The following is a 111,594-nucleotide window of genomic DNA, read 5'->3' on the forward strand; positions in this document are numbered from 1 at the left end:
TATTCCAGGTCGAGCGTGTCCAGGGTGAGCTCGCCACCGGCGATCACCACCGGCCGCTCGCTGCGCACCCAGCGGCCGTCGGCCGACAGATCGCGGGCGAGCGTGCGATCGGGCACCGGCGCCAGGGTCACCCGCTTGTGCACGATGGGGTCGAACACCTGCACCACCTCGCCATCGACGTACAGCGCGTGGGGCACCCAGATGTGCCCCTCGAGGGTGCGCACCAGGTGCTCGGCCAGGTAGGTCTTGCCGGTGCCGCTGTCGCCGTGCAGGTAGATCGCCTTGCCCGAGTTGAGCGCGCTGCCCAGCGTGGGCAGCAGCTCGGGCGGCAGGACCATGTCCTTGAGCACCTGCTGCAGGCGCTCGGCGCGCACCGGGGCCTGGTGCTGGGCCTGTTCCCGGACCTGGGCCACGTAGTCGGCCAGCGGCACGGGCGCCGGGCCCACGTACTGGCACTTTTCAAACGCCATGCGCGCCATGCGCTGGCCAGCGTCGGTGAGCGCAAAACTGATGTCGCCCTCCAGCGTGCCGCGCCGCGGCACCTCCAGCAGGCCCAGGCCGCGCATCTGGGACATCAGGTTGTCCATCACCGGCACCGGCAGGCCCAGCTGCTGCGCCACGGCGAACAGCTTGAGCTCGCCCTTGCGCGCGAAATGCCGCAGGGCCAGGTCGATCACGAACGACGCGGGCAGGCCCTCCACATCCACCGCGTCGACGAAGGGCTCGGCCACGGCGGCCTTGAGCAGTGGGGAGGTGCTGGAAAGTGAAAGCTCTTGCATGGCTGGCTTTCAAAAGTTGAGGATGGGCTCGCGCCCGCTGAACAGCCAGGCGGCGTAGGCCACGACACCGAGCACGATGGCCACCGCGTACGGCATGCGCCAGGCGGTCTGGGTGCCGGCATCGAAAGAACCGACCGAGCCCGGCAGCATCTGGCCCAGTGCGGCCAGCGTGTTCCGCACCACCAGGCGGGCGTTGTGCGCCATGGCCATGCGGGCCAGCGCCAGCAGGCCACCGGCCAGCAGCACACACAGGGCGAGGTTCACGCTCGCGGCCGGGCCGGCGAAGGCGCCCACGGCGGCAAACAGCTTCACGTCACCGGCGCCCAGGGCGCGCAAGGCGTAAAAGGGAAGGAAGACCAACAGCGCCACCAGCGCGCCCAGCAGGCTGGCCCCCAGGCCGAGGGCACCGGGGTAAAGCGAGAACAGGCCGTCGTTGTCGCGAAAGGGTTGGGGGCCGAAGGTGTTCAACAACACGCCGACCAGCAGGGTCACCAGCACCAGCGTGTTCGGGATGCGGCGCCGACGCCCATCGGAGAGCGCGGCCAGCGCGAGACACAACGCCAGCAGGCCGAAGCCCCCTACCTGCCAATCGCCAGGTGCCATGCCGATGTTCATGTTCAACTCCCAGTTCGGGTTTTGCCAGCGGCAAAACCGGTAACGGTCGTCTCTATCGCTCTCTCGGCCACCCTCCGAGGGTTGGACCGATGGTTTTTCTCATTCGGGCGCGCAGACCTTGCCGTCTGCACCGCTCCCGGCCTGCAAGCAGGCCTGCCCGGTTCAGGGAGGTGAAATCACGGCGAGCACACGTGCCACCCACGCATCCCAGCCCGCTTCATTGGCATTCCCCAGCGCCGTCATGCCCACGATGGCCACCAAGGCGATCAGCGCGGCGAGCAAGCCATATTCGATGGCGCTCACGCCTTGCTGCCAGTGGCGAAACCCGAGGGATGGTCTTGGCATGGTGGAAACCTTGGATGTGTTCACCGGGTCGGCAGGGGAAAGAAGCACCTCCCGCCGCGGGTGGGCTGACCGCCCGCCCATCGCTGGGCCTCTCGGTCAGCCAACCCAGCACCGGTCAGCCGCAGATGGCTCCCGCCGGCGGCGATTGCAGGCAGCCCGAGATATCGGTAAAGAGGGTGTTGAGGTTGGTCCCCACCAGACCGGCCCCCACGATGATCACCACAGCGATCAACGCGGCGATCAGGCCGTACTCAATGGCGGTCACGCCTTCTTCGTCGCGAAGGAAACGGCGGGTTGCGATCAGCAGCTTTTCCATGATGACACTCCAAGCAAGGTTGAAACATCGGCCACCCCCCATGAGCGACCAATGACGGAGTGAGGTGCTCTTTGCGGTGCACTGCTTGCACCTCCCTTGCTTGCACTTACAAAGTTGCATCACACGAAAGCGATTGTGATCATTTGTACATCTTTCGCAATACTTATTAACGACTAAATGACTACTTTCTCACACATACACCCTGAATCGACACCAGACCAAGCGGCTGCGCCGTGCGCCGTCGGCGAACAGCGGTGCTGGCATGCGGTGGCGTGTGGTGATAGCCCGTGGGCTGGCCACCGACGGTGGCCGTGGCGCTTCTCCCCCTTCTTCAGGGGCAGACGGCTTCGACGTTGTTGCCGTCGGGATCGATCAGGAAGGCCGCGTAGTAGGTCGGGCTGTAGTCGGGGCGCGGGCCCGGGCCGCCATTGTCTTTGGCGCCCGCCTTCAGGCCCGCTTGGTAGAAGGCGTCCACTGCCTTGTGGTCGGCGGCGCGGAAAGCGATGTGCGTGCCCGGGCCTTTGGCGCCCTTCGTCGCATAGAGCCACAGCGCGGGCGCGCCTTTCGGGCCCAGACCGGCGCAAGTGTCGTCGTGGGAACCCAGCTCGTGGCCGAGTGGGGCGAGCGCGACTTCGTAGAAGCGGATGCTCGCGGCGAGGTCTTTGACTTTCAGTCCGAGGTGGTCGTACATGGCGATGGCTTCCTGCTTGATGGGTTGATCAGGCGGTCATCGTCGATCAGGGCGGCCACGCGGTCTTGGAGAATCTTGCGGTCCTTTTTCAGGCCGTTTCGGGCGGCCTGGCGAAAGCCGCGCGGCGATACGCCGGCCGCGCGGTGGAAGCTGCGCACGAAGTTGCTGAGATCGGCAAAACCCACCTCCAGGGCCACCTCGGTCACCGGTCGGTCGCTGTCGGCGAGCAGCCGCGCCGCGTGGCGCAGCCGCGAACGCACCAGGTACTGGTGCGGTGTGACGCCCAGCACGCGCGAGAACAGCCGCAGGAAATGAAACGGGCTCAAGGCCACTTCGCTGGCCGCCCTGTCCAGGTCGATGTCCTCGTGCGAATGGGCGGCGATCCACATCGCCGCTTCCACGGCGCGGCGACGGTCGCGCCCGGTCGCGGTCTGTGCCGCCCGCTGGCGGCCCGCCACGACGTCCACGAAGCGGGACGCGAACCACAGGCCCACTTCGTCCAGACCGGCATCGCTGCGGCCGCTGGCCACCACCTGCGCGAGCTCGCCCAGCACCATGAGTTCGGGCAGTGGCGGCAGACCGCCGGTGCGCCAGGTGGCCTGGTTGCCGCCGACCAGATCGACGAAGCCGGGCGAGAGGTGAAACGCCAGGCATTCGTCGCCGCAGACGTGGTGGTCGTGCGTGCACATGAACTCGTCGCCCGGGTGACCCACCAGCACCGAGCCGGCCACCAGCTCGTACGAGGCGCCACGCGCCCGGTAGCCGAAGGTCCCCTTGCGCACGTAGGAGACCGAGTGGCTTGTGTGCAGCTCGGTGAACGGTTGCTCGGCGGGGCCGGCGCTGCAGCGGTAATCCACCACCCGGATGGCGCCCGTCACCAACTCGGTGGCGGTGATCACGCGCCGTCTCCGTCGAACAGACCAGGCTCGCCACCGATCTGCGCGCCTTCGATCTGCAGCATGCGCAACTTGGTCGCCACGCCGCCGCGGGCCGAGAAGCCACCCGAGCGGGCGCCCGCCGCGAGCACGCGGTGGCAGGGCACGACCGGTGCAAACGGGTTGTGGCCCAGGGCCTGCCCCACGGCGCGCGCCAGGCCGGCATCGCCCAGGGCCTGGGCCATCTCGCCGTAGGTGCGGGTCTGCCCGGGCGGTATGGCGCGGGCCATTGCATAGACCTCGCGCTGGAACGGCGTGAGGCGGGTCATGTCCAGCGGCACTTCGAGCAGGTCCCGCGCCTCGCCCTTCAACAGCGCCTGGATGCCTTCGATGGCGGCCTGCACGGTCCCCGGCGGCCGGGTCACCTCGGGCAGCGGCGGCAAGCCCTTCAGAAGCCTCGCACGCGTGCGGGCCGCGTCGGCCTCGGGCAACTGCACCGCGACCACACCCTCCGGCCCCCAGGCGATGCCGCAGACACCGATGGTGGTGTCGAACAGGGTGTGACCGCCCTCAGCCATGGCCGCCTCGGTCTCACACGGCGCGCAGCGCCGCGCGCAAACCCACGCCGATCTCGGGCCGTTCGAGGAACGGATCGGCCGGGTTGGTCTGGTTGACGATGCCCTCCATGCGCGCGCGCACATTGCCCAGCGCCTTGGGGTGGCTGAAGATGTAAAACCGGTCGGCCGCGATGGCGTCGAACACCTTCTGCGCCACCTCGGCCGCCGTGACCTTGCCCGAGCTCACGGCCTTGTCGCTCATGGCCTGGCCGATCAGCTGGCTCTGCGTGGCTTTCTCGTCGACCAGTTCGGCGGGTTTGTTGCGGTGGCTCTGGCTGATGCCGGTGGGCACGAAGTACGGGCACAACACGCTGGCGCTGATCTGGTCGCTCACCAGCTTGAGGTCCTGGTAGAGCGTTTCGGTGAGACTCACCACCGCGTGTTTGCTCACGTTGTAGATGCCCATGTTGGGCGGCGTGAGCAGACCGGCCATGCTGGCGGTGTTGACGATGTGGCCCTGGTACGCGGGGTCGGCTTTCGCGGCCGCGAGCATCAGCGGTGTGAACAGGCGCACGCCGTGGATCACGCCCCAGAGGTTCACGCCCAGCACCCATTCCCAGTCTTTCACCGAGTTTTCCCAGACCAGGCCGCCCGAGCCCACGCCGGCGTTGTTGAATACGAAATGCGGCGCGCCGAAGCGCTGCACCACGTCGGCGGCGAGTGCTTCCATCTGCTCGGCGCTGGACACGTCCACGCGCCGGGCCAGCACCTGCGCACCGGCCGCCTTCATTTCCGCTTCGGCCTTGTCCAGCGCGTCCTGCTGCACATCGACCAACACAAGGTTCATGCCGAGCTGTGCGCCAATGCGCGCGCATTCGAGGCCGAAGCCCGAGCCGGCGCCGGTGAGCACGGCGGTCTTGCCTTTGAAATCTGAAATCATGGGTTTGTCTCCTGTGGTTTTGGGGTCCGTCGGGTGCGATTCAAAGTGATGTGTTCCGTGACTTCCTCCTTCCCCCTCTGGGGGAAGGCTGGAATGGGGGCATGCACGCAAACGTGTTTGCCAATAGCCCATCTTGCACAGCGGCAACGGCCCCCATCCCCACGTTCCCCCAGCGGGGGAAGGAGTCAAACCACATCACCTTGGATCGCACCCGGGTTCATCCGCGAAGCATCTCGATATGCGGGATGCCGTCTTCGACGTAGGGCTTGTCGTCGGACACGAAGCCGTGCGCGTTGTAGAAACGTTCCAGGTGCGCCTGCGCGCCGATGCGGATCGGCTGCACACCCCAGAGGCTGTGCAGCATGCGCACCGACTCGGCCATCAGCGCGTGACCCATGCCGCTGCCGCGCGTGACCGGTGCGGTGACCACGCGGCCGATGCTGGCCTCGTGGTACTTGAGACCGGCGGGGACGAGGCGGGTGTAGGCCAGCAGTTGCGGCTGTCCATTTGGATCAACAGCTTCGCCCAGCAGATGCATGCAGTCGGCATCGGCGCCGTCCAGGTCCTGGAACGCGCAGGCCTGCTCCACCACGAACACCGCGCTGCGCAGCTGGAGCAGCGCGTACAGCGTGCGCGGCAGCAGCGCGTCAAACGGCAGGCAGCGCCACGCCACCGGCATCAAAGCAGGCCGGCTCAAGCGCGCACTTCCCGCAGTACAAAGCCGATGCGCGGGAAATGCACATGCAGCCGGCCGGCGCGCTCGTCGCTGCGCTCCAGCGTGTAGTGCGTGCGCGAGGCCGCGCGCAGGATGCCTTCGGTCGGTTCCTGGCCGAAGCTCTCGGCCGCCACCGTGACACGGCTGCCCAACGGGATGCCGTGTTCGTCCTGGAAGGCTTCGTCGTGCAAGGGGGCCGGCTCGGCCGCCGCCGCGATGGCGATCGCCTCGGTGGACGAGAGCTTGGCCAGGTGGCCGTGGCCGAAGGTGGCCATGCGGTCCATCCAGTCCAGCACGTCGGGCGTCGCCTCCAGGATGCCGGCCATGCTCGGGTTGATCACGCGCGTGAACCACAGCGGGTGGTAGGCGGCGAAGTCGGCCACGCAGGGCGCCGCACCCAGCAGGAACGGCTGCTCGTGCAGCATGTTGGCCAGGCGGCGCAGGTAGCTCTTGTAGGCGGCGGTGGCATCGCCCGGGCGCAGGCTGGTCATGCCGCCGCGCATGGCGCCACGGTCGGCCGCGAAGGCCTGGCCCACTTCGGGCTGGTTGGCAAACAGGGCCGCTGCGCCCTTGGGGCTGAGGGTGTAAGCCATGGCGGCCCAGAACAGCGTGCTGTCGGCCCACTGGGCCAGCACGCGGGCGATGCCCTTGTTGTGCTCGGGGTAGAGCATGGGCGCGGGCTGGCGGTGTTCGAGCACGTCGCAGATCAGCGCGGTGTCGCAATAGATGTCGGCACCGATCTGCAGGAACGGCGTGCGACGGTAGCCACCGGTGAGCGCCACCACGTCGGGCTTGGGCATCACGCTGGGAATCAGCACGCTCTTCCAGGCCAGTTGCTTGTGGCCCAGGATCAGCCGCACCTTTTCCGAGAAGGGCGACATGGGGTAGTGGTGCAGGATCAGATCGGTCATGAGAGTCTCCGGACTTCAGCGGGGTTGAGCGCGGGCAATGATGGCATCGAAATCGACGCCCGCGCCCAGCGAGCCGAAGCTGTGGCCCCAGTGACCGGCCAGGCGCGAATCGCAGAAGGCGCCGAACACGGCGGCCGGCGCGGTCCGCGCCAGCAGCGCGGCCTGCACGGCCAGGGCCACGTCCTGCGCGAGGCGGCGCGCTTCCATTTCGGTGGCCATCTGCTCCACGCGGGTGGGCAGGCTCTGAGCCATATGGTCCAGCGCCGGGTGCATGCCTTTGGCCGGGGCCAGTTCCTGCGCGAGCGCGGCGGTGGCGTCGGCCTTGCGCAATGCACGCAGCAGGTCCAGCGCCATGATGTTGCCGGCGCCTTCCCAGATGCTGTTGACCGGCATCTCGCGGTAGATGCGCGCCATGATGCCCTCGCCGCCCTCTTCCACGTAGCCGTTGCCACCCAGGCACTCCATGGCCTCTTCGGCGAAATGGCTGCCGCGCTTGCAGATCCAGAACTTGGCCACGGGCGTGAGCAGGCGTTGCATGGCCTGCTCGTGTGCGTCGCCCGGGCGGTCGAAGCTGCGCGCCAGCCGCAGGGCCAGCGCCGTGGAAGCTTCGGACTCCAGCGCCAGATCGGCCAGCACGTTTTTCATCAGCGGCTGGTCGATCAGCTTCTTGCCAAAGGCCATGCGCTGCGAGGTGTGGTTCAGCGCGATCGACAAGGCTTGGCGCATCAGGCCGCTGGTGCCCAGCGCACAGTCCAGCCGCGTCATGGTGCCCATGGCCAGGATCTGTGGCACACCCCGGCCTTCCTCGCCCACCAGCCAGGCGGTGGCGCCCACGAACTCCACCTCGGAGCTGGCGTTGGCCTTGTTGCCCAGCTTGTCTTTCAGGCGCTGGATGAAGAGCCGATTGAGCGACCCGTCGGGCAGCACACGCGGCAGGAACAGGCAGGAGAGGCCGTTCGGCGTCTGCGCCAGGACCAGGAAGGCGTCGCACATGGGCGCCGAGAAGAACCACTTGTGGCCGGTGACGCAGAAACGCTGGCCCCAGTCATCGCTGCCAGCCGGCACCGCTTGCGTGGTGTTGGCCCGCACGTCCGAGCCGCCCTGCTTCTCCGTCATGCCCATGCCCATGGTCACACCGGCCTTGTCTTTCCAGCGCTTGAGCGCCGGGTCGTAGGCGCGGCTGGTGAGCTGCGGCGCCCAGTCGGCGTAGATGGCCGGGTTGTCGCGCAGCGCGGGCGTGACCGCGTAGGTCATGGAGATGGGGCAGAGCGTGGAGGGCTCCAGCTCGGTGAAGAGCATGAAGCCGGCGGCGCGGGAGAGGTGAGGGTTCGCTGCACCCTCACCCCAAGGCGTGCCATGCAACCCAGCCGCCGTGGCCGCCGTCATCAGCGCGTGGTAGCTCGGGTGAAACTCCACCTGATCAATGCGGTGGCCGAAACGGTCGTGGCTCTTGAGCTGCGGCGTGAACACGTTGGCCAGCCGCGCATGGGACTGCATCTCGGCGCTGCCCACCTGCTGGCCCAGCGCCTGCAATGGCGCCGTGTCCAGCGACGGCGCGTTGAAACGCAAGGCATCCTGCATGGCCCGGTTGCCATCGAACAGGTTCACATCCACCAGCGGCTCGGGCTGGTTGAGGACTTCGTGGGTGGCTTGCATGGTGGGTCTCCTGAACCGCCGGACCGAAACCTCACTTCACCGTGATCGTGATGCGCTCGCTCATGACCACCGGGTGGTGCGGGATGTGGTTCTGGTCGCCCAGCACCAGTTGCAGGGTGTGCTGACCGGGCTTGAGTTCGAGCGAGGTTTCGGTCTGGCCGGCGCCGAAATGCCGGAACTGCTCATTGGCCGGCAGCGGTGCATTGGCATCCCATTCGCTCACGTTCACCAGCAGGTGGTGGTGGCCCGTGCCCACCTTCTCGATGCCGGCCGGTGCCACGCCCATGCCGCTCAGGCCGAACACCACCTTCACCGGACTGCCCACGGTCATACCGTTGCGCAGATTCACGAAGTACAGCCTGGCCCCCGCAGGCGCCTCGACCTTTTTGTAGCCGGACGACAGGGTGGGCATGCTCGCCGTGACCTTGGCCTGTGCGGGAGGCGCGGTTTCGGGCGACATGGCGCCGTACCCCTTGCCGGTGTGGTGTTCACCGCGTTGCATGGGATGCCCGCAACCCGCGAGTGCGAGGGCAGCGGCGAGAACGGTGATGGCAAGGGGCGTGTGTGACATGGTGTGCTCCTGGAGGGTGTTCAAATCAGTTTCACCAGCTGTTTACCGAAATTCCGGCCCTTGAGCAAACCCATGAAAGCCTCGGGGGCTGACGCCAGGCCCTGCGCCACGGTTTCGCGCGGGCGCAGCTTGCCTTGGGCGACCAGCGTGCCCAGCTCGGTCAGCGCCTCGGGCCAGACTTCCATGTGTTCGCTGACGATGAAACCCTCGATCTTCAGGCGGTTGATGAGGATCAGCGCCGGGTTGGTCAGCGGCAGCGGCGCGCCGTCGTAGCCGGCGATCATGCCGCAGACCGCGATGCGGCCGAAGGCGTTCATGCGCAGCAGAACGGCGTCCAGAATCATGCCGCCCACGTTCTCAAAGTAGCCGTCGATGCCATCCGGGCAGGCTTCCTTGAGGGCCTTGGCCAGGGAGTACATGTCCTTGTGCTGCTTGTAGTCGATGCAGGCGTCAAAGCCCAGCTCTTCGACCGCGTACTGGCACTTGTCCGGCCCGCCCGCGATGCCCACCGCACGGCAGCCCCGCGCCTTGGCCAGCGCGCCAAACGCACTGCCCACGGCGCCGGTGGCCGCGCTCACCACCACGGTATCGCCGGCCTTGGGGTTGATGATCTTCACCAGGCCGTACCAGGCGGTCACGCCCGGCATGCCGACCGCGCCCAGGTAGTACGAGAGCGGCACGTGCGTGGTGTCCACCTTGCGCAGGGCGCCGGGATCGCCGGCGTTGACCACGCTGTACTCCTGCCAGCCGCCCATGCCCACGACCTTGTCGCCGGGCTGGAACTTGGGGTGCCTGGACTCGGCGATCTCGCCCACGGTGCCGCCGATCATGACCTCGCCCAACGGTTGGGAAGCCGCGTAGCTCTTGCTGTCGTTCATGCGCCCGCGCATGTACGGGTCCAGGCTCAGGAAGTGGTGGCGCACCAGCACCTGGCCCTCGGCGAGGGCCGGGGTGTCGGTGGTGACGAGCTTGAAGTTGTCGACCGTGGCTTCGCCCTGGGGGCGGTTGTCGAGCAGGATCTGTTGGTTGGCGGGCATGGGATGTCTCCGATGGTTTGAGGGGAATCGACGTTCAGTCGGTCTGGATGGTGTTCAAGGCCTGCGTGGTTTTCCCCACGGGCAGGCGCGGCACGAACTTGAAGGTGCCGGTGGCGTGGGCGCAGAGCTTGCCGCTGGCGTCGAAGATGCTGCCTTCGGTGAAGGCCATGGTGGCGGTGCGGTGCAGCAGCTTGCCTTTGGCGAGCAGCGGCCCTTTGGCCGCGCGCATGAAGCTGGTTTTCATCTCGATGGTGACGCAGCCCATGGCCGGCTCCACCGAACGCGCGGCGTGCGCCATGACCACGTCGAGCAGCGTCATGCTGGCGCCGCCGTGCACCACGTTGAAGGAGTTTTCATGCTCGGGCCGGGGCGCGAAAGCGATCTGCGCCTCGCCGCCCTCGAACGTCTGCAGTTCGAAGCCGAGCAGCTCGACAAAAGGGATATGGACCGAGAACTCCACTCAACCTCCGGTGATCACGGACACGCCACCATCGACGGCCAGCCACTGCCCCGTGATGTGTTTGCCCGCATCCGACGCGTACAGCACAGTCAGGCCCTTCAGGTCTTCGTCGTCGCCCAGGCGGCGCAGCGGGGCGTGGGAAGCCAGCTTTTCTTCGCCCATGGCCTTCAAGGTGCCCTGCGTCATCTTGCTCGGAAAGAAGCCCGGGCAGATGGCGTTGACGCGGATGCCGTGTTCGCCCCACTCGGCGGCCAGCGCGCGGGTGAAGTTGATCACGGCGCCCTTGGAGGTGTTGTAAGCAATGGTCTTCATGCCCGAGGGATTGCCGCCCAGGCCGGCGATGCTGGCGGTGTTGATGATGCTGCCCGCGCGGCGCGGAATCATGCTGGCCTTGGCGATCAGCTGGCTGAGCAGGAAGTAGCTGCGCACGTTGAGGTTCATCACCTTGTCCCAGGCTTCGAGCGGGTGGTCTTCGGCGGGCGCGCCCCAGGCCGCGCCGGCGTTGTTGACGAGGATGTCCACGTCGCCCACGCGCTGCAGGGTTTCGCTGGTGAGGCGGCGGATGTCTTCTTCGAGCGAGCAGTCGGCGGCGATCCAGCGCGCGTCGATGCCGGCGGCCTGCAGTTCGGCCGTGGCTTCTTCGAGGTCGCTGGCCTTGCGCGAGCTGATCACCACGCGGGCACCGGCTTCGCCGAGCGCGTGGGCCATCTGCAGGCCCAGGCCACGCGAGCCGCCGGTGACGAGGGCCGTCTTGCCCTTGAGGTCAAAGAGTTGCTGGATGTTTCGGGTCATGTGGTGTCTCCTGTGGATGGGTGTTCAGAAAGCGGCTTCGGGCAGGCTGGCGCAGGTCTGGTCACGCGCGCTCACCACCTGCAGCCAGGCGCCGATTTTCGGCAGTTCGTAGTGGAAAAAATACCGCATGGCGCCCAGGCGCCCGGTGCGCGCGGGCGCTTCGGCCGAGGCCTGCGCCGCGAGCGCCACGTCGAGCCAGATCCAGGCCAGCACCGTGTGGCCAAAGGCCTGCAGGTAGGGCACGGCGTTGGCCAACGCATCACCCGGTTTCCCGGTGGCCCAGGCAGCTTTCGTGGCCGCACCGACCTGCGCCAGTGCCTGGCCCAGCGCATTGGCGTGCGCCGCGAGTTCGGGCGCCTGGATCGCGCGTTCAATGGTGGCGTTGATGCGACCGGCCAGCAGCTGCAGGCCCTTGCCGTTTTCCATCAGCACCTTGCGGCCCAGCAGGTCCATGCCCTGGATGCCGTGCGTGCCTTCGTGGATCATGTTGAGGCGGTTGTCGCGCCAGTATTGTTCCACCGGGAAGTCGCGCGTGTAGCCGTAACCGCCGTGGATCTGGATCGCCAGCGAATTGGCTTCCAGGCACCATTCGCTGGGCCAGCTCTTGGCGATGGGCGTGAGCACTTCGAGCAGCAGGCGTGCGTCGTCGGCGGCCTCGGGCGCCCCGGTGTGCTGCTCGTCCACGAGGCGGGCGCAATACAGCTCCAGGGCCAGCGCGCCTTCGCAGTAGCTCTTCTGCGCCAGCAACATGCGTTTCACATCGGCGTGTTCGATGATGCGCACCTGGGGTGCGGCCGCGTCTTTTCCCCCAGCTGAAACTGGGCGTCCTTGCGGCCGGTTCTTCGCATAGTCGAGACTCGCGTGGTAACCGGCCATGCCCAGCATGGTGGCCGCCATGCCGACACCGATGCGGGCCTCGTTCATCATGTGGAACATGCACTGCAGGCCCTTGCCGGGCTGGCCGACCAGATAGCCCACCGCGCCGGCTTCACCCCGCACCGGGTACTTGCCTTCGCCGAAGTTCAGCAAGGTGTTGGTCGTGCCGCGCCAGCCGCACTTGTGGTTCAGGCCGGCCAGCGCCACGTCGTTGCGCTCGCCGGTGAGTTGGCCTTCGGTGTCCACCAGTTTCTTGGGCGCGATGAAGAGCGAGATGCCTTTCACGCCAGGGATGAGCTTGCCGTGTTCGTCGGGGATCTTGGCCAGCACTAGGTGGATGATGTTCTCGGTCAGCTCGTGTTCGCCGGCCGAGATCCACATCTTGTTGCCCTTGAGCCGGTAGCGCGGGCCCAGCGGGTCGGCTCCGCTGCCCTCGCCGTCCGGCACGGCCCGCGTCGTCACGTCGCTGAGCGACGAGCCGGCCTGCGGTTCACTCAGGCACATGGTGCCGGAGAAGCGGCCACTGAACTCGTTGAGCGCGAACACGCGCTTCTGAGCCTCGGTGCCGTGCTTCATCAACAGGTTGGCGTTGCCCGTGGTGAGCATGCCGCTGCCGATGCTCACCGAGGCCATGGCGAAGAAGGCGTTGGCCGCCGCCTCCACGGTGTAGGGCAGCTGCATGCCGCCAATCTCGTAGTCCTGCGCGGCGCTGAGCATGCCGCTCTCGGCATAGGCCTTCTGCGCGTCGTGCGTGGCCTGCGGCAGGATCACCTTTTCGCCATCGAAATGCGGCTCCTGCGTGTCCACCAGCCGGTTGAAGGGCGCGTACTTCTCGCGCGCGATGCGCTCGCAGGTGTCGAGCACGGCGTCGAAGGTTTCGCGGCTGTGGTCTTTGAAGCGCTCGCGCTCGCTGAGCGATTCGGCGCCCAGCCAGTCGTGCAGCAGAAAGTCGATGGTGGGACGAAGACTCATGGCTCTACCGGCTCTTATTGCGGTTCGATCTTCGCGTCCTTGATGGCCTTGGCCCACTTGGCGGTTTCGGTCACGCTGCGCTTGGCCAGGTCTTCGGGGGTGCCGGGTTCGACCGCGAAGCCGATGCCGGCGAAGCGGTCCTGGATCTCCTTGCTGCTGGCTGCGGCGTTCACCGCCTTGTTGAGCTTGGCCACGACATCGGGCGGCGTTCCTGCGGGCGCGAACACCGCGAAATAGGCGATCAACTCGTAGTCCTTCAGGCCCAGGGCCTCGTTCACGGTGGGCAGCTCGGGCACGGCCGGCGAGCGCTTGCTTGAGGTGACCGCCAGGCCGCGCACCTTGCCGGCCTTGACCTGCGGCAGCATCACCGCGAAGTCGGCGCTGAACATCTGCACCACGCCACCGATCAGGTCGGTCATGGCGGCGGGGCCGCTCTTGTACGACACGTTGGTGAGCTGGATGCCGGCCATGCCAGCCATCATCTCGGTGGACACGAGTTGCGAGGTGCTGGCGCTGGCGAAGTTGATGCTGCCGGGCTTGGCCTTGGCCATGTCCACCAGCTCTTTCAGCGTCTTGGCCGGCACGTCGTTGTTGACCGCCATGATCAGCGGCACCGAGCCCATGTAGGCCACGGGCGCGAACGCGGTGTCCTGGTCGTAGGGCAGCTTCTTCATCAGGCTCTTGAGCGCGGCGTTGGTGCTGTTGGTGCCGATCAGGATGGTGTAGCCGTCGGGTGCGGCCTTGGCCACCGCGTCGGCCCCCAGCAGGCCGCTGGCGCCGGGCTTGTTGTCCACCACGATGGTCTGCCCCAGCACCTCCTGCATCTTCAGCGCGAAGGCGCGGCCGATGGTGTCGGTGGCGCTGCCCGCGGCAAAGGGCACGACCGCCTTGATGGGGCGCTCGGGCCAGGCCTGGGCGAAGGCGGTGGATGACAACGCGAGCACGGCCACGGTGGCGGCGATCAATCGGACAACAGGCTTCATCGGAGTCTCCTTCTGGTGGGTTGTGAAAACAGGTTCGGTCTCAAGTCTCTCAAAGCGGCAAGTCCAGCACGGCCGCGCTCAGGGTCTTGCCGTGGGCGTCGAGCGCCAGCGAGCGCGTGACGCCGCCACCCAGGGCATCGAACATCACGAAATGCACGGCGCCCAGGTGCGGCAGGGTGTAGCGCTGCACGGCGCCCTGCACCACGCCCGCGAAGTGCGCGCGCACCCGCTCGGCGGTGAGCAGGCGCTCCAGCTCAGGGTAGTCTGCCGGGTTCAGCGCGATCACGCTCAGCGTGGCGCGGTTGCCCTTGTCGCCCGAGCGGGCCAGGGCGATGTCGTGCAGGGTGCGGCGAGATGTTGCCCCCACGCTTGTCACTTCGTGTACTGCGCTGCCCCCCGAGGGGGCGCGAGCTTGCTTGGGGCGGCCCGGCGCGGCGCTCGTGCTCATGGCGTCCACTCCAGAATGTCGCAGCGGGCATGGACGGCCGAACGCGGCACCAGGGCCGAGGCCGCGGCGATCACCTCGCGCACCGACTGCGTCACACCGCCGCCGCCCGCCGGGCCGTTGAGGTAGAGCGCCTCCACCTCCTGCCCCACCGCTTCGGCCTGCGCACGCGTCGCGCAGCGCACCGCCAGGCGCACGCGCACCTCATACGGCTCGCGGTCCGCGCCCAGCAACGGCCCGTGCATGGCGTTCACGCCGATCAGCTCGGCGCGGTGTTCCAGCCCGCGGAGACCGTGGGACAGCGTGGCGTCGTCCAGCCGCTGGCGCAGGATGGACAGCGCCAGTTCGCCACGCGCCCGGGCGCCCGGGCCGGCGTAGGAGATCTGGCCCTCGCCGATGAAACCGTCGCGGTAGCCCAGCGTGGCTTTCAGCTGCTCGGGCCGGGCGTGGCCGCTGGCGCCCTGCGCCTGCACGCGGTCGGGCGCTAACTCGCTGAAACGCACCTGCGAAAAGTCCCCCACCACATCGGCCTGCAGGTAATGCGCGGGGTCTTCCACTTCGTAGAGCAGTTGCGCGGTACAGCTGAGCCGGCCCACCCGCCCGCCGGTGCCCGGCAGTTTGGTGATGACCGCGCTGCCGTCGGCGGACACCTCGGCCAGCGGGAAACCCACGCGGTGCAGGTCGGGCACGTCCACATGGCCGGGGTCGGCCAGATAGCCGCCGCTGACCTGGGCCGCGCATTCGAGCAGATGCCCCACCAGCAGGCCCTGGCCCAGGCGGTGCCAGTCGTCCGGAGCCCAGCCGAAATGCGCCATCAGCGGCGCAACGAACAGCGAAGGGTCGGCCACGCGGCCGGTGATGATCACGTTCACATCGGCCTGCAGCGCGGGCAACAAGGCATCGGCGCCGAGGTAGGCGTTGGCGGAGATCAGGCGACCGTCCAGGCATCGCACCGTGTCGGGCGAATCCATCAGCGGCGCGTCGTTCGCCAGCATCCAGGGCAACACGTCGTCGCCCGTCACCACCGCCACCCGCAGGCGCGGCAGGCCCAGTTCGCGCGCCACGTCCAGCACCGCCTGCCCGGCCGCCATCGGGTTGGCGGCGCCCATGTTGGTGATCACCGTCACCCCGTTGCGCACGCAAGCCGGCAGCACCGCGTGCATGCGCGCCTGGAGCATGGGGTCGTACCCGGCCTGCGGGTCGCTGGCACGGCGCAGTTGGGCCAGGGCGATGGTGCGCTCGGCCAGGCACTCGAACACCAGGGCATCGAGCTCGCCGCGCTCGGCCAGGTCCAGCGCGGGGTCGATGCGGTCACCGGCGTAGCCGGCACCGGAGCCGATGCGGTAGGGGGTCATCAAGGCAGTGTGTCTCGGTTTGCGAGCGCGAGCCATGGGGTGAACCCCGGCGCCACCGCTCGCTCAGGCCGTGGCCGCAGGCAACGCGGCGATGGTGCCCTGCGCCACGGCACAGAGCTTTTCTTCCCCGTCTTTCACCACGAACACATCGCAACGGCAGACCGCCTGCGACTTGCCCGTGTGCACCGCGTGGGCGCGCGCGATCAGGCGATCGCCGATGGCCGGGCGCAGGTAGTTGATCTTGAACTCGGACGTGACCACCGGCACGCGCAGCGCCGTGCCGCCGGCGTAGGTGAGCGCGTTGTCGGCCGCGTAGCTCACCACACCACCGTGCACGAAGCCGTGCTGCTGCTTGATCGCCTCCGTGATCGGGACATGCAGTTCGCAATGCCCCGGCGAGAGCGCCGCCAGTTCGGCCCCGATGAGTTTCGAGAAGGGCTGCGAGGCCAGGACCTCGCGCCCCATCGCCAGAAACACCTCGGGGCTGACGGTGACGTCGCTCACCAGAAGCCCTTACAGAACTTCAAAGATGCCCGCCGCACCCATGCCACCGCCGATGCACATGGTCACGCACACCCGCTTGGCGCCGCGGCGCTTGCCCTCGATCAGCGCGTGGCCGGTCAGGCGCTGGCCCGACACGCCGTAGGGGTGGCCCACGGCGATGGCGCCGCCGTTGACGTTCAGGCGGTCACCCGGGATGCCCAGCTTGTCGCGGCAGTAGATCACCTGCACGGCAAAGGCTTCGTTGAGCTCCCACAGGTCGATATCGCTCACCTTCAGGCCCAGGCGCGCGAGCACCTTGGGGATGGCGAACACCGGGCCGATGCCCATTTCGTCGGGTTCACAACCCGCGACCGCAAAACCCAGGAAGCGGCCCAGCGGCTGCAGGCCCTTCTTCTGCGCCAGGGTTTCGTCCATCACCACGCAGGCACCCGCGCCGTCGCTGAACTGGCTGGCGTTGCCCGCCGACACCAGGCCACCCGGCAAGGCCGAGCGCAGGCCGTGGATGCCTTCGAACGTGGTGCCGGCGCGGATGCCTTCGTCGTTCTCGACCGTGACCTGTTTGGTCATCAGGCCCATGACTTTGTCAGCCACACCGGCGGTCACGGTGATGGGGGCGATCTCGGCCTTGAACAGGCCGGCTTCCAGCGCGGCCGTGGCCTTCTGCTGGCTGGCGGCGCCGTACTCGTCCATGGCGTCGCGGCCGATGCCGTAACGCTTGGCCACCTGCTCGGCGGTCTGCAGCATGTTCCAGTAGATCTCTGGCTTCTGCTTTTCCAGCGCCAGGTCCTTGAGCATGTGCTGGTTCATCTCCTGCTGGACACAGGAAATGCTCTCCACACCACCGGCCACATACACCGAGCCTTCGCCGGCGATGATGCGTTGCGCGGCCAGGGCGATGGTCTGCAGTCCGGATGAGCAGAAACGGTTGACGGTCATGCCCGATACCGTGATCGGCAGGCCGGCCTTGAGCGCGATCTGGCGCGCGATGTTGGCGCCGGTGGCGCCCTCGGGGTTGGCGCAACCCATGATCACGTCTTCGACTTCGGCGGCTTCGATGCCGGCGCGCTGCACGGCGTGCTGCACCGCGTGGCCGCCGAGCGTGGCGCCATGGGTCATGTTGAAGGCACCCTTCCAGCTCTTGGCCAGGGGCGTGCGGGCGGTGGAGACGATGACGGCGTTGGTCATGATGGAGTCCTCAATTCAATGTTCGTGCGGTCATCAAAAGGTTTGGCCTTCGGCGGCGAGGCGGGCCAGCAGCGGTGCGGGCTGCCAGAACTTCGCGTCGTCCAGCGGGTTCTTGGCAAAGCGCTTCATGGCCTGGACCACGTTGAACAGACCGACCTCGTTGGCGTAGTTCAGCGGGCCGCCGCGGTACACCGGGAAGCCGTAGCCGAAGATGTAGACCACGTCGATGTCGCTGGCCTTGTTGGCGATGCCCTCTTCCAGGATGTGCGCGGCCTCGTTCACCAGCGAGAACACCAGGCGCTGCACGATCTCTTCGTCGGAGATCTTGCGTGGCGTGATGCCCAACGCCTTGCGGTGGTCTTCGATCATGGCCACCACCTCGGCGTTCGGAACTGCGTCGCGCTTGCCTTCGACGTAGTCGTACCAGCCCTTGCCCACCTTCTGGCCAAAGCGGCCTTTTTCGCACAGCAGGTCGGCGGTCTTGCTGTACTTCATGTCCGGCTTTTCCTGGTAGCGGCGCTTGCGGATCGCCCAGCCGATGTCGTTGCCGGCCAGGTCGCCCATGCGGAACGGGCCCATGGCCATGCCGAACTTCTCCATCGCCTTGTCCACCTGCTCGGGCGTGCAGCCTTCGTCGAGCAAAAAGCCGCCCTGGCGGCCGTACTGCTCGATCATGCGGTTGCCGATGAAGCCGTCGCAGACGCCGGAGACCACCGCCGTCTTCTTGATCTTCTTGGCCACCGCCATCACCGTGGCCAGCACGTCCTTGGCGGTGGCTTCACCGCGCACCACTTCCAGCAGCTTCATCACGTTGGCCGGGCTGAAGAAGTGCAGGCCCACCACGTCCTGCGGGCGCTTCGTGAAATGGGCGATCTTGTTGACGTCCAGCGTGGAGGTGTTGGAGGCCAGGATCGCGCCGGGCTTCATCACTCGGTCGAGCTCCTTGAACACCGCTTCCTTGACGCCGATTTCCTCGAACACGGCCTCGATCACCAGGTCGGCCGAGCCGATCTCGTCGTAGCTCAGCGTGGTGGAGAGCAGGCTCATGCGCTGCTCGTACTTGTCGGCTTTCAGCTTGCCCTTCTTCACCTGGGCTTCGTAGTTCTTGCGGATGGTTCCGATGCCACGGTCCAGCGCGTCCTGCTTCATTTCCAGGATCTTCACCGGGATGCCGGCGTTGAGGAAGTTCATGGTGATGCCGCCACCCATGGTGCCGGCGCCGATGACGGCGACGGACGCGATCTCGCGCTTGGGCGTGTCTTCCGGCACGTCGGGGATCTTGCTCGCGGCGCGCTCGGCCGTGAACAAATGGCGCAGCGACTTGCACTCGGGCGTCCACATCAGGTTGATGAAGGTCTCGCGCTCGAAGGCCATGCCGTCGGCGAACTTCTTCTTGGTCGCGGCTTCCACCGCGTCCACACACTTGGCGGGCGCCGGGAAGTTCTTCGCCATGCCCTTGACCATGTTGCGCGCGAACTGGAAGTAGGCGTCGCCGTCCTTGTGTTTGCAAGGCAGGTTGCGCACCAGCGGCAAGGCCGAGCCGTCGGCGTGCTTGGCGGCCACTTCACGGGCCAAGGCCAGCGCCTCTTCGGCCAGCGACTCGGGCGAGGCGGCCAGCTTGTCGAACAGCTTCTGGCCGGGCAGTTGCGCCAGCATCTCGCTCTTGACCGGCTCGCCGCTGATGATCATGTTCAGCGCGGCTTCCACGCCCAGCACACGCGGCAGGCGCTGCGTGCCACCGGCGCCAGGGATCAGGCCCAGCTTCACCTCGGGCAGGGCCACGTTGCAGCCGGGGGCCGCGATGCGGTAATGCGCGCCCAGCGCCAGTTCGAGGCCACCGCCCATGCACACGCTGTGCACCGCCGCGACCACCGGCTTGCGGGTGTTTTCCACCGCCAGGATCACGCTCAGCAGATTGGGCTCCTGGATCGCCTTGGGCGAGCCGAATTCGCGGATGTCCGCGCCGCCCGAAAACGCCTTGCCGGCGCCGGTGAGCACGATGGCCTTGACGGCGGCATCGTTCTCGGCCTTCTCCAGCCCGGCGGTGATGGCCTGCCGGGTCGACAGCCCCAGGCCGTTGACCGGCGGGTTGTTCAGCGTGATGACGGCCACATCGCCGTGGACCTGGTACTCAGCGGTCATGGAATCTCCTCTGTTGGATACGGGGAAAACGGTTCAAAAACGAACGGTCGTGCGATTTTAGGGAATTTGTGCGGTGCGGCAAGTGCCACCTGTCGCAAGCGGGTCAGACCTCCAGCCACTCTTTTCTGGTGTACGGGTCGGCTCTGAGCGTTTCCGGCGTGCCGTGGAACACGATGCTGCCGTGGCCCATGACGAAGGCGCGGTCGGAGATGGCCATGGCGATGGTGAGCTTCTGTTCGATCAGCAACACCGACACGCCCCGGGCCTTGAGCTTCTGCAGGTATTCGCCCACCAGCTCCACGATCTTGGGCGCCAGGCCCTCGGTGGGCTCGTCGATGATGATCAGGTCCGGGTCGCCCATGAGCGTGCGGCACAGCGTGAGCATCTGCTGCTCGCCGCCCGAGAGCACGCCGGCCTCGGTGTGCTGGCGCTCCTTCAGGCGCGGGAACATGGCGTACATGTCGTCGAAGCTCCAGCGGGCATCCTTGCCCTTGCCCTTCTGGCCCAGCAGCAGGTTCTGCTGCACGGTGAGCTTGGGGAAGATGTCGCGGTTCTCGGGCACGTAGCCGAGGCCCAGATGCGCGATCTCGAAGGACTTGCGGCCCCGGATCTCCTGCCCCTTCCACCGGATGGAACCCTCGCACTCCACCAGCCCCATGATGGCCTTGGCCGTGGTGGAGCGGCCCGAGCCGTTGCGTCCGAGCAGGGCCACGATCTCGCCCTGGCCCACGTCGAACGAAGCGCCGTGCAGCACGTGGCTCTTGCCGTAGTAGGCGTGGAGGTTTTCGATTTTCAGCATGGTGAGTCCCTTCTCAGTGGCCGGCGGAGGCTGCCTGCTCGTCGGCGAGCACCGAGCCCAGGTACGCCTCCTGCACCTTCGGGTTCGCGCGCACCGCCTCGGGCGTGTCGAAGGCGATCACCTCGCCGTACACCACCACCGCGATCTTGTCGGCCAGGCCGAACACCACGCCCATGTCGTGCTCCACCGTCAGCAGGGTCTTGCCCACGGTCACCTCGCGGATCAGATCGATGAAGCGGCTGGTCTCGCTCTTGCTCATGCCGGCCGTGGGTTCGTCGAGCAGGATCACGTTGGCGCCGCCCGCGATGGTGATGCCGATCTCCAGCGCGCGCTGTTCGGCGTAGGTCAGGTTCATGGCCAGGGTGTCGTGCTTCTTGTCGAGCCGGATCATCTTCATCAGCTCGTCGGCGCGCTGATTCGCGTCGTCCATGCCGGCCAGGAAGCGGAACAGCGTGTACTTGTAGCCCAGGCTCCAGAGCACGCCGCAGCGCAGGTTCTCGAACACGCTGAGCTTGGGGAAGATGTTGGTGATCTGGAAGCTGCGCGAAAGACCCAGGCGGTTGATCTCGAACGGCCGCTTGCCGTCGATGCGGTGGCCGTTGAGCAGCACCTCGCCGCTGCTGGGCTCGAAGCGGCCCGAGATCAGGTTGAACAGCGTGGACTTGCCCGCGCCGTTGGGGCCGATGATGGCCACGCGCTCGCCGGGGCGCACCGCGAGGTCCACCCCGCGGATGATCTCGGTCTTGCCGAAGCGCTTGCGCAGGTCGCGCAGTTCCAAAGCGTAACCGCCGGCGTGCACATGGCTCATGGACTTGTCGTGCGGCTGCATGGGGTTCGCGGTCGCTGTGCTCATAGTTGTTCCTCCGCCCTGCGGGCTGCGGTGCGAGCTTGCTTGGGAACGGCCCGGCGCTGCGCTCATTGCGTCTCCCGGCGCTTGATTTCTTTTTCAATCTCGGTCTGGATCTCGGCCCACTGGGCGCTGAACTGGCGCCGCGTCAGCTCGAAGATGCCCAGGCCGGTCAGCGTGACGAAGGCCGCGCCGAACCAGCTGCCCGCGTCTTTCGGGTGCAGCGACATGCCGAGGTACTTCACCACGTCGCCCATGGCCGCGTCGAGCTGCAGGTGGTAGATCATTTCCACCATGGCTCCGCCGCCCAGCAAGACCACCAGCGCCGTCACGCCCAGCGCCAGGTAGGCCACCCAGACCTCGCGCAGCTTGCCGAACGAGGCCACGCGCAGGTTCATCATGATCAGGCTGGCGATGCCGCCCGGCGCGTACATCACCATGAACAGGAAGATCAGGCCCAGGTAGAGCAGCCAGGCCTTGGTCAGTTCCGAGAGCAGCACCGCGGCCAGCACCATCAGGATGCCGCCGATGATGGGGCCGAAGAAGAAGGTGGCGCCGCCCAGGAAGGTGAACAGCAAATAGCCGCCCGAGCGCGCCGCGCCCACCACCTCGGCGGTGACGATCTCGAAGTTCAGCGCGCCCAGGCCGCCCGCGATGCCGGCGAAGAAGCCCGCGATCATGAACGCCAGGTAGCGCACCTTCTGCGTGTTGTAGCCGATGAACTCCACGCGCTCGGGGTTGTCGCGCACGGCGTTGAGGATGCGGCCCAGCGGCGTGCGCGTGAAGGCGAACATGAGGCCCACGCAGACGAAGGTGTAGGCCGCGATCAGGTAATAGACCTGGCGCGGCGGGCCAAACGTGATGCCCATGAAGGCCTCGCCCACCACCCGGTTGCCCGACACGCCGGCCTCGCCGCCGAAGAACTCGGAGAACATCAGCGACATGGCGAACACCAGCTCGGCCATGCCCAGCGTGATCATGGCGAACGGCGTGCCGGCCTTCTTGGTCGTCACATAGCCGAACAGGATGGCGAAAAACAGCCCGGCCACACCGCCCACCAGCGGGATCAGGCTCACCGGGATCGGCCATTGCCCGTCGGCCGCCGCGTTGAGCGCGTGCATCGCCATGTACGCACCCAGGCCGGTGTAGACCGCGTGGCCGAAGCTCAGCATGCCGCCCTGGCCGAGCAGGATGTTGTAGGACAGGCAGGCGATGATGGCGATGCCCATCTGCGAGAGCATGGTGATGGACAGGTTGCCGCTGAACAGCAGCGGCGCGCCCAGCAGCACCAGCGCGAACAGCGACCACACGATCCAGCGGCCGACGTTGTAGGGTTTGAATTCGTAATACGGTTTTGACATGGTCGGTCAACCTTCCCTTGTGCCCAACAGACCTTTGGGCCGGAAGATCAGGATCAGCACCAGGAACAGGTAGGGCAGGATGGGCGCGACCTGCGACAGCGTGAGCTTGAGCACCGAGTTCTCGCGCATCGCGTCGCTCACCTCCATGCCGAACTGCTGCGCCACGCTGACGAACGAATGGTCGAGCCCGACGGCGAAGGTCTGGATCACGCCGATCAGCAGCGAGGCCAGGAAGGCGCCCGAGAGCGAGCCCATGCCGCCCACCACCACCACGACGAAGATCACCGAGCCCACCGTGGCCGCCATGTTGGGCTCGGTCACGAAGGTGCTGCCGCCGATCACGCCGGCCAGCCCGGCCAGACCGGTGCCGGCGCCGAACACCAGCATCAGCACGCGCGGCACGTTGTGGCCCAGGCTCTCCACCATCTCGGGGTGGGTCAGCGCGGCCTGGATGATCAGGCCGATGCGCGTGCGCGTGAGCAGCAGCCACAGCGAGACCAGCATCAGCAGCGCCACCAGCATCATGAAACCGCGCGTGGCCGGAAACGGCGAGCAGATCACGCCCTGGCCCGCGCAGACCGCGCCGTCCACCGAGCCCCAGAACCATTCCAGCGTGTCGTTGGCGTGGTGCACCAGGGTGAAGGCCGGGCCGCGCAGCAGCTCGGGCGGCGCGAACTCCACCGCCGTGCGGCCCCAGATCAGCTGCACCAGCTCCAGCACGATGTACGACAGGCCGAAGGTCACCAGCAGCTCGGGCACGTGGCCGAACTTGTGTACCCGGCGCAGCGTCAGCCGTTCGAACAGCGCGCCCAGAGCACCCACCACCAGCGGCGCCACGATCAACCCGGGCCAGAAACCCACCAGCTGCGCCACCGAATAACCGATGTAGGCACCCAGCATGTAGAAGCTGGCGTGCGCAAAATTCAGCACCCCCATCATGCTGAAGATGAGGGTCAGTCCCGAGCTCAACAGGAACAGCAGCAAGCCGTAACTCACGCCGTTGAGCATGGAGATGATGAAGAACTCCATGAAGCAGGCCTTTCGAGGGCGAAGCGGTTGGGAGAAGAAGAATGAGCGGAAGCGGACCGAGTATGGCCCGCTCAAGCGACCGGCATCACATCATGAAGACATAGCGAACAGCCGGCGCGAAATGCCCAAGCCCAGAGCGCGGCGGAACCGGCTCCGCCGGGCCGCTCGCGCTGCCCCCTTGAGGGGGTCGCGCGCAGCGCGGCGGGGGTGACTCCTTATCCAGGCCGCTTCATCTCACAGCTGGTCGGCGTGCTCGACACATAGGACGGGAATTCCTTCACCGGCGCCAGCGTCATGCCGGTGTTTTCCGGGCTGTAGGGGTACTTCTTGTCGGCCTTCTGCCAGACCGTGAGGTACAGCGGCTGCTGCAGCTGGTGGTCGTTCTTGCGCATCTCCACTTCGCCGTTGAAGTTGTTGACCTTGATGCCTTCCATGGCCGCGGCCACCTTCACCGGGTCGGTGGACTTGGCCTTGGCCATGGCCGCGCTCAGCACGTTGAACGCCGTGGGGATGGCGCCGGTGTACATGTCGTCCTTCACCCTGGCCTTGAACTCGTCGGCCCACTTGCCCATCTGGCCACCCATGTTGTAGTGCTGGTAGGCCACCTGGAACACGCGGCCTTCACCACCGGTGCCCAGCGCGGTCGGGGTGCCGGTGACGCCGGTGTAGTAGGTGTAGAACTTGCCGGTGTAGCCGCCTTCGTTGGCCGCCTTGATCAGCAGCGCCAGGTCGGAGCCCCAGTTGCCGGTGATCACGGTGTCGGCGCCCGAGGCCTTGATCTTGGCGATGTAGGGTGCGAAATCGCGCACCTGGGCCAGCGGGTGCAGGTCTTCACCCACCACCTTCACATCGGGGCGCTTGCGGGCCAGGTTTTCCTTGGCGAACTTGGCGACCTGCTGGCCGTGCGAGTAGTTCTGGTTGAGCAGATAGACCGCCTTGACGTCCTTCTGGTCCTTCATGAAGGTGGTCATGGCCTCCATCTTCATCGAGGTGTCGGCGTCGAAGCGGAAGTGCCAGTAGCTGCACTTGCTGTTGGTGAAATCGGGGTCCACCGCGGCGTAGTTCAGGAAGATCACTTCCTTGCCGGGGTTGCGCTCGTTGTGCTTGTTGACCGCGTCGATCAGCGCGCCGGCCACCGAGGAGCCGTTGCCCTGGGTGATGTAGCGCACGCCCTGGTCCAGCGCGGCCTTGAAGGCGTTGAGGCTTTCGGCCGGGCTGAGCTTGTTGTCGAACGCCACCATCTCGAACTTCACACCCGCGGGGTTGCTGGCGCTGAATTTCTCGGCAAAGAACTGCCAGCTGCGCATCTGGTTCATGCCCACCGGACCCATCAGGCCGGTCTGCGGATCGATCAGCGCGATCTTGACCGTCTCGCCCTTCTGGGCGAAGGCACTCGCCAGGGTCAGCGACAGGGCGGCAACGGCGACGGATTTGAGAACGAATTTCACAGGTGGTCTCCTTGGGTAGGGGGAAAACGCCAGCGTAAGCCTTTGCCCCCTCCCGACCCTCAGGGATTGCCCCTAGCACCTATCGCGCAGGTGACTGTGCGCTCGCACATGCGTAGCGGTACGAGCTTCTGCCAACACCTCAAGGCCGCAGCATCTGGCAGCGCGACGGGCCGGCCAGCCCGGGCCCTTCGAAGTACTGCACCGGGGCGAAGGTGTAACCGGTGTCTTCGGCGCTGCGTGGGTGGCGCGGGTCCACCTTCTGCCAGCGCGAGATGTAAATGCCTTTTTGCAGCTGGTGGTCGTCCGCGCGCAGTTGCACCGGGCCGCTGAAGCCGCGAAAGATCATGCCGCTGAGCCGGGCGGCCACGCGGGCGGGCTCGGTCGAGCGCACGTGGGCCATGGCGTGCGCCAGCATCTCGATGCCGTCGTAGGCGGCGTACACCGTCAGGTCCTCCCCGTAGCGCTGGCGAAAGGCCGTGGCCAGCTCGCCGATGGGGCCTTCCTGGTTGGAGTGGTTGTAGGCCACCTGGTAGACCGGCAGGCGCACACCACTCTCGGCCAGCGCGGTGGGCGTGCCCACGAGCCCGGGGTAGTAGGCGTAGAGGGGAATGGTCAGGCCCTGCCGCTGCATCGCCTGGATCATGTCGCGCAGGTCGGCGCCCCAGTTGCCGGTGACCAGCGCCTGCGCGCCCGAGTCGCGGATGCGCTGCACGAAGGGGGTGAAGTCGATCCCCAGGAACGGCGGGTGCAGTTCATCGCCCACCACCTGCACGTCCGGGCGCTGCTGCGCCATGGCCTCACGGAAATAGCGCGACACCTGCTGACCATGGGCGTAGTTCTGGTTCAGCAGAAAGACCTTTTGCAGCGCGGGCTGCACGGCCATGAACCGCGTGAGCGCCTGCATCTTCATGCCGGTATCGGCGTCGATACGGAAGTGCCAGTAGCTGCACTTTTCGTTGGTCAGCGCCGGGTCCATGGCCGCGTAGTTGATGTAGAGCACGGGGTGCTCCGGGTCGCGCGCGTTGTGCCGCGTCACCGCGTCCGAAATGGCCGCCGCCGCGCCCGAGCCGTTGCCCTGCACGATGTAGCGAAAGCCCTGGTCGATGGCGGCCTTGAGCGCGTTGAGGCTTTCCTGCGGCGAGCCCTTGTTGTCAAAGCCGGCCACCACGAAGCGCACGCCGGCCGGGTTGGCCGCGCCGTTCTTGCGCTCGGCCATGAACTGCCAGCTCTTGAGGCTGTTGCGCCCGATGTCGCCGGACGGCCCCGAGAGCGGGTCGATGAAGGCGATGCGCACGGTCTGGCCCTGCTGGGCCCACAGCGCCAGCGGCCACATCAGCGCGGCCACCAGAGCGAAGCGGCGCAGGGGGTGCTTCACTTCAGCACGTAGTCCTTGAGCTGCTGGCGCAGCGTCATCTTCTGCATCTTGCCGGTGGCGCCGAGGGGAATCGCATCCACGAAGACCACGTCGTCCGGGATCTGCCACTTGGCGGTCTTGCCTTCGTAGAACGCCAGCAGCTCTTCACGCGTGAGCTCGGCGCCCGGCTTCTTCACCACCACCACGATGGGGCGTTCGTCCCACTTCGGGTGCTTCATGCCGATGCAGGCGGCCATGGCCACAGCCGGGTGGGCCATGGCGATGTTTTCCACGTCGATGGAGCTGATCCACTCGCCGCCGGACTTGATCACGTCCTTGCTGCGGTCGGTGATCTGCATGAAGCCGTCGGCGTCGATGGTGGCCACATCGCCGGTGGGAAACCAGCCCTTGCCCGCCGCGTCGTAGCGCAGCGGGTCGCCGCCCTCGCCCTTGAAGTAGCTGGCGATGATCCACGGGCCGCGCACCAGCAGGTCGCCAAAGGCCTTGCCGTCCCAGGGCAGCTCGTTGCCCGACTCGTCCACGATCTTCATGTCCACGCCGTAGACCGCGCGGCCCTGCTTGAGGCGCACCTTGGTCTGCTCTTCGGGCGGCAGCGCGAGCTGTGCGTTCTTCAGCGTGCAGACCGTGCCCAGGGGCGACATTTCGGTCATGCCCCAGGCATGCAGCACTTCCACGCCGTAGGTGTCGTTGAAGGCGTTGATCATGGCCGGCGGGCAGGCCGAGCCGCCGATCACCGTGCGCTTGAGGGTGCTGAACTTCAGACCACCGGCCTGCAGGTGGCCCAGCAGCATCTGCCACACCGTGGGCACGCCCGCGGCCATCGTCACCTTCTCGGATTCGATCAGTTCGTAGACCGACTTGCCGTCCATCGCCGGGCCGGGGAACACCAGCTTGCAGCCCACGGCCGCGGCCGAGTACGGCAGACCCCAGGCGTTGACGTGGAACATCGGCACCACCGGCAGGATGGAATCGCGCGCCGAGCAGCCCAGCGCGTCGGGCAGCGCCGCGCCATACGCGTGCAGCAACGTGGAGCGGTGCGAATACAGCGCGGCCTTGGGGTTGCCCGTCGTGCCGCTGGTGTAGCACATGCTCGAAGCGCTGTTTTCGTCCAGATCGGGCCAGAGGTATTTTTCCGATTGCGCGCCCATCCAGGCCTCGTAGCTCAGCAGGCCGGGCACGCCACTGTCGGCCGGCAGCTTGTCGGCGTCGCACAGCGCCACCCAGTGTTTCACGCCCGGGCACTTGCCCGCCACCGCCTGCACCAGCGGCAGGAAGCTCATGTCGAAACAGACCGCGCGGTCGTCGGCGTGGTTCACGATCCAGGCCAGCTGTTCGGGGTGCAGGCGCGGGTTCAGCGTGTGCAGCACGCGGCCGGTGCCGCTGACGCCGAAATACAGCTCCAGGTGGCGGTAGCCGTTCCAGGCCAGCGTGGCCACGCGGTCGCCCGCGGCCAGGTGCAGGCCGTCCAGGGCGTTGGCCACCTGGCGCGCGCGGCGGGCGATCTGGCCCCAGTTGCTGCGGTGGATGTCGCCCTCGACCCGGCGCGAGACGATCTCGGTGCTGGCGTGGTGGCGCTCGGCGTGGGTGATCAGCGACGAGATCAGCAGCGGTTGGCTTTGCATTTGTCCCAGCATGGGAAGTCTCCTTGGTGTAGTGGCACTTGCACTGAAATAGAACAGCCGTTCGCATCATGCCGCAGTCGCTGGCGCGATTCACAGCGGGTTGCCCCGGATAGCCCGCCCGGGCGTGGGTGCAAGTCATCCCGGTGACAATGCGGCGCATGACCCCTCCCCACTCCGCGCCCGCGGGCGCCGACACCGTGGCCGGCCTGGCGCCCGGCCGCTGGAGCCACCGCTTCGCCAGCCTCGGCCCTGCGTTTTACACCGAACTGCGCCCCACGCCGCTGCCGGCCCCCTACCTCGTGGGCAGCAGCCCGGCGCTGGCGCGCGAGCTCGGCCTGGACGAGGCCTGGGCGGCATCCGACGACGCCCTGCAGGCCTTCACCGGCAATCGCCTGCTGCCCGGCATGCGGCCCCTGGCCAGTGTGTACAGCGGCCACCAGTTTGGCCAGTGGGCCGGGCAACTGGGCGACGGGCGGGCCATCCTGCTGGGCGAGTTGCCCAGCGAGCAGGGGCCGCAGGAGATCCAGCTCAAGGGCGCCGGGCTCACGCCGTATTCGCGCATGGGCGACGGCCGCGCCGTGCTGCGCAGCTCCATCCGCGAGTTTCTTTGCAGCGAAGCCATGCACGCCCTGGGCATCCCCACCAGCCGGGCGCTGTGCGTCACCGGGTCCGACGCGCCGGTGCGCCGCGAAGAGATCGAGACCGCCGCGGTGGTCACCCGCGTGGCGCCCAGCTTCATCCGCTTCGGACATTTCGAGCACTTCTCGCACAGCGGGCAGCACGCCGCGCTCAAGCAGCTGGCCGACTTCGTGATCGACCAGTTCTACCCCGGCTGCCGCATCGCCGACGGCAACCCCTACGCCAACCTGCTCGAAGCCGTGAGCGCGCGCACCGCGGCCATGGTGGCGCAGTGGCAGGCGGTGGGCTTCTGCCACGGCGTCATGAACACCGACAACATGAGCATCCTGGGCCTGACCATCGACTACGGCCCGTTCCAGTTTCTCGACGCCTTCAACCCCGCCCACATCTGCAACCACAGCGACACCGGCGGGCGCTACGCCTACCACCGCCAGCCCAACATCGCGCACTGGAACCTGTTCTGCCTGGGCCAGGCCCTGCTGCCGCTGATGGACGACCAGCAGCAGGCGCTGGACGCGCTGGAGCCCTACAAGGCCGTCTTCCCCGCCGCGCTGCAGCAGCGCATGGGCGCCAAGCTCGGCCTGGCCACCGTGCAGGACGGCGACCCGGAGCTGGTCGACCAGCTGATGCAGCTCATGGCCCGCGACGCGGTGGACTTCACCATCTTCTGGCGCCGCCTCTCGCACGCCGTGGCCGGCTTTGCGGAACCCCTGGCCGACCAGACCGCCGCGCGCCAGGCCATCGAGCCGGTGCGCGACCTGTTCCTGCAGCGCGAAGCCTTCGACGCCTGGGCCCTGCACTGGCGCGGCCGCCTGCAGAGCCAGCCCGACTTCGACCCCGCCGCAACGCAGGCGCGCATGCTGGCCACCAACCCCCAGACCGTGCTGCGCAACCACCTGGGCGAGATCGCGATCCAGCACGCCCGCCAGGGCGACTTCTCGGCCTTGCGGCGGCTGCAGACCGCGCTCGAAACCCCGTACACCGCCCTGCCCGGCCACGAAGACCTGGCCGGCTTCCCGCCCGACTGGGCGGCCCACATCGAAATCAGCTGCTCGTCCTGAAGGAGTTCCCCCCATGACCTTCCCCGTCCAGAAGACCGAAGCCGAATGGCGCGCCCTGCTCGCCGAGAAAGGCGCCGAGCGCGGCGCCTTTGACGTGACCCGCCACGCCCACACCGAGCGCCCGTTCACCGGCAAATACGAGCAGGTCTGGGCCGACGGCAGCTACCACTGCATCTGCTGCGGCAACACCCTGTTCGACGCCAGCACCAAGTTCGACGCCGGCTGCGGCTGGCCCAGCTTTTCGCAGGCCGTGCCCGGCGCCATCACCGAGATCACCGACCGCAGCCACGGCATGGTGCGCGTGGAAACCGTGTGCAGCCAGTGCGGCGCGCACCTGGGCCACGTGTTCGACGACGGCCCCTCGCCCACCGGCCTGCGCTACTGCATGAACTCCGCCTCGCTCGAACATCGGCCGGAGTGAGGGATTGGGGTTGTTTCATGCGCTGCGGATCACGCGCCGGCGTGGTGTCCAATAGCCCCATGAGCACCGCTTCGACCCCACCCTCAGCCCCCGCCGCCGTGCACCTGGAAGACCGCCTCACCGAACTAGAGATCAAGGCCAGCTACGCCGACGACCTGCTCGACACGCTGAATGCGGTGGTTGCCCGCCAACAGGAACAGATCGACCTGCTGCTGCGCGAAGTGAGCCAGTTGCGCCGCCAGGGCGCTGCCGACGGCGGCTCACCCGGGTTTCGCAACCCACGCGACGAACTGCCACCGCATTACTGAACCGGGCGCGCGCTCTCAGACCGGCTCAAACACACCCACAGCAGGCGCGGCGCTCACCGGCTCGATCGCCGCGTAATCGCCCAGGCCATCGGGCCAGGGCGTGAGGATCTCGAAACCGGTGTCCGTCACCGCCACCATGTGTTCCCACTGCGCCGAAAGCGAACGGTCGCGCGTGACCACCGTCCAGCCGTCCGACAGCTCCTTGGTCTCGCGCTTGCCCGCGTTGATCATGGGCTCCACCGTGAACACCATGCCCGGCGCCAGCTTCAGGCCCGCGCCGCGCTGGCCGTAGTGCAACACCTGCGGCTCGTCGTGGTAGATCTGCCCGATGCCATGGCCGCAGTACTCACGCACCACGCTGAACCCCGCCGCGTGCGCCACCGACTGGATCGCGTGGCCCACATCGCCCAGCGTCGCGCCCGGGCGCACCTGCTGGATGCCCGCGCGCATCGCCTCGTAGGTCGTGCGCACCAGGCGCTTGGCCAGAATGCCCGGCTCGCCCACGCAATACATGCGGCTCGTGTCGCCGAACCAGCCGTCCTTGATCAGCGCCACGTCGATGTTGACGATGTCGCCGTCCTTCAGCTTCTTGTCCGACGGGATGCCGTGGCAGATCACGTGGTTCACCGAAGCACAGATCGTCTTCGGGTAGCCGTGGTAACCGATGTTGGCCGGAATCGCCTTCAGCTCGTTCACGATGTGGTCGTGGCAGAGCCGGTCCAGCTCGTCCGTGGTCACACCCGGCTTCACGTGTTCGCCGATCATGCGCAACACGTCCGCCGCCAGATTCCCAGCGCGCCGGGCCATGTCGATCTCGGCCGCCGTCTTGATGGTCACCCCCCGCTTGCCGCCCGTCATGCTGCCTTCTCCAGGCCGGCGGACGGCACGCTTCGAAGGCTCGCCGGCGGCGGCGCCTGCCGCTCCGATTCGATCAGCAACTGGCAGATCTCGCCGTGGCACAGCGTCGGGTTCAGCTCCGACAACATGCCCACGCGCAGCCAATGTTCGGCCTGCGCGTTCATGGAGCGGCTCAGCGCCCCACTGGTCAGACGCAGGTTTTCATGCATCTGCTCTGAAATCTTGATGATGCCCATGTGAGCCTCCTTGTATACGGTTTGTAGCTGGTTCGTATATTACCAAGGGAACGGGCGGCGGGGGCATGGGGCGGGGGAACGGCCCTTGAGCGCCCGGGTTTTTTTTCTTGAGATGGTTTGCTTGTTGGTGGCTGAAGGAGGCTGGATGCATGGGGCCGGTGCCGGCCTATTCTGTTGAAAAACTCTTCTCGCTCAACTCCGCACGCGCCACCGGAAAAATCGACCTCTCAGATCGATCGAGGATCGACGATCACAGTCCTGCCAAGGGTTCAAGCACTCCCAAAAAAGAGGTCTTCATCACTGTCGACGAGTTTTTCAACAGAATAGGCCAGGAGCAGTCGGAGCGCGAAAGGAAAGCAGTCGTTCAACCGCGGAGTTCCGTGGCGCCTGCAGGGCGCCCGCTGGAACGCAGGGTTAGCGATCACCGCACAATGGACCCTGGCAATTGAGTGTATTAAAGTCATAAACTGCCGAGTGCCCGGGATTGCCGTCTGGCCGCGGTATGCCCTTAGGGATTATGAAAGTGGCCGAGTTGCCACCGTATAGCCCAGAGGGATACGTGAACGATTTCAGGACAACGTATGCGTTATAAAAAGATGGCTTTGGCGGTTTTGGAATGCCCTTACCTGCCACGGGAGGAATATCTCGTTGCGGAGAATTCTGGATAACTGCATCTGCCCAAGCGTCGGCATCAGTTGCTGTGGCCTTTCTCAGTAAACCTTTACGAACGGCATCTTCTAGCCCCGCAGGACCAGCGATAGGAGCATTTTTATCGTAGAACGATGCTGGCGTGGTTTCAGGGGACGTGACCAGTTTGGTTTCTACTTGTAATGGCACCCCTATGACTACCCGGCCTTTCTCAGCAGGAAAAACCATTTCGACAGGCCGCCCGAAAACGCGCTTTGCCATTGGGTTTAGTGCGGAAAGGGTGTTGTTGGTTACGTAGAAATAGCCACATGGACCGTGATTGTCATAAGAACTATTTAACTGTGGGACATTCTTCTCTAAGCCAGCGACAGCTTGCCGGTGGTACCCACTCACAAGAACCGCCAAAATCCTTGTCCCCGTTGACCATCCAATATTCCAAATGGTTGGTTCGTACGCACCCAGCATCAGCACTACAGGCTTATTGGGGCTATTCACTGCGACATCTATTTGAGTGCCTTCGTGACCGCTCTGGTCAACTTGGAAGGAAATTTTGCGCCCTGAATATGCGCCTGCAGCGAAAACTGCAAAGTCGGAGGGTAGCTTCAGGTCGGAGAAGCCACACGCTGGTTTTTGCGTGACACGATCCGGCTGCTTTGCTTCGGGTTGAAACTCAAAAGGCTTCAGCTCAGCAGCAGCAGTACATGCGGTAAAGATGACTAGCGCGGCAAGAAGAGAAGGGCGTGATCGCATGGTGGGAATTTCCTGATTGCTAACGTTCGACATGAGCGGCAGGCGCCGGCTTGCCGGCGCCTGTCCGCTCGATTGATTGGCGCGACGGTCCTGCAGATTCCATGCTGGGGCGATTCCCCAACAGCCAAAACATCCATCAGTTTCTTGCCCTTGTGGGGGAGTCCATATAAGGGGTTAGGCGCTCGAACCGCGGAGGACTTCTATTGCTATGCGACCGAAAGATTTACCTCTGCCGCGGAGCGCCTGATTGACCGAAACCGTGTTTGTCGTGTTCTCGAAGCGCTCCGTGCTTAGCAACTCGCCGCTTTCGCGGGAAACGACTACTTCGAACTCCCAGAACTCTTCGGCTTGACTTAGCCAGACACCGCTGAACAGATTGCCTTCTTGTGCTGGAACCTCAGAAAGTCTTGCCAGGATGCCTGAGTTTGGAACGAGACCGTGTGAGAGAAGTATTGCGTTTAGCCAGGCAAGGCGGGTAGGGTGTGAGGCAAACATTTCGGCAGCCTGTCGTACCTTTGCTTCTGTTTCTGCATTCTGCTGCGCGACGTTTCGCTGTAGTGGCATTTCGAGCGCCTAACGAATGAAAGGGACTTCCCCGTCCCGGGTGATCCGCACGTTTGCGGGGTACGGCATCAAAGTGCCACGATGGGAAGTGCGAACTCTCATCAACTCACTCGTTTGTTGGAAGGGGAAGTCCATGGCAATCGTATCCGTTGGCATTGATCTGGCAAAGAACGTTTTTGCCGTCCACGGCGTGGATGAGTCAGGCAAACCCACACTGGTACGCCCCAGTGTGCCTCGCGCCAAACTGATGGAACTCATCGCCTCGCTGCCGCCGTGCCTGATCGGCATGGAAGCGTGCTCCGGTGCCCACCACTAGGCTCGTGAGTTCCAGAAGTTCGGTCACACCGTGCGCCTGATGGCCACCCAAGTTCGTCATCCCCTACCGCCTCTCGGGCAAGCGCGGCAAGAACGATGCGGCCGATGCCGCCGCCATCTGTGAAGCCGTCACCAGGCCCAACATGCGCTTCGTGCCCATCAAAAGCATCGAGCAGCAAGGCCAGTTGCTCGTGCATCGCGCCCGCCAGGGCTTTGTCGAACAACGCACCGCCACGCTCAACCGCATCCGGGGCCTGCTCTCTGAGCTGGGCATCGTGCTGCCACTCAAGGCCGCCGTCGTGCGCCGCGAGGCCATGATTCGCCTGGAAGATCTTCCAGGCTGGGCCAACACCGTGATCGGTGATTTGCTCAGTGAGGTCGCCAGGCTTGATGGGCGCATCGCGCAGTACGACCTCCACATCCGCGCGATGGCGCGCCAGAGCACCGAAGCCCAGCGGCTGATGCAGCTCTCGGGCATTGGTGAGACCACCGCCACGGCGCTGCTGAGCACCATCGGCAATGGGCGTGACTTCAAATGCGGGCGCCAGTTGTGCGCCTGGCTCGGTCTGGTGCCCGGGCAGTACAGCTCGGGCGGTAGGCGGCGCCTGGGGCGCATCACCAAGGCCGGTGACCCGTACCTGCGCGGCCTGCTGGTGCTGGGTGCGCGAGCGGTACTGGCCGCCGCCAAGAACAAGACCGACCCGATCAGCCGCTGGGCGGTGGCGCTGGCGCAGCGCCGGGGCTACTGGAAAGCGGTGGTGGCCATCGCGGCCAAGAACGCCCGAATGTGCTGGGCCGTGCTCAGTCGGGGTGAGGCGTTCAGGCTACCGGCCTGAGCGCCGAGGCAGACCATCACAAGACAACTGAACGTGAGCCACAGAGATTGATTTCCACCACCGCGTGCAGCCAACGTGTTTGATGAGTCAAGGTTGGACCTGCGCGGGGCGTGACCGTTTAACTCAAGGAGTCCAGGGCCGATGGAAACACCGGTCATCCTCGGCTAACGAATGGGTCCCCCGCGCGCGTCTTTCATCAGGGTCCGCTGCCATTGAGCAGCATTCATGACCGTTTGTAGTTTCGCTGTCCGCATCCCTTGCTCGCTGAGCAACGCAGACTTGGCGCAGAAGGTGGAAAGCCGTCAATTCAACGTCTGTTCCGTGATGCATCGCTTTGCGATGCATCACGGCTGGATCGGTGTTTGACTTTTGGGGGGAAGCCCTTGTAGTTCGAGCTGAGCGGCTGGCCGCTGCAGGACGGCTTGCCCGCGCCGTGCATCATGCCCGCGGCGCATGGCGCGGGCAAGACGGCCTGCCGTGGACAGTCCGCTCTCGAGCGAGGGGTTAGGCCTCGCCCGCCGCAGCGATGATTTCCAATGCATGCTTGATGCCGTAGGCCACCATGAAACCGGTGTTGTACTCGACTGACAATCCAGTCCTTCCACCGTTCTGGTCAATAACGGGTTCGTGCTCCGTTCGGTACTTGGACACGATTCCGGCTATACAGACCTCTTTCATGTTGCCGTTCTTGAAAAAGTAGAGCGGCCCCCCAGAGAAGCCTTCATTGTTTATCGCATCGACATAGAGCGTTTGCGGACTCTCCATTGTGACGGCTGAAAGGGCGCCCTTCTTCAAGTAAGGGCCTGGCAAGCCGCCAAGTAGATCGCCGTAGTCAGTCCAAAGTTTGTACGGGAATCCGAGGAAGAACACATCCTGACCCAGAACGATTTCGCCCATAGACAATGTCACCTCGAACTCTTTCGCGGTCAGTCGCTTGGGTGCTTGAAGGACAGCTATGTCGAGGTCGCCTTTGCCTCGACCAACAACGCGGACGCGGCCTTTATGCCACTGTCGGCTGTGAAGGATCTGAAGTTCAATCTGGTCTCCGGTAGAAGAGATCAAGTGCCGGGCGGTGACGAGGAACTGTTTGTCTCCCACGTCTATCGTGAACGCAGTCCCGTACTGCTCAGCGCGGATAAAGAATGTCCGGTAGACAAGATTTGACGGCAACACGGTGTGATCGCGAGGCCTAACTTTGATGTAGTCGCCGAATCACCGGATATGCCCGGCAACCGTCGGATAACATGAGAACGTAAAACCTGAAAAACCTTTTGAAATCATGTGATTGTCCTCGTGTACTGGATGCATGAACAGGCATGGAAAATCTGACAAAGTCGCCGTCACTGGTGTCCAAGCGCTTACTGGACCAAGTTCACGAACTGCTCCCTTGCAAGCACTATAGCCTCAAGATCAATACCGTTTAATTGCCCTGAACGCACCATGTTCGTGCGAGATGTCACAGCCGTAGCCGTTTGACCGACAACTCTTGGTCGATCTTCCGTATGCCTGCTCCGGGTCGCGATGTTGAGTTCGTCGCCTCGAAGACCAGCCGTTCAGTCCGCGTCGCGCTGAACGGCTGGTGCCGGCGTTGACCGCGAGCAGGAAATTCCGGCCAGGAGCGGCCGTTGCTATGTCGGCGAAGCAGTCGTTCAACGCCCGCGCTCACCGGCGAGCCGAGCAACGCGAGGCCGTCCGAGTGCAGCGCGTTGTCAGGCGACATGACCCATCTCCGGGTCAGCACGCGCGCCGGTAGTGCATGGCGACCGCGCCGCAGCGCAATGGCTTGGCCGAGATCAACTCAAGCCGTCGCGTGCTGGGCAGCCCGCTCTCGTACAGGGTCGGGCCGTGGCCAGCGATCCTGGGGTGGACGAGCAATTTGTACTCGTCGATCAGATCCAGCCGGTCCAGCTCGGTCGCGAGCTTGCCGCTACCGAGGAGCACGCCGTCCGGGGTCGCGTCCTTGAGTTTCTGTACGCCCGTGCGCAGGTCGCCGGCGATGTGGTGGCTGTTGGTCCATGGGAAGTCCTTTCGCGTCGATGACACCACGTACTTCGGCTTGGCCTCCAGCTTGACTGCCCACTCGCGCATCGCTGGCGGCGCCTCTTCGTCGCCGCGGGCGACCGCTGGCCAGTAGCTCTCCATCATCTCGTAGGTGACGCGGCCCCACAGCATCGCCCCGCCCTCGTCCATGAGGCGGGTGAAAAAGGCGTGTGTCTCGTCGTCGGCGATTCCTTCCTGGTGGTCGACGCAGCCGTCCAGGGTGACGTTCATACTGAAGGTCAAGAGTCCCATGGTGTCCTCCGTTCGAGATACGCAACGGGCCGCCCGGCCCGGTTCAACACCAGCTCAGGAAGGAGTCCATGGGAATCAACTCGATGCCCCATCCGCCAGCCTCGCCCAACGAGGCGGCGGGGTGCATGGCCGCGAGGCGCGTTGCCTCGTCACGGCTTTCAGCCTCGATGATGAACAGACCACCCACCATTTCCTTGGCCTCGGTATAGGGTCCGTCGCTGATCCGTGGCTTGCCCCCTTGCGGGCGCAGCGTGATCCAGTCCTTGGGCTCGGAAAGCGACGCGGAAACCAGCACCTTTCCGGTGGCTCGCATCTTTCCATCCATCGGCGGGCATTGGCTCACCAATGCCTGCACGTCGTCTGGCGCCATCGCGGCGAATTTTTCAGGGTTGTAGTAGGCAAGGCCGAGGTACTTCATGACTCACTCCTTTTTGGTGGATGCTGTCTTTACGACGAAGCAACCACCCGGCCATCGACAAGATTCGAAAGAATTTGCTGGCCCCCGTCACTTCCCCGATTCCGCCTGCTCCAGCTGTTTGGCCCGCTCGGCGGCCAGATCGTTGACGTAGCCCTCGACCTGCTTTTCGAACTGGGGCAAGTCCTGGGGCTTGGTGGGAACAGTGGGCATGCCGGGAACCGCCACATCCGAAATGGCCTCCGGCTTTTGAACCTGGGCCGGCGCGCCGCCGCCCAGTTGACGGGCCACGAGAAGCCCCACCACCAGAAGAGCCAACAACACAGCCACCAGTCTCATGAGCATTCACCTTCTTCGACGTCGTCGCGTTTTCAAACCGGGCACACCCCGGTCTGCCTGACCCGGGCCATTCTGCCGGTTTCTGTGGCCCGCCGCGACGCGCTGGTGCTCGGGGGCGATGTGATGGTTCAGATTTTGGGGTTCTTCGGTGTGTCCGTGGTGGGCTTGCCGTCGGCATCCAGATTCGTGTTCGGCTTGATGGCCGGCGAACCAGCGCCTGGAGCGTCATCGACGTTGGCCTCCACCATCTCCAGAAATTCATCAACTTCGTCGGTTGAGTGCTTGGATGGCTCAATGTGGGCCGTTTTCTCGCGAGTCATGGTGTTTCCTTTCGGTTGGGGGGCGGAACGTTTGGCTGCCGATCGCAGAGCCCTCATGGGGTCATGTTTGAGGCGGTCTGTCTGTTCGCCAGCGAACGATTAAGCCCAGCCAGCCCACCTGCGTGAGAAAGGAAACCTCATGAACGTTCATTCGTTCCCTCCGCGCGCTGGCGTGCGCAACCGCACAGACCGGGGACAACAGCGAGTGAATGATCACTTTTCCAGCGTCGGACACCACCCTCCAGGCGCCCTCATTCCCCCCTCAGCGCCGACACGCGCCTTTCACCCCCAGCGCGTCACTGACGCAAAGGAGCCATCATGAATCCATCTACTTTTCCCCAGGCGAAGTCGGCACCGGTTGACGGCGACCTCGCCGAGCAAGCCCGTCCTGGCCACGGCATTCCGTCGCAGGACCCGAACCCCGCAGCCCAGTCGTTGCTGGAACCCAAGGAGGCCGAGCGCGAGGCCAACTCGGTGCTGACCGGAGGCGGCGTTGTGGTCGGTGTGGCAGCAGGTGCCGCCATCGGCAGCGTGGTGGGTGGCCCCGTGGGTGCGGTGGTGGGTGGCACGGTGGGTGCCGTTGCCGGCGCACTGGGCGGCGGAGCGGCAGGCGCCATGGCGAGCCCGGAGGATTCGGGCCAGCCCGCGAACCCTGTGGCCACACGCACGACAAACCCTGACCAGGAGACGAACATGCAACGACTCAAAGACGTGATGAGCCCCGACGTGCAAGTGATCAGCCCCGACGCGACGCTCCGGGACGCCGCCGCCCGCATGCGGGACGAAGGCTTCGGAATGCTGCCCGTGGGCGAGAACGACCGGATGATCGGCGCGGTGACCGACCGCGACATCGCCGTGCGTGCCGTCGCCGAAGGCAAGGGCGGCGACACGCTGGTGCGCGACGTGATGTCGGAAGATGTGATCTGGTGCTATGAGGACGACACCGTGGAGGCGGGTGCCGACAAGATGAGCCGGTACCAGGTCAGGCGCCTGCCGGTCGTGAACCGCGAGAAGCGCCTGGTGGGCATTGTTTCGCTCGGCGACTTCGCCGTCGAAGCCGACGACATCCAGCCCACCGCTGACGCCCTGGTCGGCATCTCGCAACCGTAGGCCTGGACCGCGCGCTCGGTCGATTGTCCAGACGCTGGAGCCGAGATCTCAACGTTGGGCGCCTGTGACAAGACACCGGTGGACCCCACCGCGCCAGAGGTCAACCAGCCGGCGCCGAACGAATACGGCGCCACACAGGGACCGGCCAAATGAACCAGCCCACCCACCGCCCAGGAGAAGCCAGATGTACGGATTCAATGCCACCCTCGAACTGTCGTTCGACGACGCCCTGGAGCGCGTCATGGCTGCGCTCAAGCAGGAGGGCTTCGGTGTCCTGAGCGATATCGACGTGCAGAGCGCGATGAAGGAAAAGCTCGGCGTCGACATGCCGCCCTACCGCATTCTGGGTGCTTGCAACCCGCCGCTGGCGCACAAGGCCTTGCAGGCCGAGCCCGACATCGGCCTGCTGCTGCCGTGCAACGTGGTCGTCCGCCAGGAAGCCGAGGGCCGCGTCACGGTGGCGTTTATCGATCCGCTGGTGATGATGGAGATGGTCAACAAGCCCGAGGTGCAAGCTGTCGCACAGGACGCGGAGCAGCGCCTGCGGCGGGCCTGCAAGAACCTGATGCCGTGAGGTCGGCGGCCCTGAAGGCTGGTAAATACCAGTTCTGGGCATGGCTTGATCCCGGTCGCGGACCTGGGATCTCCAGACGGTGGCCGTGCCCATTCAGAGCACAGAGCAGAGCGACGAGCGGATGCGGTGCAAGATCCATCGAGAGAGATGTCCAATGGCAATCGCCCTTGGTTACCCATCACGTCAAACACTGGATGACATGAAACTCACTTCATCGCGGCGATTTCGATTTGTTGTATTTGTTTTTGGAATTGCATTCTTTGCCGTGCTGGCAGGAGCAGTCTATCAATCCAAAAGAACCGCAACAGATTTGGCTGAATTTCCACCCCCAGGGCGCATGATCTCAATGAATGGCGTCAATTTTCACCTGAATTGCATGGGATCTGGTTCTCCAACGCTCATTCTTGAGGCGGGACTTGGGGAAAACTCTTTGAGTTGGCATCCGGTTCAATCCAGGCTCGCGCAGAACATGCGCGTTTGCTCCTACGACCGTCCTGGGCTTGGCTGGAGCGATCTGATAGACACCCCTATCCAGCCCGAACATGTCACCAAAAACCTGCGTGCATTGTTGAATAAGGCAGACATTCCTTCACCTTATGTATTGGTCGGTCATTCCCGTGGCGGAATATATGTTCGCGCTTTCTATCATCAGTTTCCGGAAGAGACGCAGGGCATCGTTCTTGTCGATTCGGCTCATGAACAAGGTCCCATGCATCAGTATCACCATGCTGCTTGGGACTATCAGAAACAGGCCGTGCTCATTGCAGTTGCCGAGCCATTGGCACGGGTCGGTCTCGTTCGATTGATGGGGATTGCCAATGCCGATCGCCAACCTTCGCCCCTACCAGCGGAAGTTGTGATGGCGAAAACGGCTGTCCAGAACCGCACCGATACCGCTCGTGCGGTTGTCAATGAAATTACTGTCATGCGCCGAGGGCTTGATCCATCTACACCTCCACCTGGCAGTTTGGGAGCGCTTCCCTTATTGACCTTGACCGCCGGTAATCTTATAGATCTGAAACTGGTGGAGCGAGAAGCGGAGAGATTGGGGAAGAATATTGAAGCAGAAAAGGCGCTTGCCCGAATCAAACAGGCAGAGCAGAATGATCTGGCCCGTCTATCCAGCAATTCACGTCATATCATTGTCAGAGACAGTGGGCACTTCATCATGCATGACCAAGTTGATGAATTTGTCAGTGCTGTGAGCGAATTTGTGAAACCCCTTGCTCTGAAGCAATAGTCGTTCCGAAAAACCTTCAGCGCCCGCATGAATACACCGTGTTTCTGGGGTGATTCCGGATGGTTCAAAACCGCGCCTGGCCCGACTCTTCCAGCCGCACGGCCGGCTCGGTCTGCGCCAGCGTCATCCACACATGAAACGGCAGGCGCTCGATGCCGCGGCGCGGCGCTTCGCGGGCGATGCTGAGCTCGCCGTCGCGGGCGTACATGACGCCGCACTCGGGCGGCACCTCTTCGGGTTGGGCGATGGGCCGGCCCTTGGCGTCGTGGCCGAGCACGTACCAGCAGGCGCTGGCCATCTCCAGGTAGGCGGCGCGCTTGGCGGGTTTTTTCAGGTCGCCCAGCAGGTCGGCGCGGCTGACCTTGATCTCGTGCACCACCGGTTCCAGGTAGGCCTCGACCGAGCTGCGGCGGATGGAAAACACGTCCGGGCAGGCCATGCACCAGGCGTGTTGGGGCTCAGCGGGGTTGGTGGTCACTTCGGATTCAAAGGCCGCCATCTGCGCCGCCCAGCCGGGCGCGGGCTCCGCCGCCACCGGCGCTGCGGCCTCGCCCAACAGCAAGGCCCGGGGCAGCGGCACGCGCAGCATCAGACCACGCCAGGCCAGGCGGCCGGCACGCGTCATGGCCACCGCGACCTGCTCCACCAGCGCCTCGTGCGGCGTGCGCGCGGCCTTGTTGCTGGCGAACACGCGCGCCAGCGTCTGGATGCCGGCGTCGGTCACGCGCAGGGTTTCATGGCCGTCGGCGGACACCCGGCGCTCCAGCAAGCCGGCCGCCAGCAGCTCGACCTCGATCATGTCGGCGCAGGGCCAGCCGGCCGAGCGGTAGATGTCGCGCAGGCGCCGGTGGTGCTGGCGGTTGAGCGGGGGCGGTTCGGGGGACAGGGCGGGCTCCATGAACTGACTATATATCCCCATGTTTTACTTCGCGTACCCAAAATCCTGAGAGAGATGTAAGATGACCAGCCGCAAACGTCTTTTCTCGGAGTTGGACATGCTCAAGGTCAATGCCGCTGCTTTCAGCGCGGCAACAGGAAGTCTTGGACTGCTCAAGGGCTTGGAGCTTGGAACAAGAGCACCTGGCGTCATGAATGACGTTTTGGATGTTCAGGTTCAAGCTGACTTTGTGGATAGCCTAAAGGTGTCCGTTGACCTTTTGACTGCTTCCCTCGTCGCTCTGGAACTGCCAGTAGCTCTCGCCGAGGCTAACCGCCTGAAGGCAAAGATACATGGAGGCGTGATCGGGCATCGGGAGTTGTTCCAGCTTGGAGAGTCGATCCAGATGCGCCTTCAGGACGAACTTGGAACCAGATTCCTGCTTTCCCTGAACAAAACCGAAGCCGCCGAATTCGCCGCTGACAATTTCGGCGACGAGGTGCATGCAAAGTTTCCATCAATAGTTTTTGAGCTTGACGAGGCATCGAAATGCATGGCGCTTGGACGGTACACCGCAGCGGTGTTTCACTGGATGAGGTCGGTTGAGTCGGCGCTTCGGGCGGTCAGGCTTTGCTTGGGCGCGACCGATCCGCTGGTGGCTCAGGGTAGGAATTGGGGAAGCATCCTCAAAGAGCTGCGAGAAATGCGGACTGGCGCTTCGCCAAAATGGCCTGAAAACGACTACTTCTCAGGCATCTACGCCTCGATAGAAGCGGTGATGCACGCATGGCGGAACAGCACCATGCACATCGAAAACAAGTACACCCGCGAAGAAGCTGAATCGATCCGGGATTGCGTCAAGGCCCTTTTGCAAAGGGTCGCGGGCCGGATGGATGAGCAGGGGATGCCTCTCGCATAGGGTAGCAACCCTGCATAGGGTTCGCGCTGGCTGGTGCTTAGGGGGATCATGGGTGGATGAAACATCATCCGGTCTTGACCGACAACCCCACTCCCCTAGAAATTGCGGCGGATGAACTTGGTCGCTCAGTGGCCAAGACCCTCAGCGGCCTTTCTCATCAGGCACCGATAGAGTCACCGCGAGCACGACTCATCAATCGGCGCTTGGCGGAGGCTGAAGCAGCCTTGTCAGAAGTTCGAAGACTGGTTGCTGTGTCCGACTATGCAAAAGAATCAATTCGTCCGACGCTGGCGAAAAAACTGTGTGCCCTTCTACACTGGCGACGAACGCTTTGAAGCCTGCCAGCACAGCGCCTGGATGCGGACTGACTGCAGCCAAACTAAGCGCAAGCATTTTTGCGGTTGTTGCTTCAGCATTCGCTTCTGCAATGGTTTTCGATAAGGCAGAAACTTTTGCCTCCAATGTCTTAATTCGTTCTTCAGCGTCCATCGTGTCTCCTAGTTGATTGGCTGCTCAGTGTATGAGTGATGTGTGCCTATCACCTCCCTCAACTTGACGACGGTGGTTTCTTTGTCGGCACGATGGTCTGAATCACCTTCTCAAACTGCTCCCCGTTCCTTTCAGCCTCAAGCTCCCGCGCCTTTTCCTCAAAGCGCTTTGACTGTTCAGGATCGTCGGGGATGTTTAGGTGGCTTCGGTCGCCAGTGCCATGCGTCGGTTTCTTTTTCATTGCGCAATCGTTTCATAGGTCAGCCGCTTGCCCACCACACCTTTAAGCAGGAGGTCGGCACGCTGGGCGTCATCAATGCCCTGCGACTTGCGGTTAGTGAATCGGAAGTCGAACTCATCGACATAGCGCTGAAGGTGTTCCTCGCTGACGTGGTGATAGACGCCAGTGATGCCGCGCTTGAGGATGCCGAAGTAGGACTCGACGGTGTTGCTGTGGGCGCGAACGCCTGCCACCTTGGAATCCTTCGCGTATTCCTTCTGGGTGTGGTTGGTGGACTCGTGAAGATCGAACTCCTTGCCGATCTTCTTGTAGTGCCCGGCGCCATCGGTCATAAGGTGGGAGTCTTTGGCGATGTTGGCCATCAGGATCGGCTTGAGGTTGTCCTTGTCCACGTTGGCAACGTGAAACGAACGGGTCTTGCCTTCGCGGGAAACCAAAGACACGACCTTGCTGCGGTGAGCGCCGCCCTGAACAGCCTTGGTGCCACGCTTGGCACCCATGAAGGTTTCATCGGCTTCAACGATGGCCCCGCCACCACCCAGCAGATCGGTGCTGCTGTCGCGCATGGCCTCACGGATGCGGTGGCCCATGAACCACGCACTTTTCAGGGTGATACCCAGAGTGCGGTGAAGCTGGTTGGCGCTGATGCCCTTCTTGCTGGCCGCAACGAGGTAGATGCCCTGGAGCCACAGGCGCAAAGGGATGTGGCTCGACTCGAAGATGGTGCCCACCTTGACGGTGAACGGCTTGCGGCAGTCATAGCACTTGTAGGTGCCGATGCGGGTGGAGGCGCCACCCATCAGTTTGTTGCGCTCCACGCCGCCACAGTGCGGGCAGACCGGACCGTTCGGCCACACGCGGGCCTCGACAAAAGCGTATGCGGCTTCTTCGTTGTGAAAGTGGGGCTGAGAGAGGTAAGACATGGCGTTTCCTGAGTGGGTGCGCAAAGTGTGCGCCTTTTGAGTGGGTACGTCAAGTAAAACATGGGGCTATATATCCAGTACGATGCCCCTCACAACCCGAGCCCACCCTTGAACACCGCCACACCCCGACTGGTTGACGAAGCCGCCGCCGACGCCCCGCTGGGCGCCGTGGCGGTGCGCACGCTGTGCGATTTCGCGGCGCGCCGCGGCGACCTCGATCTGCGCTTCACGCCCTCGCCCAGCGGCAGCGAAGGCGTGGCCGGCCATGGCGAGGTGACGTCGCGGCGCGGCGCGGGCTACCAGCGCGAGGTGCCGCTGTCCAGCCAGTGGCGCGGCCTGCGCGTGCAGGGCCGGGCCGACGGCTGGGACGCCGCCGCGCAGCGCCTGGAAGAGATCAAGACCCACCGGGGCGACGCCGCGCTGATAGCAGACAACGCGCGCGCCCTGCACTGGGCGCAGGCGCGGGTCTACGGCTGGATGCTGTGCGAACAGCTCGGGCTGGAGCGCATCGAGCTGGTGCTGGTCTACTTCAACATCGACACCGGCCACGAGACACCGCTGACGGAAACCCACAGCGCCAGCGCCCTGCGCGCGCACTTTGAAGACCTGTGCGAACGCTACAGCGGCTGGGCCCGGCAGGAGCGCGCCCACCGCAACGCGCGCGACGCCGCGCTGCGCGCCCTGGCCTTCCCCTTCCCCGAATTCCGCGCCGGCCAGCGGGCGCTGGCCGAGTCGGTCTACCGCGCCCACGCCGCCGGCCGCGTGCTCATGGCGCAGGCGCCCACCGGCATCGGCAAGACGGCGGCCACGCTGTTCGCCGCGCTCAAGGCCGCGCCCGCGCAGGGGCTGGACAAGCTCTTCTACCTGACCGCGCGCACCACCGGCCGCCAGCTCGCGCTGGACGCGCTGGCCCGCCTCGGCGCCGCCGGCCAAGCGCCGGCGCGCCCGGTGCTGCCGCTGCGCGTGCTCGAACGCGTGGCGCGCGACAAGGCTTGCGAACACCCGGACAAGGCCTGCCACGGCGAGTCCTGCCCGCTCGCACGCGGTTTCTACGACCGCCTGCCCGCGGCCCGCGCCGCCGCGGCGCAGGCCGGCTGGCTGGACAAGGGCGCGCTGCGTGAACTGGCGCTGGAACACAGCGTGTGCCTCTACTACCTGGGGCAGGAGATGCTGCGCTGGAGCGATGTGGCGGTGGGCGACGTGAACCACTTCTTCGACCTCGGCGCCCACTGGCACGGCCTCACGCTCGAACACGGCTGGCAGAGCGCACTGCTGGTGGACGAGGCGCACAACCTGATCGAACGCGCCCGCGCCATGTACAGCGCCCGGCTCGACCCGTCGGCCTACCAGGCGCTGCGCCGCAGCGCGCCGGCCGCGCTGAAAAAAGGCCTCGACCGGTTGCACCGCCAGTGGAACGCGCTGGCGCGGGAACAGGCGGGGGACTACACCGTGCTGCCCGAGCCCCCGGGCGCCTTCACCGCCGCGCTGCAGCAGCTCTGCGGCGAGATCGGCGACCATCTGGCCCAGCACCCGCAAGACGCCGCCAGCGGCCCGCTGCAGGCCTGGTTCTTCGAGGCGCTGCATTTCCAGCGCGTGGCCGAGCTGCACGGTGACCACAGCCTCTGCGACCTCACGCGCACGCCCCACCCCGCCCCGGGCACGCGCGTGGCACAACCGCTGATCAGCCTGCGCAACCTCGTGCCCGGCCCGCTGCTGCAGGACCGCTGGAGCGCCGTGCGGTGCGCCACGCTGTTCTCGGCCACGCTCGCGCCCATGGACTACGTGGCCGACCTGCTGGGCCTGCCGGCCGACGCGCTGCGCGTGGACGTGCCCTCGCCGTTTTCCGGCGAACAGCTCGCGGTGCGCGTGGCGCCACACATCTCCACCCGCTGGACCGACCGGCTGGCGTCGCTCACGCCCATGGCCGACACCCTGGCGGCGCAGTTCGCGGCCGAGCCCGGCAACTACCTCGCGTTTTTCAGCAGCTTCGACTACCTGGCGCAGGCGCTCGACCGGCTGCAGCAGCGCCACCCGGATATACCGGTCTGGGCGCAGTCGCGCGGCATGGGCGAGCCCGAGCGCGAGGCCTTCATCGCCCGCTTCACCGAGGGTGGCCAGGGCATCGGCTTTGCCGTGCTCGGCGGCGCGTTTGGCGAGGGCATCGACCTGCCCGGTCGCCGCCTCATCGGCGCCTTCATCGCCACGCTGGGCCTGCCGCAGGTGAACCCCGTGAACGAACAGCTCAAGGCCCGGCTGCAGGCGAAGTTCGGCCGCGGCTACGACTACACCTACCTGTTCCCCGGCGTGCAAAAGGTGGTGCAGGCCGCGGGCCGCGTGATCCGCAGCGAGCAGGACCACGGCACCGTCTGGCTGCTCGACGACCGCTACGCTCGCGCCGAGGTGCGACGGCTGCTGCCGGCGTGGTGGCACGTGCGCAGTGGCGAGCCGCAGCCCTGGTGAAAAAGCGTTCGTGCTCACTTGGCTGGTGATTCGTTTAAACTGGTCAGCCAACTGGTTTGTTCAAGGGGAATGACATGCACACATGGCCGGTACAAGACGCCAAGGCGCGGTTCAGCGAGTTTCTGGACGCCTGCCTCACCGAGGGCCCGCAACTCGTGACCAAGCGGGGCGCGGAAGCGGCGGTGCTGGTGCCCATCCAAGAATGGCGGCGCCTGCAATCGGCCGCCCGCCCCTCGCTCAAGGAACTGCTGTTGTCCGACACGGGGCGGGCCACATTGGCGATTCCACCCCGAGGCCGGGCCAGGCGCCGCCCCGTGGCGCCCTTGAGCTGAGGCCGACGGCATGTACCTGCTCGATACCAACGTGGTGTCGGAACTGCGCAAACCCCGGCCCCACGGTGCCGTGGTCGCCTGGCTGCAGTCCGTTGAAGACGCCCATCTCTTCCTCTCCGCCGTGACGCTCGGTGAAATCCAGGCCGGCATCGAACTGACCCGCGAACAAGACGCCGCCAAAGCCGAAGAAATCGAAATCTGGCTGGAACTCGTGGCCAGCGCCTACAACGTGCTGCCCATGGACGCCAACGCCTTCCGGCGCTGGGCGCGGCTCATGCACCGCCAGTCCGACACACTCTACGAGGACGCCATGATCGCCGCCACCGCCCAAGCCCACGGCCTGACCGTGGTGACCCGCAACGTGGCGGATTTCAAGGCGCTGGGGGTGGCGGTGTTCAACCCGTTTGGGGTGGCGCGGGGTTGAGCGTCGTCCGATGGACTCAGACTTTTTCGACAGGGCGTTTGCACATGGAATCCAACGTTTCAATTTTTCTGAATCACTTTGTTTGGGCACCATACTTCGAAGAGGGTGGGCGCCAACTGGGCCTGGGTCTTGAGGAGATTGGCGATGAGCTGATGTTGATGGAGGCGTTTCCGAGGCCAAGCTTCGCCGAGAGCAGCCTTGCATGGCGCGGCAGGTTGATCCACCGCTTGATGCAGCAACTGCCCTGGCAAACCCATGGCAGTGCTTTGTGGGTGGACGGCGACCCCGTGCTGCGCCATCGCCAGTGGGGTGGCCCAGGCTTCGAGCTGCGGGTTCCCGCCAACCGGCTGGACGAGGTGATGCGTGTGCTGATGCCCCTGGTGCGGCAGCTTCGCGCACAGGTGATGGTGCCATCGCGTCGGTTCTGGTTCACGTATTGGAACAATGTCAGTCCGGGCGCAGAACCCCAGCTTCAGGACTGGGATCCCGCTTGGCAGACCCCCCCCATGAAGGACAAAGCGCGGCGCTCCCTTGTGATCGCGGGCCTGAAGTCCCGGCTGGAGCCGTTGGGCTTTGCGTTTGAAGAAGGGCCAGAGGCGTCATTTTGGTTCACGAGACCGCTGAGGCCTGGTGGGGGTTACCAGATAGTTCGTGCCGATGTTGGCTTTCGGTTGCAACTGAAAGTCACCAGCGCACGTTACCTCCGGGTTCAACAGCAACGCGGGGGGGGGCTGGAGAATCCCACATTGAATGGGCGCAGCCCGGTGGGTGTGGTGGTATTGCAGGACATGGAGCGGGTCAGCACGTATCCGTTTGACACCATTGCCTACGAAGAGGACGCCGCCTGGTACTTTGAGGAGTTTGAGCGCCTGTTCTTGCCCGCCCTGGAGCACCTGCACACCGCCCGGGATTTGTACGACTGGTACTGGGACGAGCGCTGGAAGCCATACAACAGCGAGCAGGGGGGCATGTACAGCCTCTATGCCGCCCGGTACCTGCCGGACGCAGGGTTTCTGCCCATCGTTGACCAGTTTTTGGTGGACGTGCCCAAGGGTCCCATGAATGAGTTTGCGCAGTTCATGCGCACCCAGCCTATGTTCTCGGACGAATTGCTATGAACAGGCCGCAGTCCGTCGGCACGGCGACGTATCGGGTGTTGTGAAACTTGGCAGCGTAGGCGCGGCTACCGCGTCAACGACATGAACAACTGCGGCAGCCGCTCGGGCAGGCGCTGCACGTTTTCGATCACGGTGTGGCGTCCGCCGAAGATGTCGCCCACGTAGGCATCGGCCTTCGGGTCAAGGCTGATGCAGTGGGTGTAGATGCCGTCCTGGCCGAGTTCGCGCACGGCTTCGCGCGCGTCTTCGATCAGCGTGCGCTCGTCGGGCGTGTCGATGTCGCTGGGCTGGCCGTCGGTGAGGATGAGCAGCAGCTTCTTGTCGGTCTGGCGCGCGCCCAGGTAGTGGCCGGCGTGGCGCAGGGCCGCACCCATGCGGGTGGACCAGCCCGCTTCGATGCCCGCCAGGCGGCCCTTCACGTCCTCATCAAAACCTTCGTCGAAGCCCTTGATGTGCTGGTAGCGCACGTCGTGCCGGGTGTTGGAGTGAAAGCCAGCGATGGCGAAGGGATCTCCGAGTTGTTCGATGGCCCAGGCCAGCAGGGTGACGGCTTCGCGGCTGAGGTCGAGCACGGTCTGCCGGCTCCCACCCGAAGGCCCCGATGACACCGGCTCGTTGAGTGACTGCGACAGGTCGAGCAGCAGCAGCACGGCGATGTCGCGCCCGTCGGTGCGGTGGCTCATGTTGATGCGCGGGTCGGGCGCGGCGCCGCTCTGGAAGTCGACCCAGGAACGGATCGCCACGTCCAGGTCGAGCTCGCTGCCCTCTTCCTGAAAGCGGATGCGCTGCTTGTCCTGCGGTTTGAGCAGATCGAGCAGGCGCTTGAGCTGCTTGGCCAGCCCGGCGTGGCGCGCGAGGATGGCGTGGATCTGTGCCGGGTTGCCGCTCGGTTGCAGGCGCTCGTACAGGCTTACCCAGTCGGGCCGCCAGGTCTGGCTCTGGTGGTCCCACTCGGGGTAGTGGCGCGGCGGCAGGCCGGCCACGTCGGGCGGCGTGTCGCTCTGGCGCGGTGGCTCGAAGCTCTCTTCTTCGTCACCGGCCTCGATGTAGATCCAGAGGTGGCGGTTGTCGTCGCGGTAGTCCACCTCGGTGTCGGTGAAAAGCACGTTGGGCTGCTGGTCGCTCTGGCGGCGGATGCGTGCCACGCACGAGAGCGCGAGGCTGGCCATCTCTTGTGTGCTCGATGGGCCGGTGGCCAGCGCCTGGTGGAAGCGCTGGCGGAAATGAAGCAGGTCCGGGTCGGTGTAGCCGTGTTGCGGGTCGAGCAGGGCGCGCGAGAGCATGGCCAGGCGGTGGCGCAGGCACGAGTGCGTGGCCGGGTCGCAGGCGCCCTCCGTCGGGCGCGGGTGCAGGCGCAGCAGCGTGCCGCGCAGGCCGGGGTATTCGCGCAGCAGCAGGGTGTCGATGCGCGCGTCTTCAAACGTCTCCACCGCCAGGCGCTGGAACGGGCTCCAGTTGTCGGCCACTTGCGGCTGACTCCAGCGCCGGTGACCGGCCATGTGGGCGAGCGCGGCGCGGTAGCGGTCGATGCCACGCACGCCGGCGCGGTCGTCGTACACGTCGGGCAGGCGCATGCCCAGGTGGTCGACATACGGGCGCAGTTGCGCCGAGGCATCCGGCACGCTGTCGCCGCCCAGCTGGGCGGTCGCGTAGGGCACGAGCAGCGCCTGCTGTTGCCACAGCGCCTGCAGGTACAGATCAAGCGCGCGGCTGTGGTCGGCCAGCAGGGTGCCGCGGCGCTCGCGCTGCAGCACGGCCTTGGCGTCGGCGCTGCGCAGGCCGAAGTAGTCGCGCTGATGGTCGGGGTGGTGCTGATGGTTGCGGATGCCGTACTCCACCCAGCGCTGCAGCCCGCCCACGCTGAGCAAGCCCAGCAGTTGGGGCGCGCGCTCGAAGAACAGCGGCAGGCCCGGGCTGGCAAAGGTCTTGTGGTGGCCGTGGATGGAGCCGGTGGTGCGCTCCATGAAGTCGAGCGAGAGGCTGAGGTAACGCTGGAACGGCTCGCGCGAGGACAGCGCCCCCCACCCCGGCTGCGCCAGCTCCCCAGGGGGCGCGCCGTCGTTCTTGGGGCGGCCCGGCGAGCGGCTCAGACGCCGCGCCACCGCAGCCAGGCTCTGCAGGAACGGCGTGATGGCTTTGCCGTTGGGCGATTTGTAGAGGGTGTGGATGGCGGCGGCGATGGCGGGCAAGGCGTCTTCCCCCAGCGAGCGCGCGACCTGCGGCCACTCGGCCAGAAAGATCAACATGGGCTCCACGCCACGGCCCAGCTTGCCGAGCGTTCGCGCGTAGTCGATGTAGGCGTCCAGCCCCTCGGGGCTGAGCACGCGCACCGCATCGACCAGGCAGGCCTCGAACACCGGGTCCACCTCGGGGAAACGCGTGTCGAGCCGGGCGCGCCACGCGGGCAGGCGCTCCAGGAAGCTCGCGGTTTCGGTGGCGGTCATCGCGTCGGGTGGGGTGGGCGCCGTGTCGTGGCGGGCTCAGACCGGCACGGTCTCGAACACGGCGTCGATCGCGTGGTCCAGCGTCTCGCGGATGTCGGCGTCGTCGGTGATCGGCCGCACCAGCGCCATGCGGCAGGCGTCGCGCGGCGCCACGCCGCCCTGCATGAGCGTGGCGGCGTAGACCATGAGGCGGGTGGAGATGCCTTCGACCAGGCCGTGGCCCTTGAGGTTGCGCGCGGCGACGGCGATCTTCACCAGCCGTTCGGCCAGCGCCACGTCGATGCCGGTTTCGCTGGCGACGATGCGCGCTTCCTGCCCGGGCGGCGGGTAGTCAAAATCGAAGGCGGCGAAGCGCTGCTTGGTGGAGGGCTTCAGGTCCTTCATGAGGTTCTGGTAGCCGGGGTTGTAGGAGATGACGAGCTGGAAGTCGGGGTGGGCGCGCACCTGCTCGCCTTTTTTGTCCAGCGGCAGGGTGCGGCGGTGGTCGGTCAGCGGGTGGATCACGACGGTGGTGTCCTGGCGCGCCTCGACGATTTCGTCGAGGTAGCAGATGGCGCCGATGCGCGCGGCGTGGGTGAGCGGGCCGTCGAGCCAGCGTGTGCCGCCGGCTTCGAGCAGGTAGCGGCCGACGAGGTCGGACGCGGTCATGTCTTCGTTGCAGGCGACGGTGATGAGCGGGCGGTCGAGTTTCCAGGCCATGTATTCGACGAAGCGCGATTTGCCGCAGCCGGTGGGGCCTTTGAGCATGACCGGCAGGCGCGCGTCGTAGGCGGCTTCGTACAGTGCAACCTCGTTGCTCTGCGGCTGGTAGTAGGGTTCTTGGTCGATGCGGTAGTCGGTGGTCATCTCTTGTCTCCGATTGACTGGGGCCTTGCTGGGCTCCGTGATGAAGGCACTTCGCTCCGCGTTTGGAGCACTGGGCATCCAACTACGCTCATGTCCCCCGGTCCGGGCTGCGCCCGGCCCTCCTCCTTTACTTCGCTGCGTCGGACACCCAGCGCTCCAAACGCATGCACCCGGGCTCCAATCTGTCCTTTGCACGCCCATGCTGCTTCGGGATTGGGGCCGATGGGTGTACTGCAAAGCGAGGTAAAGGAGGAGGCGGCGGAACGCCGCCGGGGGACACGAGCGTCGCAGTGCGCCCAGCGGCCCCAATCCCGAAGCAGCCACCGCCCGAAGGCAGCGAAGGCAACGAAAGCAGCAGGTATTACCTGTGAGTCCCCAGCTTCTCGCGCCAGCCGGGATAGAGCTTGTCCGCATCCCCCGGAAACGATGCAAAGGCCCGGGCGAATTCCTGGTGGTCCTTGGCGAACTCGATCGGGTCTGCGCCCGATTTCCAGCACTCGTAGGACTGGCGCAGCGAGATCGCGCCGGCGGCCGGCGAATCGATGTGGCCGTAGGAGCCGCCGCCCGAGGTGTTGATCACGTTGCCGTGGCCCAGGTTCTGGAAGAAACCCGGCAGACGCAGCGCGTTCATGCCGCCCGAAATGATCGGCGTCGTGGGCTTCATGCCGTACCACTTCTGGAAGTAGATCGGCCCCTGGCACTCGTCGCGCTCGATCATGTAGGCGATCAGGCGGTCGTCGTTCTCGCCTTCCATCTTGCCGTAGCCCATGGTGCCCACGTGGATGCCCGAGGCGCCCTGCAAGCGGGAAATCTTCGCCAGCACGAAGGCCGTGTAACCGCGCTTGGCGCTCGGGCTGGTGATCATGCCGTGGCCCGCGCGGTGGTAGTGCAGGTATTGGCCGGGGTACTGGCGGCGCGCCGTGGTGATCATGCCCGGGCCGCCCACGAAACCGTCCACCAGGAAAGCCACCTTGTCGGCGTCGGCGCCGAAGGTCTCCAGGATGAAGTCGGCGCGGGCGCACATCTCGTAATGGTCGTCGGCCGTGATGTTGGCCGAGAACAGTTTGGCCTGGCCGGTTTCGTCCTGGGCGCGCTTCATCGCGTCGGCCACCAGCGGAATCGTCTTCTTCATCGGCGAAAACACCTGGTTGCCCTGGGGTTCGTCGTTCTTGATGAAGTCGCCACCGAGCCAGAACTGGTAGGCCGCCGCCGCGAAGGGCTCGGGGCGCAGGCCCAGCTTGGGTTTGATGATGGTGCCGGCGATGTAGCCGCCGTCTTTCACCGGGCGGCCCAGGATGCGCCACAGGTCGGAGATGTCCTTGCTCGGGCCGTCGAACAGCTGGATCGCACGCTCGGGCATGTAGAAGTCGTGGATCTTGGCGTGCTGGATGTCGCCCATGCCCTGGTTGTTGCCGATCACCAGCGTGAGGAACGAGACGATCATCATGCGGCCGTCGGTCACGTTGCGGTCGAACAGATCCATCGGGTAGGCGATGCGCATGTCCTCCGTGGCCTCGTCGATGTAATACACCAGCGCGTCCAGGCCCTTGGTGAAATCGTCGGTGGTGCTCACTTCGACGTTGGTGCCGGTGGACGATTCGGCGGCAAAGTGGGCCGCGGCCTCCAGGTAGCCGTGGCCGGCCTTGGGCTTCATCTTGTAGGCCACGAGGATGTGTTGTCCGCCGGCGATCAGGTCGGCTTCTCTGAGGCTCAGGTCGGCGTAGCGGTTGCTCTGGTCCATGGGACTCTCCATAAGGGGCTGTTGATGGAGGTGATTGTTGGCCCGCAGACGAATAAGTAAAAGTAAAATGTTTAGACTGTTACGGTAGAGTTTTATCAATCAACAGATGAGGCACACCATGCAACTGCGCCACGCCACCCTGCACCAGCTGCGCATCTTTCACGCGGTGGCGCGCCACGGCAGTTTCGCGCGCGCCGCCGAGGCGCTGCACCTGTCGCCGCCCACACTGTCGTTGCAGGTCAAGCAGTTGTCGGAAACCGTGGGCCAGCCGCTGTTCGAGCAGTTGGGCAAGAAGATCTTTCTCACCGCCGCCGGCCAGACCCTGGCCGACGCCTGCCACGACATCGAGACCCGCATGGAGCGCCTGTCGGAAGACCTGGCCGCGCTGCAGGGCGTGGAGCGCGGCAGCCTGAAGCTGGCGATCCTCACGACCGTGAAATACACCGTGCCCAAGCTGCTGGGCGGCTTCTGCGCGGCGCACCCCGGCATCGAAGTGGCGATGCTGGTGGGCAACCGCGAAAACCTGCTGCAGCGCCTGGCCGCCAACCAGGACGACCTCTACATCATGGGCCAGCCGCCCGAGAGCATGGACGTGGTGAGCGAGAACTTCGCCGACAACCCGCTGGTGCTGGTGGCGCCGCCCGACCACCCGCTGGTGGGCCAGAAGAAGATCGCGCCCAAGCGGCTCGCCAGCGAGCCCTTCATCCTGCGCGAGCCGGGTTCGGGCACGCGGCTGACCGCCGAAAAGTTCTTCGCCAGCCAGGGTGTGACGCTGAAGAACCGGCTCGAAGTGGGCAGCAACGAAGCCATCAAGCAGACCGTGGCCGGCGGCCTGGGCCTGGCGGTGCTCTCCAGCACCACGGTGGTGTCCGAACTCGCGCTGGGCGAGCTGGTGATGCTGGACGTGGTGGGCTTCCCGCTGATCCGCCGCTGGCACGTGGTCTACCCGCGTGGCAAGCGGCTGTCGGCCGCGGCGCTGGCGTTCAAGGACTGGCTGTTCGAGCACCGGCCCGTGGGCCCCGCCCAGCCCACCGCCTGAGCCGGCCCGGGCGCCCGCTCAGCGGGCCTCTTCGGCCAGCGTTTCCTCGTCTTCGGGCAGGCGCGAGATCAGCACCTGGTCGATGCGCCGGCCGTCGAGCACCAGCACCTCGAAACGCCAGCCCACGCAGTCCACGTGCTGGTGCTGCTCCAGCAGATCGCCTTGCACGGTCTGCATCAGGCCGGCCACGGTGTTGTAGCGGCCCTTGTCCTCGTCGGGCAGTTCCCCGATGTCCAGCCGCGCCTTGAGCTCGGCCACCGGCATGGCGCCATCGACCAGCCAGGCGCCGTCTTCGCGCTGCGTGGCCCAGGCGTTCGTGGCCGCGTGGGGCGAGAGTTCGCCGGTGATCGCTTCGAGCATGTCCAGCGGGGTCAGCAGGCCCTGCACCACGCCGTATTCGTCCACCACGAACACCATGCGCGTGGAGCGTTCGCGGAACTGCTCCAGCAGCTCCATGCCGCTGAGCGTTTCGGGCACGAACACGGCCGGCTGCACGTGGCGCATCAGCACCTCGTTGTGGCCTTCGGCCTGCAGCGCCAGCATGCGCGGCAGGTGAATCACCCCCACCACGTCCTCCAGCCCGCCGCGGCACACCGGGTACCAGGAATGGCCGGTGATCCAGGCCTTCTGCACCGCCTCGTTGATCGTGTCCTGGGCGTTGAGCCACTGGATCTCGGAGTGCGGCACCATGATCGAGGTGAGCTGGCGGTCGTCGAGCTGGAACACGTTGCGCACCATCTGGTGCTCGTGCTCTTCGATGATGCCGGCGTCCACGCCCTCTTCCAGGCTGGCGTTGATTTCTTCCTCGGTCACGTGCTGGACCGCGTTGGTGTCGATGCGCAGCAGCTTCAAGGTGCCCTGCGTGGTCACCGACAGCAGCAGCACGAACGGACGCGCGATGCGCGCCACCCAGGCCATGGGCCGCGAGACCCAGCGCGAAACGGTTTCGGGGTAGAGCTGGCCGATGCGCTTGGGCACCAGTTCACCGAACACGATGGTGATGAAGGTGATGACCACCACCACCACGGCGGTGGCGGTGATGCTGGCCGTGGTGCTGGCCATGCCCAGGCCGGTCAGCCCCTCGGCCAGGCCATCGCTGAAGGCCGCCTCGCCCACGATGCCGTTGAGCATGCCGATGGAGGTGATGCCGACCTGCACCGACGACAGGAACCGGGTCGGGTCCTCCAGCAGCTTCAAGGCGGTCTGCGCGCCCTTGTCACCGGACTCCGCCATCGCCGCCAGACGCGCCTTTTTGCTGGAAGCCAGCGCCAGCTCGGACATGGCGAAAGCGCCATTGAGCAGCGTGAGGAAAACAATGATGAGGATGTCCATAATCGGCGAATGGCACTTTACATGATCGGTGACGTGCAGGGCTGTGACGACGCCCTGGGCCGTCTGCTCGACGAAATCGGTTTTTCACCCAGCCGCGACACGCTGTACCTGCTGGGGGACCTGGTCAACCGCGGGCCCGGGTCGCTGGCCGTGGTGCGCCGGCTGATGGCGCTCGAAGGCTCGGCGCATTGCCTGCTGGGCAACCACGACCTGCACCTGCTCGCGGTCGCGCACGGCGTGCGCAAACCCCACCGCAGCGACACCGTGGGCGACGTGCTGCACGCGCCCGACCGCGACGCCCTGCTCGACTGGCTGCGGGCGCGGCCCATGGCGCTGTTCGAACACGGCTGGCTGATGGTGCACGCCGGTGTGCTGCCCCAGTGGGACATGGCGCAGACGCTGGCGCTGGCGCAGGAACTGCAGTCGGTGCTGCGCAGCCCGGACTGGGCGGTGTTTCTCAAGGACATGTATGGCAACCGGCCCGACCGCTGGAGCGACGCGCTGCAGGGCCCCGAGCGCCTGCGTGTGATCGTCAACGCGCTCACGCGCCTGCGCTTCTGCACGGCGCAGGGGGCGATGGAGTTCGACACCAAGGACAGCGCGGACAGCGCCCCCGCGGGCTTCATGCCCTGGTTCGACGTGCCCGGACGGCGCACGGCCGGCGTGCCGATGGCGTTCGGCCACTGGTCCACGCTGGGCACGGTGCGGCGCGACGATCTGCTGCCACTGGACACGGGCTGTGTGTGGGGCGGTTGTCTCACGGCCGCGCGCATGCTCGATGCAGCGGGCCGCGTCGAGCGCATCGCCGTGCGCTGCGCCCAGGCGCGCAAACCCGGCAAAGATTGAAACACCGACGCGAGAGACAGCCTCTCAGTTGTCCGGCGTGGGGGCCGGGGCGCTCTTGAACAGCGCCGGCACTTTCTTGCGGGTCTTGATGTTGGGCGAACCGCTGCGCACCGCGGGCCGTTGCGACACTTCCCACGACGGCGGGGCGTCGCTGGGCGCGCTGGGCTCGTAGGGCTTGTCGAACAACGGATCGGCCGGGGCGCGTGGAGCGCGCACGGGGCGGCCGGCCGAGGCCGAGCGGCCGTCCGCTTCGTAGCGGCTGCCAGACCGGGGTTCGCGCGGCGGGCGGCTGCCGCGGCGCGCTTCCTCGCCTTCGGGCTGCTGCCAGGCGCGCTGGCCGTCGTTGAAGCGGCCGGCCGGGCGGCGGTCGGCTTCGAGTTCCAGCGCTTCGAGCTCCAGCTTCTTGCCCAGCAGCTTTTCCAGATCGCCCATCAGGCGCGCGTCGCGCCCGCTGACGAAGGACACCGCCAGACCCGAGGCGCCGGCGCGGCCGGTGCGGCCGATGCGGTGCACATAGTCTTCGGCGTTGAACGGGATGTCGAAGTTGAACACCGCCGGCACGTCCTTGATGTCCAGGCCGCGCGCGGCCACATCGGTGCACACCAGCAGATCGACCACGCCGCTCTTGAAGGCTTCGAGCGCCTTCAGGCGTTCGTCCTGGCTCTTGTCGCCGTGCAGGGCCGTGGTGTTCAGGCCCTCGCGCTCCAGCGAACGCGCCAGACGCGCACAGCCGAGCTTGCTGTTGACGAACACAAAGGCCTGCTTGAGGCCACGTTCGCGCAGGATCTGCTTGAGCATGCCGCGCTTGTCGTCGTCGTCGACCCGGTAAAAGTGTTGCTCGACGGTGGAGGCGGTGGCGTTGGAGCGCGCCACTTCGATCGTCACCGGGTCCTGCAGGTAGCTGTTGGCCAGCCGCTTGATCTCGGTCGAGAAGGTGGCCGAGAACAGCAGCGTGGTGCGCTGCTTGGGCAAATACGAAAGGATGCGCTGCAGATCGGGCAGGAAGCCGATGTCGAGCATGCGGTCGGCCTCGTCGAGCACCACGTACTCGACCTGGTTCAACACGCAGTTCTTGGCCTCGATGTGGTCCAGCAGACGCCCCGGCGTGGCCACCAGCACCTCGACACCTTTTTTCAGCTCGGCGGTCTGCGGCTTCATGTCCATGCCGCCGAACACCACGGTGCTGCGCAGGTTGGTGTACTTGGCGTAGAGCTTGACCTGCTCGGCCACCTGGTCGGCCAGCTCGCGCGTGGGCAGCAGCACCAGCGCGCGCACCGGGTGGCGCGCGGGCGAGGTGGAGGTGTTGTCGTGCTTCATCATGCGCTGCAGCAGCGGCAGGGTGAAAGCGGCCGTCTTGCCGGTGCCGGTCTGGGCCGCGCCCATCACGTCACGTCCCTGCAGCACCACGGGAATGGCCTGCGCCTGGATCGGCGTCATGTTCTCGTAGCCCATTTCGGCCACGGCTCGCTCCAGCGAGGGTGAGAGGGAGAGTTGGGAAAAGGATTGCGTCATTGCGGTACAGGTAAGGGCCCCCGACCCTGGCGGAGCCAGGCCCCCAAGGGGTGCCGTCGTTCTTGGGGCGGCCCGGCGGACGGCTCGATAGCCGGGTATTGTCTCACTTTGACCGCTTTTCACCCAAGCGCCGCGCCGCGGTGGCGCGCGGGGGCCTCAGATCTGGCGCGCGCTGAAGGTATCGCAGTCCTTGACGCGGCCGCTCTCCAGCCCCTTGTGGAACCAGCGCTGGCGCTGTTCGCTGGTGCCGTGGGTGAAGCTGTCGGGCACGACCTGCCCCTGGCTGCGGCGCTGCAGGGCGTCGTCGCCGATCGCGGCGGCCGCGTTCAGCGCCTCCTCCACGTCGCCCGGTTCCAGAATGGCCTTGCTCCGGTGGTTGTGGTTGGCCCAGATGCCGGCAAAACAGTCGGCCTGCAATTCCAGCCGCACGGACAGCGCGTTGTATTCGCGCTGGCTGACGCGCCCGCGCGCCTGCTCCATCTTGTCGGTGGTGCCGAGCAGGTTCTGCACGTGGTGGCCGACCTCGTGGGCGATCACATAGGCCTGGGCAAAGTCACCGGGCGCGCCGAGCTGGCTGCGCAGCGTGTCGTAGAAGCCCAGATCGATGTAGACCTTCTGATCGCCCGGGCAATAGAACGGCCCCATGGCCGACTGCCCGGTGCCGCAGGCCGTGGCCATCGAGCCCTGAAACAGCACGAGCGTGGGTTTGTGGTATTCGGCGCCGCCCTGGCGGAACACTTCGCCCCACGCGTCTTCCGTGCCGCCCAGCACGCCCCTCACGAACCGGCCCATGTCGTCGGTGGGCAGACTCGCCGGCGTGGAGGCCGGCTCCACCTGCGCACTGGGGGCCAGTTCACCGGTACCGCCCAGGAAGCCGAGGATGGTCATCGGGTTGATGCCGAAGATCCAGCCGGCGATCAGCGCCACCACGATGGTGCCCAGGCCGATGTTCCGTCCGCCGGTGCGGCGGCCGCCACCACCACCGAACATGCCGCCCCCCGATGAGGAGCGGCGGTCTTCCACCTGGTCCGACTGGCGGTTGTTTTCCCATTTCATGGCGGATTCTCCTCGGGCCTGGCGACACAGCCAGACCCATTATGCAAAGCCCCCAACAAAAAACGCTGCCGTGGGGCAGCGCTTGTGTGGCGAGCGGTGCGAAGGTTTCAGGTCTTGGGCAGCGTCACGCCAACCTGGCCCTGGTACTTGCCGCCGCGGTCCTTGTAGCTGGTCTCGCAGACGTCGTCCTTGTCGCTCTCGAAGAACAACACCTGGGCGCAGCCCTCGCCCGCATAGATCTTGGCCGGCAGCGGTGTGGTGTTGCTGAACTCCAGCGTCACATAACCTTCCCACTCGGGCTCGAAGGGCGTCACGTTGACGATGATGCCGCAGCGCGCGTAGGTGCTCTTGCCCAGGCAGATGGTGAGCACGTTGCGCGGGATGCGGAAGTACTCGATGGTGCGCGCCAGCGCGAAGCTGTTGGGCGGGATGATGCAGACGTCCTTGTTGATGTCCACAAAGCTGTTTTCGTCGAAGTTCTTCGGGTCCACCACGGTGCTGTGGATGTTGGTGAAGACCTTGAATTCGGGCGCGCAGCGGATGTCGTAGCCGTAGCTGCTGGTGCCGTAGCTCACGATCTTGTGGCCGGCGGCGTCCTGGCGGATCTGGCCCGGCTCGAAGGGATCGATCATGCCGTGCTGTTCGGCCATGCGGCGGATCCATTTGTCGCTTTTGATGCTCATGCGTGCGTGCTCCGGGCGGTGTTGTTGCGTCCGATTGTAGGCACCCGCCCATACCGCACCGGGCGCGCCGCCCCACCGCGGCCGCCCATTGACCCTGTTGCCATTCATGTAATTTCAGAACTTCCTGAAAATTCAGACACAGCCACCTAGACTCCGGGCCATGCCGCTGCAAGACCACCTTCCCCCGCTGAACCGCGAATTCGTTGCCCACTTTGGCGAGATGGGCAGCAAATGGGGCATCAACCGCACCGTGGGCCAGATCTACGCGCTGATCTTCATCTCGCCCCGGGCGCTCAACGCCGACGAGATCGCCGAGCAGTTGGAGTTCTCGCGCTCCAACGTCAGCATGGGCCTGAAAGAGCTCCAGTCCTGGCGCCTGGTGCGGCTGCGCCACCAGCCCGGTGACCGGCGCGAGTATTTCGAAGCACCCGCCGATGTGTGGGAGATCTTCCGCGTGCTGGCCGAAGAGCGGCGCCGCCGCGAAATCGAGCCGACGCTGTCGATGCTGCGCACGGCCCTGCTGGAGACGCCCTCGACCGACGCGGAGCGCCACGCCCAGGCCCGCATGCGCGACATGCACGACCTGATCGACCGGCTCATGACCTGGTTTGACGACGTGCAGAAGCTCGCCCCCGAGACCGCCCTGCAGCTCATGGGCATGGGCGCCACCGTGACCCGCGTGCTCGAACTCAAGGACCGGTTCACCGGCAAGGGCGCCACCCGATCGGCCCGCCCCGACAAGCTGTCCGACGCCGCCTGACAGCCCGTTTCCCCACGCCCCCACCCACCTGGAAGCCCCATGGACGCCTTGATCCTGTCGCGCATGCAGTTCGCGGCCAACATCAGTTTCCACATCCTGTTCCCCACCATCACCATCGCGTTGTGCTGGTTCCTGCTGTTTTTCCGGCTGCGCTTCATCCAGACCCGCGACCCGGCCTGGGAGGAGGCGTATTACTTCTGGACCAAGGTGTTCGCGCTCAGCTTCGCGCTGGGCGTGGTCTCGGGCATCGTGATGAGCTTCCAGTTCGGCACCAACTGGCCGGGCTTCATGGAGAAGACCGGCAATATCTCGGGCCCGCTGCTGGGCTACGAGGTGCTGACCGCGTTTTTCCTGGAGGCCAGCTTCCTGGGCATCATGCTGTTTGGCCGGGGCCGGGTGTCCGAGCGCGTGCACCTGGCCGCCACCGCCTTGGTGGCGCTGGGCACCACGCTGTCGGCGTTCTGGATCCTCAGCCTCAACTCCTGGCTGCAGACGCCCGCGGGCTTCGAGATCGTCAACGGCCAGTTCATCCCTACCGACTGGTGGGCGGTGGTGTTCAACCCCTCGTTCCCCTACCGCTTCGCGCACAAGCTGCTGGCCTCGGCGCTGACCGCCTCGTTCCTGATCGCGGGCCTGTGCGCCTGGCAACTGCTCAAGGGCAGCGCCACGGCCGGCACCCACAAGGCCATGCGCACGGCCATCGTGGCGGCCGCGGTGGCCATGCCGCTGCAGTTCCTGGCCGGCGACCTGCACGGACTCAACACCCTGGAGCACCAGCCGGCCAAGATCGCCGCCATGGAAGGCATTTGGGACACTGAGAAGGGCGCGCCGCTCACGCTCTTCGGCATCCCCGACGAAGCCGCGGGCACCACCCGCCACGCGCTCAAGATCCCCCGGCTGGCCAGCCTGGTGCTCAGGCACGACCTCGATGGCGAGGTCCAGGGCATCCACGACTTCAAGGATGCGCACCCACCGGTGGCGCCGGTGTTCTGGGGCTTTCGCGTGATGGTGGGTGTGGGCAGCCTGATGCTGGTGGTGGCCTGGTTCAGCGCCTGGCGGCTCTGGCGCCAGCGCCGCCAGGGCGCGGCAGAAGACCACCACCCGTGGCCCCGGCCCTGGCTCTGGGTGCTCGCGGGCATGACGTTTTCGGGCTGGCTGGCCACGCTCTCGGGCTGGTACGTGACCGAGATCGGCCGCCAGCCCTTCATGGTCTACGGCCTGCTGCGCACCAGCGAGCTGGCCACCCACACGGCGCCGCCCATGATCGCGCTCACCCTCACCGCCTACCTGGTGGTCTACGGCCTGCTGCTGGTCACCTACGTGGGCGTGCTCAAGTACATGGCGGAGCACCCCGTCCAGCACGCGCCCTCCCCCACCCACGGCGCCGAACTCGGCAAGGCCGGCGTCTGACACCCCTTCGGAGAATCCCATGGACACAAGCTGGGCCCACCTGCTGCCGCTGATCTTTCTGGCCGTGATGGGCCTGGCCCTGCTGGCCTACGTGGTGCTCGACGGCTACGACCTCGGCGTGGGCCTGCTGCTGCCGCTGGCCGACGACGCGCAGAAGGACATCATGATCGCCAGCATCGGCCCGTTCTGGGACGCCAACGAGACCTGGCTGGTGCTGGGCGTGGGCGTGTTGCTGGTGGCGTTCCCGTTCGCCCATGGCCTGGTGCTGCAGGCGCTGTACCTGCCAGTGGCCCTGATGCTGATCGGGCTGATCCTGCGCGGTGTGGCGTTCGACTTCCGCGTGAAGGCGCCGCTGGTCTGGAAGCCGTTCTGGAACCGGGCCTTCTTCGGCGGCTCGCTGCTGGCCAGCGCGGCCCAGGGCTGGATGCTGGGCAGCTACATCACCGGTTTCGACAACGGGCCGCTCGGGCTGGGTTTCAGCCTGGGCATCGCGCTCACGCTGCCCGCCGCCTACGTGCTGCTGGGCGCGGGCTGGCTGATCATGAAGACCGAAGGCGCCTTGCAGGAGCGTGCAGTGCACTGGGCACGGCGCGTGCTGTGGCCCGTGGGCGCGGCCCTGGTGGCCATCTCGGCCGCCACGCCGCTGGTGAACCCGGCGGTGGTGGACAAGTGGTTCGGCGTGCCCGAGGTGTTCGCGCTGATGCCGATCCCACTGAGCTGTGCCGTGGCCTTTTTTGCGGTGCGCTGGGTGGTGACACACCCGGGCATGGTGAAAGCGGGCCATGGCTGGGTGGTGTTCGTGGCCACGGTGCTGATCTTCGTGCTGGCCTTCTTCGGGCTGGCCTACAGCATCTTTCCGGACATCGTGATCGGCCGCATGACGGTGTGGGAAGCGGCGATCGGCACCGGGTCGCTCACGGTGGTGTTCATCGGGGTGGCGATCACGCTGCCGGTGATCGTGGTCTACACCGCTTTCATGTACCGCGTGTTCTGGGGCAAGGCGCGGGCGCTCACGTACAACTGACGTTTTGGCGCACACCGCTGAAAGCGAAAAGACCGGCAACCAGGAGAAATCTGCTCTAATAATTTTGAAAAGAATTCCGTCGACTCCCCGGAGGACCCGCGATGAAGATTCCGCAAAACCGTCGCATCCTGCTGGTTGACGACATGCCCGCCATCCATGAGGATTTTCGAAAAATCCTCATGCCCCAAGCGCTGGAACATGGGGAACTCAGCGCTGTGGAGGCGGCCCTGTTTGGCGATGATGCCCAAGCGCCCGACCTGACCGCCTTTGAACTCGATTCGGCCTACCAGGGGCAGGAAGGGCTGTCAAAAATAGAGGCGTCCCTCCAGGAAAACCGGCCGTACGCCATGGCCTTCGTGGACATGCGCATGCCGCCGGGGTGGGATGGCGTGCAAACCATTGAACATCTGTGGCGCAGCGACCCGCGCTTGCAGGTGGTCATTTGCACGGCCTATGCCGACAGTTCGTGGGACGACATCTTGGCGCGACTGGAGGTGCGCGACCGGCTGCTCATCCTGAAAAAGCCCTTTGATGCGATTGAGGTCTTCCAACTGGCCACGGCGCTCACCACCAAATGGCAAATGACACACGATGCCGCGGCGCAACGCACGCGTTTGGAGGACGCGGTACAGGAACGCACCCGTGAGCTGCGCACCGTCAATGAAGCTTTGCAAAACGAGATCGGCGAGCGCAAGCACCTGGAAGGGCAACTGGTCCAGTCGGAGAAACTGGCCTCCATCGGCCAACTGGCCGCCGGTGTTGCGCATGAGATCAACAACCCGATTGGCTATATCTTTTCAAACTTCGGCACGTTGGAAGGCTATATCGAGCAATTGTTTGAGTTGCTCACAGCCTACGAAGATGCCGAGTGCAGCATTCCCACACCCGACGTGGCCGAGCACCTGCGGGCCCTGCGCGAACGCGTGGAACTGGATTTCCTGAAAGAAGACATTCCCGTGCTCATGCGGGAATCCAAGCAAGGCATCGTGCGGGTGCGTCAGATCGTTCAGGATCTGAAGGATTTTTCCCGCGTGGACTCCAAGCAGGAATGGGAATGGGCCGATTTGCACAAGGGCATCGACTCGACGCTGAACATCGTGGCCAGCGAAATCAAGTACAAGGCCGATCTGGTGAAGGAGTACGGCGCCATTCCCAGCATCGAATGCCTGGCGTCCCAGATCAACCAGGTGGTCATGAACCTGGTGGTCAACGCGGCCCATGCCATGGGCGATACGCGTGGATGCATCACCATTCGCACGGGAACCGAAGGGGAACACGTGTGGCTGGAGGTGGCCGACACCGGCTCAGGCATACCGCCCGAAACGCTCAAACGCATTTTCGAGCCCTTCTTCACCACCAAACCCATTGGCAAAGGCACGGGGCTGGGGCTGTCGCTGTCTTACGGCATCGTGCAAAAACACAATGGACGGATTGACGTGGACAGTGTGGTCGATCAAGGCACCACATTCCGCGTCACGCTGCCCATTCGACAGGCCCCCACGTAAGCCGGGGCCATGGTCCGATCTGTGTAGGCCGTTTCATGCAAGGCGCCCCCATGAAGACACGATCCATTGAAGACAACGACCATGTTCCAGAGACGGAGGCTCTGGCGGACACGCCTCGGATCAACGAGCAGGATCTGTTGAGCACGTTGATGGAAAACTCGCCGGACTCCATCTTCTTCAAGGATCTGGAATCGCGCCTGGTCAAGGCCAGCCGTTCGGAAATTCAGAACCTCCGGCGGCTGGCGATCAGCCGCTACCGTGCCGCGCATCCGGCCATCGGTGAAGAGGCCCTCCCGCCCCATCTGGCCAGCGAGGACGCTTTTGAAACATATGTGATCGGTAAAACCGATGCGGATATCTATGGCGAAGACCGGGCGGGTGAATTCAGCAACGATGAAAAAGAGATCATCCGGACCGGGAAACCCATTGTCGAGAAGAGCGAAAAAACCGTTCACCCGGACGGGCGTGTCGTCTGGTACCTCACCACCAAAGGCCCCTGGAGAGACCGGAACGGCAACCTGATCGGGACCTTTGGAACCTCGAAAAACATTTCCGAACTGAAGGAAGCGGAGCGACGAATCGAGGAGGTTCGGGCCCAGCTGCTCACCACGGCGCGCCTGGCGGGCATGGCCGAGATCGCCACCAACGTGTTGCACAACGTGGGCAACGTGCTCAACAGCGTCAACGTGTCGGCCGACCTGATGGCCGCCCAGTTGCGGGCATCCAAACTCAAGGGGCTCACGCGCGCCGTCGGCTTGATGGATGCACATGCCGAGGATCTGGGTGGGTTCCTGACGCAGGACCCCAAAGGCAAGCTGCTGCCCACCTATCTGCGCGAACTGGCCCGGGCGCTGGAGGTCGAGCACGAAGCCATGGCGACGGAACTCGGTGCACTGTGCAGCAGTGTCGACCACATCAAACAGGTCATCGCCACCCAGCAGTCCTACGCGGGCGCACCGCGTATGGTCGAGTCCGCCCATGTGGACGAGCTGCTGGACGACGCGCTGCGCATGCACGCGGATGCGCTGACACGCCACAAAGTGGACGTTGACAAAGGCCACGTGACTTTGCCCGCTCTCCTGCTGGATCGGCATCGTGTGTTGCAGGTGCTGGTGAACCTGATCAGCAACGCCAAGCAGGCCTTGCACGGCGTCTCAGACAGGCGGCCGCTCATCACACTGAGTGCTGTTTTGCTGGAAGGTGTGGAAGGGGCCGTGCTGCGCATCACCGTGACGGACAACGGAGAAGGCATCGCGCCGGAGAATCTGACGCGCGTTTTCTCCCACGGTTTCACCACACGCAAGAACGGGCATGGCTTTGGTCTGCACAGTTGCGTGCTGGCCGCCCAGGAAATGGGGGGCAGCCTGCACGTCCACAGCGACGGCCCCGGACAAGGGGCATCGTTCATCCTGGAGATTCCCGTCGCGCCCGCGCACGCTCATTGAACGCGAACGGGTCTGCCAAAGACAGGCCCTGGCGGCATGCCGCCATCAGTGCGGGGCCCGCGCTCTACAGGGCCTGGGAAATGACGGTTCGCTCGACCACCCGGTCGTCGCCCAACACGATCAGCGCAAACAACAGCTCGTCCAGGCTGTTCGCCTGATCGGTCTTGCGCGCCAGCAGCGGTGTGGCCTTGGGGTTGAGCACCACGAAGTCGGCCTCGCTGCCGGGCCGCAGGTTGCCCACCACACCGCCCAGGCCCAGCGCCTGCGCCGCGCCCGCGGTGTGTTGCCACCAGAGCTGGCCTGGGCTGAGGCTCATGCCGGTCTTGGTGTGGCCTTCGCGGCCCACGTAGTAGGCCGCGAGCATGGTGTGGAACGGCGAGAAGCTGGTGCCGCCGCCCACGTCGCTGGCGAGGCCGTGGCGCATGCCGGCAGCCTCGGCCGCGGCGAAGTCGAAGAAGCCGCTGCCCAGAAACAGGTTGCTGGTGGGGCTCACGGCCGCGGCCGCACCGGTCTGTGCCATGAGCGCGCGGTCGGCCGCGTCGAAGTGGATGCAGTGGGCGTAGACGGCGCGCTCGCGCAGCAGGCCGTGGTCGCCGTACACGCCCAGGTAGCTGCGTGCGTGCGGGAACAGTTCGGCCACCCAGCGCACTTCGTCGAGGTTTTCCGCCACGTGCGACTGGATCCACACCTGCGGGTACTTCGCGGCCAGTTCGCCCGCGCCGCGCAACTGCTCGGGCGAGCTGGTGGGCGCGAAACGGGGCGTGATCGCGTAGCCCAGCCGGTCCACGCCGTGCCAGCGCTGGATCAGCGCCTCGGTGTCGATCAGGCTCTGTTCGGTGTCGTCGCGCACGCCGTCGGGGCTGTGGCGGTCCTGCAGCACCTTGCCAGTGATGAAGCGCAGCCCGCGCTGGTGCGCCTGCTCGAAGATGGCGTTGACCGAGGCGGGGTGCGAGGTGGCGAAGCTCAGCGCGGTGGTCACGCCGTGGCGCTGCAGTTCGTCCAGAAAAAAACCCGCCACTTCGCTGGCGTGGGCCCCATCGGAAAAACGGGATTCGTGCGGAAAGGTGTAGTTCGTCAGCCAGGGCAGCAGCCCGTCGGCCGGCGCGCCGATCACGTCGAGCTGTGGGTAGTGGATGTGCAGGTCCACAAAGCCGGGGGCGATGAGGCGCCCGCGCAGGTCTTCCACCGGCACGCCCGCGAACGCGTCAGCCAGCGACCGGTGGTCGCCCACGGCCCGCACCACATGCCGGCCGCTGGCGTCCGGCCCCGTCACCAGCAGCCCGTCTTCGTCGTAGATCGGGCTGTGGTCGTCGGAAAAACGGAGGATGGCGGCGCGGTAGGCTTGCATGGACGCTAGCTTACCGGGCTCCAGCGCCGCCGGCATACCGCCAGGCCCATAAGGCCCATGCGGATGCCGGGCCGCGGCGCTCCTTCAGCGGACCATCAGCGCGCCAGCTTGCCCAGCACGCCCTCGACCAGCCAGTTCATGTTCAGGATGTCCGGGTCGCCCAGCGTCTTGCCCGCCGGGATCACCACCCGGCCTTCGTTGTCGCGCACGTCCCCGTGGCTGGCGGCGAAGGCGTGCAGCCTGCCGGCGGCCATGTCGGCCTGGCGCGCCGTCACTTCCTCGCGCACGGCGGCGGGCACCTTGCTGCCGTAGGCGTCGACGCGGATCATGCCGTCCTTCACGCCACCCCAGACGCTGCCGCTCTTCCAGCTGCCATCGAGCGCGGCCTTGACGCGGTGCGTGTAGTACTCGCCCCAGAGGTGGGTGACGGCGGCGATCTGCGCGTCGGGCGCGAACTTGCGCATGTCGGAGTGGTAGGCCACGGCGAGCTTGCCGCGCTCCTGTGCCGCGCTCATGACGGCGGTGGAACCGGTGTGGAAGGCCAGCACCTCGGCGCCCTGGTTCATGAGCGTCATGGCGGCGTCGCGCTCGCGCGGCGGGTTGAACCACTCGCCGAGGAACACCACGCGCACCGTGGCCGCCGGATTCACCGAGCGCATGCCGAGCGTGAAGGCGTTGATGCCCTGCACCACCTCGGGGATCGGAAAGCCGGCGACGTAGCCGGCCTGCGTGGCCATGCGCCCCGCGGCCACGCCGGCCAGGTAGCGGCCCTCGTAGTACCGCGCGTTGGCCGTGGCCACGTTGGGCGCGGTCTTGTAGCCGGTGATCGACTCGAACTTCACGTCCGGGAACTCGCGCGCCACCTTCAGCGTGGGTTCCATGTAGCCGAAGCTGGGCGTGAAGATGATCTTGTGGCCCTGCTGAGCGAGGTCGCGGATCACGCGTTCGGCGTCCGGGCCCTCGGGCACGTTCTCGACAAAACGGGTTTCCACCCGGCTGCCCAGAGCGGCCTGCACCGCCAGGCGCCCCTGCTCGTGCTGACGCACCCAGCCGGCCTCGGTGAGCGGCGCCACGTACACGAAGGCCGCCTTCAGCGGCGCCTGGGCGGGCGTCTGGGCGTGGGTTGAAAAAGGGATGAAAAAACTGGCGGCCGCCAGGACGCAGACGCGCCGGGCCACGAGGTTTTTGTACATGGTGTTCCTCTACATGGCTTCCGAAGGACAAAAAAAGCGAGCCGGGGAAGCACCGGCTCGCAGACTGGAATTCTACCCGCCGGGCCCGTCCCAGGCACCGGCTTGTGCCGTTGATGACATTGAAACATACCATTTGGTATGGTATGTTTCGCCATCCAAAAACCATTGAACCGGAGGTTTTCATGTGGGCATACCGACGTGGTGGCTGGCTGCTCGTGGCCATTGGCGTGATCCATTGTGCGATCGGCCTGCTGCTCAGCTGGGGCATCGTGGCGGCGTGGAGCGATGCCGGCTGGTGGCACAGCATTGAGCGCCCGGGCGTGATGCACATGGACCGGTTCGCCGCTCTGTGGTTTCAGGTGGCGGGCGTTTCCTGGGTGTTGCTGGGCTGGCTGACGCAGCAATGGCTGGACCGCCTGGGCACCGCACCGGCCTCGCTGGGCTGGGCGCTGTTGGTCATGGGCCTGCTCGTGGCCTACGTGCTGCCCGTCTCGGGCGCCTGGCTGTTTGTCGCGCTGGGCCTGCGCATGGCCTGGCCGCCCCGCCAGCTCCGCCGCGTCGCCTGAAACATGGCCGCCCCCCTCACCCGCAACGACTGGCTGGAAAAAGGCCTGCATCTGCTCGGCGATGGCGGTCCGCAGCAACTCCGGATCGACACCCTGTGCAACGCACTGGGCGTGACCAAGGGGTCGTTCTATCACCACTTCGCCAGTCAGCCCGCCTACGTGAGCGCCCTGCTCGTCCACTGGAAAAACACCTACACGCAGCAGCTCATTGACGCGGTGGCCGCGTTCGACGACCCGCGCTTGCGCAGCGAGCGCCTGAGCCAGTTGGTGTTCAGCAAGGACATGAGGCCCGAAGTGGCCTTGCGGGCGTGGGGCAACAGCCATGCCGAGGTGGCCGCCACGGTGCAGGCCGTTGACGCCCAGCGCATCGCCTACCTGACGGACCTCGCCCAAGGCATGGGGGTGGCTCCGGCCCAGGCCCGTTTGATCGCCAGGATGGGCTACGCGCAACTGATCGGCATCCAGCACCTGCCGACCCTGGTCACGCCCGAGGACGCGATGCAGATGGATCACACCCTGTGCATGCTGCTGCTCCCGACCCAGGGGACGCCGCCGTGACCGCTCCGGCATGGGCCGCTGGCCTGGACTTTCTGGCCGCTGCCTTGCACATCGCCATCATCGTCGGCGGCCCGGCCTGGTACCGGTTCTTTGGCGCGGGGGAGCGGATGGCGCGGCGGGCCGGGCAGGGCCACCCCGGGCCCGCGTTGCTCACAGCGGGTATCGCATTGGCGCTGGCAGGCTTCGGGCTCTACACGCTGTCGCTGGGCGGGTGCTGCGAAGCACTGCCCTGGCGCCGCGAGGTGGTGTGGGGGATTGCCGGGGTTTATGCCGCTCGCGCCGCCGTGGTGTTGGGGCTGGCGCCCTGGATGGCGACGATGCGCACCCCTTTCATGCTGGGTTCATCGCTGATCTGCGGCCTGTACGCGGTTGCCCATTTCTGGGCACTGCGCGCCACCGCCTAGCAGCCGCGCACAGCGCAGCGGGGGTGGCCCGTTCAGGCCAGCGCCGCTTGTCCTATCGACCGGTCCAGCGCGTCGAGCAAGGCGGCACGCTCGGCGTCGCTCACAAAGCTCGCCTCGAAACTGTTTTTCGCCAGCGTGACCACCTCGGCCTCGGTCAGTGCGAGCGCGCGCACGGTCTGCTCGAAGTTGTCGTTCAGGTAGCCGCCGAAATAGGCCGGGTCGTCGGAGTTGACGGTGGCGCACAGGCCCGCGTCGAGCAACTGCTTCATGGGATGGTCGGCCAGATCGTCCACCACACAGAGCTTCAGGTTGGACAGCGGGCACACCGTGAGCGGCGTGCGGCGCTTCGCCAGCTCGGCCACCAGCACCGGGTCTTCCAGGCAACGCACGCCGTGGTCGATGCGCTCGGCCTGCAGCAGCTCCAGCGCCTCCCAGATGTACTCGGGAGGGCCCTCTTCGCCCGCATGCGCCACGATGCGCAGGCCCAGCTCGCGGCAGCGCGCGAAGACGTGGATGAACTTCTCGGGCGGGTGGTCGACCTCGCTCGAATCCAGGCCCACGCCGATGAAGTGCTCGCGGTAGGGCAAGGCGGCTTCGAGCGTGGCGGCGGCGTCCTCTTCGCTCAGGTGGCGCAGGAAACACAGGATCAACGAGGCGCTGATGCCCAGCTGCGACCGGGCATCGGCGCAGGCGCGTGAGAGGCCCTGGATCACCGTGCCCATGGGCACGCCGCGCGCGGTGTGGGTCTGCGGGTCGAAGAACAGCTCGGCGTGGATCACGTGGTCGGCCTTGGCCCGCAGGAAGTAGGCCCAGGCCATGTCGTAGAAGTCGGCTTCCTTCAGCAACACGCTGGCGCCCGCGTAGTAGATGTCCAGAAAGCTCTGCAGGTCGGTGAAGGCGTAGGCCGCGCGCAGCGCCTCCACGCTGGCGTAGGGCAGCACGACCCCGTTGCGCTGGGCCAGGGCGAAGATGAGTTCGGGCTCCAGCGAGCCTTCGATGTGGATGTGCAGCTCGGCCTTGGGAATGGCACGCGCCAGGGCCACGGCGCGTTCAACGGCGGGGTTTTTCATGGCTTTGACTCCTAGCGAGGGAAATAAAAAGGGTATCAGTTTTCCATGGCGCCGGAGCGCCGAACGGTCCAAGCCCTGGGCACCGCAGGGCGCTCCCTTGAGAGGGGGTGGCGCGAAGCGCGGCGGGGGTGGTTCCTCTCAGCACACGCCCAGCGTCACACCCAGGCGCGCGAGGTAGCGGCGGTAGGCGCTGGACATGCGGTCGGCCGGGCTGTGCACCTCGGCGATGGGGCCGTCCCGGCCAATCGGCAGGGCGTGCGGCAGTTGCGATTCCACGACCGGGCGGTCCTGGGCGAACACCGCGTCCTGGAAGGCGCGCAATTCTTCGTCGTCCGACAGATCGCCCAGGGTGGCCATGGCAAACCAGGCGGTGCACGAGCCGGTGGTGTCGGGCCGGATGAACAGCGCGATCGCGTTGCTCACCGGATCGCCCACGCTGCCGTCCTTGCGCAGGATGGCGGCGAACGGGTGCGGCACGGCGTAGTGGTAGGCGACCCAGCCGCCCTCGCTGGCGCCGGCGTAGGCGCGCGGTTGCCAGGCGCGGCAATCGTCGGCCACCAGGCCGTCGGCCCCCTCCTGCACCTTGCCGGTCTCCACCTGTGCGTGGCTGCGCGCGCCCAGCCAGCCTTCGTGCACGAAACCGAAATGGCTCAAGTCCAGGAAGTTCTCCACCAGGCGCGGCGCGCCGGTGTTCACGTCGTAAGGCCCGCAGAGCACCTGGCGCCACAGCGGATCGCTCCAGGGCTCGAACACGGGCGGCTCGGCCAGCGCGGCGGGCACCTCGGCGCGGTCGGGGCGCTCCAGCCGCACCCACACGAGGCCATGGCGTTCGGTGGCTTCGAACACCGTGGCGCAATGGGACGCGGGCGGCTCGAAAGCCGGCGCGGCCGGCACATGCACACAGCGCCCGCTGGCCACCTGCGCCTGCGCGGCCGCCGCATCGCCGCCGAACTGCCAGCCGTGGTACGGGCACTCCAGCCGCGCGCCGTGCAGGTGGTTGAGCACCCGGCCGAGCGAGAGGCGTGCGCCGCGGTGCGGGCAGCGGTCGACCCAGGCATGCACCGCCCCTGGCGCACCGTCGTGGCCCGGCTCGCGCCACAGCACCAGCGCCTCCCCCAACAGGATGCACGACACCGGCGTGTCACGCACCTGGTTGGACGCGATCACGGGGTGCCAGAGCTGGTTTTCGATCATCGAATCTCCTCAAGCAAAAAAGCCGCTGCGGGTGCAGCGGCTTGGACCGAGGGCCCCGCAGGTCAGGCGGAGAGGCCACCCCGATTCGGAGCGAACGGCCTTCCCAAGGATGCGGTGGAGCCGGCTCCGCCGGTCCACTCGCATCGCCCCCTTGAGGGGGTCGCGCCTGCGGCGCGGCGGGGGTGGGTCAGTTCGGCACCTTGCCTTCAACACCCTTGACAAAGAACTTCACGCCGCCCAGGAAGGCGTCGTCGGCGACCGTGTCCTTGGCCAGCACTTCCTTGCCGCTCTGGTCCACGATCGGGCCTTTCCAGATGGCAAAGCTGCCGTCCTTCAGGCCGGCCTTGACGGCGTCGATCTTGGCCTTGGTTTCGGCCGGCACGTCTTCGGCGATGGACACCATGTCGATCGCGCCTTCCTTGTGGCCCCACCACACGCCACCGGTGGTCCAGGTGCCTTCCAGCGCGTCCTTGGTGGCCTTGATGTAGTACGGCGCCCAGTTGATCACGGCCGAGCCCAGATGGGCCTTGGGGCCGTAGGCGGTCATGTCGGAATCCCAGCCGAAGGCGCGTTTGCCCAGCTTTTCGGCGGTCTGCAACACGGCCGAGGAGTCGGTGTTCTGCATCAGCACGTCGGCGCCGCCATTGATCAGCGAGGTGGCGGCTTCGGTCTCCTTCGGTGGGTCGAACCAGCCGTTGACCCAGACCACCTTGGTCTTGATCTTGGGGTTGACCGACTGCGCACCCAGCGTGAAGCTGTTGATGTTTCGGATCACCTCGGGAATTGGGATCGAGGCCACCACGCCCAGGGTGTTGGTCTTGGTCATGCTGCCCGCGATCACGCCGGCCATGTAGGCGCCTTCGTAGGTGCGGCTGTCGTAGGTGCGCAGGTTCTCGGCCGTCTTGTAGCCAGTGGCATGTTCGAACTTCACGTCCTTGAAATCGGGCGCCACCTTGAGCATGGGCTCCATGTAGCCGAAGGTGGTGCCGAAGATCAGCTTGTTGCCCTGGCCGGCCAGGTCACGCAGCACGCGCTCGGCGTCGGCGCTCTCGGGCACGTTTTCCACGAAGCTGGTCACCACCTTGTCGCCGAACTCGGCCTCGACCGCCTTACGGCCGTTGTCGTGGGCAAAGGTCCAGCCGCCGTCGCCCACCGGGCCGACGTAGGCGAACGCGATCTTCAGCGGCTCGGCCTTGGGCGCCTCGACCGCGGCGGGTGCAGGGGCCGGCGCGGGCGCCGCCTCTTCCTTCTTGCCGCAGCCGATCAGCACGGCGCTGGCCACCGCGGTCAAAGCGGCGAGCTTCATCAGGGAACGTTTGCTCAGGTCAGTCATGGAAACCTCTTTGTTGGGAGAGTTGGTGGTAACGGAAACAGTGACAAAAACCGAAAAAAGATTATGCGCCGGGATAAAAGGGCTTCCCGATGGAGCTGGGCATATTGATGCGGATCCAGGTCGGGTTGCGCGAGATCAGCACCAGCACCACGATGGTGGCCAGGTAAGGCATCATGGTCAGGAACTGGCTGGGCACGTTCACGCCAATGCCCTGCAGGTGGAACTGCAGCATGGTGACGCCGCCGAACAGGTAGGCCCCCAGCAGCACCCGGGCCGGGCGCCAGGTGGCGAAGGTGGTGAGCGCCAGCGCGATCCAGCCCTTGCCGGCGATCATGCCCTCGACCCACAGCGGCGTGTAGATGGTGGACACGTAGGCGCCGGCCAGCCCACAGAGCGCGCCCCCGGCCATCACCGCCATGAGCCGGATGCGCCGCACCGGGTAGCCCAGCGCGTGGGCCGACTCGGGGCTCTCGCCCACGCTGCGCAGCACCAGACCGGCGCGCGTGCGGTAGAGGAACCAGATCAGCCCGAAGACGATGCCGACGCAGACGTAGACCATGGGGTGGTGGCGGAACAGCGCCGGCCCCAGCAGCGGGATGTCGCCCAGCAGGGGAATGTTGAACTGCATCTGCTCGGGCAGCTTTTCCTGCACGTAGCGGGTGCCCGCGAAGGCCGAGAAGCCCGCGCCGAACAGCGACAGCGCCAGCCCCGTGGCGTACTGGTTGGTGTTGAGCCAGATCACCAGGCCGCCGAAGATGGCCGCCAGCAAAGCCCCCGCCGCCATGCCCGCGGCAAAACCGGCCAGCGTGCTGCCGGTGTGCACCACGGTGGCGAAACCGGCCAGCGCGGCGCAGAGCATCATGCCCTCGGCACCCAGGTTGACGATGCCGGCCTTCTCGTTGATGAGCAGGCCCAGCGAAGCGATGGCCAGCACGGTGCCGGCGTTGAGCGACGAGGCGAAGAGCAGGGCAAGGGATTCCATATTCACTCCTGACCAGCCTGAACGGAACCAGACACCACTGGCGACTGAGCGCCGGCAACCGAACCCAGAGGCGCCGCAGAACCGGCTTGGCCGGTCTGCAGGCTCCGACCTCTGGAGGGGGTCGCGCGCAGCGCGGCGGGGATGTATCTGATCCGGTAGGCGATGAGCGTGTCACAGGCCAGCAGCGCGAACAGCAGCAGGCCCTGGAACACGCCGGTGATCGATTTCGGCAGGCCCAGGCGCGACTGCGCCAGCTCGCCGCCGATGTAGAACATGCTCATGAGGATGGCCGAGAACACGATGCCCACCGGGTGCAACCGCCCGACGAAGGCCACGATGATGGCAGCGAAACCGTAGCCCGCCGGCACGTAGGGCGTGAGCTGGCCGATCGGGCCGGCCACCTCCAGCGCACCGGCCAGGCCGGCCATGCCACCCGAGGTCAGCAGCGCGATCCACAGCGCCTTGCGCGAGGAAAAGCCGGCGTAGCGCGCCGCGGCCGGCGCCAGCCCGCCCACCAGCTGGCCGTAGCCCGCGTAGGTGCGGAACAGAAACACCCAGACCGCGCCCACGCCGGCCAGGGCCAGCAGCAGGCCGATGTTGACGCGCGAGCCCTGCATCAGCCTGGGGATCTGCGTGACGGCCTCGAAGGTCTTGGTCTGCGGGAAGTTGTAGCCCAGCGGGTCTTTCCAGGGGCCGTAGACCAGGAAGTTGAGCACCTGCACGGCCACGTAGACCAGCATCAGGCTGACCAGGATTTCGTTGGCGTTGAAGCGGTCGCGCAGCAGCGCGGTGATGCCGGCCCAGACCATGCCGCCGAGCACGCCGGCGGCGATGATGGCGGGCACGATCCAGGGGCCGGTGGTCTTGTCCGCCGTGAGCGCCACCCCGGCGGCGAAGATGGCGCCGATCAGGTACTGGCCCTCGGCCCCGATGTTCCACACGTTGGAGCGGAAACACACCGCCAGCCCGAGCGCGATGATCAACAAGGGCGTGGCCTTGACCATCAGCTCCGACAGCGCATAGCTGCTCTTGATGGGCTCCCAGAAAAACACCTGCAGGCCGCGCACCGGGTCCTTGCCGAGCACCGCGAACAGGACCACACCGATCACCACCGTGATGGCCAGCGCCAGCAGCGGCGAGGCGTAGCCCCAGCCCTTGGACGGCTGGGGACGGACTTCAAGCCGCAGCATGGGCGGTCTCCTCGTTCTTGTTGTTCGATGCGCCCTGGGCGTCCCACAGGCCCGACATCCACTCGCCGATGTGCTCGATGGTGGCCTCGGCGCGGTCCAGGCTGGGCGAGAGCCGCCCTTTGGCGATCACGTGCAGGCGGTCGCTGATCTCGAACAGCTCGTCGAGTTCTTCGCTCACCACCAGCACCGCGCAACCGGCGTCGCGCAGCGCCAGGATCTCACCACGAATCTGCGCCGACGCGCCCACGTCCACGCCCCAGGTGGGCTGGCTCACGATCAGCAGTTTGGGCTTGGCTTCGATCTCGCGGCCGACGATGAACTTCTGCAGGTTGCCGCCCGAGAGCGACTTGGCGGCCGCGTCCGGCCCGTTGGCCTTGACGTTGTAGCGCGCGATGATCCCGGCCGCCTGGGCCCTGAGCGCGCCGACCTTGATCCAGCCGCCCGCGCCCAGCGCGTCGCGCCGGGACAGCAGCAGGTTCTGCGCCAGCGAGAGCGTGGGCACGGCGCCGCGGCCCAGGCGCTCTTCGGGCACGAAATGCAAACCGAGCGCGCGGCGTTTGCCCGGCCCGTAGCGCGAGGCGTCCTTGCCGGCCACGCGGATGCTGCCCGGCGGCGCGCGCCGGTCTTCGCCCGAGAGGCAGACCAGCAGCTCGCTCTGGCCGTTGCCCGACACACCCGCGATGCCCACCACCTCGCCGGCCCGCACCGTTAGCGCGATGCCATTCAGGTCGGTGCCAAACGGGTCGTCGCTGGCCAGCGTGAGGCCGCTCACCTCCAGCACGGTGGCGCCGGCGTGGAGCGCGCGCACGTTCAGCGCCGGCGGCTCGGCGCCGATCATCAGGCGCGAGAGCGAGGCGTTGCTTTCCTCGCGCGGGTCGCACACCCCCGTGACCTGGCCGCCGCGCAGCACGGTGCAGGCGGTGCAGAGCTCGCGGATCTCGTGCAGCTTGTGGCTGATGTAGAGGATGCTGCAGCCCTCGGACGCGAGCTTGTTGAGCACCACAAACAGCTTCTCCACCGCTTGCGGCGTGAGCACCGAGGTCGGCTCGTCCAGGATCAACAGCTGCGGGCTGGTCAGCAGCGCGCGGATGATCTCCACCCGCTGCATCTCGCCCACGCTGAGCGTGTGCACCGGGCGCGAGGGGTCAATGTCCAGGCCGTATTCGGCCGCCTTGGCCGTGATGCTGGCGCTGACCTCGGGCAAGGTGAGCGACTTGTCGAGCCCCAGCCAGACGTTCTCCGCCACGGTCAGCGTGTCGAACAGGCTGAAGTGCTGGAACACCATGCTGATGCCCAGCGCCCGCGCCTCCTGCGGGTTGCGCACATGCACCGGCCGGCCGTTGAACATGACCGAGCCCTCGTCGGGCTTGACCGAACCGTAGATGATTTTCATCAGCGTGGACTTGCCCGCGCCGTTTTCGCCCAGCACCGCGTGCACCTCGCCGGGCGCAACGCTGAGCGAAACACCGTTGTTGGCCACCACGCCGGGGTAGCGCTTGGTGATGCCGGTGAGCTGGAGTCGGGGAGTGGTCACAGCGATCTCCTTTTGTTTTTGTACATGGGGTCGACATCGAGCGATCGGCTGTGGCCCGGGGCAGCCGCAGAACCGGCTTCGCCGGGCTGCTGGCTGCGCCCCCTGGAGGGAGTGGCACTGAAAGCGACGCGGGGGTGTTTCATATTCAAGCCGCCGCCACGTCGGACTCAAGCCGGCGCAGCGAGGCCGCCACGCTTTTGACCTGATCGCGCAGCCAGCGCCCGGCGGCCGAGTTGTGGGTGCGTTCGTGCCAGAGCTGGTAATACATCATGCGCGGGAACGGCACCGGGCACGGCAGCACCTGCACCGGCAGCACGCCGGTGTAGCGCTCGCAGTACTGGCGCCCGGTGGTCAGCACCAGCAGGCTGCCCGCCACCATGGCCGGGATGAGCCCGAAATGCGGGCAGCGCGCGGTGATGTTGCGCACCAGGCCCTGGCTGGCCAGGTGGTCGTCGATCACGCCGCGCGCGCCGGGGTGGGTGGGCGTGGGGGCGATGTGTTCGGCGCTCAGCCAGGCTTCCACGTCCCAGCCGCGGCGCACCGCCGGGTGCTGGTTGGACACCAGGCACACCACCTCGTCGCCGAACAACCGGCCCAGGTGCAAGTCGCCGGGGGGCAGCGGCCAGTTGCCGATGACCACGTCCACATCGCCCTGGGCCAGGTGGTTGCGGTAGTCGGAATCGGCCGAGAGCGGGTGGATCTCGATCGGGCAGTGCGGCGCCAGGCTCTTGATCTGCGTGACCAACTGGGGCAGGAACAGCGGGTCCAGGTAGTCGCTGGCGGCCAGGCTGAAGGTGTGGTGGGCGGTGGTGGGGTCGAAGCTGCGGGCGTCGGAAAACAGCACCTCGGCGCTGCGCAGGATGTCGGCCGCCGGTTCGATCATGCGCAGCCCGGCCACGGTGGGCACCATGCCGGAGCCCGAGCGCACCAAAAGCGGGTCGCCGGCGAGTTCGCGCAAGCGCTTGAGCGATGCGCTGACCGCCGGCTGGTACATGCCCAGGCGCAGCGCCGCGCGCGACACGCTGCGCTCGGTCAGCACGGTGTGCAGCACGCGGATCAGGTGCAGATCAATCTTGTCGAACATGGACACGTATTTCATACCCTGAGGCTATGCGTTTGAATGGCTGTTTTGGCATTCGGGCCATATGGCTGAGCATATGTTGTGCCATGGGGTGGGCGCTATGCTGGCGCGCATGATTTCCAGAAACTCCGCACAAACCCTGAGATTCGTCCGGCGCGGCCAGCCCGTGGCGGTGGGCAATGTAGCACCCGAGCGCACCCTGCTGGAGGTGCTGCGCGAAGACCTGCACCTCACCGCCACCAAGGAAGGCTGCGGCGAAGGGGACTGCGGCGCCTGCACCGTGGTGCTGGGCGAGGCGGTGGGCGACCAGCTGCGCTACCGAGCGGTCAACAGCTGCATCCGACTGGCCCATTCGGTGGACGGCATGGCGGTGTTCACCGCCGAAGACCTGGCCGCAGAAAACGGCGAGCTGCACCCGGCGCAGGAAGCCATGGTGCAGTGCCACGGCAGCCAATGCGGTTTCTGCACGCCGGGGTTCGTGATGAGCCTGTTCGGCATGTATCAGAACAGTGGTGGAGGACAAGGCATCACCCGAGAACAAGCCCAGGCCGATCTCTCGGGCAACCTCTGCCGCTGCACCGGCTACCGCCCCATCCTTGAGGCCGCTGAAAAAATGGGCGACCTGCCGCTGCCCGCCGGCTGTGGCGTGGACGAGGCGGCCACGCTGGCGGCGCTCAAGGCGCTGCAGTCCCGCCAGAACGGCGATGAAAACTACCTGCGCCCCACCACGCTGGCCGCGCTGCTGCAGCAACGGGCGAAGTTTCCCAAGGCCCAGGTCGTGGCCGGCTGCACCGACGTGGGCCTGTGGGTCACGAAACTGCACCAGCGTTTCGAGCGCGTGCTGGACGTGACGGCCGCGCGCGAACTGCAGCGCGTGGAAACCTACCCGCACCACATCGCCATCGGCGCGGCCGTCTCGCTGACCGATGCCTTTGCCGCGCTGGTGGCCGAACGCCCGCAGCTGCAGACCTTCAGCCAGCGCTTTGCCGGCCTGCCGGTGCGCAATGCCGGCACGCTGGGCGGCAACGTGGCCAACGGCTCGCCCATCGGCGACTCCATGCCGCTGTTGATCGCGCTGGGCGCCAGCGTGGTGCTGATGCGCTGGAAGAAGACCGCCACGGGCGGCGAGATCGCCCACCGCGAGCTGCGGCTGGAGGATCTGTACACCGGGTACCGCACGAACGTGATGCGGGCGGACGAACTGTTGTGCTGGATCAAGGTGCCGCGGCCGGGTGCACCCTCACCCCAACCCTTTCCCGCAAGCGGGAGAGGGAGCCAGACAATGCGATCCGCCAACGAAGGGAAGTCACCCCCTCTCCCGCTTGCGGGAGAGGGCGGGGGTGAGGGCAGAGAGTTCATGCGCGTCTACAAGATCAGCAAACGCTTCGACGACGACATCTCCGCCGTCTGCCTCGCCATCCAGATGACCCTGAAAGACGGCGTCGTGCAGCAAGTCTCCATCGGCGCGGGCGGCGTGGCCGCCACGCCGGCCCGCGCGCGCCAGACCGAAGCCGCCCTGCTCGGCCACCGCTGGAACGCCGACACCGTGATGGCGGCCACCGCCGCGCTGCGCGCCGAGTTCCAGCCCATCAGCGACATGCGCGCCAGCGCCGCCTACCGCCAGACCGTGCTGGGCAACCTGCTGCAGCGTTTCTGGCTGGAGAGCCAGGGCATGACGGCCATCAACCTCGACAGCCTGAACGCGGCAACGCTGGAGGCCCTGGCATGAACGCCCCCGATCTGAAACTCGTGATGCAGAAACCCAAGCCCGTCGAAGGACTCGCAAAGGCTTCGGCGGGCCTGGCCCGAACGGGATTGTCTGCAGCCGGTCAATCCAAATTCCACGAAAGCGCCCGCGCCCAGGTGGCTGGCGCCGCCACCTACATCGACGACATTCCCGAGGTGCGCGGCACGCTGCACGCGGCGCCGGTCTGCTCGCCCGTGGCCCACGGCATCCTGCGCAAGCTCGACACCTCCGCCGCGCTGGCCCTGCCCGGCGTGCGCGCGGTGATCGACGCGGGCGACATCCCCGGCGACACGACGCTGGCCGCCTTCGCGCACGACGAACCGGTGTTCGCGCTCGACACCGTGCTGTTCACCGGCCAGGTGATCGCGCTGGTGGTCGCCGACGACGTGATGACCGCGCGCCGCGCCGCGCGGCTCGTGAAGCTGGACATCGAGCCACTGCCCGCCGTGCTCAACGTGCACGAGGCGCACGCGCTGGAAAGCTATGTGTTGCCACCTGTGGAAGTGCGCCGGGGCGATGCGAAGGCCGCGCTCCGGCGCGCGCCGCACCAGCTCGAAGGCCGTTTCGAAGTCGGCGGTCAGGAACACTTCTACCTCGAAGGCCAGGTCGCCTACGTGCTGCCGCTGGAGCAGAACCAGTGGTGGGTCTACAGCAGCACCCAGCACCCCGGCGAGGTGCAGCACTGGGTGTCGCACGCCCTGGGGCTGCCGAACCATGCTGTCACGGTCGAATGCCGGCGCATGGGCGGCGGCTTCGGCGGCAAGGAAACACAGGCCGGCCACCTGGCCGTGTGGGCCGCCATCGCCGCGAACCAGCTGAAATGCCCGGTCAAGCTGCGGCTGGACCGCGACGACGATTTCATGATCACCGGCAAGCGCCACCCCTTCGCCTACCACTACCGCGTGGGCTTTGATCACAGCGGCCTGCTCTGCGGGCTGGAGCTGGAGATGCTGGTCAACTGCGGCTTCAGCGCCGACCTCTCCGGCCCGGTGGCCGACCGCGCCATCTTCCACGCCGACAACGCCTACTTCCTCGAAGACGTGGCCATCTCCAGCTACCGCTGCAAGACCAACACCCAGAGCCATACCGCCTTCCGCGGCTTCGGCGGCCCGCAGGGCGTGATCGTGATCGAGCGCATCCTGGGCGACATCGCGCGCACGCTGGGACTGGACCCGCTGGACGTGCGGCTGCGCAACCTGTACGGCATCACGGAGCGCAACGTCACGCACTACCAGATGAAGGTGGAAGACAACATCCTCGAACCGCTGATGACCCAGCTCGCCCTCACCAGCGGCTACCGCGAACGACGCGAACAGATCGAAGCCTTCAACGCGCAGAGCCCCGTCATCAAAAAAGGCCTGGCGCTCACGCCGGTGAAATTCGGCATCAGCTTCACCGCCACCCTGTTCAACCAGGCCGGTGCGCTGGTGCACGTCTACACCGATGGCAGCGTGATGGTGAACCACGGCGGCACCGAGATGGGCCAGGGCCTGAACACCAAGGTGGCGCAGATCGTGGCCGACGAACTCGGCGTGCCGTTCGAGCGCGTGCTCGCCACCGCCAGCGACACCAGCAAGGTGCCCAACGCCAGCGCCACCGCGGCCAGCAGCGGCACCGACCTGAACGGCCGCGCTGCGCAGTTCGCCGCGCGCCGCGTGCGCGACAACCTGGCCGCTTTCGTGGCCGGGCTCGACGGCTGCGGCGCAGGCGCGGTGCGCTTCGAAGGCGGCCAGGTCGTCACCGACAAGAGCACGCGCCGCTGGGAAGACGTGGTGGGCGCGGCCTACGCCAACCGCATCCAGCTCTGGAGCGACGGCTTCTACCGCACGCCCAAGATCCACTACGACAAGACCACCCTCACCGGCCGGCCGTTCTACTACTTTGCCTACGGTGCGGCGGTCAGCGAAGTCGCTATCGACACACTCACGGGCGAGTACCGCGTGCTGAAGGTGGACATCCTGCACGACGTCGGCCACAGCATCAACCCGGCCATCGACATCGGCCAGATCGAAGGCGGTTTCATCCAGGGCATGGGCTGGCTCACCACCGAACAACTGGTGTGGAACGGCAAAGGCTATCTGCAGACCCACGCCCCCAGCACCTACAAGATTCCCGCCACCGGCGACGTGCCCGCGCACTTCAGGATCGCGCTCTGGCCCGAAGCCAACCGCGAGGACAACGTGCACGGCAGCAAGGCCGTGGGCGAGCCCCCGCTCATGCTGGCCATCAGCGTGTACGAGGCGCTGCGCGACGCGGTGGCGCAGGCGGGCGGCGATGCGCTGCTGGTGAACGCGCCGGCCACGGCCGAAGAGGTGTTGCGCGCGCTTAGCTGAGACACCCCCCTGCGCCGCTGCGCGTCTTCCCCCCTCTCCTGCGGGAGGGGGAACGCAGCCTGTGGCCTGGCAAAGCCAGTTCCACGGCTGCCCTGAAGGGGCCTATGCGGCGCTGTGGGCCTACCTCAAGCCGTGTTTTTTGATCTTGTCCACCAGCGTGGTCTTGGGCACGTTCAGGGCCTTGGCGGTCTGGCCCACGTTGCCGGCGTGCCGCTGCAGGGCATCGGCGATCAGGCTGCGCTCGAACTGCTCCACCGTTTCGGTCAGCGTGGGCTGCGCCTCGCCCCCGGAGCCATCGGGCGCCGGTCCGTGCGGTGACACCCACTGCGGGCCAACGCCCAGCACCAGCGCATCGGCCACGTTGCGCAGCTCGCGCACGTTGCCGGGCCAGTCCCGCGCCATGAGCTGGCGCAGCTGGGCCTGGGGAATCGTCGGCTGGGGGCGACCATAGCGGCTGGCCGCCAGCAGCATGAAATGCTCCAGCAGCATGGGGATGTCATCTCGGCGCTCGCGCAGGGGCGGCAGCTCGATGTTGACCACGTTCAGCCGGTACACCAGGTCGGCGCGGAAGCTGCCCTGCTGGGCCCGGGCCAGCAGATCGTCCTTGGTCGCGGCGACCACGCGCACGTCCACCGGCTGGCTCTGGTTGGAGCCCAGGCGTTCGAGGCTGCGCTCCTGCAGCACCCGCAGCAGCTTCACCTGCACACCCATCGGCATGCTTTCGAGTTCGTCCAGAAACAGGGTGCCGCCGTGGGCGTGTTCGATGCGCCCGATGCGGCGCTTCTGAGCGCCGGTGAAGGCCCCCGCCTCGTGGCCAAACAGCTCGCTGTCCAGCAGCGAGTCGGGCAGGCCACCGCAGTTCAGCGCCACGTAGGGTGCCTTGCTGCGCCGCGAATGCTCGTGCAGGGCGCGGGCCACCACTTCCTTGCCGGTGCCCGTCTCGCCGCGGATGAGCACGTCCACCGGCGAATCCGCCACCTCCATCACCAGTTGGCGCACGCGGCGGATGGCGGGGGAATGGCCCACCAGCTGGCCTTCCAGGCCTTCGCTCAGCGACAGCGCGCGGCGCAGGTTCGCCACCTCCAGCGTCAGGCGGCGCTTCTCCAGCGCGCGCTGCACCACCTCCACCAGCTGCTCGGGCGAGAAGGGCTTGGGGATGAAGTCGTAGGCGCCGCTGCGCATGGCCTGGACGGCCAGGTTCACGTCGCCGTGGCCGGTGATCATGATCACCGGCAGGTCGGGGTCGATGTCGCGCGCCTCGCAGATCACCGACAGGCCGTCGGCCCCAGGCAGGCGCATGTCGGTCACGATCACGCCGGCAAGCCCGGGGCTGATGTGGGGCAACACGGCCTCGGCCGAATCGAAGGCGCGCACCGGGATGTCGGCCAGTTGCAGCGCCTGCACGCAGCCCAGCTGCACGGCGGCATCGTCTTCCACCAAAAGGACGGTCAGGGCGCGGTTCATGGGGTCACAGGGGTTTTCGGGTGCATGGAAGCTTGCCAGAGGGGCACGGTGAGCGTGAAACAGGCACCGCCACCGGGGACGTTGTGCGCCTGCAGTTCACCCTGGAATTCTGCGGCAATGTCGCGGCAGATCACCAGGCCCAGCCCAAGGCCGGCGCCACTGGCCTTGGTGGTGTAGAAAGGCTGGAACAGGTGCGCCAGGTCGGTCTCGCTCAGGCCCTTGCCGCTGTCCTGCACATGGATCGCCAGCGCGGGCGGCTGCGCCGCCGGCAGCGGTTCGGCCGTGATCTGCAGCCGCTTGTGCGGCGCGTCGCGCAGGGCATCGAGCGCGTTCCCGATCAGGTTGATCAGCACCTGCTCCAGCCGGTTGGCGTCGCACCACACCGTCCACTGCCCGGGCTGGCAGCGGTTGTCGACCTCCACCTTTTCGTGGCGCAGGCGCAGCTGGAACAGGAACAGCGCCTGCTCCACCACGCGGCCCGCGTCGGTCGCCTCGGGGCAGGCGGTCGACTTGCGCGAAAAGCTCTTGAGCGGGTCGATGATGCGCGCCATCTGCTCCACCAGCCGGGCCATGATCGAGAGGTTGTCCTGCGCCGCGGCGGCGTTGCCCCGCCGCAGGAATTCGGCCGCGTTGCCCGACAGGGTGCGGATCGCGCCCAGCGGCTGCGTGAGCTCGTGGGTGATGCTGGCGGCGAGCTGGCCCAGCACGGCCATCTTGCCCGCGTGCACCAGGCCGTCCTGCGCCGCACGCAGGGTCTTTTCGGTCTGCTCGCGCTCGGCAACCTCTTTGCGCAGCAGGGTGTTGGCGTCGGTGAGTTCCTGCGTCCTTCGACCCACCTCCTGCTCCAGCTCGGCGTTGGCCTGTTCGAGCAGGCGTTTGGCGCCCAGCTTCTGGCGCTCGATGCGCTGGCGCTGCGCCCAGAAGAGCGCCAGCAGGATCAGGAAGGCCACGGACACGGCGCCGCCCACGCCGTCCAGCAAGGCCTGGTGCCGCACCGACGCCAGGCTGGTGAAGATCAGCACCCGCCAGTCCATGCCGTCCAGCGAACGCCCCAGGACCATGAAGTCCGCCCGGTTGCGCGCCTGGCCCAGCGCCGCCGACACCTTGGCCTCGTCGCCGCGCAGCAGGCCCTGCACCTCTTGCGTGTCCTCGTCCACCGAGAGTTCCACCTTCAACGGGAACAGGGGCAGGCGCAGGGCGCCGTAGGTCTGGGCCAATTGCAAGTCCACCCGGCGCTCGGTGGGCAAGGGTGCTAGCGAGGTGTACCGCCACGCGGGCTGGGACGACAGGATCACCACCTGGTTGGCGTCGGCCACCAGCGCGGGCGCACCCAGCATCGGCCAGGTCTGTTCCAGCGCGTCCAGTCCGATCTTGATGGCCGCCACCCCCACCACCCGGGGGCCGTCGTAAATGGGGTGCGACGCGAAATAGCCCGCATACCCACCGCTGCCGATGGCGAAGTGGCGCGTCGAGCGCCCGGCCAGGGCCTCCAGAAAGTACGGGCGGTACGAAACATCTTCGCCGCGCAGGCTGTCGTCGCGCTGCACCGCGTTGCTGGAGGCCCGCACCACACCGCGCACGTCCAGCACAAACACCGCCAGGCTGCCCAGGTGGGCATTGAGGCGGGACAGGTAGTCGTTGGCGGCGTCGGCGTGCGCGGCGCTGGGCGTCTGCAGCAGCCGCACCACCACGGGGTTGAGCTGGATGGTCGCCGGCACCGGCTCCAGGCGCCGCACACGGGCCTCCACCACCGAGGCAAACAGATCGAGCCGGCCGTTGGACGCGGCCTTCAGGCTGCTCGCGCCCTGGGCAAAGCTGCGCTCATAGACCGCATAGCCCGACGCGGCAACGAGGGCCAGGGCCACCAGCGCCAGCAGCGCGCGCCGCAGGGCCACCCCGGGCCGGCGGCGCGGCGGGGGTGGAGGCGGACCGAACGGCTGTGCTGGGTGGATGACGACCTCAAAAAGAAAGGCTCATACGGCTTTGCATTCAAAGTGAGAACAAGGCGCGAAGCCGCAGACAGTGCTATAGCACGGCAAGGCTTCAGCAACGCAGTTATCGCTTTGAAGGCAAACCGGTATCAGTGGGCCAGGATTTTTGAGAGGAAATCCTTGGCCCGGGGCGAACGCGCGTCCGGGTTTCCGAAGAACGCATCGCGCGGGCAATCTTCGACGATTTTGCCGGCATCCATGAAGATCACGCGGTGGCTGACCTTCTTGGCAAAACCCATCTCGTGCGTCACCACCATCATGGTCATGCCCTCCTGGGCGAGCTTGACCATCACGTCCAGCACCTCGCCCACCATCTCGGGGTCGAGCGCCGAGGTCGGCTCGTCAAACAGCATCACGATCGGGTCCATGCTCAGCGCGCGCGCAATCGCCACGCGCTGCTGCTGGCCACCCGAGAGTTGGCCGGGGAACTTGTCCTTGTGGGCCATCAGGCCGACGCGGTCGAGCATCTTCAGGCCGCGGGCCTTCGCATCGTCGGTGCTGCGGCCCAGCACCTTGATCTGCGCCAGCGTCAGGTTCTCGGTCACCGACAGGTGCGGGAACAGCTCGAAATGCTGGAACACCATGCCCACGCGGCTGCGCAGCTTGGGCAGGTTGGTCTTGGGGTCGGCGATCGAGATGCCGTCGACCACGATGTCGCCCTTCTGGAAGGGCTCCAGCGCGTTGACGGTCTTGATCAGCGTGGACTTGCCCGAGCCCGACGGGCCGCAGACCACCACCACCTCACCCTTCTGGATGGAGGTGGTGCAGTCGGTCAGCACCTGGAAGCTGCCGTACCACTTGGAAACGTTCTTGATGTCGATCATGGTTGTGCTCCTGATCCTCAGCGGATGATGGCGATCTTCTTCTGCAGGCGACGCACCAGCATCGACAGCGAGAAACAAATGACGAAATAGACGACGGCGGCCACGAGGTAGGTCTCCACCGGCCGGTTGAAGTTCTTGCCCGCCACCTCGAAGCCCTTGAGCAGGTCGTAGGCCCCGATGGCGTAGACCAGCGAGGTGTCCTGGAACAGGATGATGGTCTGGGTCATCAGCACCGGCAGCATGTTGCGGAAGGCCTGCGGCAGCACGATCAGTTGCATGGTCTGGCCATAGGTCATGCCCACCGCGTAACCGGCGTTGACCTGGCCCTTGGGCACGCTCTGGATGCCCGCGCGCATGATCTCGGAGTAGTAGGCCGCCTCGAACACCGTGAAGGTGATGATGGCCGAGAGCTCCGCGCCCATGGGCCGCCCGATCAGCAGCGGGATCAGCAGGAAGAACCACAGGATCACCATCACCAGCGGGATGGAGCGCAGCGTGTTCACGTAGAACGCGGCCGGCATCACCAGCCACTTCTTGCCCGACAGACGCATGAGCGCGAGCACCGTGCCCAGCGCGATGCCACCGAGCATCGCCACCAGCGTGAGCTGTACCGAAAAGATCAGCCCCTTGAGCACGAAGCTCGAAAAGACCGACCAGTCGAGGAAAGCGAAATCGAGATTCATGTCAATGCCCTCCGATCATGCCGGGCACCTGGACCTTGTTTTCGATGAACAGGGCGATGCGGTTGATGACGAAGGCCGAGACGAAGTACAGCCCGGTCACGGCCAGGTAGACCTCGACACCGCGCGAGGTTTCTTCCTGCGCCTGCATGGCGAACATGGTGAGTTCGGCGATGGACACCGCGAACGCCACCGAGGAGTTCTTGATGATGTTCATGCTCTCGCTGGTCAGCGGCGGGATGACGATGCGAAACGCCATCGGCAGCAGCACGTAGCGGTAGGTCTGCGTCAGCGTCAGGCCCATGGCCAGCCCGGCGTAGCGCTGGCCCTTGGGCAGGCTCTGGATGCCGGCGCGCACCTGCTCGGCGATGCGCGCCGAGGTGAAGAAGCCCAGCGCGAACACCACCAGAATGAAGCTGGGCACCTGCTGGAGCGGCGGGATCAGCGCCGGCAGCACGTGGTACCACAGGAACACCTGCACCAGCAGCGGAATGTTGCGGAACAGCTCGGTCCACACGTTGCCGATCACCACCAGCGCCCTGCTGGGCGTGGTGCGGAAGATGCCCATGACCGAGCCCACCACCAGCGCCACCACCAGGGCCAGCACGGCGACGCTCAGCGTCCAGCCCCAGGCCGACAGCAGCCAGTCCAGGTAGGTGATGTCGCCGCCCTGGCCAAAACAGCTGGGGCGCACCTCGCCGTCGATGGTGTCCTTGCAGAACACCTGCCAATCCCATGTGCTCATGGAGATTTCCCTCAATAAAAAGAAGCCGCCCGGTCTTCACCGGGGGCAGCGACCCGCAAAGCAGCGGAGCGTGAAAGCCAAAGGGCCAGCCGCCGGGCCGCCCCAAGGCAGGCCCAGCGCCCCCTCGGGGGGCAGCGACCCGCGCAGCGGCGGAGCGTGGGGGCCTTACTTCTTGACGGCGTAATCTTCCATCGGCTTGTCGTTCGGGGTGGCCCAGGCCGCCTTGGTGTTTTCGTTGGCAACCATGCCGACCTTGGTGTTGGCCGGGGGAATGGGCTGCTCGAACCACTTGGTCCACAGCTTGGCCACTTCGCCCGACTTCATCATGGCCTTGACGCTGTCGTCCACGGCCTTCTTGAAGGCGGCGTCGTCCTTGGGGATCATGATGGCGATGGGCTCGACCGACAGCACTTCACCGACGATCTTGAAGTCGGCCGGGTTCTTGGCCTTGGCGATGTTGCCGGCCAGGATGGCGCCGTCCATCACAAAGGCGTCGGCACGGCCGCTCTCCAGCAGCAGGAAGCTGTCGGCGTGGTCCTTGCCGTAGACCTGCTCGAAGTCCACGCCGGTGGCGCGCTCGTTCTTGCGCAGGGTCTGCACGGAGGTGGTGCCGGTGGTGGTGGCGACCTTCTTGCCGTTGAGCTGGGCCACGGAGGTGATACCGGAATTGGCCTTCACCGCGATGCGCACTTCTTCCACGAACGTGGTCACGGCGAAGGAAACGTCCTTCTGGCGCGCGGCGTTGTTGGTGGTGGAGCCGCATTCGATGTCCACCGTGCCGTTCTGCACCAGGGGGATGCGGTTCTGCGAGGTCACCGGCTGGTACTTGATGTCCAGCTTGGCCAGGCCGAGCTGCTTCTGGATGTCGCCCAGCACCTTCTGGCAGATTTCCACGTGGTAGCCCACGAACTTGCCGTCGCCCAGCGTGTAGGACAGGGCACCCGAGCTTTCACGCACGCCCATCGTCACAGAGCCACTGTCCTTGATCTTCTTCAGGGTGTCGGCGGATTGCGCCAGGGCAGCCGAGCTGGCCAGCATGGCGGCCACGACAAACAACGATTTCTTCATAAAGATGCACCTGTTCTGGTTGGTGGGTTGGAGGAAAAGAAAAAGATATTCAGCCGGGAACCTGGTCTGTGGGGTACTTCCAGAAGTCCTTCAGCAGGTAGTTCATGGGCAGGTTCAAGGGCCGGTTGGCCGGTGGGATCGGCTGGTTGAACCAGCGGTCGTAAATGGCGTGTGCCTCTCTGGACTGGATCAGCCGCTTCATCTCGTCATCGACCAGTTTCTTGAACTGCGGGTCGTTCTTCGGCAGCATGATGGCCAGCGGCTCGATGGTCAGGAACTTGCCGACCACCTTGAATCGGCTGGGGTCGGGCCGCCCCGCGGCCAAGCCGTAGAGCAGCACGTCGTCCATCACGAAACCATCGGCCTGGCCCTGCTCCACCATCTCGACCGCGCGCGAATGGTCATCGACCTCCAGGACCGTGATGCCCAGCAGGTATTCGCTGTTGGCGCGGGTCACGGCCTTGAGCGGCGTCGTGCCCTTGGTGGAGACCACTTTCTGCCCCCGGAAGTCGCGCACCACCTGCACCGCGCTGTCCGCGCGCACCAGGTAGCGTGCGCCGGTGATGTAGTGCGGCACGGTGAAGGCCACCTTCTGGCGGCGCTCGGCGTTGTTGGTGGTCGAGCCGCACTCCAGGTCGGCCTGGCCCTCTTCCACCACCGCGATGCGGTTCGCCGGCGTGACCTGCACGAACCGGTGGGCCAAGGTGCCCAGCGCCAGCTTCTGGCGCACGGCTTCGGCGAGCTTCAGACACAGATCGATCGAATAACCCACCGGCTTTCCGCCGGCGTCGAGGAACGAGAACGGCACCGACGACTCGCGGTGCGCCAGCACGATGACGCCCTCTTTCTGGATGCGATCGAGCACCGGACCGGCCCCCACCCACAGCGGCGCGCAAGCCAGGGCCGCGGCCCAGAAAAAACGGTTCAGACAGGCCATGGTGATCACCCCAACGGTTGATCGGTCGGCGACCGATACAGCTCCAGCAACGCGTCCGGCGGTGGCCAGTTCAGGTTCAGCCCCTTGGGCGGAATCGGGCTCTGGAACCAGCGGCGGTAGATTTTCAGGGCCTCGCCCGAGCGCATCAGGCGCGTGAGGCTGCGGTCCACCACCGCCTTGAAGGCGGGGTCGTCCTTGCGCAGCATGCAGGCGTACACCTCGGCCGCCATGGGCTGGCCGACCACGCGCCAGTCTTCGGGCTTGTCCGCCTTGGCGCGCAGCCCGTAGAGCACGGCGTCGTCCATCAGAAACGCCACGGCCCGCCCGCTCTGCAGCTGCGCGAACGCCTCGCCATGGTCTTTGGCCGTGACGATATCGACGTTCAGACCGGTGGACTCGCTGTGCAGCATGAGCTGGCGCTCGCTCGTGGTGCCGGCGGTGACCAGCACGCGCCGCCCGCTCAGATCGGCCAGGCCGGAGACACCCGAGTCCACCCGGGTGAGCAGGCGCGAACTGGTCTGGAAGATGGAGACCGAAAACGCCACATGGCGCGCCCGCTCGCGGTTGTGTGTGGTGGAGCCACACTCCAGGTCCACCGAGCCGTTTTGCACCAGGGGAATGCGGTTCTGGGAGGTCACCGGCACCAGCTTGACCGCCAGCGCGGGCAGTTTGAGCTCCTTCTTGATGCTGTCCGTCACCGCCAGCATCAGGTCGTGCGAATAGCCCACCACCTGGCGGCGATCGTCGTAGTACGAGAACGGCACCGACGACTCGCGGTGCCCCAGGTTGATCGTGGCCGTCTGGGAAATCTTCTGCAGCGTGGTCAGCACGGGCGCCTGGGCCTGCGCGTTCAGGGCGCAACACAGCAGCAGAAGGGAGGGCAGCAAGCGGGTCATGGTCATGGTGTGGCTTGCGGGCTTTAGCGCAAGCGCCATGCCAGTCGGTACAAACCCTAGGACCCGGACTTAAAAAGGGCAAAAAGCCGCGGAATTCGGGCGCCAGGGGCCCCTGCGAAGCGCCGGAGCGAACGGAAATCCGTTTCCCCAGCGACACCCAAAAACGGATTTCCGACCGCCACCGCAGCCGTGGCCACGCGGCCCCGCTTCGTCAGACCCGCGACGGGGAGCCCGGAAGCACCTGGCCGGTTTCGAGCAGGGTCTTGAGGTTCGAGAGCACCTTCGGCCAGCCGCCCGACACGCCCGCGAGCATCTCGGGATCGCGCTCCAGGTCGGTGTGGGTGACGGTCAGCCGCACGAGCCCGTCCGTGTGCAGTTCGATGTCGAACGCCACCCGCGAGTGTTTCGACGCGTCCTCGGCGTCCGTCGGCCGGGCCCAGGTGTAGACGAGCCGGCGCGGCGCACGGCTCTCGATCACCGTACCGACGATGCGGGCCTCGCCCGAGCCGTCCATGGGCTGGTGCTCCCAGCGCGAGCCGGGCTGCCAGTCCGACACGTTCACATAGCCCGGGCAATCCGTGCTCAGACCGCACCAGTACTGGCGCATCACGTCGGTGTCCACCAGGGCCTGCCACACCTTCTCGGGCGTGGTCGCGATGTAGGTCACGTACACGAAGTCAGGTTTTGTCATGTCCATCCCCTTCCAGTTTCGTCTTGAGATCGTGCAGGGCACCCAGGCGGGCGCGCTCGAATTTTCCAATCCAGCGCTCGTGAATCTCGTGCAGCGGCACGGGGTTCAGGTAGTGCAGCTTTTCCCGGCCCTGCCAGACAACGGCGACAAGGTTGGCCGCTTCGAGCTGCTGCAGGTGCTGCGTCACGGCCTGGCGGGTCATGTCCATGTGCTCACACAGGGCCGAGAGCGTCTGGCCATTGTCCTGGTGCAGCAGATCCAGCAGGCGCCTGCGGCCCGGGTCGGCCAGCGCTTTGAAGACTTTATCGATGTCCGACAACCGGGTTGACAAAATAGGTTCACCACAAGGAACGCGCACCGTGGGTCAAGGAGGCAGACCCCGGCGCCGCGAACGATGATATGCGTTCGGCGGTGCCGCGGGGCCTGGCCAGCGCGGGCGCGGGTGCCGGGTTGGCGGTGCATCAGTCCTTGTCGTGGAGCCGGACGTCGTGGGGGTTGGGCGCGCCCTTGCCGGTTTCCAGCAGCGACTTCAGGCTCACCATGTAGACCGCCCACTTGGTGGTGCAGTGGTACATGAATTCCACCGGCTCCTTCCAGCCCTGGTGTTTGAGGAGCACGACGCAGTAGTCGCCCTCCTGCCGCAGGTCCCAGCTGACCGTGGTGCCGATCCAGTCTTCGGGGCCATCGACCACCTGCCACAGCACCCGCTTGGCGGGCTGGAGTTCCAGGACCTTCATGTGGATGGAGCCGAGCTCGGCGCCATCGGACGTGAAGCGAAAAGCGATCACGCTGCCCACCTTGCCCTCCCCTTGCGTGTGGGTCGTCCACCAGCCGGCCAGGCCTTCGCGCGTGCTCAACGCTTTGTAGACCTCATCCGGGGACGATTTGATGCCGACTCTGTTCAGGATATCCACCATGACTGCTCCTTGCGGGTTGGTTGAAAACACGGCGTGCGGGGCGGTGGCGGCTGTGCCGATGCCCCAGACACGGAGCAGATAATATGCAAGTAAATACTTGCATGTCAAACGGCACCGCAAAACCCTGCTGCCAGGCATCTCAAAAATCGAAGGTGCTGCGCGGGATCGCTTGTGTGATGTAAGTGGCGCGGCCGGTGCCGGCCCAGGTGGGCAGGCGGCTCACCGGGTGGCCGCGGTGGACCTCGCCGGCGTAGCCTTGCGCTGTTGCAGAGCCTCGGCCAGCTCACGGTCGTGGCCGTAGATGTCGGGGTAGAAATGCAGGCGCCCCTGTTTCACCAGCGCCGTGCCATAGGTGATCAGCACCGGCACCGGTGTGGCCAGCCGCACGGTCTGCAAGCGGCCCGCGGCCATGGCTTCGCGCACACGCTGCTCCGTCCACTGGGGCATGTCCTGCAGCACGAACAGGGCCAGCTCCACCGGACGCTCGACGCGCACACAACCGTGGCTGAAGTCGCGGCGGCCCTTGCCAAAGAGCTGGGCCGCGGGCGTGTGGTGCAGGTAGATGTTGTCGCGGTTCGGGAAAGAGAACTTGACCGCGCCGAGCGCATTCTTCGGCCCGGGGCGCTGGCGTATGCGGGCACGACCCGCCATCACCTCGGCCAATACGTCCGGGGTGACCTCGGTGCCGATGCGTCCGTCGGCCAACACAAATTCCATCTCCTCGCGCGCCAGGTAGGCGGGGTCGCGCCGGAGCTTGGGAACGGTTTCGCTGCGCGCGATCGACGGCGGCACGTTCCAGTAGGGACTGAACTCGATGCTGCGCATTTCCTCTCCGAACACGGGCGTGCGCGTATCCAGGGCCTTGCCCACGATGATCTTCATGGTCTGGTGGATGACGATGCGGCCCTCGCGGATCTCGTAGGCCCGCAGCACGAACTCCGGGATGTTGACCACGATCATGCGCTGTGCCTCGGTCAGCGGCGTCCAGCGCAGCCGCTCCAGATTGAGCGCGATCTGCTGCGCACGCTCGCCCGGCGTCACCCGCAGCGCGGCCAACGTGTCCTTGCCGACCACACCGTCCACCTCCAACCCATGGTGCTCCTGGAACCGCTGGACCGCTTCCACCCACACGCCTTCGTAGACCGCCGGCAGCGGCTCGTCGGCGGCCAGGTCGCCCAGCAGTCGCAGCCGTTCGGCCAGCAAGGCCATGCCGGCCCAGGTCTGACCGGGCTCCAGCTTGCCGGGTCGGCCCGGTTTCTGACGGGCCGGGCGCGGCAACGGGGGCAGTTCCTGCTGCCAGGCGGGGTGGTCCGCCAGCGCCCGCATGCGGGCCAGGGCCTGGCGCAGCGCTTCGTACTGCGACAAGCGTGGCGCGGCCTCGCGCACCAGATCGGCCAGCCGTCCGGCCTGTAGGCCCTCGCGCAGCCGTGCCGCCGGGTCAAAGCCATCGCGCGGTGGCGGATCGAAATGGTGACCGATCTGGCGTGGGTCCAGCCGGCCCTGGTGCAGGTCGCTCAGATAGCGCTGCATGGCCCCGCTGAGCGCCTGCGCCAGCCGCTCCTGGGCCTGGTCATCCAGCGCAGGCTCCAGGGCCGCTTCGGCCACCTGCCGGCCCAGCGCATCGACGCCGTAGTCTTCGGCCACCAGCCCATGACCGGGCGCATCGGCCAGCAGCTCCACCGCCTGCCAGGCCTGGGGCCTGGGCCGGCCCGCGTCGAACCACAACGGCGCCTCGGACGCCCAGGCAACACCCGTGGCCAGCCCCAGCGCGAGCGCCAGGCTGCGCAGGGAGTGCAAGAAGGTGGGCAGGGTGGGCATGCTGTCATGCGCCGGGGCGGGCGTTGAACGTTGGACCCACAAAGTCTAAAGGTGGCCGGCCCAGGTGGGATGCAAGCGGGTGTCAGAGGTTCAACGGCCGGTCGCTATCGGACGGGCTCCTTGAGGTCGTGGGCGCTTTCGGCAGCAGCTTGTACCGGCCACATCGGGTCCATCAGCACACGGACCAACTCGGTGTCTGCGGGCAAAGCCCAGGGTTCATCCACGCCCAGACCCCCGGGCGCTTCGCCTGGGCGGTACACATAGGTGCCAAACAACCGATCCCACATCGGCAACACGGCAGCGTAGTTGCCCTGCACACCCACGGCGTGGTGCCAGCGGTGCAGTTCGGTGCCCACGAGCAGGTGATTGAAAACGCCCACCCGACTGTCCACGTTGAAGTGAGACACCAGGCCCTGCACGCCTGTGACCACATTGGCGACGAACAGCGCCTCAACCGAAACCCCCAGCAACCAGGGGGGAACCGTCAATATCAGACGCACCATGACGGTGTTGAACGGATGCGCCACAGCGTGCATCAACACATAGACCTGCTGAGGCAGATGGTGCGCCGCATGCACACGCCAGAGCCAACGGCCCAGTGGTCCTTTGCCTTCGTGGCTCGCGCGGTGCAGCGCGTACCACAGACCATCGGTGACGCACAGCGACAGCAAGGCCGCCGGCAACACCGGTAAGTCCGACAACCACGCGGTCGGTTGCAACCAACCCATGTTCAGCACAGCCCACGACGCGGCCACATTGCCCGCCCCCATGGTGGCCGCCCCGAGGGCCATGAACGGAAGATCACGCTTCAGGAAAAGACGTGTGGTCATCTGCCAGCGTTTTTGCATCGGCCAGAACGTCTCCAGCAGCACAAGCGCCAACACCAACGCGGCAATGAACATGCCATGCATGGCACCCAACTCCCCCTTGGGAAGCATCAACTGGTGCGTGAGATAGGCGATGGTCACCACGGCGATGCAGGGGTAGGCCAGGTAGCGGATGAGCACGCGAATCATGTGGAAACTCCGGTGAAAATGGCATCAGGCAAATACTGGACACCCTGTCCAGTTACGACCATTGAGGCCACAATCCTGATCAGAAAAGCCACCCAGCGCTCGCACAGCTCACGGCACGGGCGTCAAGTTATGAACAACACCGGGGGATGTGTGCAGAAACCAGCGGCCAACGCCAAGCCAAAGCCCAGATCGCCATCTGGCATAAGGACCCTCGCGGCGCCTGCCGCCAAAACGCAAGCGCCTCGCGCAGACCGCCGCGTGCACCGCACGCGCAGGGCCTTGCGCGACGCCCTGTTGGCCCTGCTGCCCGAAGTCGGTTGGGACCACATCGACGTGGCCACGCTCTGCGAACGCGCCGACATCGGACGGTCCACGTTCTACCTTCACTACACCGACAAGACCGCGCTGCTGCGCGGAGCCTTCAGCGACCTGCAGGAACACCTGCTCTCCCATCTGGATACAAAGGACGAAGCCGCAAGCCCTTTCCCGTTTCTACCAGGCCTGCTGAACCATGTGCACGAACAGCAAGAGGTGTTCAGGGCCTTGCTCGGCCGCCGTTCCAGCCACGCCGTACAAGCGCACTTCCAGGACCTGCTGGTCTCGTTGTTCAGCCCGCCCAAGCCGCCGCGCGGCAGCAGAAAAGCGCCCCTGGCCAACGCCCGCGCCGACATGCTGGCGGGCAGCCTGTTTCACCTGCTCGTCTGGTGGCTGGGCAGCGCCAGACCCCATTCACCCAGCGAGGTGGAGGCGATGTTCCTGGCGTTTTCCGTATGCGACACGCAGGCGACCGCGCCTTCGGCGTGAGGCTCTCGCGCCCACCCAGCGCCTCAGCGCGACGGCCCCCACACCGGCGCCAACAAGTCCCCCGACACCAGCGCGGTGAGCAGCCGCGGCACGCCGGGCAAGCGGGTGGAAGGCGCCAGCAGGTGGTCGCGCAGCAGTGGCAAGGCCCGGCTGCCGGACTGGTACATCGGCGTGAACAGTGCGCTCATCCACTGGTACATGCGCACATGCCAGCGGCGCATGGCCGCGTAGCGCGGCAAGGCCTCGTCCAGCGGGTACCGCTGCAAGGCATTGAACAGGGCCCAGGCATCGAGCAGGGCCATGTTGGCGCCCTGCCCCAGTTGCGGGCTGGCGCGGTGCGCTGCGTCGCCAATGAACACCAGGCCGGGGAAGTGGGGTTGTCGCAAGGTGCCGTGCGCATAACGCGCCGGCGTCATCTGACCCACCTCGGTGATCTGCTCCACGAAAGGCGCCATCTCGGGCCACAGAGAAACCGCCTCGGCGCGCCAGGCGTCCAACGGCGTTTGCCCCCACGCGCTCAAAGCATCGGCGGGCATGGACCAGAACACCGCCGCCCGATGCACATCGCCCTCATGCATCTGCCCCACAGGCAGCACGCCCACCATGCGACTGGCCGCGCGGTAACGCTGACGCAGCTCGTCCATGGGCAAGCGGGCATGCGCCGGCCAAGCAACCGTTCCCCAAATGGCCCCGTAGCTCAGCGGCCGAGCCTGCAACGGCGACAGGCAGGAGCCTGCGCCGCTGGCGTCCACCACCAGGTCCACGTCATCCACCGTCTGCTGGTCCGCCAGACGCAAGCTGCGGCGACCTCCCACCCAGGGCGCCGAACGAATCTCTGCACCGGTACGCACCGTGACGCCCGCCGCCTGGGCGGCCCGCCACAACACCCCGAACAGGGCAGAACGGTGCATGGCCAGGCCGGGAGCGTGCGGCCGGTAAGACACATCCAGCACCGAACGGCCGCTGCCCAGATGCCCCTGCATGCGCGCAATGGGTGCCCCAAGCGCACGCGCCGCATCGCCCACTCCAAGCCGGTCCAGCACCGCGAGACCGACCGGCTAGATCACCAGCCCCGAGCCCACAGGCCGGGGCTGCTCGAAGCGCTCCCAAAGACACACCTGGTGCCCCGCTCGCACCGCCAGACTGGCCAAGGCCAACCCGCCGATCCCGGCCCCCACGACTGCTATTTTCATGATCGCCTCACCGTTGGAGACTCAGACGCTCACTGACCCAGCGACGCCTCGCTGCTGGAGTCGATGCTGGCGATCTCCCGGCCGTTGAACGTGCGCCGCACCACCGTGGTGGTATCGGCCACCTCGGTGATGGCGGGCAGGCCCCGCATGCGAACCGTGGTGGACTGCCGCAGCTTGACCGTGGCCGACAGCCAGGGGAAGCCGGAGGGCTCGATGCTGACCAGTTCCATGTTGTTGTTCACCGATGCATTGGTCGCCCGGAAGGCCGCGCTGGCGTCCTTCAGGTACTCGCACAGTTCCTCCTTGCCGCCCACAAACTGTGACTCTCCCCGGGCGGTCTGCGAACGCAGGTCGACCTTGAGATCGGCCGCATAGGCGTCGCACATCCCATCCTCGCCTCGCAGCATCATCTGGTCCTGCGTCTGCATCCAGCTCATCATGCTCGGCGCAGAAAAGACAAAGCGGCTGTGTCCATAGAACGCAGCCGCCAGCACACCGAGCCAAAACAGTTTTCTCATGTCCTCTTCCCCTTTTTGAAACCGCCTCAACCCGGGCGGCCGCGCATTGTCGCAGAGCAAAAAGGCGGGCCGCCCACGTGCACGGTCAACGGGGAAACTGGCCCTCGCTGCGAGACGTCATCTCGGCGATCTGCAGCGACCGGACGGTGCGCCGCAAGACGTAGGTGGTTTCACCCACCTCGTTCAGCGTGCGCAGGCCCGGCAGCGTGAAGGTGGTGATTTGCCGCACCTTGACCTTGGCCGTCATCCAGGGGAAATCGGAGCGTTCCAGGCTGACCAGCTCGGTGCGGGTGTCGATGGCCGGCTTGAGCACCCGGACGTGGGCGTTGGAGGCCCGGACGTAATCGCACACATAGTTCTTGCCGCCATCCACCTGCCATTCCCCCTTCGGGTGACCCGCGCGGATGTTCACGTTCACATCAAAAGCGAAGTCGTCACAGACGCCCTCCTTCATCGCGAACACCGCCTGTTCGTGCGCCTCGATCCACCCGAGCGCCCGGCTCTTCGACAGCGCCCACTCGCTGTGTCCATAAAAAACCGCGACCAACCCGCCGAGCCACAACAATCGCTTCATCGTTCCTCCCTCTGGTGATACCGCCTCCGACCCGGGCGGCCGCATATTCTCTTCGACGATCAACGCCGGGGGGCATGCTGGTGGTGCACTGGCAGCCCGATCCGAGCGGAATGTGTATGGGGGAAAAAGCGCCCGTCTGGACCCCCAGGCCACAGATGGAGTCCACCAGGCGCCCAACCCCGCCGCCCACAGGGCATTCCATCCACACACCGGGCCCGCGCCGCTATACTGCGCCTTGCTCCGGGGTGCACGGACCGAAAGGTCCAGCGCTGAGATGGTTGAAAAACCGAACCCGTGAACTTGATCTGGCTAGTACCAGCGAAAGAAGAGCGCAGCCCCCAGGGCCTGCATCCCCGGCCCGTCCCTCGCGCGACGGGTCCGTCCACGCCACCAGTGGGCCCGGGTGCATGTTTTGACGGGCGGTCTCCGGAGCATCCACAGCCCCACACAGGAGACCGCCGCCATGAACGCCCCCGACAAGATTCCCTTCGCCGACCAGTTCGCGCTCAGCCGCGAGCCTTTCCCCGCCTCGCGCAAGATCTACGTGCCCGGCTCGCAAGCCAGCATCCAGGTGCCCATGCGGGAGATCCTGCTCAGCAACGGCGAACGGATCACGGTGTACGACACCTCCGGTCCCTACAGCGACCCGAGCGCCGCCATCGACGTGCGCACCGGCCTGGCCGACGTGCGCGGCGCCTGGATCGCGGCGCGTGGTGACACCGAGACCTACACCGGCCGCCAGCGCGCCGCGCTGGACGACGGCGTGAAGAACGAAGCGCAGAACAACGGCACCACCATCGAACGCATCGAGGCCTTGCGCGCCGAGGCCGCCGGCCTGCAGCGCACGCCACGCCGCGCGAAGAGCGGCATGAACGTCTCGCAGATGCACTACGCGCGCAAAGGCATCGTCACCCCCGAGATGGAGTACGTGGCCCTGCGCGAAAACGGCAAGCGCGAGTGGATGCGCGAGTACCTGGGCGACCCGGCGCGTGAAGCGCGCCTGCGCGGCAACCCCATGGGCGCGCGCATTCCCGAGGTGTTCACACCCGAATTCGTGCGCGACGAGGTGGCGCGCGGCCGCGCCATCATCCCGGCCAACATCAACCACCCCGAGGTCGAGCCCATGGCCATCGGGCGCAACTTCGGCGTCAAGATCAACGCCAACATCGGCAACTCGGCCGTGACTTCCAGCATCGAGGAAGAAGTGGACAAGCTGGTGTGGGCGATCCGCTGGGGCGCCGACAACGTGATGGACCTGTCCACCGGCAAGAACATCCACACCACGCGCGACTGGATCGTGCGCAACAGCCCGGTGCCCATCGGCACGGTGCCGATCTACCAGGCGCTGGAAAAAGTGGGCGGCGTGGCCGAAGACCTGACCTGGGCGATCTACCGCGACACGCTGATCGAGCAGGCCGAACAGGGCGTGGACTACTTCACCATCCACGCCGGCGTGCGCCTGGCCTACATCCACCTCACGGCGCAGCGCCGCACCGGCATCGTCTCGCGGGGCGGTTCGATCCTGGCCAAGTGGTGCATCACGCACCACAAGGAAAACTTCCTCTACACGCACTTCGAAGAAATCTGCGAAATCATGAAGGCCTACGACGTGAGCTTCTCGCTCGGCGACGGCCTGCGCCCCGGCAGCGGCGCCGACGCGAACGACGAAGCCCAGTTCGCCGAACTCAAGACGCTCGGCGAGCTGACCCAGGTGGCCTGGAAGCACGATGTGCAGACCATGATCGAAGGCCCCGGCCACGTGCCCATGCACCTGATCCAAGCCAACATGGACGAGCAGTTGAAGCACTGCCACGAGGCGCCGTTCTACACCCTGGGCCCGCTGACCATCGACATCGCACCCGGCTACGACCACATCGCCTCGGCCGTGGGCGCGGCCATGATCGGCTGGATGGGCACCTCCATGCTCTGCTACGTGACGCCCAAGGAACACCTGGGCCTGCCCGACCGCGACGACGTGAAGCAGGGCATCATTGCCTACAAGATCGCGGCCCACGCGGCCGACATCGCCAAGGGCCACCCGGGCGCCCGTGCCCGCGACGACGCCATGAGCAAGGCGCGCTTCGAATTCCGCTGGCGCGACCAGTTCGCGCTCGGCCTGGACCCGCAGACCGCCGAGGACTACCACGACGAAACCCTGCCCAAGGATTCGAGCAAGGAAGCGCACTTCTGCTCCATGTGCGGGCCGAAGTTCTGCTCCATGAAGATCACGCAGGACGTGCGCGACTACGCCGCCGCCAAGGGTGTGAGCGACGAGCAGGCGCTGAGCGAGGGCATGGCGCAGAAGAGCGCGGAGTTCAAGGCCGTGGGTGGCGAGTTCTACGTCCCCGTGTCCTCGCTGACCACGAAGGGCTGAGCCATGGCGTCCATCGGGATTGCAGGGGCCGGCCTGCTGGGCCGCTTGCTGGCCTGGCGGCTGAGCGCCACACACGAGGTCACCGTGTTCGACCCGGCCAATGGGCCGCAGGCCACCAGCGACGGCCGGGGCGCCGCGGCGTTCACGGCCGCGGGCATGCTCAGCCCGCTCGCCGAGCTGGAAACCAGCGGTCCCCGTGTCGCCGAACTCGGCTGGCGTTCCATCGGGCTGTGGCGCGAGATTGCCGAGGCGCTGAGCCACGCGCCCTTGGCGGCCAGCGCCTTGCCCGAGGCCTGCGGCACCTGCACCGCCTGTGCGCCCGGCGCAGCGGCGCCGGCCGACATCCACTTCCGTGCGCTCGGCAGTCTGCTGCTGGCCCACGGCAGCGACCTGGGCGCCGCGCGCCGCGTGCTCGCGCGCCTGGAGACCGCGCCGACCCTGGCCGCCGGGCTGCCCACGCCGCAGGCCCTGGACCGCGCGGCCCTGGCCACGCTGGAACCCAGCATCGACCCGCGCCTGCACGCCTGGCTGCTGCCGGGCGAGGGGCAGATCCTGCCGCTGCAGATGCTGCCGGCGCTGTGCGCGGCATCGCCCCGCGTGCGCTGGCACTGGAACACCCGGGTGCGCGAGGTGACCCCGGGGCAGCTGCGGCTGGAAGACGGATCGTCGCCGCGCTTCGACCTGGCCATCGACGTGCGCGGCGTGGGCGCCCGGCCCGACGCGCCGGTGCGTGGCGTGCGCGGCGAGGTGGTGTGGCTGCAGGCCCCGGGCGTGACGCTGCACCGCCCGGTGCGCCTGCTGCACCCGCGCCACCGCGTCTACATCGTGCCGCGCCCCTGTGACCACATCGTCATCGGCGCCAGCGAGATCGAGAGCGAAGACCGCTCGCCGGTGAGCCTCAAAAGCGCGGTGGAGCTGATGGCCGCGGCACAGAGCGTGATCCCCGAGCTGGCCGAGGCGCGCATCGTGCACCTGGAGACCAACCTGCGCCCCGCCCTGCCCGACAACGAACCTCGTACCCACGTGGAACCCGGCCTGCTGCGCATCAATGGGCTGTTTCGGCATGGCTGGCTGTTGGCGCCGGCATTGGTGGAGGATGCGCTGACTCAGGTGGATGTCGCGTCTCGCGCACCCGAAGACCCTCACCCCAACCCTCTCCCGCAAGCGGGAGAGGGGGTTTCACGCCATCACACCACCCTCGCGACAGAAGGGCCTTCACTTCCTCGCCCCTCTGGGGAGAGGGCTGGGGTGAGGGGCACGCCTGAGCAAACGCCTGAGTCACACCAGAACCACTGACCCAGGTTCACCCAAGGAATGCCCATGCCAGACACCCTTACCCATCAAGAAGCCCAACTGCGCTTCAACGAGCACACCCTGCCCTGCCCCGAAGGCCTGACGCTGGCTGCGCTGCTGGATGCACAAGGCGTGGACGTCAACAAAGTGGCCACGGCGGTGAACGGCGAGTTCGTGCCGCGATCGCTGCGTGCTCAAACGCGTCTTTCAGCTGGCGACGCCGTGCTGACCTTTCAAGCCATCGTTGGAGGCTAGACCGATGAGCAACGCAACTCAGACCTGGGCGCCCTACGGCGTCGAACTGCAAAGCCGCTTCCTGCTCGGCACGGCGGGCTACCCCTCGCCGCAGGTGCTGGCAGAGAGCATCGCCGCCAGCGGCACGCAGTTGGTCACCGTGGGCCTCAAGCGCACGCTGGCGGCCGGGGGCGACAACGGCTTCATCGACATTATCCGCACGGCGATGCGCGAGCGCGGCGCACAACTGCTGCCCAACACCGCCGGCTGCCGCACCGCGCGCGAAGCCATCGCGCTGGCGCACATGGCGCGCGAGCTGTACGGCACGCACTGGATCAAACTCGAAGTGGTGGGCGACGAGCACACCCTGCAGCCCGACCCCTGGGGCACGGTGGAGGCGGCGGCGCAGCTGACCAAAGACGGTTTCGCGGTCTTCCCCTACTGCACCGACGACCTCGTGACCTGCCAGCGCCTGCTCGACGCGGGCTGCGAAGTGCTGATGCCCTGGGGGGCGCCCATCGGCTCGGGCCAGGGCCTCATCAACCCCTTTGCGCTGCGCACCCTGCGCGCGCGCCTGCCCGGCGTGCCGCTGGTGGTGGACGCCGGCATCGGCTCGCCCTCGCACGCGGCCGCGGCGATGGAGCTGGGCTTCGACGCCGTGCTGCTGAACTCCGCCGTGAGCCAGGCGGTGGACCCGGTGCGCATGGCGCGCGCCTTCGGCCAGGCGATCGAAGCCGGACGCGGCGCGTTCGAGGCCGGCGTGATGGCGCCGCAGGACATGGCGGTGGCGAGCACGCCCGTCAGCGGACACCCCTTCCTGATTCAGTGAATCACCCCCCGCGCCGCTTCGCGTCACCCCCTCGCTCGCCTGTGGCGGGAGGGGGGCGGCACCTGAGGCCCGGCAAAGCCGGTTCCTCGGTGCCTCTGGGCTGCGTTGTGGCATGCGCAACAGGTCGCGCTCCGGCGCCCTAGGACAACCCACATGACACCTGTGATCTGGAGCATCGCCGGCACCGACAGCGGCGGTGGCGCCGGCCTCTCGGCCGACCAGCGCGCGGCCGACGCCTTTGGCGTGCACCTGTGCCCCGTCGTCGCGGCCGTCACGGCGCAGAGCACGACCGCGGTGACACACATCGAGGCCGTGTCGCCCGCGCTGCTGCAAGCCCAGCTGGACGCGCTGGCCGACGACATGCCACCGCGCGTGATCAAGACCGGCCTGCTGGGCAGTGCGGCGAACGCGCGCGTGGTGGCGCAGATGGTGGACCGGCTGCGCGAGCGCGGCCCGGTGGCCCTGGTGGTGGACCCGGTGCTGCGCGCCAGCACCGGCGCGGTGTTCGCGAGCGAGGAACTGCTGGCCGCCTACCGCAGCGAGCTGCTGCCACGCGCCACGGTGATCACACCCAACCGCCGCGAGGCCGCGGCCCTGCTCGGCCTGGGCGGAGCCAACACCGAGCCGACCCCGAGCGACAGCCGCGCCGCCGACACGCCCGCGCTCGCCGCGCGTCTGCAGGCACTGGGCGCGGGCACCGTCTGCATCACCGGGGGCGACGCCAGCGACACCCTGGCCAACGACTGGCTGCAATCGCCCCACGCGCATGGCTGGCTGAGCCTGCCGCGCGTAGACACCCCGAACCACCACGGCACCGGCTGCACCTTCGCCTCGTCGCTGGCGGCAGCGCTCGCACTGGGCTGGGTGACGGCGGACGCCGCTGTGCTCGCCAAGATGGCGACCACCCACGCGATGCGCCACGCACGCGCCGTGGGCGCGGGTGCCGGGCCTGTGATCGCGCAGCCGGGTTTCGGCAACGACCCGACGCTGCTGCCACGCCTATCGCTCGACACGCTGGCGCCCGCCACCTGGCGCCAGCGCGAGCGCGCAAGGGACCCGGGCGTCTACGCCATCGTGGACAGCGCCGAGCGCGTGCAGGCCGTGCTGCGCGCGCGCCCCACCGTGCCCACCATCCAGCTGCGCATGAAGCGCCCGACCGGCTTGGACGACACCATGTGGTCGCGGCAGTTGCACGACGCCATCGCCCGCAGCCGCCACGCCGCCGAAGCGGCTGGCGCCACGCTGGTGATCAACGACCACTGGCAGCTCGCGCTGCGGGCCGGCGCGCGCGCGCTGCACCTGGGGCAGGAAGATCTGCTGGCGCTCACGCCCGCCGATCACGCACAGCTGCGGGCCGCGCGCGAGCAGGGCGTGATGCTCGGCCTGAGCTCGCACAGCCTGTGGGAGCTGTGCCGTGCTGCGGCGCTGCTGCCCGACCTGATCGCCTGCGGTCCGGTCTGGCCCACCACCACCAAGGACATGCCCTGGCTTCCCCAAGGCCTGGACAACCTGGCCTGGTGGGCCCACATGGCCCCCGCGCCCGTGGTGGGCATTGGCGGCGTGCTGGCGCCCGAGCAACTGCGGGCGGTGGCCGAAGCGGGCGCGGCCGGGGGTTGCGTGGTGCGCGGGTTGGGCGACGACCCGTCGAAGACGCTGCCGGCCTGGCTGAACGCCTGGCAGGCGGGCCAGGCTGGCCGGTCCCCGGTGCCGGCCCTGCCCCACGCCACACTGCCGGTGGCGGGCCTTGCCTCGCCGCTCCGCACAGAGCACCGAGCACCGCACCCCCCCTCGGCCTGACCGCCCGCCGCACGCACGCCTGGATGGGGCACGGCAGCGGCCGCACGCTCATGGGGCGGCCGCCGTGGCGCAACGCCAGCGCGCGCAACCGTGCGTCGATCCCATGCCCACGCGGCGCGGCTTGCGCCGACAATGCGGCCACGGTCCGCCCCTCTATGCCAGCGCCGAGGAAGCCCCACCATGAACGCCCGACACCAGCTCCCGCTTGAGTCCGTCCTTGCCGCCACCGATTTTTCAGCGGCCTCGGCGCGCGCCACCCTGCGCGCGGCGCTCATCGCCCGCGAGTGTGGCGCGGGCCTGCACCTGCTGCACGTCATCAACAACAGCCTGTTCGACGGCATGCACGCCTGGCTGGACAACAGCGGACAGTGGCAGGAGCGCATGACCGAACAGACGCGCCAGAGCCTGCTCGACGAGGTGCAGCGCCTGGAAGCCCAGGGCCACGCGCCCGCGCAGCCGCATCTGGCCACCGGCCAGCCGGTGCGCACGATCTGCGCGCAGGCCGGCTCCCTGGGCGCGGGGCTGGTGGTGGTGGGCGCGCGCGGTGCCAACCCGCTGCACCACCTGTTGATCGGCACCACCGCCGAACGCCTGCTGCACCAGACGGAGAGGCCCCTGCTGGTGGTGCGCACCGAAGCCGAAGCGCCGTACCAGCGCGTGCTGGTGCCGCTGGATTTTTCACCGTGGTCGGAGCAGGCCATCGTCGTGGCGGGCGCGGTGGCGCCAGGCGCCCACCTGATCCTGATGCACAGCTTTTCCATTCCGTTCGAGGAAAAACTGCGCTTCGCCGGCGTGGACGACGCCACGCTGGAGCACTACCGCGAACGCGCGCGCATCGACGCGAGCGACCACCTGCAGGCGCTGGTGGACCGCAGCGGCCTGCTGCCCGATCGGTTCACGCTGAGCCTGACCGAAGGCGACGCGCCCCTGCACATCCTGCAGCAGGCGAACGAACGCGGCTGCGACCTGATCGCGATCGGCAAACACGGCCGCCAGGCCGCCGAAGAGCTGCTGCTGGGCAGCGTGACCCAACACGTGCTGACCGAGGCGGTGTGCGACGTGCTGGTCTCCACCCCGCACGACAACAACGGCAAGGCTTGACGCCAACGGTGACAAAAGAAAAAACGGCCCCGGACAAGGGGGCCGTTTTCATGGGCAGGGTGCGCTCAGTTTGTGGCCTTGGAAACGGCCATGTGAACCACTTGCCGGTCCAGGATTTCTTCGGGTTCCTGCGCCTCCTGCACCGTGGGCTGGTCCAGCCCTTGTTGCAAACGCTGCATGTCCAGGTCGCCGGTCCACTTGGCCACCACCAGCGTGGCCACGCCGTTGCCCACCAGGTTGGTCAGGGCGCGGGCCTCGCTCATGAAGCGGTCGATGCCCAGGATCAGCGCCAGGCCGGCCACCGGCACACCACCCACGGCCGAGAGCGTGGCGGCCAGCACGATGAAACCGCTGCCGGTGATGCCGGCCGCGCCCTTGGAGGTGAGCAGCAGCACGGCCAGCAGGGTCAGCTGCTGCACCAGCGTCATGGGCGTGTCGGTCGCCTGGGCGATGAACACCGCGGCCATGGTCAGGTAGATCGAGGTGCCGTCCAGGTTGAACGAATAGCCGGTGGGGATCACCAGGCCGACCACCGATTTCTTGGCGCCCAGGTTTTCCATCTTCTCCATCATGCGCGGCAGCACCGATTCGCTGGACGAGGTGCCCAGCACGATCAGCAGCTCTTCCTTGATGTAGCGGATGAACTTGACGATGCTGAACCCGTGCAGGCGGCTGATGATGCCCAGCACCACGAACACGAACAGCAGGCAGGTCAGGTAGAAGGTGCCCATGAGCTTGCCCAGCGAGAACAGCGAGTCGATGCCGTACTTGCCGATGGTGAAGGCCATGGCGCCGAACGCGCCGATGGGGGCCACCTTCATGATGATGCCGACGATGTCGAACAGCACGTGCGAGCTCTTCTCGATGAAGTCGAACACCATGGTGCCGCGGCCGCCGAACTTGTGCAGCGCGAAGCCGAACAGCACCGAGAACAGCAGCACCTGCAGGATGTCGCCCTTGGCGAAGGCGTCCACCACCGAACTCGGGATCACGCCCATCAGGAAATCGACCGTGCCCTTCATCTTGCCGGGCTCGGTGTAGGCCGCGATGGCCTTGGTGTCGAGCGAGGCGGCGTCCACGTGCATGCCCGAGCCGGGCTGGATCAGGTTCACCACCAGCAGGCCGATGAGCAGCGCCACCGTGGACACGACCTCGAAGTACAGCAGCGCCAGGCCGCCGGTCTTGCCGACCTTCTTCATGTCTTCCATGCCGGCGATGCCCACCACCACGGTGCAGAAGATGATGGGGGCGATGATCATCTTGATGAGCTTGATGAAGGCGTCGCCCAGCGGCTTCATCTGCTCCCCGAGTTCGGGGTGGAAGTGGCCCAGCAGCACGCCGACGGTGACGGCGAACAGGACCTGGACGTAGAGGGATCTGTAAAACGGCTTGCGCGCGGTGCTCGGTGTCATGGGTTTGTCTCCAGGAGAGGCTTGTCGTGGTGGAGGCACCGTGTGGCGGCGCCGGCCGGCATCCCGTGTTCGGGACAGGCGGGACGATACGCACCACGGCGGGGCACGCCAACTGTGGCGTTCAACAGTCGTAGTACTACGTACGCCGAGGTCCCGGCCAGCGGTCAGCCGGTGATCAGCGCGTTCCGCACGTCGTTCAGCAGCCCTGGACCCAGGCTGCGCCGCAGGCCATCCCAGGCCGGTTGCACCGCCTGGCGCAGCGCCGCTCGTTCGGCGGCGCTGGGTTCGTGCAGCTGCACGCCGGGCGTGCGCCGCAGCATGGCCAGGGCCTGCCGATCCAGATCGGCCGAGAGCCGGTTGCCGTGTGCCAGCGCGTCTTCCAGCGCGCTGGCGAGCAGCCTGTGGTCGGCCTGCGAGAGGCTGGCCCAGAAACGCGGGTTGCTCACCACCGCGTAGCCCAGGTAGCCATGCTGCGTCAGCGTCACGTGCGGCTGCCAGGGCGCCAGGCCCTGGGTGAGGAAGTTGGAGAGCGGGTTTTCCGCGGCATCGACCACGCCGCTGGCCAGCGCGCGCTGCGTCTCGCCAAACGGCAGCACCACCGGTCGCGCACCCAGTGCCCGCATCTGCGCGGCCAGCACGCGCGAGGCCTGCACCCGCACCCGCAGACCGCGGAAATCGGCCGGCGTGCGCAGCGGCCGGGTGGCACTCATCTGCTTGAAACCGTTGTCCAGAAAACCCAGGCCCAGCATCTGTTGGCGGCCCAGGCGTTGCAGCAACCCGCGCCCCACGGCGCCCTGCGTCACGCGCCGCACCTGCGCCAGATCGGCAAACAGGTAGGGCAGATCGAACACCTCGAACTCGGGCACGCCCGCGTTGCCGAACTTGGAGAGCGAAGGCGCCAGCATCTCGACCGCACCCAGGCGCAGCGCCTCCATCTCGTCGTCATCGCCCCAGAGCTGCGAGTCGGGGAACACCTCCACGCGGATGCGGCCGCCGCTGCGTTCGTGCACCAGCGTCTGGAAACGCAGCGCCATCTGGCCCTTGGGCGTGTCCGGCGCCACCACGTGCGAGAAGCGCAGCAGCACCGCCGGCTTGGCCGCCAAGCTCACGCCACCGGCCACCGCGCACGCAGCGCCCAGCAGCGTACGGCGCAGCCAGCGCGGCGAACGGGCCGGGGCATTGTTCCTGGGGGCGACCATGCTCGCTATGCTAGCGGGCAAGCCCACCACCATGGTCACCGAACCGACGCTCGACTTCCAAACGCTGGACCTGGACACGCGCCAGGCCTCGGCGCTCACGCGCCGCGCCGTCGCCTGGCTGGGCGCACTGCTGCTGCTGGTGGCCGCGTCGGCGGTGGCGATGGTGCTGTTCCTGCGCAGCGAGGAAGCGCGTGAAGCAGACCGCCGCCACACGGCCGATGCCGAGTGGCTCGACCAGACCCTGCAGTTCCACTTCCGTCGGCTGGAAGGCGATCTGGGTGTGATGGCGCTGCAGGCCCGGCAGGCGATGAGCGCCACCAGTGCGGCCCCGCTCACCGGCCCATGGTGGCGCGAGGCGGGCCTGGTGGAGGCCCATGGCTGGTTGCCCGCCGATCAGGCCGAGGCCAGCGACCAATGGCCCGGCTTTCTGAAGGAGGCCGCGCGCCAGCCCCACAACGCCGCCGCCCTGGCCACCATGCTCGACACCACGCGCGGCCTGCAGCGCCCGGCCTACGCCGGGCCGCTGGCACGCGCCGACGGCGGCCCGGGCCGCCAGCTCTGGCTGGCCGTGCCACTGTTCGAGCAGGGCCGCTTCGTGGGCGCCGCCGTGGCGATGGTGCCGGTCGACGCCGTGTTGACGGCGTTCATCCCGGCCTGGTTCCTGCAAGACCACCGCCTGGTGCTGGACGACGAAACCACACCGCTGGCACCGGCGGGGAACGGGGCGCGCTTTCTCGCGCCCATCAATCTGCCCGGTGCGCAGCTGGGGCTGTGGGTGGAGTCGCAGGGCAGCCAGGCGCCGCTGGCGCCGCGCGCCTTTTTCGCGGTGGCGCTGGTCTGCCTGGCCGGCATGCTGCTGACGCTGGTGGCGCTGTGGCGCGACATCCAGCGCCGCCAGCGCGCCGAGGCGCGGCTGCAGACCCAGCTGGCGCTGCGCACCGCCATGGAGCGCTCGGTCGCGCTGGGCCTGCGCGCCTGGGACCGGGCCGGCCACCTGCGCTACGCCAACCCCGCCTTCGGCCGCCTGGTGGGCTGGACACCCCAGGAGCTGACCGCACAGGCCGGCACACCACCGTACTGGCCGAGCGAGCAAGGGGATGAATTCGAACAGATGCGCCGACACGCGGACGACGCCGCGGCACAGGCCGGCACCGAGCTGCAGCTGCAGCACCACGACGGCCACCGGCTCGACGTGCTGGTGCACAGCGCCCCGCTGGCGCTGGCCAGCGGCGAGGTGGTGGGCTGGGTGGGGTCGGTGCTGGACATCACCGAGCGCCGGCGGATCGAGCGCCTGGCCGCGCGCCAGCAGGAATTGCTCGAAGCCTCGGGCCGGCTGGTGGCCATGGGCGAAGTGGCGTCCACCCTGGCACACGAGCTCAACCAGCCGCTGGGCGCGCTCAGCAGCTTTGCCAACGGTCTGCTCAACCGCATGCGCGAGCAGCGCATCGCGTTCGACGACATCGTGCCGGTGGTCGAGCGCATGGAACGCATGGCCGAAAAGGCCGGCCGCGTGATCCAGCGCGTCAACGCGTTCGCGCGCCGCCAGGACATGACCCGCCAGCCCCTGGCACTGCGGCCCTTCGTGGCGCGGGTGGCCGCGGGTGCGCCGTTGCCCGAGGGCGTGGCGCTCGATCTGCAGCTGCCGCCGGGCGACGGCCCCACCGTGCCGGCCGATGCGCTGCTGCTCGAAAACGCGCTGCACAACCTGGTGCTCAACGCTGGCGAGTGGGCGCCGCGCAGCGGGCGCACGCCAGCGCGCGTGCGGGTGGATCTGGTGAGCGGCGACGGCATGGTGGGCGTGCGCGTGGCCGACAGCGGCCCGGGCGTGCCCCCGGAGCAGCTGGGCACGATCTTCGATGCCTTCGCCAGCCACAAACCCGGCGGCATGGGCATGGGCCTGGCGATCTGCCGCTCCATCGTCGAGGCGCACCACGGACGCGTCGAAGTGGAGCGCAGCGCCGCGCTGGACGGCGCAGAATTCACCCTGTGGCTACCCTTGCAATGAACCCCACTGTCCACCTCATCGACGACGACACGGACTTCCGCGAAGGCCTGGCCTGGCTGCTCGATTCGCGCGGCCTGCCCACGCGCAGCTGGACCGGGGGCGACGCCTTCCTGCAGGCCCTGCGCA

Annotated in this window: 110 protein-coding genes, 1 pseudogene and 1 riboswitch (2 of these 112 only partly in view); of the genes and pseudogenes, 33 read left to right on the top strand and 78 right to left on the bottom strand. The window is 66.6% G+C overall.

Going from position 1 to position 111,594, the window contains the following annotated elements; genetic code table 11:
* The 29 genes from AC07YZ_RS12630 to AC07YZ_RS12770 all read right to left on the bottom strand — a co-directional run.
* Window positions 1–779: the 5' portion of a DUF8689 domain-containing protein gene (locus tag AC07YZ_RS12630; protein ID WP_494794986.1), read on the bottom strand. Its footprint begins 574 nt before the window's first position; the window shows 779 of its 1,353 coding nt (coding positions 1–779); the start codon lies at window positions 777–779; its stop codon lies beyond the left edge, outside the window.
* A gap of 9 nt (window positions 780–788) precedes the next feature.
* Window positions 789–1,394, bottom strand: coding sequence for a prepilin peptidase (locus AC07YZ_RS12635; RefSeq protein ID WP_494794987.1), 606 nt, complete (start codon window positions 1,392–1,394; stop codon window positions 789–791).
* Window positions 1,395–1,556: 162 nt separating this feature from the next.
* Window positions 1,557–1,739, bottom strand: a complete 183-nt coding sequence (locus AC07YZ_RS12640) for a Flp family type IVb pilin (protein WP_226492108.1) — start codon at window positions 1,737–1,739, stop codon at window positions 1,557–1,559.
* A gap of 115 nt (window positions 1,740–1,854) precedes the next feature.
* On the bottom strand, window positions 1,855–2,055 hold the full coding sequence (locus tag AC07YZ_RS12645; protein ID WP_226492107.1) for a Flp family type IVb pilin: 201 nt from the start codon (window positions 2,053–2,055) through the stop codon (window positions 1,855–1,857).
* 331 nt (window positions 2,056–2,386) lie between these two features.
* Entirely contained in the window at window positions 2,387–2,746 is a 360-nt protein-coding gene (locus AC07YZ_RS12650; RefSeq protein WP_494794988.1) for a VOC family protein, read from the bottom strand.
* The gene (locus AC07YZ_RS12655) at window positions 2,725–3,645 is read right to left on the bottom strand and encodes a helix-turn-helix domain-containing protein (protein WP_494794989.1); all 921 of its coding nucleotides are present in this window, start codon (window positions 3,643–3,645) and stop codon (window positions 2,725–2,727) included. Before AC07YZ_RS12655 ends, AC07YZ_RS12650 begins: the two co-directional genes overlap by 22 nt.
* Window positions 3,642–4,199, bottom strand: coding sequence for a methylated-DNA--[protein]-cysteine S-methyltransferase (locus tag AC07YZ_RS12660; RefSeq protein ID WP_494794990.1), 558 nt, complete (start codon window positions 4,197–4,199; stop codon window positions 3,642–3,644). The genes AC07YZ_RS12655 and AC07YZ_RS12660 overlap by 4 nt, the downstream gene beginning before the upstream one ends.
* 13 nt (window positions 4,200–4,212) lie before the next feature.
* A complete protein-coding gene (locus AC07YZ_RS12665) occupies window positions 4,213–5,118 on the bottom strand; it encodes an SDR family oxidoreductase (protein ID WP_494794991.1) in 906 nt (301 codons plus the stop codon).
* Between the two features lie 217 nt (window positions 5,119–5,335).
* On the bottom strand, window positions 5,336–5,815 hold the full coding sequence (locus tag AC07YZ_RS12670; RefSeq protein ID WP_494794992.1) for a GNAT family N-acetyltransferase: 480 nt from the start codon (window positions 5,813–5,815) through the stop codon (window positions 5,336–5,338).
* The gene (locus tag AC07YZ_RS12675) at window positions 5,812–6,744 is read right to left on the bottom strand and encodes a glutathione S-transferase family protein (RefSeq protein WP_494794993.1); all 933 of its coding nucleotides are present in this window, start codon (window positions 6,742–6,744) and stop codon (window positions 5,812–5,814) included. The genes AC07YZ_RS12670 and AC07YZ_RS12675 overlap by 4 nt, the downstream gene beginning before the upstream one ends.
* A 15-nt stretch (window positions 6,745–6,759) precedes the next feature.
* Window positions 6,760–8,400: an isovaleryl-CoA dehydrogenase gene (locus AC07YZ_RS12680; RefSeq protein WP_494794994.1), complete on the bottom strand. Its 1,641-nt coding sequence runs from the start codon at window positions 8,398–8,400 to the stop codon at window positions 6,760–6,762.
* 31 nt (window positions 8,401–8,431) lie between these two features.
* Complete coding sequence (locus AC07YZ_RS12685; protein ID WP_226492100.1) at window positions 8,432–8,971, bottom strand: DUF4399 domain-containing protein; 540 nt, start codon at window positions 8,969–8,971, stop codon at window positions 8,432–8,434.
* A 20-nt stretch (window positions 8,972–8,991) separates the two neighbouring features.
* Window positions 8,992–10,008, bottom strand: coding sequence for an NADP-dependent oxidoreductase (locus AC07YZ_RS12690; protein ID WP_494794995.1), 1,017 nt, complete (start codon window positions 10,006–10,008; stop codon window positions 8,992–8,994).
* Between the two features lie 34 nt (window positions 10,009–10,042).
* Window positions 10,043–10,468 (bottom strand): PaaI family thioesterase, encoded by a 426-nt coding sequence (locus tag AC07YZ_RS12695; RefSeq protein WP_494794996.1) that lies wholly within the window; start codon window positions 10,466–10,468, stop codon window positions 10,043–10,045.
* Entirely contained in the window at window positions 10,469–11,260 is a 792-nt protein-coding gene (locus AC07YZ_RS12700) for an SDR family oxidoreductase (protein WP_494794997.1), read from the bottom strand.
* 24 nt (window positions 11,261–11,284) lie between these two features.
* Window positions 11,285–13,108, bottom strand: a complete 1,824-nt coding sequence (locus tag AC07YZ_RS12705) for an acyl-CoA dehydrogenase (protein WP_494794998.1) — start codon at window positions 13,106–13,108, stop codon at window positions 11,285–11,287.
* A gap of 14 nt (window positions 13,109–13,122) precedes the next feature.
* On the bottom strand, window positions 13,123–14,091 hold the full coding sequence (locus tag AC07YZ_RS12710; RefSeq protein WP_226492095.1) for a Bug family tripartite tricarboxylate transporter substrate binding protein: 969 nt from the start codon (window positions 14,089–14,091) through the stop codon (window positions 13,123–13,125).
* Window positions 14,092–14,140: 49 nt separating this feature from the next.
* On the bottom strand, window positions 14,141–14,458 hold the full coding sequence (locus tag AC07YZ_RS12715) for an AtuA-related protein (protein WP_494794999.1): 318 nt from the start codon (window positions 14,456–14,458) through the stop codon (window positions 14,141–14,143).
* A 77-nt stretch (window positions 14,459–14,535) separates the two neighbouring features.
* Window positions 14,536–15,891: an acyclic terpene utilization AtuA family protein gene (locus AC07YZ_RS12720; protein ID WP_494795174.1), complete on the bottom strand. Its 1,356-nt coding sequence runs from the start codon at window positions 15,889–15,891 to the stop codon at window positions 14,536–14,538.
* 63 nt (window positions 15,892–15,954) lie between these two features.
* A complete protein-coding gene (locus AC07YZ_RS12725; RefSeq protein WP_494795175.1) occupies window positions 15,955–16,356 on the bottom strand; it encodes a PaaI family thioesterase in 402 nt (133 codons plus the stop codon).
* Between the two features lie 48 nt (window positions 16,357–16,404).
* Window positions 16,405–17,580, bottom strand: a complete 1,176-nt coding sequence (locus tag AC07YZ_RS12730) for an acetyl-CoA C-acyltransferase (protein ID WP_494795000.1) — start codon at window positions 17,578–17,580, stop codon at window positions 16,405–16,407.
* A 33-nt stretch (window positions 17,581–17,613) separates the two neighbouring features.
* Window positions 17,614–19,722, bottom strand: coding sequence for a 3-hydroxyacyl-CoA dehydrogenase NAD-binding domain-containing protein (locus AC07YZ_RS12735; RefSeq protein ID WP_494795001.1), 2,109 nt, complete (start codon window positions 19,720–19,722; stop codon window positions 17,614–17,616).
* 103 nt (window positions 19,723–19,825) lie between these two features.
* Window positions 19,826–20,521, bottom strand: coding sequence for an ABC transporter ATP-binding protein (locus AC07YZ_RS12740; RefSeq protein ID WP_494795002.1), 696 nt, complete (start codon window positions 20,519–20,521; stop codon window positions 19,826–19,828).
* Window positions 20,522–20,534: 13 nt separating this feature from the next.
* On the bottom strand, window positions 20,535–21,329 hold the full coding sequence (locus tag AC07YZ_RS12745) for an ABC transporter ATP-binding protein (RefSeq protein WP_226494688.1): 795 nt from the start codon (window positions 21,327–21,329) through the stop codon (window positions 20,535–20,537).
* Window positions 21,330–21,436: 107 nt separating this feature from the next.
* A complete protein-coding gene (locus tag AC07YZ_RS12750; protein ID WP_494795003.1) occupies window positions 21,437–22,729 on the bottom strand; it encodes a branched-chain amino acid ABC transporter permease in 1,293 nt (430 codons plus the stop codon).
* Between the two features lie 6 nt (window positions 22,730–22,735).
* A complete protein-coding gene (locus AC07YZ_RS12755) occupies window positions 22,736–23,758 on the bottom strand; it encodes a branched-chain amino acid ABC transporter permease (protein ID WP_494795004.1) in 1,023 nt (340 codons plus the stop codon).
* A 215-nt stretch (window positions 23,759–23,973) separates the two neighbouring features.
* On the bottom strand, window positions 23,974–25,206 hold the full coding sequence (locus AC07YZ_RS12760) for a branched-chain amino acid ABC transporter substrate-binding protein (RefSeq protein WP_226492087.1): 1,233 nt from the start codon (window positions 25,204–25,206) through the stop codon (window positions 23,974–23,976).
* Between the two features lie 139 nt (window positions 25,207–25,345).
* Window positions 25,346–26,581: a branched-chain amino acid ABC transporter substrate-binding protein gene (locus AC07YZ_RS12765; protein ID WP_494795005.1), complete on the bottom strand. Its 1,236-nt coding sequence runs from the start codon at window positions 26,579–26,581 to the stop codon at window positions 25,346–25,348.
* Window positions 26,578–28,215, bottom strand: coding sequence for a 3-(methylthio)propionyl-CoA ligase (locus AC07YZ_RS12770; protein ID WP_494795006.1), 1,638 nt, complete (start codon window positions 28,213–28,215; stop codon window positions 26,578–26,580). The genes AC07YZ_RS12765 and AC07YZ_RS12770 overlap by 4 nt, the downstream gene beginning before the upstream one ends.
* Window positions 28,216–28,361: 146 nt before the next feature.
* Between AC07YZ_RS12770 and AC07YZ_RS12775 the strand changes: the two genes are divergently transcribed.
* The 3 genes from AC07YZ_RS12775 to AC07YZ_RS12785 are packed head-to-tail and all read left to right on the top strand — an operon-like array spanning window position 28,362 to window position 30,632.
* Entirely contained in the window at window positions 28,362–29,903 is a 1,542-nt protein-coding gene (locus AC07YZ_RS12775) for a protein adenylyltransferase SelO (RefSeq protein ID WP_494795007.1), read from the top strand.
* Window positions 29,904–29,916: 13 nt separating this feature from the next.
* Window positions 29,917–30,324 (top strand): peptide-methionine (R)-S-oxide reductase MsrB, encoded by a 408-nt coding sequence (gene msrB / locus AC07YZ_RS12780; protein WP_226492084.1) that lies wholly within the window; start codon window positions 29,917–29,919, stop codon window positions 30,322–30,324.
* A gap of 59 nt (window positions 30,325–30,383) precedes the next feature.
* Complete coding sequence (locus AC07YZ_RS12785) at window positions 30,384–30,632, top strand: SlyX family protein (protein ID WP_226492083.1); 249 nt, start codon at window positions 30,384–30,386, stop codon at window positions 30,630–30,632.
* Window positions 30,633–30,647: 15 nt separating this feature from the next.
* Here the strand turns inward: AC07YZ_RS12785 and map are convergent, their stop codons facing one another.
* From map to AC07YZ_RS12805, 4 genes are all read right to left on the bottom strand, one after another.
* Window positions 30,648–31,490, bottom strand: a complete 843-nt coding sequence (gene map, locus AC07YZ_RS12790; protein ID WP_226492082.1) for a type I methionyl aminopeptidase — start codon at window positions 31,488–31,490, stop codon at window positions 30,648–30,650.
* Window positions 31,487–31,726 (bottom strand): ParD-like family protein, encoded by a 240-nt coding sequence (locus tag AC07YZ_RS12795; RefSeq protein WP_494795008.1) that lies wholly within the window; start codon window positions 31,724–31,726, stop codon window positions 31,487–31,489. The genes map and AC07YZ_RS12795 overlap by 4 nt, the downstream gene beginning before the upstream one ends.
* Window positions 31,727–32,140: 414 nt before the next feature.
* Window positions 32,141–33,124, bottom strand: coding sequence for a hypothetical protein (locus AC07YZ_RS12800; RefSeq protein WP_494795009.1), 984 nt, complete (start codon window positions 33,122–33,124; stop codon window positions 32,141–32,143).
* A 174-nt stretch (window positions 33,125–33,298) separates the two neighbouring features.
* The gene (locus tag AC07YZ_RS12805; protein WP_494795010.1) at window positions 33,299–33,688 is read right to left on the bottom strand and encodes a hypothetical protein; all 390 of its coding nucleotides are present in this window, start codon (window positions 33,686–33,688) and stop codon (window positions 33,299–33,301) included.
* 133 nt (window positions 33,689–33,821) lie between these two features.
* Between AC07YZ_RS12805 and AC07YZ_RS12810 the strand changes: the two are divergent.
* Window positions 33,822–34,839: pseudogene (locus AC07YZ_RS12810) on the top strand (IS110 family RNA-guided transposase).
* A gap of 504 nt (window positions 34,840–35,343) precedes the next feature.
* On the opposite strand, the gene AC07YZ_RS12815 reads toward AC07YZ_RS12810, so the two are convergent.
* From AC07YZ_RS12815 to AC07YZ_RS12840, 6 genes are all read right to left on the bottom strand, one after another.
* On the bottom strand, window positions 35,344–36,012 hold the full coding sequence (locus AC07YZ_RS12815) for a S1 family peptidase (protein WP_494795011.1): 669 nt from the start codon (window positions 36,010–36,012) through the stop codon (window positions 35,344–35,346).
* A 283-nt stretch (window positions 36,013–36,295) separates the two neighbouring features.
* Entirely contained in the window at window positions 36,296–36,559 is a 264-nt protein-coding gene (locus AC07YZ_RS12820) for a hypothetical protein (RefSeq protein WP_494795012.1), read from the bottom strand.
* A gap of 14 nt (window positions 36,560–36,573) precedes the next feature.
* Window positions 36,574–37,110 carry a dihydrofolate reductase family protein gene (locus tag AC07YZ_RS12825; protein ID WP_494795013.1) on the bottom strand — a complete coding sequence of 179 codons (537 nt, stop codon included), beginning with the start codon at window positions 37,108–37,110 and terminating at the stop codon, window positions 36,574–36,576.
* A 64-nt stretch (window positions 37,111–37,174) separates the two neighbouring features.
* Entirely contained in the window at window positions 37,175–37,549 is a 375-nt protein-coding gene (locus tag AC07YZ_RS12830; RefSeq protein WP_494795014.1) for a YciI family protein, read from the bottom strand.
* An 87-nt stretch (window positions 37,550–37,636) separates the two neighbouring features.
* Window positions 37,637–37,885, bottom strand: a complete 249-nt coding sequence (locus tag AC07YZ_RS12835) for a hypothetical protein (protein ID WP_226492073.1) — start codon at window positions 37,883–37,885, stop codon at window positions 37,637–37,639.
* Between the two features lie 128 nt (window positions 37,886–38,013).
* Window positions 38,014–38,205, bottom strand: a complete 192-nt coding sequence (locus AC07YZ_RS12840; protein ID WP_226492072.1) for a hypothetical protein — start codon at window positions 38,203–38,205, stop codon at window positions 38,014–38,016.
* Between the two features lie 318 nt (window positions 38,206–38,523).
* On the opposite strand from AC07YZ_RS12840, the gene AC07YZ_RS12845 reads away from it, so the two are divergent.
* The 3 genes from AC07YZ_RS12845 to AC07YZ_RS12855 all read left to right on the top strand — a co-directional run bounded on the left by AC07YZ_RS12845 (window position 38,524) and on the right by AC07YZ_RS12855 (window position 41,129).
* A complete protein-coding gene (locus AC07YZ_RS12845) occupies window positions 38,524–39,315 on the top strand; it encodes a CBS domain-containing protein (protein WP_494795015.1) in 792 nt (263 codons plus the stop codon).
* 184 nt (window positions 39,316–39,499) lie between these two features.
* Complete coding sequence (locus AC07YZ_RS12850) at window positions 39,500–39,889, top strand: DUF302 domain-containing protein (protein WP_494795016.1); 390 nt, start codon at window positions 39,500–39,502, stop codon at window positions 39,887–39,889.
* Window positions 39,890–40,043: 154 nt separating this feature from the next.
* Window positions 40,044–41,129, top strand: a complete 1,086-nt coding sequence (locus AC07YZ_RS12855) for an alpha/beta fold hydrolase (protein ID WP_494795017.1) — start codon at window positions 40,044–40,046, stop codon at window positions 41,127–41,129.
* 64 nt (window positions 41,130–41,193) lie between these two features.
* Here the strand turns inward: AC07YZ_RS12855 and AC07YZ_RS12860 are convergent, their stop codons facing one another.
* Complete coding sequence (locus AC07YZ_RS12860; RefSeq protein WP_494795018.1) at window positions 41,194–42,048, bottom strand: hypothetical protein; 855 nt, start codon at window positions 42,046–42,048, stop codon at window positions 41,194–41,196.
* A 40-nt stretch (window positions 42,049–42,088) separates the two neighbouring features.
* Here AC07YZ_RS12860 and AC07YZ_RS12865 point away from each other — a divergent pair, with 40 nt between their 5' ends.
* Window positions 42,089–42,925 (top strand): hypothetical protein, encoded by an 837-nt coding sequence (locus tag AC07YZ_RS12865; protein WP_494795019.1) that lies wholly within the window; start codon window positions 42,089–42,091, stop codon window positions 42,923–42,925.
* Window positions 42,926–43,117: 192 nt separating this feature from the next.
* Here AC07YZ_RS12865 and AC07YZ_RS12870 read toward each other — a convergent pair whose 3' ends face one another.
* The 3 genes from AC07YZ_RS12870 to AC07YZ_RS12880 are packed head-to-tail and all read right to left on the bottom strand — an operon-like array spanning window position 43,118 to window position 44,578.
* The gene (locus tag AC07YZ_RS12870; protein WP_494795020.1) at window positions 43,118–43,414 is read right to left on the bottom strand and encodes a hypothetical protein; all 297 of its coding nucleotides are present in this window, start codon (window positions 43,412–43,414) and stop codon (window positions 43,118–43,120) included.
* Between the two features lie 58 nt (window positions 43,415–43,472).
* Window positions 43,473–43,655: a hypothetical protein gene (locus tag AC07YZ_RS12875; RefSeq protein ID WP_494795021.1), complete on the bottom strand. Its 183-nt coding sequence runs from the start codon at window positions 43,653–43,655 to the stop codon at window positions 43,473–43,475.
* Window positions 43,652–44,578 carry an IS1595 family transposase gene (locus AC07YZ_RS12880; protein WP_494795176.1) on the bottom strand — a complete coding sequence of 309 codons (927 nt, stop codon included), beginning with the start codon at window positions 44,576–44,578 and terminating at the stop codon, window positions 43,652–43,654. Before AC07YZ_RS12880 ends, AC07YZ_RS12875 begins: the two co-directional genes overlap by 4 nt.
* Before the next feature lie 60 nt (window positions 44,579–44,638).
* On the opposite strand from AC07YZ_RS12880, the gene AC07YZ_RS12885 reads away from it, so the two are divergent.
* The 4 genes from AC07YZ_RS12885 to AC07YZ_RS12900 all read left to right on the top strand — a co-directional run bounded on the left by AC07YZ_RS12885 (window position 44,639) and on the right by AC07YZ_RS12900 (window position 48,912).
* Window positions 44,639–47,038 carry an ATP-dependent DNA helicase gene (locus AC07YZ_RS12885; RefSeq protein WP_494795022.1) on the top strand — a complete coding sequence of 800 codons (2,400 nt, stop codon included), beginning with the start codon at window positions 44,639–44,641 and terminating at the stop codon, window positions 47,036–47,038.
* Window positions 47,039–47,112: 74 nt separating this feature from the next.
* Window positions 47,113–47,370: a type II toxin-antitoxin system Phd/YefM family antitoxin gene (locus tag AC07YZ_RS12890; RefSeq protein WP_494795023.1), complete on the top strand. Its 258-nt coding sequence runs from the start codon at window positions 47,113–47,115 to the stop codon at window positions 47,368–47,370.
* 10 nt (window positions 47,371–47,380) lie between these two features.
* Window positions 47,381–47,794: a type II toxin-antitoxin system VapC family toxin gene (locus AC07YZ_RS12895; protein WP_494795024.1), complete on the top strand. Its 414-nt coding sequence runs from the start codon at window positions 47,381–47,383 to the stop codon at window positions 47,792–47,794.
* Window positions 47,795–47,838: 44 nt separating this feature from the next.
* The gene (locus AC07YZ_RS12900) at window positions 47,839–48,912 is read left to right on the top strand and encodes a hypothetical protein (protein WP_494795025.1); all 1,074 of its coding nucleotides are present in this window, start codon (window positions 47,839–47,841) and stop codon (window positions 48,910–48,912) included.
* A gap of 65 nt (window positions 48,913–48,977) precedes the next feature.
* Here the strand turns inward: AC07YZ_RS12900 and AC07YZ_RS12905 are convergent, their stop codons facing one another.
* From AC07YZ_RS12905 to AC07YZ_RS12915, 3 genes are all read right to left on the bottom strand, one after another.
* Window positions 48,978–51,356, bottom strand: a complete 2,379-nt coding sequence (locus AC07YZ_RS12905; RefSeq protein ID WP_494795026.1) for a nitric oxide reductase activation protein NorD — start codon at window positions 51,354–51,356, stop codon at window positions 48,978–48,980.
* Window positions 51,357–51,392: 36 nt separating this feature from the next.
* Window positions 51,393–52,202 (bottom strand): CbbQ/NirQ/NorQ/GpvN family protein, encoded by an 810-nt coding sequence (locus AC07YZ_RS12910; protein ID WP_494795027.1) that lies wholly within the window; start codon window positions 52,200–52,202, stop codon window positions 51,393–51,395.
* 361 nt (window positions 52,203–52,563) lie between these two features.
* Window positions 52,564–53,943, bottom strand: coding sequence for a ribulose-bisphosphate carboxylase (locus AC07YZ_RS12915; protein ID WP_494795028.1), 1,380 nt, complete (start codon window positions 53,941–53,943; stop codon window positions 52,564–52,566).
* Window positions 53,944–54,061: 118 nt separating this feature from the next.
* Between AC07YZ_RS12915 and AC07YZ_RS12920 the strand changes: the two genes are divergently transcribed.
* The gene (locus tag AC07YZ_RS12920; protein WP_226492064.1) at window positions 54,062–54,982 is read left to right on the top strand and encodes a LysR family transcriptional regulator; all 921 of its coding nucleotides are present in this window, start codon (window positions 54,062–54,064) and stop codon (window positions 54,980–54,982) included.
* 18 nt (window positions 54,983–55,000) lie between these two features.
* Here the strand turns inward: AC07YZ_RS12920 and AC07YZ_RS12925 are convergent, their stop codons facing one another.
* Window positions 55,001–56,314 carry a hemolysin family protein gene (locus tag AC07YZ_RS12925; protein WP_226492063.1) on the bottom strand — a complete coding sequence of 438 codons (1,314 nt, stop codon included), beginning with the start codon at window positions 56,312–56,314 and terminating at the stop codon, window positions 55,001–55,003.
* A gap of 9 nt (window positions 56,315–56,323) precedes the next feature.
* Here AC07YZ_RS12925 and AC07YZ_RS12930 point away from each other — a divergent pair, with 9 nt between their 5' ends.
* On the top strand, window positions 56,324–57,160 hold the full coding sequence (locus AC07YZ_RS12930) for a symmetrical bis(5'-nucleosyl)-tetraphosphatase (protein WP_494795029.1): 837 nt from the start codon (window positions 56,324–56,326) through the stop codon (window positions 57,158–57,160).
* Between the two features lie 24 nt (window positions 57,161–57,184).
* Here AC07YZ_RS12930 and AC07YZ_RS12935 read toward each other — a convergent pair whose 3' ends face one another.
* From AC07YZ_RS12935 to dcd, 3 genes are all read right to left on the bottom strand, one after another.
* Entirely contained in the window at window positions 57,185–58,672 is a 1,488-nt protein-coding gene (locus AC07YZ_RS12935; RefSeq protein ID WP_494795030.1) for a DEAD/DEAH box helicase, read from the bottom strand.
* Between the two features lie 156 nt (window positions 58,673–58,828).
* Window positions 58,829–59,728, bottom strand: coding sequence for a KPN_02809 family neutral zinc metallopeptidase (ypfJ, locus tag AC07YZ_RS12940; RefSeq protein ID WP_494795031.1), 900 nt, complete (start codon window positions 59,726–59,728; stop codon window positions 58,829–58,831).
* A 107-nt stretch (window positions 59,729–59,835) separates the two neighbouring features.
* Window positions 59,836–60,411 (bottom strand): dCTP deaminase, encoded by a 576-nt coding sequence (gene dcd, locus AC07YZ_RS12945; protein WP_068172500.1) that lies wholly within the window; start codon window positions 60,409–60,411, stop codon window positions 59,836–59,838.
* A gap of 160 nt (window positions 60,412–60,571) precedes the next feature.
* Here dcd and AC07YZ_RS12950 point away from each other — a divergent pair, with 160 nt between their 5' ends.
* The 5 genes from AC07YZ_RS12950 to AC07YZ_RS12970 all read left to right on the top strand — a co-directional run bounded on the left by AC07YZ_RS12950 (window position 60,572) and on the right by AC07YZ_RS12970 (window position 66,555).
* Window positions 60,572–61,171, top strand: coding sequence for a GbsR/MarR family transcriptional regulator (locus AC07YZ_RS12950; RefSeq protein ID WP_494795032.1), 600 nt, complete (start codon window positions 60,572–60,574; stop codon window positions 61,169–61,171).
* Between the two features lie 39 nt (window positions 61,172–61,210).
* Window positions 61,211–62,581 carry a cytochrome ubiquinol oxidase subunit I gene (locus AC07YZ_RS12955; RefSeq protein ID WP_494795033.1) on the top strand — a complete coding sequence of 457 codons (1,371 nt, stop codon included), beginning with the start codon at window positions 61,211–61,213 and terminating at the stop codon, window positions 62,579–62,581.
* Between the two features lie 19 nt (window positions 62,582–62,600).
* Complete coding sequence (locus tag AC07YZ_RS12960; protein WP_226492057.1) at window positions 62,601–63,605, top strand: cytochrome d ubiquinol oxidase subunit II; 1,005 nt, start codon at window positions 62,601–62,603, stop codon at window positions 63,603–63,605.
* Between the two features lie 101 nt (window positions 63,606–63,706).
* Entirely contained in the window at window positions 63,707–65,110 is a 1,404-nt protein-coding gene (locus tag AC07YZ_RS12965; protein ID WP_494795034.1) for an ATP-binding protein, read from the top strand.
* A 50-nt stretch (window positions 65,111–65,160) separates the two neighbouring features.
* A complete protein-coding gene (locus AC07YZ_RS12970; protein WP_494795035.1) occupies window positions 65,161–66,555 on the top strand; it encodes a PAS domain-containing sensor histidine kinase in 1,395 nt (464 codons plus the stop codon).
* Between the two features lie 64 nt (window positions 66,556–66,619).
* Here AC07YZ_RS12970 and guaD read toward each other — a convergent pair whose 3' ends face one another.
* Both guaD and AC07YZ_RS12980 read right to left on the bottom strand, forming a co-directional pair.
* Window positions 66,620–67,903, bottom strand: coding sequence for a guanine deaminase (guaD, locus tag AC07YZ_RS12975; RefSeq protein WP_494795036.1), 1,284 nt, complete (start codon window positions 67,901–67,903; stop codon window positions 66,620–66,622).
* Between the two features lie 95 nt (window positions 67,904–67,998).
* Complete coding sequence (locus AC07YZ_RS12980; protein ID WP_494795037.1) at window positions 67,999–69,096, bottom strand: BMP family ABC transporter substrate-binding protein; 1,098 nt, start codon at window positions 69,094–69,096, stop codon at window positions 67,999–68,001.
* Between the two features lie 182 nt (window positions 69,097–69,278).
* On the opposite strand from AC07YZ_RS12980, the gene AC07YZ_RS12985 reads away from it, so the two are divergent.
* From AC07YZ_RS12985 to AC07YZ_RS12995, 3 genes are read left to right on the top strand one after another with little or no spacing between them, the layout of a single operon-like run.
* A complete protein-coding gene (locus tag AC07YZ_RS12985; protein WP_494795038.1) occupies window positions 69,279–69,662 on the top strand; it encodes a DUF6463 family protein in 384 nt (127 codons plus the stop codon).
* Between the two features lie 3 nt (window positions 69,663–69,665).
* On the top strand, window positions 69,666–70,220 hold the full coding sequence (locus tag AC07YZ_RS12990) for a TetR/AcrR family transcriptional regulator (RefSeq protein ID WP_494795039.1): 555 nt from the start codon (window positions 69,666–69,668) through the stop codon (window positions 70,218–70,220).
* On the top strand, window positions 70,217–70,624 hold the full coding sequence (locus AC07YZ_RS12995; protein ID WP_494795040.1) for a hypothetical protein: 408 nt from the start codon (window positions 70,217–70,219) through the stop codon (window positions 70,622–70,624). The genes AC07YZ_RS12990 and AC07YZ_RS12995 overlap by 4 nt, the downstream gene beginning before the upstream one ends.
* A 32-nt stretch (window positions 70,625–70,656) precedes the next feature.
* Here the strand turns inward: AC07YZ_RS12995 and AC07YZ_RS13000 are convergent, their stop codons facing one another.
* The 7 genes from AC07YZ_RS13000 to AC07YZ_RS13030 form a co-directional block, all read right to left on the bottom strand.
* Window positions 70,657–71,694, bottom strand: coding sequence for an adenosine deaminase (locus tag AC07YZ_RS13000; RefSeq protein WP_494795041.1), 1,038 nt, complete (start codon window positions 71,692–71,694; stop codon window positions 70,657–70,659).
* A 138-nt stretch (window positions 71,695–71,832) separates the two neighbouring features.
* Window positions 71,833–72,888, bottom strand: coding sequence for a Rieske 2Fe-2S domain-containing protein (locus AC07YZ_RS13005; protein WP_494795042.1), 1,056 nt, complete (start codon window positions 72,886–72,888; stop codon window positions 71,833–71,835).
* A gap of 187 nt (window positions 72,889–73,075) precedes the next feature.
* Window positions 73,076–74,221 (bottom strand): BMP family ABC transporter substrate-binding protein, encoded by a 1,146-nt coding sequence (locus tag AC07YZ_RS13010; RefSeq protein WP_068172474.1) that lies wholly within the window; start codon window positions 74,219–74,221, stop codon window positions 73,076–73,078.
* Between the two features lie 61 nt (window positions 74,222–74,282).
* Complete coding sequence (locus AC07YZ_RS13015) at window positions 74,283–75,203, bottom strand: ABC transporter permease (protein ID WP_494795043.1); 921 nt, start codon at window positions 75,201–75,203, stop codon at window positions 74,283–74,285.
* Window positions 75,204–75,205: 2 nt separating this feature from the next.
* Complete coding sequence (locus AC07YZ_RS13020; protein ID WP_226492045.1) at window positions 75,206–76,393, bottom strand: ABC transporter permease; 1,188 nt, start codon at window positions 76,391–76,393, stop codon at window positions 75,206–75,208.
* Entirely contained in the window at window positions 76,380–77,927 is a 1,548-nt protein-coding gene (locus AC07YZ_RS13025; RefSeq protein ID WP_494795044.1) for an ABC transporter ATP-binding protein, read from the bottom strand. The genes AC07YZ_RS13020 and AC07YZ_RS13025 overlap by 14 nt, the downstream gene beginning before the upstream one ends.
* Before the next feature lie 145 nt (window positions 77,928–78,072).
* Window positions 78,073–79,026, bottom strand: a complete 954-nt coding sequence (locus AC07YZ_RS13030) for a LysR family transcriptional regulator (protein ID WP_494795045.1) — start codon at window positions 79,024–79,026, stop codon at window positions 78,073–78,075.
* A gap of 94 nt (window positions 79,027–79,120) precedes the next feature.
* Here AC07YZ_RS13030 and AC07YZ_RS13035 point away from each other — a divergent pair, with 94 nt between their 5' ends.
* Window positions 79,121–80,737: a xanthine dehydrogenase small subunit gene (locus tag AC07YZ_RS13035; protein WP_494795046.1), complete on the top strand. Its 1,617-nt coding sequence runs from the start codon at window positions 79,121–79,123 to the stop codon at window positions 80,735–80,737.
* A complete protein-coding gene (gene xdhB / locus AC07YZ_RS13040) occupies window positions 80,734–83,088 on the top strand; it encodes a xanthine dehydrogenase molybdopterin binding subunit (protein WP_494795047.1) in 2,355 nt (784 codons plus the stop codon). Before AC07YZ_RS13035 ends, xdhB begins: the two co-directional genes overlap by 4 nt.
* 120 nt (window positions 83,089–83,208) lie before the next feature.
* On the opposite strand, the gene AC07YZ_RS13045 is transcribed toward xdhB, so the two are convergent.
* The 13 genes from AC07YZ_RS13045 to AC07YZ_RS13105 all read right to left on the bottom strand — a co-directional run bounded on the left by AC07YZ_RS13045 (window position 83,209) and on the right by AC07YZ_RS13105 (window position 96,135).
* Complete coding sequence (locus tag AC07YZ_RS13045; protein WP_494795048.1) at window positions 83,209–84,552, bottom strand: sigma-54-dependent transcriptional regulator; 1,344 nt, start codon at window positions 84,550–84,552, stop codon at window positions 83,209–83,211.
* Window positions 84,549–86,447: a sensor histidine kinase gene (locus AC07YZ_RS13050; RefSeq protein WP_226492038.1), complete on the bottom strand. Its 1,899-nt coding sequence runs from the start codon at window positions 86,445–86,447 to the stop codon at window positions 84,549–84,551. Before AC07YZ_RS13050 ends, AC07YZ_RS13045 begins: the two co-directional genes overlap by 4 nt.
* 185 nt (window positions 86,448–86,632) lie before the next feature.
* The gene (locus tag AC07YZ_RS13055) at window positions 86,633–87,367 is read right to left on the bottom strand and encodes an amino acid ABC transporter ATP-binding protein (RefSeq protein WP_494795049.1); all 735 of its coding nucleotides are present in this window, start codon (window positions 87,365–87,367) and stop codon (window positions 86,633–86,635) included.
* A 17-nt stretch (window positions 87,368–87,384) separates the two neighbouring features.
* Window positions 87,385–88,050, bottom strand: coding sequence for an amino acid ABC transporter permease (locus tag AC07YZ_RS13060; protein WP_226492036.1), 666 nt, complete (start codon window positions 88,048–88,050; stop codon window positions 87,385–87,387).
* A 1-nt stretch (window position 88,051) separates the two neighbouring features.
* Window positions 88,052–88,792: an amino acid ABC transporter permease gene (locus AC07YZ_RS13065; protein WP_494795050.1), complete on the bottom strand. Its 741-nt coding sequence runs from the start codon at window positions 88,790–88,792 to the stop codon at window positions 88,052–88,054.
* Window positions 88,793–88,957: 165 nt separating this feature from the next.
* Window positions 88,958–89,860: an amino acid ABC transporter substrate-binding protein gene (locus tag AC07YZ_RS13070; RefSeq protein WP_226492034.1), complete on the bottom strand. Its 903-nt coding sequence runs from the start codon at window positions 89,858–89,860 to the stop codon at window positions 88,958–88,960.
* 49 nt (window positions 89,861–89,909) lie between these two features.
* A complete protein-coding gene (locus tag AC07YZ_RS13075) occupies window positions 89,910–90,797 on the bottom strand; it encodes an amino acid ABC transporter substrate-binding protein (RefSeq protein ID WP_494795051.1) in 888 nt (295 codons plus the stop codon).
* Window positions 90,798–90,802: 5 nt separating this feature from the next.
* Complete coding sequence (locus tag AC07YZ_RS13080) at window positions 90,803–91,693, bottom strand: transporter substrate-binding domain-containing protein (protein ID WP_494795177.1); 891 nt, start codon at window positions 91,691–91,693, stop codon at window positions 90,803–90,805.
* 211 nt (window positions 91,694–91,904) lie between these two features.
* Window positions 91,905–92,384 carry an SRPBCC family protein gene (locus AC07YZ_RS13085; protein ID WP_226492031.1) on the bottom strand — a complete coding sequence of 160 codons (480 nt, stop codon included), beginning with the start codon at window positions 92,382–92,384 and terminating at the stop codon, window positions 91,905–91,907.
* Window positions 92,371–92,715 (bottom strand): ArsR/SmtB family transcription factor, encoded by a 345-nt coding sequence (locus tag AC07YZ_RS13090; protein ID WP_226492030.1) that lies wholly within the window; start codon window positions 92,713–92,715, stop codon window positions 92,371–92,373. The genes AC07YZ_RS13085 and AC07YZ_RS13090 overlap by 14 nt, the downstream gene beginning before the upstream one ends.
* 130 nt (window positions 92,716–92,845) lie before the next feature.
* Window positions 92,846–93,301, bottom strand: a complete 456-nt coding sequence (locus AC07YZ_RS13095; RefSeq protein WP_494795052.1) for an SRPBCC family protein — start codon at window positions 93,299–93,301, stop codon at window positions 92,846–92,848.
* Window positions 93,302–93,520: 219 nt separating this feature from the next.
* Complete coding sequence (locus tag AC07YZ_RS13100; protein ID WP_494795053.1) at window positions 93,521–95,119, bottom strand: L,D-transpeptidase family protein; 1,599 nt, start codon at window positions 95,117–95,119, stop codon at window positions 93,521–93,523.
* A 104-nt stretch (window positions 95,120–95,223) separates the two neighbouring features.
* Complete coding sequence (locus AC07YZ_RS13105; protein ID WP_494795054.1) at window positions 95,224–96,135, bottom strand: sterol desaturase family protein; 912 nt, start codon at window positions 96,133–96,135, stop codon at window positions 95,224–95,226.
* Between the two features lie 258 nt (window positions 96,136–96,393).
* On the opposite strand from AC07YZ_RS13105, the gene AC07YZ_RS13110 reads away from it, so the two are divergent.
* Window positions 96,394–96,939, top strand: a complete 546-nt coding sequence (locus AC07YZ_RS13110; protein WP_494795055.1) for a TetR/AcrR family transcriptional regulator — start codon at window positions 96,394–96,396, stop codon at window positions 96,937–96,939.
* Between the two features lie 23 nt (window positions 96,940–96,962).
* On the opposite strand, the gene AC07YZ_RS13115 is transcribed toward AC07YZ_RS13110, so the two are convergent.
* From AC07YZ_RS13115 to AC07YZ_RS13130, 4 genes are all read right to left on the bottom strand, one after another.
* Entirely contained in the window at window positions 96,963–97,982 is a 1,020-nt protein-coding gene (locus AC07YZ_RS13115) for an FAD-dependent oxidoreductase (protein WP_494795056.1), read from the bottom strand.
* Between the two features lie 15 nt (window positions 97,983–97,997).
* A complete protein-coding gene (locus AC07YZ_RS13120) occupies window positions 97,998–98,132 on the bottom strand; it encodes an NAD(P)-binding protein (protein ID WP_494795057.1) in 135 nt (44 codons plus the stop codon).
* A gap of 29 nt (window positions 98,133–98,161) precedes the next feature.
* The gene (locus tag AC07YZ_RS13125; RefSeq protein ID WP_494795058.1) at window positions 98,162–98,650 is read right to left on the bottom strand and encodes a hypothetical protein; all 489 of its coding nucleotides are present in this window, start codon (window positions 98,648–98,650) and stop codon (window positions 98,162–98,164) included.
* Between the two features lie 85 nt (window positions 98,651–98,735).
* On the bottom strand, window positions 98,736–99,224 hold the full coding sequence (locus tag AC07YZ_RS13130) for a hypothetical protein (protein WP_494795059.1): 489 nt from the start codon (window positions 99,222–99,224) through the stop codon (window positions 98,736–98,738).
* Between the two features lie 231 nt (window positions 99,225–99,455).
* A riboswitch (TPP riboswitch) is annotated at window positions 99,456–99,568 on the top strand.
* Window positions 99,569–99,687: 119 nt separating this feature from the next.
* On the opposite strand from AC07YZ_RS13130, the gene thiC reads away from it, so the two are divergent.
* From thiC to AC07YZ_RS13160, 6 genes are all read left to right on the top strand, one after another.
* On the top strand, window positions 99,688–101,598 hold the full coding sequence (gene thiC / locus AC07YZ_RS13135; RefSeq protein ID WP_494795060.1) for a phosphomethylpyrimidine synthase ThiC: 1,911 nt from the start codon (window positions 99,688–99,690) through the stop codon (window positions 101,596–101,598).
* A 3-nt stretch (window positions 101,599–101,601) separates the two neighbouring features.
* On the top strand, window positions 101,602–102,894 hold the full coding sequence (locus AC07YZ_RS13140; RefSeq protein ID WP_494795061.1) for an FAD-dependent oxidoreductase: 1,293 nt from the start codon (window positions 101,602–101,604) through the stop codon (window positions 102,892–102,894).
* Between the two features lie 24 nt (window positions 102,895–102,918).
* Window positions 102,919–103,146, top strand: coding sequence for a sulfur carrier protein ThiS (gene thiS, locus AC07YZ_RS13145; RefSeq protein ID WP_226492021.1), 228 nt, complete (start codon window positions 102,919–102,921; stop codon window positions 103,144–103,146).
* A 4-nt stretch (window positions 103,147–103,150) separates the two neighbouring features.
* A complete protein-coding gene (locus AC07YZ_RS13150) occupies window positions 103,151–103,954 on the top strand; it encodes a thiazole synthase (protein WP_494795062.1) in 804 nt (267 codons plus the stop codon).
* A gap of 153 nt (window positions 103,955–104,107) precedes the next feature.
* The gene (thiD, locus tag AC07YZ_RS13155) at window positions 104,108–105,751 is read left to right on the top strand and encodes a bifunctional hydroxymethylpyrimidine kinase/phosphomethylpyrimidine kinase (protein WP_494795063.1); all 1,644 of its coding nucleotides are present in this window, start codon (window positions 104,108–104,110) and stop codon (window positions 105,749–105,751) included.
* 180 nt (window positions 105,752–105,931) lie between these two features.
* A complete protein-coding gene (locus AC07YZ_RS13160) occupies window positions 105,932–106,852 on the top strand; it encodes a universal stress protein (RefSeq protein WP_494795064.1) in 921 nt (306 codons plus the stop codon).
* A 65-nt stretch (window positions 106,853–106,917) separates the two neighbouring features.
* Here AC07YZ_RS13160 and AC07YZ_RS13165 read toward each other — a convergent pair whose 3' ends face one another.
* Window positions 106,918–108,264, bottom strand: a complete 1,347-nt coding sequence (locus AC07YZ_RS13165) for a dicarboxylate/amino acid:cation symporter (protein WP_226492017.1) — start codon at window positions 108,262–108,264, stop codon at window positions 106,918–106,920.
* A gap of 164 nt (window positions 108,265–108,428) precedes the next feature.
* A complete protein-coding gene (locus AC07YZ_RS13170) occupies window positions 108,429–109,463 on the bottom strand; it encodes a DctP family TRAP transporter solute-binding subunit (protein WP_494795065.1) in 1,035 nt (344 codons plus the stop codon).
* Between AC07YZ_RS13170 and AC07YZ_RS13175 the strand changes: the two genes are divergently transcribed.
* Both AC07YZ_RS13175 and AC07YZ_RS13180 read left to right on the top strand, forming a co-directional pair.
* Complete coding sequence (locus AC07YZ_RS13175; RefSeq protein ID WP_494795066.1) at window positions 109,462–111,468, top strand: ATP-binding protein; 2,007 nt, start codon at window positions 109,462–109,464, stop codon at window positions 111,466–111,468. The two genes, AC07YZ_RS13170 and AC07YZ_RS13175, sit on opposite strands and share 2 nt — an antisense overlap.
* Window positions 111,465–111,594, top strand: partial view of a response regulator transcription factor gene (locus AC07YZ_RS13180; protein WP_494795067.1) — the start only. It continues 497 nt past the right edge of the window; the window shows 130 of its 627 coding nt (coding positions 1–130); the start codon lies at window positions 111,465–111,467; its stop codon lies beyond the right edge, outside the window. Before AC07YZ_RS13175 ends, AC07YZ_RS13180 begins: the two co-directional genes overlap by 4 nt.

This window comes from Hydrogenophaga sp. GW101-3F08 (assembly GCF_059424585.1).

Coding starts and splice junctions, on each gene's coding strand:
- AC07YZ_RS12635 (WP_494794987.1), bottom strand. CDS start 1,394: ATGAACATCGGCATGGCACCTGGCGATTGGCAGGTAGGGGGCTTCGGC.
- AC07YZ_RS12640 (WP_226492108.1), bottom strand. CDS start 1,739: ATGCCAAGACCATCCCTCGGGTTTCGCCACTGGCAGCAAGGCGTGAGC.
- AC07YZ_RS12645 (WP_226492107.1), bottom strand. CDS start 2,055: ATGGAAAAGCTGCTGATCGCAACCCGCCGTTTCCTTCGCGACGAAGAA.
- AC07YZ_RS12650 (WP_494794988.1), bottom strand. CDS start 2,746: ATGTACGACCACCTCGGACTGAAAGTCAAAGACCTCGCCGCGAGCATC.
- AC07YZ_RS12660 (WP_494794990.1), bottom strand. CDS start 4,199: ATGGCTGAGGGCGGTCACACCCTGTTCGACACCACCATCGGTGTCTGC.
- AC07YZ_RS12665 (WP_494794991.1), bottom strand. CDS start 5,118: ATGATTTCAGATTTCAAAGGCAAGACCGCCGTGCTCACCGGCGCCGGC.
- AC07YZ_RS12675 (WP_494794993.1), bottom strand. CDS start 6,744: ATGACCGATCTGATCCTGCACCACTACCCCATGTCGCCCTTCTCGGAA.
- AC07YZ_RS12680 (WP_494794994.1), bottom strand. CDS start 8,400: ATGCAAGCCACCCACGAAGTCCTCAACCAGCCCGAGCCGCTGGTGGAT.
- AC07YZ_RS12685 (WP_226492100.1), bottom strand. CDS start 8,971: ATGTCACACACGCCCCTTGCCATCACCGTTCTCGCCGCTGCCCTCGCA.
- AC07YZ_RS12690 (WP_494794995.1), bottom strand. CDS start 10,008: ATGCCCGCCAACCAACAGATCCTGCTCGACAACCGCCCCCAGGGCGAA.
- AC07YZ_RS12700 (WP_494794997.1), bottom strand. CDS start 11,260: ATGACCCGAAACATCCAGCAACTCTTTGACCTCAAGGGCAAGACGGCC.
- AC07YZ_RS12705 (WP_494794998.1), bottom strand. CDS start 13,108: ATGAGTCTTCGTCCCACCATCGACTTTCTGCTGCACGACTGGCTGGGC.
- AC07YZ_RS12710 (WP_226492095.1), bottom strand. CDS start 14,091: ATGAAGCCTGTTGTCCGATTGATCGCCGCCACCGTGGCCGTGCTCGCG.
- AC07YZ_RS12720 (WP_494795174.1), bottom strand. CDS start 15,891: ATGACCCCCTACCGCATCGGCTCCGGTGCCGGCTACGCCGGTGACCGC.
- AC07YZ_RS12725 (WP_494795175.1), bottom strand. CDS start 16,356: ATGGGGCGCGAGGTCCTGGCCTCGCAGCCCTTCTCGAAACTCATCGGG.
- AC07YZ_RS12730 (WP_494795000.1), bottom strand. CDS start 17,580: ATGACCAACGCCGTCATCGTCTCCACCGCCCGCACGCCCCTGGCCAAG.
- AC07YZ_RS12735 (WP_494795001.1), bottom strand. CDS start 19,722: ATGACCGCTGAGTACCAGGTCCACGGCGATGTGGCCGTCATCACGCTG.
- AC07YZ_RS12740 (WP_494795002.1), bottom strand. CDS start 20,521: ATGCTGAAAATCGAAAACCTCCACGCCTACTACGGCAAGAGCCACGTG.
- AC07YZ_RS12745 (WP_226494688.1), bottom strand. CDS start 21,329: ATGAGCCATGTGCACGCCGGCGGTTACGCTTTGGAACTGCGCGACCTG.
- AC07YZ_RS12750 (WP_494795003.1), bottom strand. CDS start 22,729: ATGTCAAAACCGTATTACGAATTCAAACCCTACAACGTCGGCCGCTGG.
- AC07YZ_RS12755 (WP_494795004.1), bottom strand. CDS start 23,758: ATGGAGTTCTTCATCATCTCCATGCTCAACGGCGTGAGTTACGGCTTG.
- AC07YZ_RS12770 (WP_494795006.1), bottom strand. CDS start 28,215: ATGCTGGGACAAATGCAAAGCCAACCGCTGCTGATCTCGTCGCTGATC.
- AC07YZ_RS12775 (WP_494795007.1), top strand. CDS start 28,362: ATGACCCCTCCCCACTCCGCGCCCGCGGGCGCCGACACCGTGGCCGGC.
- msrB (WP_226492084.1), top strand. CDS start 29,917: ATGACCTTCCCCGTCCAGAAGACCGAAGCCGAATGGCGCGCCCTGCTC.
- AC07YZ_RS12785 (WP_226492083.1), top strand. CDS start 30,384: ATGAGCACCGCTTCGACCCCACCCTCAGCCCCCGCCGCCGTGCACCTG.
- map (WP_226492082.1), bottom strand. CDS start 31,490: ATGACGGGCGGCAAGCGGGGGGTGACCATCAAGACGGCGGCCGAGATC.
- AC07YZ_RS12795 (WP_494795008.1), bottom strand. CDS start 31,726: ATGGGCATCATCAAGATTTCAGAGCAGATGCATGAAAACCTGCGTCTG.
- AC07YZ_RS12800 (WP_494795009.1), bottom strand. CDS start 33,124: ATGCGATCACGCCCTTCTCTTCTTGCCGCGCTAGTCATCTTTACCGCA.
- AC07YZ_RS12805 (WP_494795010.1), bottom strand. CDS start 33,688: ATGCCACTACAGCGAAACGTCGCGCAGCAGAATGCAGAAACAGAAGCA.
- AC07YZ_RS12820 (WP_494795012.1), bottom strand. CDS start 36,559: ATGTCGCCTGACAACGCGCTGCACTCGGACGGCCTCGCGTTGCTCGGC.
- AC07YZ_RS12825 (WP_494795013.1), bottom strand. CDS start 37,110: ATGAACGTCACCCTGGACGGCTGCGTCGACCACCAGGAAGGAATCGCC.
- AC07YZ_RS12830 (WP_494795014.1), bottom strand. CDS start 37,549: ATGAAGTACCTCGGCCTTGCCTACTACAACCCTGAAAAATTCGCCGCG.
- AC07YZ_RS12835 (WP_226492073.1), bottom strand. CDS start 37,885: ATGAGACTGGTGGCTGTGTTGTTGGCTCTTCTGGTGGTGGGGCTTCTC.
- AC07YZ_RS12840 (WP_226492072.1), bottom strand. CDS start 38,205: ATGACTCGCGAGAAAACGGCCCACATTGAGCCATCCAAGCACTCAACC.
- AC07YZ_RS12845 (WP_494795015.1), top strand. CDS start 38,524: ATGAATCCATCTACTTTTCCCCAGGCGAAGTCGGCACCGGTTGACGGC.
- AC07YZ_RS12850 (WP_494795016.1), top strand. CDS start 39,500: ATGTACGGATTCAATGCCACCCTCGAACTGTCGTTCGACGACGCCCTG.
- AC07YZ_RS12855 (WP_494795017.1), top strand. CDS start 40,044: ATGGCAATCGCCCTTGGTTACCCATCACGTCAAACACTGGATGACATG.
- AC07YZ_RS12860 (WP_494795018.1), bottom strand. CDS start 42,048: ATGGGGATATATAGTCAGTTCATGGAGCCCGCCCTGTCCCCCGAACCG.
- AC07YZ_RS12865 (WP_494795019.1), top strand. CDS start 42,089: ATGACCAGCCGCAAACGTCTTTTCTCGGAGTTGGACATGCTCAAGGTC.
- AC07YZ_RS12870 (WP_494795020.1), bottom strand. CDS start 43,414: ATGGACGCTGAAGAACGAATTAAGACATTGGAGGCAAAAGTTTCTGCC.
- AC07YZ_RS12875 (WP_494795021.1), bottom strand. CDS start 43,655: ATGAAAAAGAAACCGACGCATGGCACTGGCGACCGAAGCCACCTAAAC.
- AC07YZ_RS12880 (WP_494795176.1), bottom strand. CDS start 44,578: ATGTCTTACCTCTCTCAGCCCCACTTTCACAACGAAGAAGCCGCATAC.
- AC07YZ_RS12885 (WP_494795022.1), top strand. CDS start 44,639: ATGGGGCTATATATCCAGTACGATGCCCCTCACAACCCGAGCCCACCC.
- AC07YZ_RS12890 (WP_494795023.1), top strand. CDS start 47,113: ATGCACACATGGCCGGTACAAGACGCCAAGGCGCGGTTCAGCGAGTTT.
- AC07YZ_RS12895 (WP_494795024.1), top strand. CDS start 47,381: ATGTACCTGCTCGATACCAACGTGGTGTCGGAACTGCGCAAACCCCGG.
- AC07YZ_RS12900 (WP_494795025.1), top strand. CDS start 47,839: ATGGAATCCAACGTTTCAATTTTTCTGAATCACTTTGTTTGGGCACCA.
- AC07YZ_RS12905 (WP_494795026.1), bottom strand. CDS start 51,356: ATGACCGCCACCGAAACCGCGAGCTTCCTGGAGCGCCTGCCCGCGTGG.
- AC07YZ_RS12910 (WP_494795027.1), bottom strand. CDS start 52,202: ATGACCACCGACTACCGCATCGACCAAGAACCCTACTACCAGCCGCAG.
- AC07YZ_RS12915 (WP_494795028.1), bottom strand. CDS start 53,943: ATGGACCAGAGCAACCGCTACGCCGACCTGAGCCTCAGAGAAGCCGAC.
- AC07YZ_RS12920 (WP_226492064.1), top strand. CDS start 54,062: ATGCAACTGCGCCACGCCACCCTGCACCAGCTGCGCATCTTTCACGCG.
- AC07YZ_RS12925 (WP_226492063.1), bottom strand. CDS start 56,314: ATGGACATCCTCATCATTGTTTTCCTCACGCTGCTCAATGGCGCTTTC.
- AC07YZ_RS12930 (WP_494795029.1), top strand. CDS start 56,324: ATGGCACTTTACATGATCGGTGACGTGCAGGGCTGTGACGACGCCCTG.
- AC07YZ_RS12935 (WP_494795030.1), bottom strand. CDS start 58,672: ATGACGCAATCCTTTTCCCAACTCTCCCTCTCACCCTCGCTGGAGCGA.
- ypfJ (WP_494795031.1), bottom strand. CDS start 59,728: ATGAAATGGGAAAACAACCGCCAGTCGGACCAGGTGGAAGACCGCCGC.
- dcd (WP_068172500.1), bottom strand. CDS start 60,411: ATGAGCATCAAAAGCGACAAATGGATCCGCCGCATGGCCGAACAGCAC.
- AC07YZ_RS12950 (WP_494795032.1), top strand. CDS start 60,572: ATGCCGCTGCAAGACCACCTTCCCCCGCTGAACCGCGAATTCGTTGCC.
- AC07YZ_RS12955 (WP_494795033.1), top strand. CDS start 61,211: ATGGACGCCTTGATCCTGTCGCGCATGCAGTTCGCGGCCAACATCAGT.
- AC07YZ_RS12960 (WP_226492057.1), top strand. CDS start 62,601: ATGGACACAAGCTGGGCCCACCTGCTGCCGCTGATCTTTCTGGCCGTG.
- AC07YZ_RS12965 (WP_494795034.1), top strand. CDS start 63,707: ATGAAGATTCCGCAAAACCGTCGCATCCTGCTGGTTGACGACATGCCC.
- AC07YZ_RS12970 (WP_494795035.1), top strand. CDS start 65,161: ATGAAGACACGATCCATTGAAGACAACGACCATGTTCCAGAGACGGAG.
- guaD (WP_494795036.1), bottom strand. CDS start 67,903: ATGCAAGCCTACCGCGCCGCCATCCTCCGTTTTTCCGACGACCACAGC.
- AC07YZ_RS12980 (WP_494795037.1), bottom strand. CDS start 69,096: ATGTACAAAAACCTCGTGGCCCGGCGCGTCTGCGTCCTGGCGGCCGCC.
- AC07YZ_RS12985 (WP_494795038.1), top strand. CDS start 69,279: ATGTGGGCATACCGACGTGGTGGCTGGCTGCTCGTGGCCATTGGCGTG.
- AC07YZ_RS12990 (WP_494795039.1), top strand. CDS start 69,666: ATGGCCGCCCCCCTCACCCGCAACGACTGGCTGGAAAAAGGCCTGCAT.
- AC07YZ_RS13000 (WP_494795041.1), bottom strand. CDS start 71,694: ATGAAAAACCCCGCCGTTGAACGCGCCGTGGCCCTGGCGCGTGCCATT.
- AC07YZ_RS13005 (WP_494795042.1), bottom strand. CDS start 72,888: ATGATCGAAAACCAGCTCTGGCACCCCGTGATCGCGTCCAACCAGGTG.
- AC07YZ_RS13010 (WP_068172474.1), bottom strand. CDS start 74,221: ATGACTGACCTGAGCAAACGTTCCCTGATGAAGCTCGCCGCTTTGACC.
- AC07YZ_RS13015 (WP_494795043.1), bottom strand. CDS start 75,203: ATGGAATCCCTTGCCCTGCTCTTCGCCTCGTCGCTCAACGCCGGCACC.
- AC07YZ_RS13020 (WP_226492045.1), bottom strand. CDS start 76,393: ATGCTGCGGCTTGAAGTCCGTCCCCAGCCGTCCAAGGGCTGGGGCTAC.
- AC07YZ_RS13030 (WP_494795045.1), bottom strand. CDS start 79,026: ATGAAATACGTGTCCATGTTCGACAAGATTGATCTGCACCTGATCCGC.
- AC07YZ_RS13035 (WP_494795046.1), top strand. CDS start 79,121: ATGATTTCCAGAAACTCCGCACAAACCCTGAGATTCGTCCGGCGCGGC.
- xdhB (WP_494795047.1), top strand. CDS start 80,734: ATGAACGCCCCCGATCTGAAACTCGTGATGCAGAAACCCAAGCCCGTC.
- AC07YZ_RS13045 (WP_494795048.1), bottom strand. CDS start 84,552: ATGAACCGCGCCCTGACCGTCCTTTTGGTGGAAGACGATGCCGCCGTG.
- AC07YZ_RS13055 (WP_494795049.1), bottom strand. CDS start 87,367: ATGATCGACATCAAGAACGTTTCCAAGTGGTACGGCAGCTTCCAGGTG.
- AC07YZ_RS13060 (WP_226492036.1), bottom strand. CDS start 88,050: ATGAATCTCGATTTCGCTTTCCTCGACTGGTCGGTCTTTTCGAGCTTC.
- AC07YZ_RS13065 (WP_494795050.1), bottom strand. CDS start 88,792: ATGAGCACATGGGATTGGCAGGTGTTCTGCAAGGACACCATCGACGGC.
- AC07YZ_RS13070 (WP_226492034.1), bottom strand. CDS start 89,860: ATGAAGAAATCGTTGTTTGTCGTGGCCGCCATGCTGGCCAGCTCGGCT.
- AC07YZ_RS13075 (WP_494795051.1), bottom strand. CDS start 90,797: ATGGCCTGTCTGAACCGTTTTTTCTGGGCCGCGGCCCTGGCTTGCGCG.
- AC07YZ_RS13080 (WP_494795177.1), bottom strand. CDS start 91,693: ATGACCCGCTTGCTGCCCTCCCTTCTGCTGCTGTGTTGCGCCCTGAAC.
- AC07YZ_RS13085 (WP_226492031.1), bottom strand. CDS start 92,384: ATGACAAAACCTGACTTCGTGTACGTGACCTACATCGCGACCACGCCC.
- AC07YZ_RS13095 (WP_494795052.1), bottom strand. CDS start 93,301: ATGGTGGATATCCTGAACAGAGTCGGCATCAAATCGTCCCCGGATGAG.
- AC07YZ_RS13100 (WP_494795053.1), bottom strand. CDS start 95,119: ATGCCCACCCTGCCCACCTTCTTGCACTCCCTGCGCAGCCTGGCGCTC.
- AC07YZ_RS13105 (WP_494795054.1), bottom strand. CDS start 96,135: ATGATTCGCGTGCTCATCCGCTACCTGGCCTACCCCTGCATCGCCGTG.
- AC07YZ_RS13120 (WP_494795057.1), bottom strand. CDS start 98,132: ATGAAAATAGCAGTCGTGGGGGCCGGGATCGGCGGGTTGGCCTTGGCC.
- AC07YZ_RS13125 (WP_494795058.1), bottom strand. CDS start 98,650: ATGAGAAAACTGTTTTGGCTCGGTGTGCTGGCGGCTGCGTTCTATGGA.
- AC07YZ_RS13130 (WP_494795059.1), bottom strand. CDS start 99,224: ATGAAGCGATTGTTGTGGCTCGGCGGGTTGGTCGCGGTTTTTTATGGA.
- thiC (WP_494795060.1), top strand. CDS start 99,688: ATGAACGCCCCCGACAAGATTCCCTTCGCCGACCAGTTCGCGCTCAGC.
- AC07YZ_RS13140 (WP_494795061.1), top strand. CDS start 101,602: ATGGCGTCCATCGGGATTGCAGGGGCCGGCCTGCTGGGCCGCTTGCTG.
- thiS (WP_226492021.1), top strand. CDS start 102,919: ATGCCAGACACCCTTACCCATCAAGAAGCCCAACTGCGCTTCAACGAG.
- AC07YZ_RS13150 (WP_494795062.1), top strand. CDS start 103,151: ATGAGCAACGCAACTCAGACCTGGGCGCCCTACGGCGTCGAACTGCAA.
- thiD (WP_494795063.1), top strand. CDS start 104,108: ATGACACCTGTGATCTGGAGCATCGCCGGCACCGACAGCGGCGGTGGC.
- AC07YZ_RS13160 (WP_494795064.1), top strand. CDS start 105,932: ATGAACGCCCGACACCAGCTCCCGCTTGAGTCCGTCCTTGCCGCCACC.
- AC07YZ_RS13165 (WP_226492017.1), bottom strand. CDS start 108,264: ATGACACCGAGCACCGCGCGCAAGCCGTTTTACAGATCCCTCTACGTC.
- AC07YZ_RS13175 (WP_494795066.1), top strand. CDS start 109,462: ATGCTCGCTATGCTAGCGGGCAAGCCCACCACCATGGTCACCGAACCG.
- AC07YZ_RS13170 (WP_494795065.1), bottom strand. CDS start 109,463: ATGGTCGCCCCCAGGAACAATGCCCCGGCCCGTTCGCCGCGCTGGCTG.